Source organism: Ideonella sp. sgz306126 (genome assembly GCF_056032705.1).
Window position 1 is genome coordinate 280,171 of sequence record NZ_JBVYWP010000001.1, and the last position, 112,391, is coordinate 392,561.

98 protein-coding genes (2 of these 98 only partly in view) are annotated in these 112,391 nt (G+C 69.8%); 46 read left to right on the forward strand and 52 right to left on the reverse strand.

Features of this window, described 5'->3' with window-relative positions; all coding sequences use genetic code 11:
- Positions 1-1,853 carry the 3' portion of a penicillin-binding protein 1A gene (locus tag AC0N04_RS01320; protein ID WP_474277832.1) on the forward strand. The gene continues 526 nt to the left of window position 1, outside the view, so only the last 1,853 of its 2,379 coding nucleotides appear in the window; its start codon lies beyond the left edge, outside the window; it ends in the stop codon at positions 1,851-1,853.
- Positions 1,854-1,907: 54 nt separating this feature from the next.
- On the opposite strand, the gene cyaY is transcribed toward AC0N04_RS01320, so the two are convergent.
- Positions 1,908-2,270: an iron donor protein CyaY gene (gene cyaY, locus AC0N04_RS01325; RefSeq protein WP_474279027.1), complete on the reverse strand. Its 363-nt coding sequence runs from the start codon at positions 2,268-2,270 to the stop codon at positions 1,908-1,910.
- A gap of 88 nt (positions 2,271-2,358) precedes the next feature.
- Between cyaY and lptM the strand changes: the two genes are divergently transcribed.
- Positions 2,359-2,517: an LPS translocon maturation chaperone LptM gene (gene lptM, locus AC0N04_RS01330; RefSeq protein WP_474277834.1), complete on the forward strand. Its 159-nt coding sequence runs from the start codon at positions 2,359-2,361 to the stop codon at positions 2,515-2,517.
- Between the two features lie 6 nt (positions 2,518-2,523).
- Here lptM and AC0N04_RS01335 read toward each other — a convergent pair whose 3' ends face one another.
- From AC0N04_RS01335 to AC0N04_RS01355, 5 genes are all read right to left on the reverse strand, one after another.
- Positions 2,524-3,516, reverse strand: coding sequence for an ABC transporter ATP-binding protein (locus AC0N04_RS01335; RefSeq protein ID WP_474277836.1), 993 nt, complete (start codon positions 3,514-3,516; stop codon positions 2,524-2,526).
- Positions 3,513-4,511, reverse strand: coding sequence for an ABC transporter ATP-binding protein (locus tag AC0N04_RS01340; protein WP_474279030.1), 999 nt, complete (start codon positions 4,509-4,511; stop codon positions 3,513-3,515). Before AC0N04_RS01340 ends, AC0N04_RS01335 begins: the two co-directional genes overlap by 4 nt.
- Positions 4,512-4,513: 2 nt before the next feature.
- Positions 4,514-5,464: an ABC transporter permease gene (locus AC0N04_RS01345; protein WP_474277838.1), complete on the reverse strand. Its 951-nt coding sequence runs from the start codon at positions 5,462-5,464 to the stop codon at positions 4,514-4,516.
- Positions 5,465-5,467: 3 nt separating this feature from the next.
- Positions 5,468-6,454: an ABC transporter permease gene (locus AC0N04_RS01350; RefSeq protein WP_474277840.1), complete on the reverse strand. Its 987-nt coding sequence runs from the start codon at positions 6,452-6,454 to the stop codon at positions 5,468-5,470.
- Positions 6,455-6,722: 268 nt separating this feature from the next.
- Positions 6,723-7,649: a porin gene (locus AC0N04_RS01355; protein ID WP_474277842.1), complete on the reverse strand. Its 927-nt coding sequence runs from the start codon at positions 7,647-7,649 to the stop codon at positions 6,723-6,725.
- Between the two features lie 259 nt (positions 7,650-7,908).
- Here AC0N04_RS01355 and coq7 point away from each other — a divergent pair, with 259 nt between their 5' ends.
- A complete protein-coding gene (coq7, locus tag AC0N04_RS01360; RefSeq protein WP_474277844.1) occupies positions 7,909-8,541 on the forward strand; it encodes a 2-polyprenyl-3-methyl-6-methoxy-1,4-benzoquinone monooxygenase in 633 nt (210 codons plus the stop codon).
- Positions 8,542-8,590: 49 nt separating this feature from the next.
- Here the strand turns inward: coq7 and AC0N04_RS01365 are convergent, their stop codons facing one another.
- Complete coding sequence (locus AC0N04_RS01365; protein WP_474277846.1) at positions 8,591-9,019, reverse strand: OsmC family protein; 429 nt, start codon at positions 9,017-9,019, stop codon at positions 8,591-8,593.
- 336 nt (positions 9,020-9,355) lie between these two features.
- Here AC0N04_RS01365 and ilvA point away from each other — a divergent pair, with 336 nt between their 5' ends.
- Complete coding sequence (gene ilvA, locus AC0N04_RS01370) at positions 9,356-10,954, forward strand: threonine ammonia-lyase, biosynthetic (protein WP_474277848.1); 1,599 nt, start codon at positions 9,356-9,358, stop codon at positions 10,952-10,954.
- Positions 10,955-10,987: 33 nt separating this feature from the next.
- On the opposite strand, the gene AC0N04_RS01375 is transcribed toward ilvA, so the two are convergent.
- Both AC0N04_RS01375 and AC0N04_RS01380 read right to left on the reverse strand, forming a co-directional pair.
- Complete coding sequence (locus AC0N04_RS01375) at positions 10,988-11,836, reverse strand: formate dehydrogenase accessory sulfurtransferase FdhD (RefSeq protein ID WP_474277850.1); 849 nt, start codon at positions 11,834-11,836, stop codon at positions 10,988-10,990.
- 146 nt (positions 11,837-11,982) lie between these two features.
- The gene (locus tag AC0N04_RS01380; protein ID WP_474277852.1) at positions 11,983-12,228 is read right to left on the reverse strand and encodes a DUF1653 domain-containing protein; all 246 of its coding nucleotides are present in this window, start codon (positions 12,226-12,228) and stop codon (positions 11,983-11,985) included.
- A 168-nt stretch (positions 12,229-12,396) separates the two neighbouring features.
- Here AC0N04_RS01380 and AC0N04_RS01385 point away from each other — a divergent pair, with 168 nt between their 5' ends.
- The gene (locus AC0N04_RS01385) at positions 12,397-12,747 is read left to right on the forward strand and encodes a carboxymuconolactone decarboxylase family protein (protein WP_474277854.1); all 351 of its coding nucleotides are present in this window, start codon (positions 12,397-12,399) and stop codon (positions 12,745-12,747) included.
- Positions 12,748-12,755: 8 nt separating this feature from the next.
- Here AC0N04_RS01385 and AC0N04_RS01390 read toward each other — a convergent pair whose 3' ends face one another.
- Positions 12,756-14,255 (reverse strand): glycosyltransferase family 2 protein, encoded by a 1,500-nt coding sequence (locus AC0N04_RS01390; protein WP_474277856.1) that lies wholly within the window; start codon positions 14,253-14,255, stop codon positions 12,756-12,758.
- Between the two features lie 164 nt (positions 14,256-14,419).
- Between AC0N04_RS01390 and apbC the strand changes: the two genes are divergently transcribed.
- Genes apbC through AC0N04_RS01405 form a run of 3 tightly spaced genes read left to right on the forward strand, consistent with a single transcriptional unit; the run spans position 14,420 to position 17,012 of the window.
- Positions 14,420-15,511 carry an iron-sulfur cluster carrier protein ApbC gene (gene apbC, locus AC0N04_RS01395; RefSeq protein ID WP_474277858.1) on the forward strand — a complete coding sequence of 364 codons (1,092 nt, stop codon included), beginning with the start codon at positions 14,420-14,422 and terminating at the stop codon, positions 15,509-15,511.
- A 37-nt stretch (positions 15,512-15,548) separates the two neighbouring features.
- Positions 15,549-16,166, forward strand: coding sequence for a molybdenum cofactor guanylyltransferase MobA (gene mobA, locus AC0N04_RS01400; RefSeq protein ID WP_474277860.1), 618 nt, complete (start codon positions 15,549-15,551; stop codon positions 16,164-16,166).
- Positions 16,167-16,184: 18 nt separating this feature from the next.
- Positions 16,185-17,012 carry a TOBE domain-containing protein gene (locus AC0N04_RS01405; RefSeq protein WP_474277862.1) on the forward strand — a complete coding sequence of 276 codons (828 nt, stop codon included), beginning with the start codon at positions 16,185-16,187 and terminating at the stop codon, positions 17,010-17,012.
- Positions 17,013-17,043: 31 nt separating this feature from the next.
- Here AC0N04_RS01405 and AC0N04_RS01410 read toward each other — a convergent pair whose 3' ends face one another.
- The 3 genes from AC0N04_RS01410 to AC0N04_RS01420 form a co-directional block, all read right to left on the reverse strand.
- Positions 17,044-18,975 (reverse strand): potassium transporter Kup, encoded by a 1,932-nt coding sequence (locus AC0N04_RS01410; RefSeq protein WP_474277864.1) that lies wholly within the window; start codon positions 18,973-18,975, stop codon positions 17,044-17,046.
- 84 nt (positions 18,976-19,059) lie between these two features.
- On the reverse strand, positions 19,060-19,785 hold the full coding sequence (locus AC0N04_RS01415) for a winged helix-turn-helix domain-containing protein (protein WP_474277866.1): 726 nt from the start codon (positions 19,783-19,785) through the stop codon (positions 19,060-19,062).
- Entirely contained in the window at positions 19,782-21,416 is a 1,635-nt protein-coding gene (locus AC0N04_RS01420; RefSeq protein ID WP_474277868.1) for a sensor histidine kinase, read from the reverse strand. Before AC0N04_RS01420 ends, AC0N04_RS01415 begins: the two co-directional genes overlap by 4 nt.
- 110 nt (positions 21,417-21,526) lie before the next feature.
- Here AC0N04_RS01420 and AC0N04_RS01425 point away from each other — a divergent pair, with 110 nt between their 5' ends.
- Positions 21,527-21,754 carry a hypothetical protein gene (locus tag AC0N04_RS01425; protein ID WP_474277870.1) on the forward strand — a complete coding sequence of 76 codons (228 nt, stop codon included), beginning with the start codon at positions 21,527-21,529 and terminating at the stop codon, positions 21,752-21,754.
- 46 nt (positions 21,755-21,800) lie between these two features.
- On the opposite strand, the gene AC0N04_RS01430 is transcribed toward AC0N04_RS01425, so the two are convergent.
- Positions 21,801-22,286, reverse strand: coding sequence for a cyanophycin metabolism-associated DUF1854 family protein (locus AC0N04_RS01430; RefSeq protein ID WP_474277872.1), 486 nt, complete (start codon positions 22,284-22,286; stop codon positions 21,801-21,803).
- Between the two features lie 15 nt (positions 22,287-22,301).
- Positions 22,302-24,617, reverse strand: coding sequence for a cyanophycin metabolism-associated ABC transporter (locus tag AC0N04_RS01435; RefSeq protein ID WP_474277874.1), 2,316 nt, complete (start codon positions 24,615-24,617; stop codon positions 22,302-22,304).
- 200 nt (positions 24,618-24,817) lie between these two features.
- Between AC0N04_RS01435 and AC0N04_RS01440 the strand changes: the two genes are divergently transcribed.
- Positions 24,818-27,022, forward strand: coding sequence for a cyanophycin synthetase (locus AC0N04_RS01440; RefSeq protein WP_474277876.1), 2,205 nt, complete (start codon positions 24,818-24,820; stop codon positions 27,020-27,022).
- 45 nt (positions 27,023-27,067) lie between these two features.
- Entirely contained in the window at positions 27,068-29,650 is a 2,583-nt protein-coding gene (cphA, locus tag AC0N04_RS01445; RefSeq protein WP_474277878.1) for a cyanophycin synthetase, read from the forward strand.
- Positions 29,651-29,668: 18 nt separating this feature from the next.
- On the opposite strand, the gene AC0N04_RS01450 is transcribed toward cphA, so the two are convergent.
- The 3 genes from AC0N04_RS01450 to AC0N04_RS01460 form a co-directional block, all read right to left on the reverse strand.
- On the reverse strand, positions 29,669-30,829 hold the full coding sequence (locus AC0N04_RS01450) for a tetratricopeptide repeat protein (protein ID WP_474277879.1): 1,161 nt from the start codon (positions 30,827-30,829) through the stop codon (positions 29,669-29,671).
- 228 nt (positions 30,830-31,057) lie between these two features.
- On the reverse strand, positions 31,058-33,232 hold the full coding sequence (locus AC0N04_RS01455; protein ID WP_474277881.1) for a TonB-dependent receptor plug domain-containing protein: 2,175 nt from the start codon (positions 33,230-33,232) through the stop codon (positions 31,058-31,060).
- Positions 33,233-33,404: 172 nt separating this feature from the next.
- Entirely contained in the window at positions 33,405-33,899 is a 495-nt protein-coding gene (locus tag AC0N04_RS01460; protein WP_474277883.1) for a hypothetical protein, read from the reverse strand.
- A 162-nt stretch (positions 33,900-34,061) separates the two neighbouring features.
- Here AC0N04_RS01460 and AC0N04_RS01465 point away from each other — a divergent pair, with 162 nt between their 5' ends.
- The 3 genes from AC0N04_RS01465 to AC0N04_RS01475 all read left to right on the forward strand — a co-directional run bounded on the left by AC0N04_RS01465 (position 34,062) and on the right by AC0N04_RS01475 (position 37,682).
- Positions 34,062-34,619 carry an ECF-type sigma factor gene (locus AC0N04_RS01465; RefSeq protein ID WP_474277885.1) on the forward strand — a complete coding sequence of 186 codons (558 nt, stop codon included), beginning with the start codon at positions 34,062-34,064 and terminating at the stop codon, positions 34,617-34,619.
- Positions 34,616-37,213: a serine/threonine-protein kinase gene (locus tag AC0N04_RS01470; protein ID WP_474277887.1), complete on the forward strand. Its 2,598-nt coding sequence runs from the start codon at positions 34,616-34,618 to the stop codon at positions 37,211-37,213. Before AC0N04_RS01465 ends, AC0N04_RS01470 begins: the two co-directional genes overlap by 4 nt.
- A gap of 94 nt (positions 37,214-37,307) precedes the next feature.
- A complete protein-coding gene (locus AC0N04_RS01475; RefSeq protein WP_474277889.1) occupies positions 37,308-37,682 on the forward strand; it encodes a hypothetical protein in 375 nt (124 codons plus the stop codon).
- Positions 37,683-37,708: 26 nt separating this feature from the next.
- Here AC0N04_RS01475 and ahpF read toward each other — a convergent pair whose 3' ends face one another.
- Positions 37,709-39,277, reverse strand: coding sequence for an alkyl hydroperoxide reductase subunit F (ahpF, locus tag AC0N04_RS01480; RefSeq protein ID WP_474277891.1), 1,569 nt, complete (start codon positions 39,275-39,277; stop codon positions 37,709-37,711).
- Positions 39,278-39,504: 227 nt separating this feature from the next.
- Positions 39,505-40,080, reverse strand: a complete 576-nt coding sequence (gene ahpC / locus AC0N04_RS01485) for an alkyl hydroperoxide reductase subunit C (RefSeq protein WP_474277893.1) — start codon at positions 40,078-40,080, stop codon at positions 39,505-39,507.
- Between the two features lie 232 nt (positions 40,081-40,312).
- On the opposite strand from ahpC, the gene AC0N04_RS01490 reads away from it, so the two are divergent.
- The gene (locus AC0N04_RS01490) at positions 40,313-40,492 is read left to right on the forward strand and encodes a cysteine-rich CWC family protein (protein ID WP_474277895.1); all 180 of its coding nucleotides are present in this window, start codon (positions 40,313-40,315) and stop codon (positions 40,490-40,492) included.
- A 12-nt stretch (positions 40,493-40,504) separates the two neighbouring features.
- On the opposite strand, the gene AC0N04_RS01495 is transcribed toward AC0N04_RS01490, so the two are convergent.
- The 5 genes from AC0N04_RS01495 to AC0N04_RS01515 all read right to left on the reverse strand — a co-directional run bounded on the left by AC0N04_RS01495 (position 40,505) and on the right by AC0N04_RS01515 (position 49,916).
- A complete protein-coding gene (locus tag AC0N04_RS01495; protein WP_474277897.1) occupies positions 40,505-43,498 on the reverse strand; it encodes an ATP-binding protein in 2,994 nt (997 codons plus the stop codon).
- 163 nt (positions 43,499-43,661) lie between these two features.
- Positions 43,662-46,595 (reverse strand): adenosylcobalamin-dependent ribonucleoside-diphosphate reductase, encoded by a 2,934-nt coding sequence (locus AC0N04_RS01500; RefSeq protein ID WP_474277899.1) that lies wholly within the window; start codon positions 46,593-46,595, stop codon positions 43,662-43,664.
- A 154-nt stretch (positions 46,596-46,749) separates the two neighbouring features.
- On the reverse strand, positions 46,750-47,379 hold the full coding sequence (locus tag AC0N04_RS01505) for an ABC transporter ATP-binding protein (RefSeq protein ID WP_474277901.1): 630 nt from the start codon (positions 47,377-47,379) through the stop codon (positions 46,750-46,752).
- Positions 47,376-48,503 carry a hypothetical protein gene (locus tag AC0N04_RS01510; RefSeq protein ID WP_474277903.1) on the reverse strand — a complete coding sequence of 376 codons (1,128 nt, stop codon included), beginning with the start codon at positions 48,501-48,503 and terminating at the stop codon, positions 47,376-47,378. The genes AC0N04_RS01505 and AC0N04_RS01510 overlap by 4 nt, the downstream gene beginning before the upstream one ends.
- A gap of 150 nt (positions 48,504-48,653) precedes the next feature.
- Entirely contained in the window at positions 48,654-49,916 is a 1,263-nt protein-coding gene (locus tag AC0N04_RS01515) for an acyl-CoA dehydrogenase family protein (protein WP_474277905.1), read from the reverse strand.
- 335 nt (positions 49,917-50,251) lie between these two features.
- On the opposite strand from AC0N04_RS01515, the gene AC0N04_RS01520 reads away from it, so the two are divergent.
- Genes AC0N04_RS01520 through AC0N04_RS01530 form a run of 3 tightly spaced genes read left to right on the forward strand, consistent with a single transcriptional unit; the run spans position 50,252 to position 52,051 of the window.
- Positions 50,252-50,533, forward strand: a complete 282-nt coding sequence (locus AC0N04_RS01520; RefSeq protein ID WP_474277907.1) for an iron-sulfur cluster assembly protein — start codon at positions 50,252-50,254, stop codon at positions 50,531-50,533.
- Between the two features lie 58 nt (positions 50,534-50,591).
- Positions 50,592-51,065, forward strand: a complete 474-nt coding sequence (locus AC0N04_RS01525) for a hypothetical protein (RefSeq protein WP_474277909.1) — start codon at positions 50,592-50,594, stop codon at positions 51,063-51,065.
- A 44-nt stretch (positions 51,066-51,109) separates the two neighbouring features.
- Positions 51,110-52,051 (forward strand): DUF2145 domain-containing protein, encoded by a 942-nt coding sequence (locus AC0N04_RS01530; RefSeq protein ID WP_474277911.1) that lies wholly within the window; start codon positions 51,110-51,112, stop codon positions 52,049-52,051.
- 18 nt (positions 52,052-52,069) lie between these two features.
- Here the strand turns inward: AC0N04_RS01530 and AC0N04_RS01535 are convergent, their stop codons facing one another.
- On the reverse strand, positions 52,070-53,842 hold the full coding sequence (locus AC0N04_RS01535; protein WP_474277913.1) for a GGDEF domain-containing protein: 1,773 nt from the start codon (positions 53,840-53,842) through the stop codon (positions 52,070-52,072).
- Positions 53,843-53,984: 142 nt separating this feature from the next.
- On the opposite strand from AC0N04_RS01535, the gene AC0N04_RS01540 reads away from it, so the two are divergent.
- A complete protein-coding gene (locus AC0N04_RS01540) occupies positions 53,985-54,125 on the forward strand; it encodes a hypothetical protein (RefSeq protein ID WP_474277915.1) in 141 nt (46 codons plus the stop codon).
- Positions 54,126-54,159: 34 nt separating this feature from the next.
- Here the strand turns inward: AC0N04_RS01540 and AC0N04_RS01545 are convergent, their stop codons facing one another.
- On the reverse strand, positions 54,160-54,750 hold the full coding sequence (locus AC0N04_RS01545) for a nitroreductase family protein (protein WP_474277917.1): 591 nt from the start codon (positions 54,748-54,750) through the stop codon (positions 54,160-54,162).
- Between the two features lie 185 nt (positions 54,751-54,935).
- Between AC0N04_RS01545 and AC0N04_RS01550 the strand changes: the two genes are divergently transcribed.
- The 4 genes from AC0N04_RS01550 to AC0N04_RS01565 all read left to right on the forward strand — a co-directional run bounded on the left by AC0N04_RS01550 (position 54,936) and on the right by AC0N04_RS01565 (position 59,018).
- Complete coding sequence (locus AC0N04_RS01550) at positions 54,936-55,649, forward strand: response regulator (RefSeq protein WP_474277919.1); 714 nt, start codon at positions 54,936-54,938, stop codon at positions 55,647-55,649.
- Entirely contained in the window at positions 55,646-56,986 is a 1,341-nt protein-coding gene (locus AC0N04_RS01555) for an ATP-binding protein (RefSeq protein WP_474277921.1), read from the forward strand. Before AC0N04_RS01550 ends, AC0N04_RS01555 begins: the two co-directional genes overlap by 4 nt.
- 106 nt (positions 56,987-57,092) lie before the next feature.
- On the forward strand, positions 57,093-58,595 hold the full coding sequence (locus AC0N04_RS01560; RefSeq protein WP_474277923.1) for a Do family serine endopeptidase: 1,503 nt from the start codon (positions 57,093-57,095) through the stop codon (positions 58,593-58,595).
- 198 nt (positions 58,596-58,793) lie between these two features.
- On the forward strand, positions 58,794-59,018 hold the full coding sequence (locus tag AC0N04_RS01565; RefSeq protein ID WP_474277925.1) for a hypothetical protein: 225 nt from the start codon (positions 58,794-58,796) through the stop codon (positions 59,016-59,018).
- Positions 59,019-59,030: 12 nt separating this feature from the next.
- Here AC0N04_RS01565 and AC0N04_RS01570 read toward each other — a convergent pair whose 3' ends face one another.
- From AC0N04_RS01570 to AC0N04_RS01595, 6 genes are read right to left on the reverse strand one after another with little or no spacing between them, the layout of a single operon-like run.
- On the reverse strand, positions 59,031-60,539 hold the full coding sequence (locus AC0N04_RS01570; RefSeq protein ID WP_474277927.1) for a phospholipase effector Tle1 domain-containing protein: 1,509 nt from the start codon (positions 60,537-60,539) through the stop codon (positions 59,031-59,033).
- 9 nt (positions 60,540-60,548) lie between these two features.
- On the reverse strand, positions 60,549-61,100 hold the full coding sequence (locus AC0N04_RS01575; RefSeq protein ID WP_474277929.1) for a DUF3304 domain-containing protein: 552 nt from the start codon (positions 61,098-61,100) through the stop codon (positions 60,549-60,551).
- 9 nt (positions 61,101-61,109) lie between these two features.
- Entirely contained in the window at positions 61,110-61,574 is a 465-nt protein-coding gene (locus AC0N04_RS01580; protein ID WP_474277931.1) for a DUF3304 domain-containing protein, read from the reverse strand.
- A complete protein-coding gene (locus AC0N04_RS01585) occupies positions 61,571-61,933 on the reverse strand; it encodes a hypothetical protein (RefSeq protein WP_474277933.1) in 363 nt (120 codons plus the stop codon). Before AC0N04_RS01585 ends, AC0N04_RS01580 begins: the two co-directional genes overlap by 4 nt.
- Entirely contained in the window at positions 61,926-62,777 is an 852-nt protein-coding gene (locus AC0N04_RS01590) for a DUF4123 domain-containing protein (protein ID WP_474277935.1), read from the reverse strand. The genes AC0N04_RS01585 and AC0N04_RS01590 overlap by 8 nt, the downstream gene beginning before the upstream one ends.
- Before the next feature lie 7 nt (positions 62,778-62,784).
- Entirely contained in the window at positions 62,785-65,712 is a 2,928-nt protein-coding gene (locus AC0N04_RS01595) for a type VI secretion system Vgr family protein (protein ID WP_474277937.1), read from the reverse strand.
- Positions 65,713-65,866: 154 nt separating this feature from the next.
- On the opposite strand from AC0N04_RS01595, the gene AC0N04_RS01600 reads away from it, so the two are divergent.
- Both AC0N04_RS01600 and AC0N04_RS01605 read left to right on the forward strand, forming a co-directional pair.
- A complete protein-coding gene (locus tag AC0N04_RS01600; RefSeq protein WP_474277939.1) occupies positions 65,867-66,154 on the forward strand; it encodes a YciI family protein in 288 nt (95 codons plus the stop codon).
- Positions 66,155-66,267: 113 nt separating this feature from the next.
- On the forward strand, positions 66,268-67,686 hold the full coding sequence (locus AC0N04_RS01605) for a sensor histidine kinase (protein ID WP_474277941.1): 1,419 nt from the start codon (positions 66,268-66,270) through the stop codon (positions 67,684-67,686).
- Between the two features lie 9 nt (positions 67,687-67,695).
- On the opposite strand, the gene AC0N04_RS01610 is transcribed toward AC0N04_RS01605, so the two are convergent.
- The 4 genes from AC0N04_RS01610 to AC0N04_RS01625 form a co-directional block, all read right to left on the reverse strand.
- A complete protein-coding gene (locus tag AC0N04_RS01610) occupies positions 67,696-68,460 on the reverse strand; it encodes an SDR family oxidoreductase (protein WP_474277943.1) in 765 nt (254 codons plus the stop codon).
- An 83-nt stretch (positions 68,461-68,543) separates the two neighbouring features.
- On the reverse strand, positions 68,544-69,899 hold the full coding sequence (locus AC0N04_RS01615) for an NnrS family protein (RefSeq protein ID WP_474277945.1): 1,356 nt from the start codon (positions 69,897-69,899) through the stop codon (positions 68,544-68,546).
- Between the two features lie 209 nt (positions 69,900-70,108).
- Positions 70,109-72,976 (reverse strand): formate dehydrogenase subunit alpha, encoded by a 2,868-nt coding sequence (fdhF, locus tag AC0N04_RS01620; RefSeq protein ID WP_474277947.1) that lies wholly within the window; start codon positions 72,974-72,976, stop codon positions 70,109-70,111.
- Positions 72,973-74,811, reverse strand: a complete 1,839-nt coding sequence (locus tag AC0N04_RS01625; protein ID WP_474277949.1) for an NADH-ubiquinone oxidoreductase-F iron-sulfur binding region domain-containing protein — start codon at positions 74,809-74,811, stop codon at positions 72,973-72,975. Before AC0N04_RS01625 ends, fdhF begins: the two co-directional genes overlap by 4 nt.
- 167 nt (positions 74,812-74,978) lie before the next feature.
- Between AC0N04_RS01625 and AC0N04_RS01630 the strand changes: the two genes are divergently transcribed.
- The 3 genes from AC0N04_RS01630 to AC0N04_RS01640 all read left to right on the forward strand — a co-directional run bounded on the left by AC0N04_RS01630 (position 74,979) and on the right by AC0N04_RS01640 (position 78,574).
- Positions 74,979-76,268 (forward strand): DEAD/DEAH box helicase, encoded by a 1,290-nt coding sequence (locus AC0N04_RS01630; RefSeq protein WP_474277951.1) that lies wholly within the window; start codon positions 74,979-74,981, stop codon positions 76,266-76,268.
- Positions 76,269-76,425: 157 nt separating this feature from the next.
- Positions 76,426-77,259, forward strand: a complete 834-nt coding sequence (locus AC0N04_RS01635; protein WP_474277953.1) for a creatininase family protein — start codon at positions 76,426-76,428, stop codon at positions 77,257-77,259.
- A 97-nt stretch (positions 77,260-77,356) separates the two neighbouring features.
- The gene (locus AC0N04_RS01640; RefSeq protein WP_474279032.1) at positions 77,357-78,574 is read left to right on the forward strand and encodes a YncE family protein; all 1,218 of its coding nucleotides are present in this window, start codon (positions 77,357-77,359) and stop codon (positions 78,572-78,574) included.
- 94 nt (positions 78,575-78,668) lie between these two features.
- On the opposite strand, the gene AC0N04_RS01645 is transcribed toward AC0N04_RS01640, so the two are convergent.
- Entirely contained in the window at positions 78,669-80,336 is a 1,668-nt protein-coding gene (locus AC0N04_RS01645) for an OFA family MFS transporter (RefSeq protein WP_474277955.1), read from the reverse strand.
- A 165-nt stretch (positions 80,337-80,501) separates the two neighbouring features.
- Here AC0N04_RS01645 and AC0N04_RS01650 point away from each other — a divergent pair, with 165 nt between their 5' ends.
- Positions 80,502-81,569, forward strand: coding sequence for a substrate-binding domain-containing protein (locus AC0N04_RS01650; RefSeq protein ID WP_474277957.1), 1,068 nt, complete (start codon positions 80,502-80,504; stop codon positions 81,567-81,569).
- A gap of 41 nt (positions 81,570-81,610) precedes the next feature.
- On the opposite strand, the gene AC0N04_RS01655 is transcribed toward AC0N04_RS01650, so the two are convergent.
- The 4 genes from AC0N04_RS01655 to AC0N04_RS01670 all read right to left on the reverse strand — a co-directional run bounded on the left by AC0N04_RS01655 (position 81,611) and on the right by AC0N04_RS01670 (position 84,782).
- Positions 81,611-83,263 carry an MFS transporter gene (locus AC0N04_RS01655; protein ID WP_474277958.1) on the reverse strand — a complete coding sequence of 551 codons (1,653 nt, stop codon included), beginning with the start codon at positions 83,261-83,263 and terminating at the stop codon, positions 81,611-81,613.
- Between the two features lie 201 nt (positions 83,264-83,464).
- Positions 83,465-84,013: a DsbA family protein gene (locus tag AC0N04_RS01660; protein WP_474277960.1), complete on the reverse strand. Its 549-nt coding sequence runs from the start codon at positions 84,011-84,013 to the stop codon at positions 83,465-83,467.
- 20 nt (positions 84,014-84,033) lie between these two features.
- On the reverse strand, positions 84,034-84,267 hold the full coding sequence (locus tag AC0N04_RS01665) for a DUF1289 domain-containing protein (RefSeq protein WP_474277962.1): 234 nt from the start codon (positions 84,265-84,267) through the stop codon (positions 84,034-84,036).
- Positions 84,264-84,782 (reverse strand): YbaK/EbsC family protein, encoded by a 519-nt coding sequence (locus AC0N04_RS01670; protein ID WP_474277964.1) that lies wholly within the window; start codon positions 84,780-84,782, stop codon positions 84,264-84,266. Before AC0N04_RS01670 ends, AC0N04_RS01665 begins: the two co-directional genes overlap by 4 nt.
- Before the next feature lie 216 nt (positions 84,783-84,998).
- On the opposite strand from AC0N04_RS01670, the gene AC0N04_RS01675 reads away from it, so the two are divergent.
- Positions 84,999-85,676 (forward strand): class I SAM-dependent methyltransferase, encoded by a 678-nt coding sequence (locus tag AC0N04_RS01675; RefSeq protein WP_474277966.1) that lies wholly within the window; start codon positions 84,999-85,001, stop codon positions 85,674-85,676.
- A complete protein-coding gene (locus AC0N04_RS01680) occupies positions 85,676-86,581 on the forward strand; it encodes a transglutaminase-like domain-containing protein (RefSeq protein WP_474277968.1) in 906 nt (301 codons plus the stop codon). The genes AC0N04_RS01675 and AC0N04_RS01680 overlap by 1 nt, the downstream gene beginning before the upstream one ends.
- A 44-nt stretch (positions 86,582-86,625) precedes the next feature.
- Here AC0N04_RS01680 and hppD read toward each other — a convergent pair whose 3' ends face one another.
- Positions 86,626-87,702 (reverse strand): 4-hydroxyphenylpyruvate dioxygenase, encoded by a 1,077-nt coding sequence (gene hppD / locus AC0N04_RS01685; RefSeq protein WP_474277970.1) that lies wholly within the window; start codon positions 87,700-87,702, stop codon positions 86,626-86,628.
- Positions 87,703-88,034: 332 nt separating this feature from the next.
- On the opposite strand from hppD, the gene AC0N04_RS01690 reads away from it, so the two are divergent.
- The 7 genes from AC0N04_RS01690 (at position 88,035) to paaZ (ending at position 94,448) form a co-directional block, all read left to right on the forward strand.
- Positions 88,035-88,268, forward strand: a complete 234-nt coding sequence (locus AC0N04_RS01690) for a DUF2789 domain-containing protein (protein WP_474277972.1) — start codon at positions 88,035-88,037, stop codon at positions 88,266-88,268.
- Positions 88,269-88,449: 181 nt separating this feature from the next.
- The gene (gene paaA / locus AC0N04_RS01695; protein WP_474277973.1) at positions 88,450-89,460 is read left to right on the forward strand and encodes a 1,2-phenylacetyl-CoA epoxidase subunit PaaA; all 1,011 of its coding nucleotides are present in this window, start codon (positions 88,450-88,452) and stop codon (positions 89,458-89,460) included.
- Between the two features lie 11 nt (positions 89,461-89,471).
- Positions 89,472-89,765 carry a 1,2-phenylacetyl-CoA epoxidase subunit PaaB gene (gene paaB, locus AC0N04_RS01700; protein ID WP_474277975.1) on the forward strand — a complete coding sequence of 98 codons (294 nt, stop codon included), beginning with the start codon at positions 89,472-89,474 and terminating at the stop codon, positions 89,763-89,765.
- A gap of 55 nt (positions 89,766-89,820) precedes the next feature.
- Positions 89,821-90,633, forward strand: a complete 813-nt coding sequence (paaC, locus tag AC0N04_RS01705; RefSeq protein ID WP_474277977.1) for a 1,2-phenylacetyl-CoA epoxidase subunit PaaC — start codon at positions 89,821-89,823, stop codon at positions 90,631-90,633.
- On the forward strand, positions 90,627-91,175 hold the full coding sequence (gene paaD / locus AC0N04_RS01710; RefSeq protein WP_474279034.1) for a 1,2-phenylacetyl-CoA epoxidase subunit PaaD: 549 nt from the start codon (positions 90,627-90,629) through the stop codon (positions 91,173-91,175). The genes paaC and paaD overlap by 7 nt, the downstream gene beginning before the upstream one ends.
- A 15-nt stretch (positions 91,176-91,190) precedes the next feature.
- On the forward strand, positions 91,191-92,285 hold the full coding sequence (gene paaE / locus AC0N04_RS01715) for a 1,2-phenylacetyl-CoA epoxidase subunit PaaE (RefSeq protein ID WP_474277979.1): 1,095 nt from the start codon (positions 91,191-91,193) through the stop codon (positions 92,283-92,285).
- Positions 92,286-92,399: 114 nt separating this feature from the next.
- Positions 92,400-94,448, forward strand: a complete 2,049-nt coding sequence (gene paaZ, locus AC0N04_RS01720) for a phenylacetic acid degradation bifunctional protein PaaZ (RefSeq protein ID WP_474277981.1) — start codon at positions 92,400-92,402, stop codon at positions 94,446-94,448.
- A gap of 15 nt (positions 94,449-94,463) precedes the next feature.
- Here paaZ and AC0N04_RS01725 read toward each other — a convergent pair whose 3' ends face one another.
- Together AC0N04_RS01725 and gshA are read right to left on the reverse strand one after the other, a co-directional pair.
- Complete coding sequence (locus tag AC0N04_RS01725; RefSeq protein WP_474277983.1) at positions 94,464-94,670, reverse strand: DUF3563 family protein; 207 nt, start codon at positions 94,668-94,670, stop codon at positions 94,464-94,466.
- Positions 94,671-94,946: 276 nt separating this feature from the next.
- Positions 94,947-96,503 carry a glutamate--cysteine ligase gene (gene gshA / locus AC0N04_RS01730; protein WP_474277985.1) on the reverse strand — a complete coding sequence of 519 codons (1,557 nt, stop codon included), beginning with the start codon at positions 96,501-96,503 and terminating at the stop codon, positions 94,947-94,949.
- A gap of 149 nt (positions 96,504-96,652) precedes the next feature.
- Here gshA and AC0N04_RS01735 point away from each other — a divergent pair, with 149 nt between their 5' ends.
- Positions 96,653-97,267: a class II glutamine amidotransferase gene (locus AC0N04_RS01735; protein ID WP_474277987.1), complete on the forward strand. Its 615-nt coding sequence runs from the start codon at positions 96,653-96,655 to the stop codon at positions 97,265-97,267.
- Between the two features lie 98 nt (positions 97,268-97,365).
- On the opposite strand, the gene AC0N04_RS01740 is transcribed toward AC0N04_RS01735, so the two are convergent.
- Entirely contained in the window at positions 97,366-99,297 is a 1,932-nt protein-coding gene (locus tag AC0N04_RS01740; RefSeq protein WP_474277989.1) for a B12-binding domain-containing radical SAM protein, read from the reverse strand.
- Positions 99,298-99,400: 103 nt separating this feature from the next.
- Between AC0N04_RS01740 and AC0N04_RS01745 the strand changes: the two genes are divergently transcribed.
- Positions 99,401-100,645 (forward strand): cystathionine gamma-synthase family protein, encoded by a 1,245-nt coding sequence (locus AC0N04_RS01745; RefSeq protein WP_474277991.1) that lies wholly within the window; start codon positions 99,401-99,403, stop codon positions 100,643-100,645.
- A 22-nt stretch (positions 100,646-100,667) separates the two neighbouring features.
- Here the strand turns inward: AC0N04_RS01745 and AC0N04_RS01750 are convergent, their stop codons facing one another.
- Positions 100,668-101,963, reverse strand: a complete 1,296-nt coding sequence (locus AC0N04_RS01750; protein WP_474277993.1) for an MFS transporter — start codon at positions 101,961-101,963, stop codon at positions 100,668-100,670.
- A 22-nt stretch (positions 101,964-101,985) separates the two neighbouring features.
- A complete protein-coding gene (locus AC0N04_RS01755) occupies positions 101,986-102,537 on the reverse strand; it encodes a gluconokinase (protein WP_474279036.1) in 552 nt (183 codons plus the stop codon).
- A 151-nt stretch (positions 102,538-102,688) separates the two neighbouring features.
- On the opposite strand from AC0N04_RS01755, the gene gntR reads away from it, so the two are divergent.
- The 5 genes from gntR (at position 102,689) to AC0N04_RS01780 (ending at position 108,220) form a co-directional block, all read left to right on the forward strand.
- The gene (gntR, locus tag AC0N04_RS01760) at positions 102,689-103,720 is read left to right on the forward strand and encodes an HTH-type transcriptional regulator GntR (protein ID WP_474277995.1); all 1,032 of its coding nucleotides are present in this window, start codon (positions 102,689-102,691) and stop codon (positions 103,718-103,720) included.
- Positions 103,721-103,884: 164 nt separating this feature from the next.
- The gene (locus AC0N04_RS01765; RefSeq protein ID WP_474277997.1) at positions 103,885-106,143 is read left to right on the forward strand and encodes a helicase-related protein; all 2,259 of its coding nucleotides are present in this window, start codon (positions 103,885-103,887) and stop codon (positions 106,141-106,143) included.
- Between the two features lie 44 nt (positions 106,144-106,187).
- Positions 106,188-106,763 (forward strand): TMEM165/GDT1 family protein, encoded by a 576-nt coding sequence (locus AC0N04_RS01770; protein ID WP_474277999.1) that lies wholly within the window; start codon positions 106,188-106,190, stop codon positions 106,761-106,763.
- A gap of 11 nt (positions 106,764-106,774) precedes the next feature.
- The gene (locus tag AC0N04_RS01775) at positions 106,775-107,881 is read left to right on the forward strand and encodes a tartrate dehydrogenase (protein WP_474278001.1); all 1,107 of its coding nucleotides are present in this window, start codon (positions 106,775-106,777) and stop codon (positions 107,879-107,881) included.
- A gap of 6 nt (positions 107,882-107,887) precedes the next feature.
- Positions 107,888-108,220, forward strand: coding sequence for a hypothetical protein (locus AC0N04_RS01780; protein WP_474278003.1), 333 nt, complete (start codon positions 107,888-107,890; stop codon positions 108,218-108,220).
- Here AC0N04_RS01780 and AC0N04_RS01785 read toward each other — a convergent pair.
- A complete protein-coding gene (locus AC0N04_RS01785; protein ID WP_474278005.1) occupies positions 108,198-108,836 on the reverse strand; it encodes a DUF2242 domain-containing protein in 639 nt (212 codons plus the stop codon). The genes AC0N04_RS01780 and AC0N04_RS01785 overlap by 23 nt on opposite strands.
- Before the next feature lie 88 nt (positions 108,837-108,924).
- Between AC0N04_RS01785 and AC0N04_RS01790 the strand changes: the two genes are divergently transcribed.
- On the forward strand, positions 108,925-109,575 hold the full coding sequence (locus tag AC0N04_RS01790; protein ID WP_474278007.1) for a DTW domain-containing protein: 651 nt from the start codon (positions 108,925-108,927) through the stop codon (positions 109,573-109,575).
- 2 nt (positions 109,576-109,577) lie between these two features.
- On the opposite strand, the gene AC0N04_RS01795 is transcribed toward AC0N04_RS01790, so the two are convergent.
- From AC0N04_RS01795 to AC0N04_RS01805, 3 genes are all read right to left on the reverse strand, one after another.
- Entirely contained in the window at positions 109,578-111,083 is a 1,506-nt protein-coding gene (locus AC0N04_RS01795) for an acetyl-CoA hydrolase/transferase family protein (protein ID WP_474278009.1), read from the reverse strand.
- Positions 111,084-111,209: 126 nt separating this feature from the next.
- The gene (locus AC0N04_RS01800) at positions 111,210-111,728 is read right to left on the reverse strand and encodes an Lrp/AsnC family transcriptional regulator (RefSeq protein ID WP_474278011.1); all 519 of its coding nucleotides are present in this window, start codon (positions 111,726-111,728) and stop codon (positions 111,210-111,212) included.
- Between the two features lie 37 nt (positions 111,729-111,765).
- A protein-coding gene (locus AC0N04_RS01805; RefSeq protein ID WP_474278013.1) for a YbdK family carboxylate-amine ligase crosses the window boundary here: on the reverse strand, positions 111,766-112,391 show its 3' portion. Its footprint extends 499 nt past the window's final position; 626 of the gene's 1,125 nt are visible here — the last part of the coding sequence; the start codon falls outside the window, past its right edge — the gene reads right to left on this strand; it ends in the stop codon at positions 111,766-111,768.

Genomic DNA, 112,391 nt, shown 5'->3' on the forward strand with positions numbered 1-112,391 from the left:
AGCGCCATCTCAGCAAGGAGCAGATTCTCGAGGTCTACATGAATCAGATCTACCTCGGACAGCGGGCGCATGGCTTTGCTGCCGCGAGCGAGATCTATTTCGGCAAGCCGTTGAAGGACATCACGATCGCCGAGGCCGCGATGCTCGCCGGCTTGCCCAAGGCCCCTTCCGCGTACAACCCGATCGCCAATCCGAAGCGGGCCGCGATCCGCCAACAGTACATCATCGACCGCATGCTGGAAAACGGCTTCATCACCGCGGCCCAGCGTGACGCCGCCAAGGCCCAGGTGCTGAAGCTGAGAACGCCGTCCGATGTGCCGGTGCACGCCGAATATGTGGCCGAGGCGGCGCGGCAACTGATCTACAGCCAATACGGCGAGGACGCCTACAGCCGGGGACTGGACGTCTACCTGACCATTCGCTCCGACGACCAGGTGGTGGCGTATCGCGCGCTGCGCAAGGGTTTGCTGGACTACGAGCGGCGACAGGTCTATCGGGGCCCCGAGGCCTATGTCGACCTTCCCGCCGACCCTCAAGCCCTGGACAGCCGGGTTGCCGAGGCCTTGAGCGAGCACCCCGACAACGACGAGCTGAAAGCTGCCGTGGTGCTGGAAGCCAGCCCGAAGAAAGTGGTGGCCGAGTTTCAGTCGGGAGACAACATCACCATCGTCGGCGACGGCTTGCGACCGGTCGCCTCGGGGCTCTCCGTCAAGGCGGATCCCAAGATCCAGATTCGACCCGGCGCGGTCATTCGCGTGGTGGCCAACACCAAGGGCGGCTGGATCATCACCCAGCTGCCCGAGGTGGAGGGCGCCTTCGTGTCGATGGACCCCCAAACCGGTGCGATTCGGGCGCTGGTCGGCGGGTTTGACTTCCGCAAGAACAAGTTCAACCATGTCACCCAGGCGTGGCGCCAACCCGGGTCCAGCTTCAAGCCCTTCATTTATTCCGCCGCGCTGGAGAAAGGCTTCACGCCGTCGACGATCGTCAACGACGCACCGCTGTTCTTTGATGCGGGCACCACCGGCAGCCAGCCCTGGGAACCGAAAAACTACGACGGCACGTTCGACGGGCCGATCACGCTCCGGCGGGCCCTGGCCAAGTCGAAGAACATGGTGTCGATCCGGGTGCTGCAGGCGATCGGCGTGGACTACGCGCGCGACTGGATCACGCGGTTTGGCTTTGATCGCGAACGTCATGACCCTTACCTGACGATGGCGCTGGGCGCAGGATCGGTCACACCCATGCAAATGGCCACGGCGTACAGCGTGTTTGCCAATGGCGGCTATCGTGTCACCCCCCGCTTGATCGATCGCATGACAGACGGACGGGGCCATGTGCTGTTCGAAGCGCCGAAAAGGACGCTGGAGCAGCAACCGCGAGCCATCGATGCGCGCAATGCCTTTCTGATGGACAGCCTGCTGCAGGAAGTCACCCGCTCGGGCACCGCCGCCAGGGCCCAGGCCACGCTGAAACGCAGTGACCTGTTCGGCAAGACCGGCACCACCAACGAATCGATGGATGCCTGGTTCGCCGGCTTTCAGCCATCGCTCACCGCCATCGTCTGGATCGGCTACGACACCCCGCACAAGCTGGGCGACCGCGAAACCGGCGGCGGTCTGGCATTGCCCGTCTGGATTGATTACATGGGGCACGAACTGAGGGGCGTGCCCGTGACCGAACTGACTCCGCCCGACGGCGTGGTCAACATCGGCGGCGAATGGTATTACGACGAATTCGGACCTGGCCAGGGCGTGCAAAGCGTCGGCACAGGCGACAACGGTCAGGGCAAGCTGCCGCAGCCGCCGACTCAGGAAGAGAAGAAGAGCATCCTCGACCTGTTCAACCGCTGATGCGCGTCGTCGCCGACCCCGCGGCAACACCCTCAGGTCGGTCGCGCCCGCGACTCAGCGGGGACTGCCGTCAACCGCCGAGAAACTCAGGGGGCGACCGGCCTGACGGCTTGCGTGTTCAGAGAGCCGGGCAAAAAATTCGACCTCGTCGCGGGTGTCCTGCCAGCGTCCACCGCGACAGTGGAAGTGAAACCCCCCTCCGCGAGCAGCGAGCCAGAGTTCCTGCAAAGGCGGTTGAAGGTTCACGATGATCTTGCTGCCATCGGGAAACGACAACTCCAGCAGGCCGCCGGTGCGGTGCGTGTCGATGTCGATCACGTCGTTCTCCAGCCAACGGTCGACCTGGGCCTCGATCGAACTCAACACCTCGTGCGCAACGCGGTGGTACTCGGTGTCGGAGAGGGCATTTCCCGTCATGATCGTTAAGATGCAAAGCATGCCAAGTCGAATCAGCACGAGTGTAGTCCGGCCCGGCGGGCCCACCAGGCCGAGGGGCTTGGGCCCGATGCGACTGCTGTGCCTGGGCGCACTGGTCACCTTGGCGGCTTGTGGCCAGCGCGGTCCGCTGGAGCTTCCGTCCGACCGGCCCACTGCCGCCGCGCGTCCGGCGGCGCCGGTGCCCCAGGCCTCGTCTCCATCCTCGTCAGGGCGCCAGGCGCCCTGACGCGTTTCAGGCTCTGGCTTCCTGCACCGCGTGGCAAGCGACCCGGCCGGGTCCTGCCGAAACCATTGCCGGCTGCTCGGTCCGGCACCGCTGGTTGGCCAGCGGGCAGCGCGGATGGAAGGCACACCCCGCCGGCACCTGCCAGGGCGCAGGCGGCTCGCCCATCGAGGCACCGTGCCGCGTCGGTGACGGGTGCAGGCGAGGCACCGCCGCCAGCAGCAGGCGGGTGTAGGGGTGCCGCGGCGACGAGAACAGCGCGGCCCTGGGCGCCCACTCCACCAGCCGTCCAAGGTACATCACCGCCACTTCGTCCGCCATGTAGCGCACCACAGCCAAGTTGTGCGAGATGAACAGGTAGGTCAGGCCTCGCGCCCGTTGCAGGTCCTTCATCAGGTTCAGGACCTGAGCCTGAACCGACACGTCCAAGGCCGAGGTGGGTTCGTCACACACCAGAAAATCGGGTTCCGAGGCCAGCGCGCGGGCGATGGAGATGCGCTGACGCTGGCCTCCGGAAAACTGGTGCGGGTGCCGTTGACCATCGTCGACAGTCAACCCCACGGCTTCCAGCAAGTGGGCCACCCTGGCCTGCCGTTCGGCGGGATCCACCATCCGTTCCCCCTCGCGCAAGGGTTCGGCCACGATGTCGTGCACCCGCCAGCGAGGATTCAGACTGGCGTACGGATCCTGGAAGATCATCTGCATGCGTCGCCGCAAGGCCCGGGCGGCGCCGGATGTCGGCGCATGGGTGACGGACTGTCCGTCGAAAATCACCTCGCCACCGGTCGGTGCCTGCAGTCCGACCAGCATCCGAGCCACCGTGCTTTTGCCGCATCCCGATTCGCCGACGAGGGCCAGCGTGCGCCCTCGCTCCAGCGAGACGCTGAAATCATCCACCGCCATCAGCAGACGCCGCGGCAGCCGGCGCGTCCAGCGCTCCAGCCAGGTCGGCGAGATGTCGAAGACCTTGGACAGATGGCGTACGTCGACCAGCGGACTCATGCCGCCCCCTCGACCTGCGCCGCGGCCGCGCTCCACAACCAGCACGCGACCTGCGCGGCTCCCACGGCCTGAAGCGCCGGCCGTTCGCGAGTGCAGGCCGGCATGGCCTGTGGACAGCGCGGGTGAAAAGCGCAGCCGGCGGGCGTGCCGCCGGGTCGGGGCATCGCGCCGTCGATTTGCAGCAAGCGATCCCGATCCTGGTCGAGTGGCGGAATCGCGCCGATCAAGCCGCGGGTGTAGGGATGCGACGGCGTGTCGATGATCGAACGCACCGAGCCGATCTCGACCACCCGGCCGGCATACATCACCGCGACGCGATCGCAGGCTTGTGCAATGACTCCCATGTCGTGGGTGATCAGCATCACGGCCGTGTGCCGCTCGCGAGCCAGGCTCCTCAACAAATCGATGATCTGCGCTTGGATCGAGACGTCCAGCGCCGTCGTCGGCTCGTCGGCAATGATCAGCGCCGGCTCGGCCGCCAACGCAAGCGCGATCACCACCCGCTGGCGCAGACCGCCCGAGAGTTGATGCGGGTATTGATCGAGCCGCTGCTCCGCGGCGGCCATGCCGGTCTGGCGCAGCAGATCGATCGCCTTGGCCCTTGCCTCGGTCGCGCTCATCGGAAAATGCGTGCGCAAGGTTTCGACCAATTGGCGCCCTATCGTCTGGATCGGATCGAGCGAGGTCGACGGATCCTGGAAGATGGCTCCGATCCTGCGGCCCCGCAAGCGACGCAAGGCTCGCTCCGGCAAGCCATCGATGCGCCGCCCCTCCCACCGGATCTCGCCCTGCGACATCCGACCGGGGGACTCGATCAGGCCGATGATGGCGGCCCCCGTCAGCGACTTGCCGGCCCCGGACTCGCCAACCAGCCCCAGGATCTCTCCGGGCATGACGGTGAACGACACGCCGTCCAAGGCCCTCGGCGCTCCCGGTCCGATCGAGAACTCGACGCACAGATCGCGTACGTCCAGCAACGGGGATAGGGTAGACATATTCATGCGGCGTGCAAGCGCGGATTCAAAGCGTCGCGAAGCCAGTCGCCCAACAGGTTGACGCTCAGGCCGATGGCCGCCAACACCAGGCCCGGAAACAGCGCCATCCACCATTGCCCCGAAAACAGGAACTCTTGCCCGGTACGAATCAGCGTGCCCAGCGAGGGGCTGGTGACCGGCATGCCCACGCCCAAGTACGACAGGGAAGCCTCGATCTGGATCGCTGCTGCCACCTGGAGCGTGGCCAGCACCAGCGCCGGCCCGAGCACATTGGGCAGCACATGGCGAAACAGAATGCGCCAGCGCGGCACGCCGATCAGCCGTGCCGCCTGCACATAGTCCTTGTGACGCTCGATCATCGTCTGGCCGCGCACGGTGCGCGCGTACGGCACCCACCCGGTGACCGCGATGGCGAGGATCAGCACGGCATAGGCACGCTCGTCATGTCCTTGCGGCAGCAGAACCCGCCCGATGCCGTCGAAAAGCAGGGCCACCAGAACCGCCGGCAAGGACAGCATCACGTCGCACAGACGCATGATGAAGGCATCCGTCCGTCCACCGACATAGCCCGAAAGAAGCCCCAACGCGACCCCGACCAGCCATGCCAAGCCCACGGCAGCACCCGCCACGCCGAGCGAGATGCGTGATCCGAACATCAGCAAAGACAGCAGATCGCGACCTTGATCGTCGGTACCCAGCAGGTAGGCGCGCTGCCCACCTCGGAACCAGGCGGGCGGCACGCCTGAATTCATCAGATCGGCCTGGCCCAGATCGAAGGGCCGGGTGGGCGCCAGCCACGGCGCCAGCACCGCCGAAAGCACCAGCAGCAGAAGCACGGCCGCGGCACCCAGGGCCATGGGCGAGGAACGAAAGCGTCGCCACAGCGCGTGATCGCCCCACCCACGCACCCGGCGGCTTCGCGGATCGACAGTTTGCAACACGGGCTGGGTCATGTCTCAGCGCCGGTTCAACGTCGCAGAACCAGCGCGCAACCGAGGATCGACCGCCAGATAAAGCAGATCCGCCATCAGGTTCAGCGCCACGAAGACCAGCGCCACCAGGCACAGGTAAGCGGCCATCACCGGAATGTCGGCAAACTGCACCGCCTGCACGAACAGCAAGCCCATGCCCGGCCACTCGAAGACCGTCTCGGTGATGATCGAAAAGGCGATCAGCCCACCCAGCTGCAGCGCCACCACGGTGATCACCGGCACCAGCGTGTTCGTCAGTGCATGGCCCAGAATCACCGTTGAGCGGCTGAGGCCGCGCGCGCGGGCGAACTTGATGAAGTCCGCTCGCAATACCTCCAGCATCTCGGAGCGCACCAAGCGCAGAATCAGCGTGACTTGGTAGAGCGCCAGGGTCACCGCCGGCATCAGCAAATGACGCCAGCCATCCGAGGTCAGCAAACCGGTGGTCCAGCCACCGATCGCAACGGTATCGCCCCGGCCAAAGCTCGGCAGCCACGGCAGGGTCACCGAGAACAGCCAGATGAACACGATGCCCAGCAGGAAGGTCGGCGCCGAAACCCCGACCAGCGACAACGCCATCAGCGCTTCCGCCAGCGGCCGTCCTCTGGCCAGCGCCGCATAGATGCCCATCGGCACGCCCAGCACCAGCGACAGCAGCGCGGCCACGCCCGCCAGTTCCATCGTTGCAGGGAAGCGCTCGGCCAGCAGAGCCGACACTTTGCGGCCCTGCCTCAGGCTGAGCCCGAAATCCCCCTTCGCGGCATGCGCGACGAAATGGGCGAACTGAACCGGCACCGACCGGTCCAGCCCCAATTCCGCCCGAAGTTGCGTCCGAACCTCCGGGGAGGCGTCCTGGCCCACCATGTTGCTGACGGGATCGCCAACGAACTGGAACAGCGAAAACGCCATGAAAGACACCGTCAGCAACACCGCCACGGCCTGCAACAGGCGACGAAGAAGAAAGCTCACCATCAGTTTCGACGGATTCCCACGCCCAGGAGCGCTTCAAGCGACTCGCCGCTGCCCCGCTGGATCTTGTGGTCCAGGTGGATGCCAACGCGCCGACGCAAGGCGAGTGTAGCGATCCATGATCGGCCCCTTCGCGCCGTGCCGTTCAAGCTCGTTCGGCGCCTGCAGCGCCAAGGCCATCGTGACGAGAGACGAAAAAAGGCCACCCGAAGGTGGCCTGACTGGTGCTGCCTTGAATGCCGCCGGCAGGCGACACCCGGGCATCCAAACATCAGAACGTGTGCTTGATACCGAAGTCGTAGGCGTTTTGCGGGCCAACGTGCTCGCTGTCGTGTGCATAGTCGGTGTAGACCGAGGTGCGCTTGGACAGCAGGTACTCGTAGCCGATGCCAGCCTTCTTGGCGCCCAGGCCGTTAGCGCCCGACGACTTGGCGTAACCGACCTTCAGGTTGCCACCACCCAGGGGGACGATCGCACCGATCAGGCCAGCCTTCTGCTTGGCACCGCTGGCCAGCGTGGCATCGCTGTAGCCGGCCGTCAGGGTGGCGAAGCCGAAGTTGTAACGGCCACCGACATCCACGTCCTTGGCGCCATTGGCGTCACGCTGATAGCCCAGGCCGACGAACAGCGGGCCGGCGCCATAGTTGGCGGCCAGCGAGTACGGACGCTGTGTGCCACCGTTTTCGTTGCTGCCAGCGGCCTGAGCACCCAGGTTGAAGCCGTTGGTGCTGAAGTGGTACTCGACTTGGGAGGCGAGGCGCACGGTGCCGCCAGCGTTGGCACGCATGCCGACGTCACGCAGGATCGCCACGGTGTCGCCACCGAACGGGTCGATCTGGTTTTGCACCATCAGGAAGTTGACGGTGTAGTCACGACCCAGTTCGACGGCGCCGAAATCGCCCTGCAGACCAGCCTTGCTGTAACCTTGCCAGAACACGCTGGGGTTGGTGTTGGCGCCGGTACCCGGGTTGAAGCGGGTTTCCATGCCGAAGGTCGCGGCCAGGCCGCCACCCAGGTCTTCGATACCCTTGAAGCCCAGACGGCTGCCCAGGACCGAGTCGCCAACGGTCTTGTCGGTGGTGCCGAGGTTCTTCTGAGCCGACACGTCCAGCATGCCGTAGACGGTGACCGACGATTGAGCAGCAGCGGCGCCGGCAAACGCACCCAGCACGGCCAGAGCGAGCAGTGATTTTTTCATTTCAAGGATCTCCTAGGTTGAACAAGAGGTCCCGATCGAGGGAGAACCCGTATCACCAAGGCAGGTGGGGTTGATCAGGCCAACCTCCTTATCGGAAGTTGGCGCTATTGCACCAGAGCCCCGGGACTCTGCAAAGCCTTGCCTCGTAAAACCCGGGCATCTGTTGCAGAGCAACAACGTGTCACGCGTCTGTCACGGACGTGCCGACATGGCAGGCGCACCGTCAGCCGGGCAACGATCCGGCGGGTATCCTTGCGCCATGCCCCACGCCCTGTCCGACCGTTGGCTGACTGCCGCCGACCATGTATTGCGCACCCTGACCGGGGTCGCGCGCAGCCGCCGGACCAACCCGGCGGCGAACCTTGAGGCGCCGAGCCTGTCGCCTCAGGACAAGCGCCTGGCGGGCGCGCTGATGCGGGTCAACCATGTCGGCGAGGTCTGCGCGCAGGCGCTGTACGAGGCACAGGCGCTGACGGCACGCGATCCGGCCCTGCGCGAGCAGATGGACGAGGCCGCCCGCGAGGAAACCGACCACCTGGCCTGGACCGCCCAGCGCCTCCAGGAACTCGGCGACCGCCCCAGCCTGCTCAACCCGCTCTGGTACGCGGGCGCCTTCACGATCGGCCTGGCGGCGGGCCGAGCCGGCGACCGGTGGAGCCTGGGTTTCGTGGTCGAGACCGAGCGTCAGGTGGAACAGCACCTGGCCAGCCACCTGCAGGCCCTGCCTGCCGCAGATACCGCCTCCCGTGCCATCGTGGCCAGGATGATGGCCGACGAAGCCCGTCACGCCGATCAGGCCCAGGCGTCCGGTGCCGCCATGCTGCCCCGACCGCTGCCATGGCTGATGCGCCTGGCCGCCCGGGTGATGACCCGCACCGCCCATCACCTCTGATCCGCCGGGCCAGTCGTAAGGCGGAACCGCGGCGAGGCGGGCCCTGCCCTCAGATACCGGTTTCGCGAACCTCGAAACTGGTGCTGATGTCGGCCGTCCGGCCCAGCATGGCAGTCGCCGAGCAGTATTTTTCATGGGACAGCGCCACCGCCCTCGCCACGGCGGCCTCCGGCACACCCGTGCCGGTCACGATGAAATGCAGGTTCAACTGCGTGAACACCTTCGGGTCGGTGGCCGCGCGCTCGGCCTTCAACTGCACCGAGCAGCCGCTGACCTGATGCCGCCCTCGCTGGAGGATCAGCACCACGTCATACGCCGTGCACCCGCCAGCGCCGGCGAGCAGCGTTTCCATCGGCCGAGGCGCCAGGTTACGCCCCCCGCCGTCAGGAGCCCCATCCATGGTCAGCGTGTGCCCGCTGCCGGTTTCGGCCAGCATCACCATGCCTGCGTTGGCCACCCAATGCACCGTGCACTCCATCTCGGCTCCTGTGTTGACGCGCCGCCACGGACGTCGTAGCGGTGCAATTGCACATTATCCAGGGCTGGAGAGGGCTCTCTAGCACCGGGTTATTGCAGTGCAACACAAGTGGGGTTAGACTGCATTCATCGCATCGCTTGATCAATCGATGCACCGCTTGTCTCCTCCACCTCCTCCATTGGTGGATTGGCCCGGGTCCTCACGGTCCCGGGCTTTTTTCTGGCCGCTCCGCCGCGCCGGACCTCGAAAGGGCCTGCCGTATCATGCGGCAACGCAGCAACGGCGGATCTGCCCTTGCCGCTCCCTCCGATCCCTTGCCTTCGAGGAGAGACGCCCATGGCTGGCGCCCCCCCCAGGGCGCGCCCGGCGGCGCGCTCGCAGACCCGCACGTCCCGTCTCGCCACCACGCCATCGGATGGCCCGGACAAGAGCGACTACCTGCGTCGCATCCTGAACGCCAAGGTCTACGACGTGGCCATCGAGTCGCCGTTGGACACCGCGCGCACCCTCAGCCGCCGCCTGGGCAATCAGGTGCTGCTCAAGCGCGAAGATCTGCAACCGGTCTTCAGCTTCAAGCTGCGCGGCGCCTACAACAAGATGGCGCACCTGTCGCCGGAGGCGCTGAAACGGGGCGTCATCTGCGCGTCGGCAGGCAACCATGCCCAAGGCGTGGCCTTGAGCGCCAAGCGCCTGGGCTGCCGGGCGGTGATCGTGATGCCGGTGACCACCCCCAAGGTGAAGGTGGATGCAGTCGCCGCGCTGGGTGGCGAGGTGGTGCTGCACGGCGAAAGCTACAGCGATGCCCACGGTCACGCGGTCGAACTGGAAAAGGCGCAGGCGCTGACCTTCGTCCACCCGTTCGACGACCCGGACGTGATCGCCGGCCAGGGCACGATCGCGATGGAGATCCTGCGCCAGCACCAGGGCCCGATCGATGCCGTGTTCGTCGCCATCGGCGGCGGCGGCCTGATTTCGGGCGTGGCCGCCTACATCAAGGCCGTGCGGCCGGAGATCAAGGTGATCGGCGTGCAGACCGTCGACTCCGATGCCATGACCCGCTCCGTCAAGGCGGGCAAGCGAGTCGCGCTCAGCGACGTCGGGCTGTTTGCCGACGGCACGGCGGTCAAGCTGGTCGGCGAGGAGACCTTCCGTCTGGCGCGCGAACTGGTCGACGAGTTCGTCCTGGTCGACACCGACGCCTTGTGCGCCGCGATGAAGGACATCTTCCAGGACACGCGCAGCGTGGTCGAGCCGTCCGGCGCGCTCGGCGTCGCCGGCTTGAAGCAGTACGTCGAGACGCACAAGCTCAAGGGCCGGACCCTGGTGGCCGTGAATTGCGGCGCGAACATGAACTTCGACCGCCTGCGCTTCGTTGCCGAGCGGGCCGAATTCGGTGAGCAGCGTGAAGCCTTGTTCGCGGTCACGATCCCCGAAGAGCGCGGCAGCTTCCGGCGCTTCTGCGAACTGATCGGGCCGCGCAGCGTGACCGAGTTCAACTACCGCATTTCCGATGCCCGCGTCGCCCATGTCTTCGTCGGCGTGGCGATCAGCCGCCGCGACGAGGCCGACAAGATCGAGCGCAACTTCATCCGCCACGGCTTTGCCACCGTCAACCTGACCGACGACGAACTGGCCAAGGAGCATGTGCGCCACATGGTCGGTGGCCGCAGCGAACTGGCTCACGAGGAACGCCTGTACCGCTTCGAATTCCCGGAACGGCCCGGTGCGCTGATGCGCTTTCTGTCGGCCATGCACCCGGACTGGAACATCAGCCTGTTCCACTATCGCAACCAGGGCGCGGACTACGGCCGCATCCTGGTCGGCATCCAGGTCCCCAAGGCCGACAAGAAAGCCTTCAGGGACTTCCTGTCCGGCCTGGCCTACCCCTGCACCGACGAAACCGAGAACCCGGTCTACCGATTGTTCCTGCGCTGAAACGGTGCCGGCGACGAGCCCCGGCCGCGCGGCCTACTGGCCCGCCACCACCCGCATCGTGGCGGCCTCGGGCACCGGCTCGGAATCGAAACGCTCGAAACCGCAATAGCAGAGGAAGTGCTTGTTGGCCGCGCGGCCGAACAAGGTCATGCCCAGGCGGCTGGCCAGCTCGTGTCCCATCTGGGTCACCCCGTTGCGCGACACCACGATCGGGACGCCCATCTGCGCCGCCTTCATCACCATCTCGCTGGTCAAGCGGCCGGTGGTGTAGAAGGTCTTGTCGGCACCGCGGATGCCGTTCAACGCCATCCACCCGGCGATCGTGTCGATCGCGTTGTGACGGCCCACGTCTTCGACGAACGCCAGCAACCGGGCGCCATCGAACAGTGCGCAGCCATGGACCGATCCGGCCTTGCGGTGGATGCTGTCCTGCTGGCGCATCACTTCCAGCAACCCCTGCAAGGTCGACTGGCGGATGCGCGCTTGCGCAGGCGGCGGCAACCGGATGCCGTCGAGCTGATCCATCAGGTCGCCGAACACGGTGCCCTGCCCGCAGCCCGTGGTGACGACCCGGCGCCCGGTGCGCGCCTCCAGATCGGCGATGCCGTGGTGGGTGCGCACCGCGGCGGCACCGACCTCCCAGTCGACCGTGATCGACTCGAGCTCGGCCGGTCCGCCGATCAGCCGCTGGTTGCACAGATAACCCAGCACCAGCAACTCGGGCGCGGCGCCCAACGTCATCAGCGTCACGAGTTCGCGCTTGTCGACGAACACCGTCATCGGTCGTTCGGCCGGGATCGGAATACTGCGGCGCGCGCCGTGCTCATCGACGATCTCGATCTCCCGCAGCATCGGCTCGCGCGCCGCCGTCATCCGCGGCATCGACGCGCCGACGGGCGTGGCGGTTCGCGCATCAGCGTCTGATTCGCTGCCTGGAAGCAGAGCCGGCAAGCGCATCGTCATCGGACGTCCCTCTGGAGTTGCGGTCGGTAGATCGGGCGCGGCCTCAGCCCCGCAGGCACGCCATGCTAGTCCGCCGTCGGCTCGGCCTGGCGCTCGAAACGAGGGCAACGGCGACCACCGATGTCGACCTCGCCGAAAAACATCGCGAACGGCCTCGCCCACAGCCCGCTGTCGTTGTACAACGGCCGATAAATCACCATCGGCTCCAGGGACTCGCTGTGACGCGCGACGCCGACCAACTCGTACAGACCGCCCTTGTAGTGGCGGTAGGTGCCGGCGCGGACCACCGGCAGGGGAGACAGGTCGGGCATGATCGATCGCGCGATGGCGGGCCGTGGCGTGGGCACCCATTGTCATCTCTTGCCGCCATCGCCGTCCCTACCGCCCCCGGTATCCGATAGGATGACCGCGGGCGTCCGGCCGCCGCCCGCGCTTGCGTCTCGCGGCCCCGAACTCATCGACCCCAGACTTTCGATTCCATGTCGCAACTGCCCGATTACCCCCAGCTCACCACCGCCATCTCCACCCACCTGGCCCCGCTGCGCAAGGACCTGGCGCCAGTGATGAAGGCCTTCACCGACCTGGGTCGCGCCGCCACGGCGCCGGGGGTGCTGGACGAAAAGACCAAGGAACTGATCGCGCTTGCGATCGGCGTCGCACAGCGCTGCGACGGCTGCATCGGCTTCCATGTGCGCACCCTCGTGCGCCTCGGCGCGACGCGCGCCGAACTCGAGGAGACGCTGGGTGTGGCCATCTACATGGGCGGCGGTCCCTCGCTGATGTACGCCGCCAACGTCATGGTGGCCTGGGACCAGTTCACGACCGCCTGAGGCCGGCCTCAGCGCAGCTCGTCGGCCAGCTCGACGCTGGCTGCCGGAAGTTCGAACGCCAGCGGCTCGCCCAGGCGCCGCGCCAGCACGAGGCGCTGCGCCAGCGTGTCGAAGCGCCGCCCGGGGATGCGGGTCATCCATTCGCGCAACCGTGCCGGCTCGGCGTCGCCAGACCGCAGCGCCAGCCGAGCCAGCAACGCCGCGGCGCGGTCGTCGGTGGAGGAGCCCAGCGCCGCCTGGGCCAGCGCCCGCGCGCCGTCGGCGTCGCCGGCTGCGACGGCCAACTCGGCGCTGAGCAGCATCAGCTCCTGCATCCCGGCGGCCGTGCCGTGGGCCTGTTCGGCCAGGCGATCGAGTTGTCCCGCCACCCGGGCCAAGTCGCCCGCGCGCAGGTCCAGCCGCAGCAACTCGCATTCGATGGGCAGGGCCGTGCCGGGCGCCGCGGCCTGCAGCGCCTGTTGCAGCCCATCGCGGGCCTGCGTCAGGTCGCCGCGCGACGCGGCGGTCCATCCCAGCCACCGCAAAGCCTCGCTCCGCGTCGCATCCGGGTCGGGCCGGACCGCAGGGTGGGCAGGCCCTGGTCCGGTGGCCAGGTACTGATTCAGTTGCGCCACTGCCGCATCGAACTGCGCGGCGCGAGCCAGCACCCGGCCGGCCGTGAAATGGCTGCTGCCGCCCAGCACCGGAGCCAGCGCCCAGGCCGCCTCGGCCGCCTCGCAGAGCCGCCCCTGCGCGATCCAGGCGTCCACCGCGGCCGCCAGCAACGAGGTGAGAAAGGGCAGCGCGCGCACGGCCTGGGGCGACAGGCGACGCGCCTGCGCCACCCCGTCGGCGAGCAAGGCCAGCCGCTCGGCGGCCCGCGTCTCGGGCAGCGTGATCGCCAATTTGTAGCGGACGAACAGGTCGCCCGGCTGTTCGACATGCGCCTGTTCCAACAGCAGCACGTTGCGATCCCGCTTGCGCTGGCGCTCCGCCGCGCTGCCGTAGCCCTCATCGCGCAAGCGAACGCCGGAGTCGGGCCACTCGCTGCAGCCCAGGTCCAGCAGCGATGCCGCGACATCCTCGTGGACCCGGCCGCGGTAGCGGATGCGCGGATCGCGCCGAAACAGGCGCAGCGCCTCGTAGTGGCCCTGTGGCTGCGCTGCGGCGGGATCCTCGCCCATCAGGTCGATGTGCACGGTTTGCGCTAGAACGGGCCGCCGCATCGCCTGCGCCAGCGCCTCGGCCGACCTCGGATCGAGCCGCTGGTCGGCATCCAGCGACAGGATCCACGGGCCCTGCGCGGCGTCCAGCGCGACATTGCGGGCCGCGGAGAAGTCGTCGCACCAGGCGAAGGAGAGCACCCTCGCACCCAGCGAACGGGCAATGTCCATGCTGCGATCGCGGCTGCCGGTGTCGACCACCACCACCTCGGCAGCCAGCGACCGGAGCGATTCGATCGCCGCCGGCAACAGCCGCTCTTCGTCGCGAACGATCATGCACACCGACAACGGAAGACGAGACTTCATCCCACGGACTCCTGCACCGGGCAGCGGTTCGATGGCTCGCAAGAGGCGAACCGCGACGTCGATGCCGTGCCCGTAAATACCCGGAGTATCAACCCCAGGCCGGGAGGGTCCGGTACGAGCCGGTAGACTGCGCCCGGTCTCCCTCCTCTTGCACGGAACCTTCCATGGCCCCGATCGAACAAGCTGTCCAGAACGCCTTGCAGAGCGTGATCGACCCCAACACGGGTCGCGATTTCGTCACCACCCGGCAATTGAAGAATCTGCGGGTCGAAGGCGCGGACGTGTCCTTCGACGTCGAACTGGGCTACCCGGCGCTGAGCCAGATCCCGACGCTGCGCCGCGCGCTGATCGCGGCTGCACGCACTGTGCCGGGCGTGGCCAACGTCAGCGCCAATCTCGCCACCAAGATCGTCGCCCACCAGGCGCAGCGTGGCGTGCAGTTGCTGCCGGGCGTCAAGAACATCATCGCGGTCGCCTCGGGCAAGGGCGGGGTGGGCAAGAGCACCACCGCCGTCAACCTGGCGCTGGCGCTGGCGGCCGAGGGGGCGCGCGTGGGCATCCTCGACGCCGACATCTACGGCCCCAGCCAACCGATGATGCTGGGCATCACCGGCCGCCCCGACAGCGCAGACGGCAAGACGATGGAGCCGATGGAAAACCACGGCGTGCAGGTGATGTCGATCGGCTTTCTGATCGAGGCCGACGACGCGATGATCTGGCGCGGCCCGATGGCCACCCAGGCGCTCGAACAACTGCTGCGCCAGACCCGCTGGAAGGATCTGGACTACCTGATCGTCGACATGCCCCCGGGCACCGGCGACATCCAGCTGACGCTCTCGCAACGCGTGCCGATCACGGGCGCGGTGATCGTCACCACGCCGCAGGACATCGCGCTGCTCGACGCTCGCAAGGGCCTGAAGATGTTCGAGAAGGTGGGCGTGCCCATCCTCGGCGTGGTCGAGAACATGGCGGTCTACTGCTGCCCGAATTGCGGCCATGTCGAACACATCTTCGGCGCCGACGGCGGACGCAAGATGGCCGAGCAGTACGGCGTGGCCTACCTCGGCGCGCTGCCGCTGAATCTCAGCATCCGCGAGCAGACCGACGCCGGCCGGCCCACCGTGGTCAGCGATCCGGACGGCGAGATCGCCGGCCTGTACAAGACCGTCGCGCGTCAGGTGGCGGTGAAGGTCGGTGCGCAAGCCAAGGACTTCTCGGCCAAGTTCCCGACCATCACCGTCTCGAAGAACACCTGATGTCGGGGCCGTCGCTGCCTACCGACGCAACGTGCCGATGAGACCGTCTCGCGACGACATCACCGGCCTCGTGCTGGCCGGCGGCCGGGGCAGCCGCATGGGCGGCGTCGACAAGGGCCTGCAGCGACACCTGGGTCTGCCGCTGGTGCGCCACGCCCTGCAGCGCCTGGCACCGCAGGTGGGCGCGGTGATGATCAACGCCAACCGCAATCTGGCCGACTATGGCGCGATGGGCGTCCCCGTCTGGCCCGACGCGCTGGCCGACTATCCCGGCCCGCTGGCGGGCTTTCTGGCCGGCCTGGACCACTGCACGACGCCGTGGATGGTGACCGTGCCCTGCGACACGCCCGGTTTCCCGCGCGACCTGGTCGAGCGCCTGGCCGAGGCCGTGCAGCTCCAGGACGCCGAGATCGCCATCGCGGCCACCGTCGACAGCGAGGGCGCGCTGCAGCCGCAGCCCGTGTTCTGTCTGCTGCGCTGCGCGCTGCGGCCCGATCTCGAGGCCTTCGTCGCCAGCGGTCAGCGCAAGATCGACCGCTGGACCGGCCGGCACCGCTGCGCGCTCGTGCCGTTCGCCGATGTCGACGCCTTCTTCAACGCCAACACGCCGGACGAGTTGCAGCGCCTGCAATCCGGTGGCGCAAACGCCGGCTAGGCGGGCGCCGTCCATTCGATGGCCCGCCGCGCCGCGCCGACCCGCACCGTCCTCAAGGGCGGCCTGTTGCTGGAGACGCCACTCGGCGCGCTGCTGTCCGACAGCCGGGTGCGGCTGCTCGAAGCGATCGACCGCCAGGGCTCGCTGAACCGGGCTGCGGGCGAGGTGCCGCTGTCCTACAAGGCGGCCTGGGACACGCTGCAGGCGATGAACGCCCTCGCCGCCGAGCCGCTGGTGACGCGCAGCACCGGCGGGCGCGGCGGCGGCGGGACGCGCCTGACCGACCATGCGCGCCAGCTGATTGCGCTGTACCGGGCGATGGAAAGCTCGCAACAGGACGTGCTCGATCGCCTGCCCGCGCTGCCCAGCGGCAGCGACGAGCCCGCGATGCGCACCCTGATCCGGCGGCTGACGATGCACTCGAGCGCGCGCAACCAGTTTGCCGCCGAGGTCGTCGGCTGGATCGACCGCGGCGGTGCGGTGGACGTCGCGCTCGACCTTGTCGACGACGGCCTCGCCAACGACCGCATCACCGCGACGATCACACCCGAGTCGCTGCACGGCATGGATTTGCGGGTGGGCAGCCCCTTGTATGCGCTGATCAAGGCGCCGTGGATCGGGGTTCAGGCCCGGCCCGTGCGTGCCGGCCCTGGACGCAACGTGCTCGCCACGACGATCACCGCCAGGCGCCCCGGCACGGCGCACACCGGGATCTCGCTGGCGCTGCGCAGCGGCCGGGTGATGCAGGCCAGTGTGCCGCCCGGCGCCTGCGAGGGCCTGGCCGTCGGCGGCGCGGCCTGGGCCGTGTTCGACACCGAGAGCGTGGTGCTGGTCAGCTTCGCCTGACACGGACCGCGGGCCGCGCCGGCCCGGCGGTTCAGATCTGCACCCGGGTGCCGAGCTCCACCACCGCGTTGTCCGGCAGGCGGAAGTACGCGGCGACGTTGCCGGCATTGCGGGTCATGGTCGCGAACAGGCGTTCGCGCCACATCGCCATGCCGCTGCCGGTGGTGGGCACGACGGTCTCGCGGCTGAGGAAGTAGCTGGTCTCGAACAAGGGGATGGTCAGGCCCTTGGCCTCGCACAGCTTCAGTGCCTGTGGGACATCGGGCGCATCCATGAAGCCGTAGAAGACCGTGACGCGCCAGAACTCGTGGCCCAGCGCCTGCACCTCGACGCGCTCGGCATCGGGCATGAAGGGCACGTCCTTGAAACGAACGGTCAGCACGACGTTGCAGCTGTGCAGCACCTGGTTGTGCTTGATGTTGTGCAGCAAGGCCTGCGGCACCGTGGTCGGGTCGGCCACCATGTAGACGGCCACGCGCGAGGCCCGCGACATGTCGGCCGGGTCCAGCGCCTCGACGAAGGGCAGCAACTCCAGGCCATCGCGGCGAATGCTTTCCAGCACCAGGGCGCGGCCCCGGTTCCAGGTGCTCATGACCGCGAACAGCAGCAGGCCCATGGTCAACGGGAACCAGCCTCCGTCGAAGAACTTGATCGCGCAACCGGCCACCAGCACGGCATCCAGACAAAGAAAAAACGCCGTCGCCGCGATCGACAGCGGCGCCGACAGCTTCCATCCCTCGCGCACCACGAAGTAGGTCAGCACTGTCGTGATCATCATGGTCAGCGTCACCGCGATGCCATAGGCCCCCGCCAGTGCCGACGAGCTGCCGAAGCCCAGCACCGCCGCCACCACACCCGCCAGCAGCAGCCAGTTCACCGCAGGCACGTAGATCTGGCCCTTTTCACGCGCCGAGGTGTGGCGCACCGACATGCGCGGCAGAAAGCCCAGCTGAATCGCCTGCTGGGTCATCGAATAGGCGCCCGAGATCACCGCCTGCGAGGCGATCACGGTGGCCATCGCGGCCAGGACGATCGTGGGGACCAGCAGCGACGCCGGGAACAGCTTGTAGAAGGGGTTGCTGATCGCACTGGGGTCGCCGATCAGCAGCGCGCCCTGGCCCATGTAGTTGAGCGCCAGCGAGGGCAGCACGAGCAGATTCCAGGCCAGCTGGATCGGGCGCCTGCCGAAATGGCCCATGTCGGCGTACAAGGCCTCGGCGCCGGTCAATGCCAGCACGATCGCGCCGAGCGCGGCGAACACATGCCAGCCGCGGCCCGCCAGGAAGTGGGCCGCCTGCAGCGGATTCAGGGCCGCGAGGATCGCCGGCTGGCGGGCGATGTGCGCCACCCCGGTGACCGCCAGCGCCAGAAACCACAGCAGCAGGACCGGGCCGAAGATCCTGCCGACCGCGGCCGTGCCCAGGCGCTGCACCATGAACAGGCCCAGCAGCACCACCAGCGTGATCGGCACCACCCACGGCTTGAGCGCCGGCGTGACGACCTCCAGCCCCTCCATCGCGCCCAGCACCGAGATGGCCGGCGTGATGATGCTGTCGCCATAGAACAGCGTGGCGCCGAACACCCCGAGCAGGATCAGCGCGCTGCGCAGCGCCGGCCGGCCGGACACCGCGTGCGCGGCCAGCGCCGTCAAGGCCAGGCCGCCCCCCTCGCCGCGGTTGTCGGCCCGCAGGATCAGGATCACGTACTTCAGCGTCACGACCAGCATCAGGGCCCAGAACACGCACGACACGGCGCCGATCAGGTGCTCCGTCGTCAGCGGGACGCCGGCCGGGCCGAAGATCTCCGGCACCGTGTAGAGCGGGCTGGTGCCGATGTCGCCGTAGACCACGCCGATCGCCGCCAGCGCCAGCGCCATCAGGCCTTGCTTGCCATGCGGCGAAGTCGACGCCGCCGACGACGACGACGGATCGGCCGGCGAACCGGTGGAAGAATGCGATGTCATGTGGGGGTCCGATTTTGTAATGCGCCATCGTGCCAAGCGCCGCATCAGGAAGGCATAAGGGCCACCCCCCCGGCGCACCGGCCGCTAGGCTTCGGCTTCCACCAGGCGATAGCCCACCCCGGGCTCGGTCAACAGCAGCCGAGGTTCCGAAGGTTCCGCCTCCAGCTTGGCCCGCAACTGTGCCATGTACAGGCGCAGATAATGGGTGTGCGCGGCAAATTCAGCGCCCCAGACGTCGACCAGCAGGTGACGGTGGGTCACGACCCGCCCGGCGCTGCGCACCAGCCGGGCCAGCAACGCAAACTCGGTCGGCGTCAGATGGACCGGGCGGCCATCCCGCTGCACGCGCTGCGCCACCAGGTCCACCGCCACTCCGCCGTGCTCGTAGAACGTCTGCGCCGCCTGCACCGTGGTGCCTCGGTGGCGCAGCGCGACCCGCATGCGGGCCAGCAACTCGCCCACGCTGAAGGGTTTGACGAGGTAGTCGTCGGCGCCGGCATCCAGCAGTCGGATCTTCTGTCCGTCGGCCTGGCGTGCCGAGATCACCATCACCGGCACGGCATGGCGGCGCCGCAACGCGCTCAGCAAGGCCTCGCCATCGCCGTCCGGCAGGCCCAGATCCAGCACCACCAGATCGGCCGGTGCGCCGTCGGCGCGGTGCGGATCCAGCACCGGCGCATGCGTCAGCAGGGCCAACCCTTCGGACAAGCTGGCCGCCGTCAGCACGTCGTAGCCTTCGACGACCAGCGCGTCGCGCAAGGTCTTGCACAACTCGCGATCGTCCTCGACCAGCAAGACCCGCAGCGTCATGGCGCAGCCTCGCCAGGCAGCAAGCCCAGCTCAGCCGACTCGTCGTCCTCGGGCGGCGGTGGCGCCGGGCGCACCGGCAGCAGGCACTCGAAGCTGCTGCCCCCATGGCCCCGGGCGCGCAGCCGCAGCTCGCCCCCGTGGGCATGGGCGATCGCCCGGCAGACCGCCAGTCCGACGCCGGCCCCCCGGCGGGCCAGCGCCTCGCGCGGCGCGGCCACGGCGCCCCCCACCGCTCCGGCGCCGCGGTGAAAGACCTCGAAGATGCGCTCGCGCCACGCCGGGGCGATGCCGGGGCCGCGGTCGCGCACGGCCAACACCACCTGATCGGCCAGGCGACGCACCAGCACCTCCACCGGCGCCCCGGCCGGGCTGTACTTCAGGGCGTTGTCGATCAGGTTGTCCAGCATCTGTCCGAGCAACAGGCCGTCGCACCACAGCAGCGGCAAGTCGGGCTCCAGCCGGGCGTGCACGCGGCGCTCCGGATCGTGACGGCGCACGCGACCCAGCACGGCGCCGACGATGTCCTCGGCCGATTCCCAATCGCAGCGCAGACTGACGCCAGGCGCGTCCAGCCGCGCCAGCTGCAAGGTGTTGTCGGTCAGGCGGCTGAGTTGCTCGGTCTCGTCGACGATCGAGCGCGCGAGGCGATGACGCTGCGCGACGCTCAGCCGTTCGGCCTGGGACTCCAGCGACGAGGCTGCGCCCATGATGGTGGCCAGCGGCGTGCGGTAGTCGTGCGAGATCGCGGCCAGCAAGGCATTGCGCACCGCCTGGGTCTGCGCCTGTTCGCGTGCCGCCGCCTCGTCGCGTTCATGGGCCATGCGCTGCAAGGCCAGGCCCAGCTGGTCGCACAGCGCCTGGGCGTGGTTGCGAAGCGCCTCGTCGGCGTGCCGCACCGATCGCCCCCGCACCAGCGCCGCGCCCAGACACAGGCCGCGGCCGCGCAAGGGCAGATACCACTCGGGCAGTTCGGAATGGCGTCCGGTGCCCGGGCCCATCGCCGCGCCTTGGCGCTGGCAGTGCCGCAAGCCGGCGCGCTGGTCCGCGTCGACGACGCCTACCAGCACCTCGTCGTCGCCCGTCTCGGAGCCTGGCTCGGCACCGGAGCGCCGTCGCGCCCGACCGCCCAGCACCATCACCACCGCTGGCTCGCCGCCCAGGCCGCTCAACAACTCCTGCAGCGTGCCGGCATGCACCGTCGGATCGTCCGCATCGCGCAGCCGGTCGCCCCAGGTCCGCAGCTGTTCGGCCTGCACCGCCAGACGCCGGGCGCGCTCCGCCTGGCGCTGGCGGGCCGCCATCAGGGCCGCCACGATCCCGTTGAGAATCAGCATCGCGCACAGCAGGACCGCATGCTGGGTCAGGTCGACCGAGAACCCGTGGCGCGGCGGCACGAAGGCCCAGTTGAACCCCATCACCGACAGCGCACCGAGCAGCAGGGACGCGGAAACCGTCAGCCAGAGCGTCGCCAGCGCCGACGTGGCGACCAGCACCATGGCCAGATTGGACAGGTCGAAGCGCCCGTCCAGCCACAGCATCAGACCCCAACCGGCGGCCCAGATCGCCAGGCCGGGCACGCTTCGGCCGAGGCGGGCCGCGAAGGCGGGAGACGAGACAGGTTCAATCGGCATGGCCCGGAGCTTAGCCGCGGCGGCGTCAGGATTGCATCAGGATCCGAAAGCGCCGCAGCGCCGGCGCGGACGCGGTGGTAAGGTCGGGACACACTTCAGGACGTCGCGCCATGACCACCCCCACGCCCACGCTGCCCGCCGCGTTGCGCCGCGAAGCCCTGCGTCAGGCCTTGCCCGACACCGTCAGCCTGCTCAAGCGCTGCCGCGCCGCCGAAGTGTCCGAGGGTGACATCGACGACTACGTGGCGCTGAACTGGCTGGAATGGAACGGCGGCAGCCTGCGCCTGACGACCACCGGCGAGAACCTCTGCCGCCAGCAGATTCAACGCGACACCTGAGCGGGCCGCGCCGTCGAACGGGACGCACCCGCACCGGCGCCAGCCGTCAAAGAAAGCGTTCCAGCAAGCGCCGCGACGGCCGGTCCAGCGCCAGCAGGTCGCGCACCCGGAAGACGATGCCGTGGCCGCTGGTGATCAGCAGGCTGGCACGGTGGCCCGGCAGGCGACGGATGTCCTCCTCGGCCTTGAGCACCAATTGGGTCGATCCCCGATCGGTGTCGACCTCCCAGGTGCTGGGCGTCGAAAAGGTCGAGACCGAGCGCAACCGGCGGATCTCGGGCACGAATTCGCGCTGCGCCAGGTCCTCCTCGATCAGGCCGCGTTCGGCTGCCGGCACGTCGTCCAGCCGGTCGATCCAGGCCAGCTCGCGCCCGTCGCCGCTGACCAGCGACACGCCCTCCTGCGGCGCCGCGATCGGGAACGCGCGCACCGGCGTCACACCGACGTGCTCGACGCCCTCCGGACCGAGAAAGATCAGCTGCCCCAGCGGGTCGCGGCGGAGGCGGAAAACGGGTGCGCTGGCAGAGGTCATGGGGGTGTCGGCGCGTCAGGCGCCCGCAGCAGTATGGGCCGAAGGTTGCGGCAACTGGTGGGCCAGCAGCACCGCGTCGTGGTCGTCGCGGCCGCTGTCGTCGGTTTCAGCCTTGCGAACCTGCGCCATGTAGAGCCGCCAGTACGCACCCTGCCTGGACATCAGCTCGTCGTGCGGGCCCACTTCCACGACCTCGCCGCGGTCCATCACGACCAGTCGATCGGCCTTGCGCAAAGTCGACAGGCGGTGCGCGATGGCGATCGTCGTGCGGCCCTGCACCAGGTTGTCCAGCGCCTTCTGGATTTCCTTCTCGGTCTCGGTATCGACCGCCGAGGTCGCCTCGTCCATGATCAGGATCTTGGGGTCGATCAGCAGCGCACGCGCGATGCTGATGCGCTGGCGCTCGCCGCCCGACAGCCCCTGGCCGCGCTCGCCCACCAGCGAGTCGTAGCCCTGCGGCAGGCGCAGGATGAATTCGTGCGCATGGGCGGCACGGGCCGCCGCCACGATCTGCGCGCGGGTCGCGTCCGGTCTTCCGTAGGCGATGTTCTCGGCGATGGTGCCGAAGAACAGGAACGGCTCCTGAAGCACCAGCCCGATGTGGCGGCGGAAATCGGCCACGCCGATGCGGCGCAAGTCGATGCCATCGGCCTTGATCGAGCCGTCGCTCACGTCGTAGAAGCGACAGATCAGGTTGACCAGGGTGCTCTTGCCCGAGCCGCTGTGGCCGACCAGTCCGATCATCTCGCCGGGCCGGATCTGCAGGCTCAGGCCCTGGATCACCGAGCGGTTGCCGTAGCGAAAGCCGATGTTCTCCAGCACCAGCCCGCCCGACAGGCCTTGCGGCGGCAGCGCCACCGGATCGGCCGGTTCGGGCACGTTCGACACCTGATCGAGGATGTCGAAGATGCGCTTGGCGCCGGCCGCCGCCTTCTGCGTGACCGAGACGATCCGGCTCATCGAATCGAGGCGGCCATAGAAGCGCCCCATGTAGGCCAGGAAGGCCGACAGCACACCCACCGTGATGTGGTGGTGGCTGACCTGCCAGATCCCGAAGGCCCAGACCACCAGCAGGCCGACGTCGGTCAGCAGCGAGACCGTGGGGGTGAACAGGCTCCAGGTCTTGTTGAGCCGGTCGTTCACCAGCAGGTTGGCCTGGTTGGCTTCGCGAAAACGCGTCGCCTCGCGCCGCTCCTGGGCGAAGGCCTTGACCACGCGGATGCCGGGAATGGTGTCCGACAGCACGTTGGTGACCTCGCCCCAGACGCGGTCGATCTTCTCGAAGCCGGTGCGCAAGCGGTCGCGCACCAGGTGGATCATCCAGGCGATGAAGGGCAGCGGCAGCAGCGTCACCAGCGCCAGCCAGGGATTGGCCGTGAACAAGATGGCGGTGATCATGCCCAGCATCAGCACGTCGGTGGCGAAATCCAGCGCGTGCAGCGACAGGAAGACCGAGATGCGATCGGTCTCGCTGCCGATGCGGGCCATCAGGTCGCCGGTTCGCTTGGCGCCGAAGTAGTCGAGCGACAGGCCCAGCAGGTGTTCGAAGGCCGTGGTGCGCAGGTCAGCGGCGATGCGCTCGGACACCAGCGCCAGCAGCCAGGTGCGGATCCAGCCCAGCCCCCAGGCCAGCAGGGCCGAGCCCAGCAGTCCCGCGAGCAGCCACAGCACCAGGCCGGTGTCGATGCGCTGCCCGCTCTCGAACGGGATCAGCACGTCGTCCATCAGCGGGATCGTCAGGTACGGCGGCACCAGGGTGGCGGCGGTGGACGCCAGCATCATCAGAAAACCCAGCAGCAGACGCCCCTGGTAAGGCCTGGCGAAACGCCACAGCCTCAACAGCACCCAGGTCGACGGCGGGCTGTTCAGCTCGCGGTAGCAGACGGGGCACTCGTCGCTGTCGTCGGGCAGCGGGGCGTGACACGAGGGGCAGCGGGTCGGGTCCTCGCCCTGGGCCGGCAGGCCGCTGGCGCGCGCCTGTTGCAACTGCTCGAAGCGCCGGGCCAGGCGCAGGGCCTGCACGTTGACCGCCAGCGTGAAGCGCCAGACGGCCAGCCGCTGCCGGCCGTCGCTCAGCTCCAGGGTGCCGACGCCGGCATGGTCGCCGTGGCGCAGCACCCGCGCCGGGCTCAGCTCGAAACCCTGCCACGCGCCACCGCCCACGCGGGCCCACAGCCGGCGATCGGTCAGCAGCAACTGGCCGGGCGAGAAATGAAGGCGATCGTCGAGGTCAACCGACAGGCTGGCCAAAACGTTTTCCCCGTCTTCCAGCGGTGCCGAGGCCCCTGCGTCCACGCGGCTCGGAGGAGACTCGGAAAGGTGTTGAGGCATCGTGGAAGGTCGGAACGCAAGCGTGGCAAAGAGCATGATTTTCCGTCAAACGCGGTTCGGCGCAGAACCCGGTCGCCACTGAACCGCCGGTACGGCTCGAATCCAAGCGCAAAATCCGCCCCGCACGGCCGCGTGCACCCTCCCCTTCACCAGGCCCCCGCCCGCGACGGCCTGCCCCCAGCCCGCCACACTGCCCGTCCATGACCGACCGGAAAAAAGACATCGAGCTCCAGCGCGTCACCTACCTGCGCGGCCCCAACATCTGGACCTACCGGCCGGTGATCGAAGTCTGGATGGACCTGGGCGAGCTCGAAGACTTTCCGTCGAACCAGTTGCCGGGCTTCACCCAGCGCCTGCTGGCCTGGCTGCCGGCGCTGGAAGAACACCACTGCGGCGTCGGCGAACGCGGCGGCTTCCTGCAGCGCCTGCAGGAGGGCACGTGGTCGGGCCACATCCTCGAACACTGCGTGATCGAGCTGCTGAACCTCTCGGGCATGCCCACCGGCTTCGGCCAGACCCGCAGCACCTCGCAGCGCGGCGTCTATCGCATGGTCTTCCGGGCACGCAACGAACAGGTCGGCCGCACCGCGCTGGCCCAGGGCCATGCGCTGCTGATGGCCGCAATCAACGGCGATGCCTTCGACGTGGACGCCGCGGTGGCCGCCGTGCGCGAGGCGATCGACGACTGCTACCTGGGGCCGTCCACCGCCTGCATCGTCTCGGCGGCCACCGACCGGCGCATCCCGCACATCCGCCTGAACGACGGCAACCTGGTGCAACTGGGCTATGGCGCGCGCCAGCGCCGCATCTGGACCGCCGAAACCGATTTGACCTGCGCGATCGCCGAGGGCATCGCCGGCGACAAGGACCTGACCAAGACCCTGCTCAAGGCCTGCGGCGTGCCGGTCCCCGAGGGCGTCGTGGTGAACAGTCCCGACGAGGCCTGGGAGGCGGCGCAGGACATGGACGCCCCGGTCGTCGTCAAACCCAGTGACGGCAACCACGGCCGCGGCGTGACGCTGGAGCTGACCGAGCGCGCCGACATCGAGGCCGCCTACGCCTTTGCGCTGCGCCATGGCAGCGAGGTGCTGGTCGAGCGCCACATCCGCGGCAACGAGCACCGCCTGCTGGTGGTGGGCGGCAAGGTCGTCGCCGCCGCCCGCGGCGAGAGCGCCTGGATCACCGGCGACGGCCGCAGCACCGTCAGCCAGCTGGTGGACAGCCAGATCAACGCCGACCCGCGCCGCGGCAGCACCGAAGCCCATCCGCTGAACCGGCTCGACGCCGCCCAGGACGGGGCGATCGGCCTGGACCTGCAGCGCCAGGGCCTGACCGCCGACGCCGTGCCGGCCGCCGGCCGGCGGGTGCTGGTCCAGCGCAACGGCAACGTCTCGATCGACTGCACCGACGAGGTCCATCCCGAGGTGGCCTACCAGGCCTCGCTGGCGGTGCGCACGGTGGGCCTGGACATCGCCGGCCTGGACCTGGTCTGCGAGGACATCTCGCGGCCGCTGGCCGAGCAGGGCGGCGCGATCGTCGAGGTCAATGCCGGCCCGGGCCTGCTGATGCACCTGAAGCCCGCGGTGGGCCAGCCGCGCCCGGTCGGGCAGGCGATCGTCGAACACTTGTTCCCCGAGAACGAGCACGACGCCCATCCGGGACGCATTCCGATCATCGGCGTGGCCGGCAGCCGCAACACGGCGCTGATCGCCCGCGCCATCGCCTGGCTGATCCACCTCTCGGGCCAGCCGACCGCGCTGGCCTGCGAACAGGGCCTGTTCCTGGGCAGCCGCCGCATCGAGCCGGCCGGCCAGCCCCACTGGGACGCAAGCCATCGCCTGCTGATGAACCGGGAGGCGCGCGCCGCGGTGTTCGAGAACGGCGCCGCGATGATCCTCGACGACGGCCTGCCCTATGACCGCTGCCATGTCGGCGTGGTCACCGATCTCGACGGCTGGCAGGGGCTGGAGCGCCACGACCTGCACGCGGCCGACGGTCTCTACAAGGTCCTGCGCACCCAGATCGACGTGGTCTTTGGCGATGGCGTGGGCGTGCTCAATGCCGCCGACGAGCGCATCGCGGCGATGGCCGAGCTGTGCGACGGCGAGGTCCTGATGTACGCCGTCGAGCAGCCCGGCCAGGCGCTGCCGCCCGCGCTCACGGCCCACCTTGCGCAGGGCGGCAGGGCCGCGGTCCTGCGCCACGGCCAGGTGCGGCTGCTGGGCCCGTCGGCGGACCAGGCCGGCCTGGACCTGCACGCCCTGTTGGCCCGCCGCGGCTTGGCCGGCGACGCCGGTCTCGCCGAGGCGCTGCTCGCTGCCACCGCGGTAACCTGGGCCTTCGGCATCACCCCCGAACTGATTGCCGCCGGCATCGAGACCTTCGACCTGCGCGCGCCGCGCTGAACGCCCGCCTCCTCCACGCCCCCCGACGTCGGACCCGACACGCTCATGGACATCTCCCGCATTCGCGCCCTGCGCGGCCCCAATCTCTGGAGCCGGCACACCGCCATCGAGGCCATCGTGGCCTGCGACACCGCCGAGCGCTCGCTGAGCTCGCTGCCGGACTTCGAAACCCGCCTGCGGGCCTTGTTCCCGGCGCTGGGCCCGCTGCGACGCCCGCCCGACCAGATCTCGCTGGCCCACGTGCTGGAAGCGACGACGCTGGCGCTGCAAGCCCAGGCCGGCTGCCCGGTGACGTTCAGCCGCTGCACCGAGACGGTCGAGGCCGGCGTCTTCCAGGTGGTGGTCGAATACTCGGAGGAAGAGGTCGGCCGCAAGGCACTGAAATCCGCCGAAGCGCTGATCCATGCGGCACTGAAGGCCGACGACGGCTTCGACACCGCGGCCGCGATCGCCGCGTTGCGCGAACTCGACGAGGACATCCGCCTCGGCCCGTCCACCGGCGCGATCGTCAACGCCGCGGTCGCACGCGGCATTCCGTACCGGCGCCTGACCAGCGGGTCGCTGGTGCAGTTCGGCTGGGGCAGCAAGCAACGTCGGATCTGGGCCGCCGAGGTCGATTCCACCAGCGCGGTGTCCGAGTCGATCGCGCAGGACAAGGACCTTTGCAAGACCTTGCTCAGCGCCGCCGGCGTACCGGTGCCGGTGGGCCGGCCGGTCGACAGCCCCGACGAGGCCTGGCAGGTCGCCCAGGCGATCGGCCTGCCGGTCGTGCTCAAGCCGCAGGACGGCAACCAGGGCAAGGGCGTGACGGTCAACGTGATGACGCGCGAACACCTGGAGATCGCCTACAAGGCGGCCGAGGAGATCGGCCACGTGATGGTCGAGAAATACCTGGCCGGCAGCGACTACCGCCTGCTGGTCGTCGGCCACCGCCTGGTGGCGGCAGCACGGCGGGAGCCGCCGCATGTGATCGGCGACGGCGTGCAGACGGTGCGCGAACTGGTCGATCAGGTCAACGCCGATCCGCGCCGCAGCGACGGCCACGCGACCTCGCTGACCAAGATCCGATTCGACGACATCGCGGTCGCGCGCCTGCAGATCCAGGGCCTGACGCCGACGTCCGTGCCGGCCAAGGGCCAACGGGTGCTGTTGCGCAACAACGCCAACCTGTCCACCGGGGGCACCGCCACCGACGTCACCGACGAAGTCCACCCCGAGGTCGCCGCGCGCGCCGTGGCCGCGGCGCAGATGATCGGGCTGGACATCTGCGGCGTCGACGTGGTGTGCGAGGGCGTGCTGCGCCCGCTCGAGGAGCAGCGCGGCGGCGTGGTCGAGGTCAACGCCGCCCCGGGCCTGCGCATGCACTTGTCGCCCTCGTTCGGCAAGGGCCGCGCGGTGGGTGAAGCCATCATCAACCACCTCTACCCGCCCGGCGACGACGGCCGCATTCCCATCATCGCGGTCACCGGCACCAACGGCAAGACCACCACGACCCGGCTGATCGCCCACCTGTTTGCCGCCGACGGCCTGCGCGTGGGCATGACCAACACCGACGGCGTGCACGTGGGCGGCCGGCAGATCGACTCGGGCGACTGCTCCGGGCCGAAGAGCGCGCGCAACGTGTTGATGCACCCGGACGTCGATGCCGCGGTGTTCGAGACCGCCCGCGGCGGCGTGTTGCGCGAGGGCCTGGGCTTCGACCGCTGCCAGGTCGCCGTGGTGACCAACATCGGCGCCGGCGACCATCTCGGACTGAACTACATCACCACCGTCGAGGATCTGGCGGTGCTCAAGCGCGTGATCGTCCAGAACGTGGCCGACAACGGCTATGCGGTGCTCAACGCGACCGATCCGAACGTCGTCAAGATGGCCGCCACCTGCCCCGGCGGCATCATCTACTTCGCCGCCGACCGCCACCACCCGGTGCTGGCCACGCACCGGGCCCAGGGCCAGCGCTGCGTGTTCGTCGACGACGGCCACATCGTGGCCTCCGAAGGCAACTGGCGCGAAGGCGTGCTGCTCGGCGACATTCCGCTGACCCGCGGCGGCACGATCGGCTTCCAGGTCGAGAACGCGATGGCGGCGGTCGGCGCCGCCTGGGGCGCCGGCCTGCACTGGGACGCGATCCGTGCCGGTCTGGCCAGTTTCGTCAACGACGCCGACAACGCCCCCGGCCGCTTCAACGTGATGGACTACCGGGGCGCCACGCTGATCGCCGACTATGGCCACAACCCGGATGCGATGCGCGCCCTGGTACAGGCGGTCGAGGCCATGCCGGCACGCCGGCGCTCGGTGGTGATCAGCGGCGCCGGCGACCGCCGTGACGACGACATCCGCGAACAGACCCAGATCCTCGGCCAGGCTTTCGACGACGTCATCCTGTTCCAGGACGCCTGCCAGCGTGGCCGCCAGGACGGCGAGGTGCTGGCGCTGCTGCGCCAGGGTCTGGAGGGCGCGCCGCGCACGCGCTTCGTCGACGAGATCCGCGGCGAGTTCGTGGCCATCGACGCGGCGCTGGCCCGGCTGGAGCCGGGCGACCTGTGCCTGATCCTGGTCGACCAGGTCGACGAGGCGCTGGCCCACCTGGCCCAGCGGGTGGCGCAGGACGCGCCGGCGACCCCGGCCTGAGCGGCGCGTGGACACGCGTCAACGCAGCGCACGCAGGCGTTCGAGCTTGGCCGCGTAAAGCGCCCGGTCATCCTGGCGCGTGCTCAGGCGCAAGGCCTGGGCCAGCTGGTCGCGGGCGCTGGCCAGGTGGCCCAGGCGGGCGTCGACCACCGCGAGCCAGAAATGAAACTCGTCGTTGTCCGGATCGCGTTCGATCTCGCGTGCGAACAGGCTGCGCGCCTGCGCCCACTCGCCGGCCCGATAAGCAGCCAGACCGCGCTCGAAAAAGGCGAATGGCGGATCCGGCTGGCGCCGCGCCAGTTCGGCCGCCAGCGCGTCGGCCCGCGCGAGATCGCCGGTGGCCCGTAGCGCACCGGCCAGATTGGCCATCAGGTTGAGGTCATCGGGCGAGCGCTGCAAGGCCTGCTGGAACGCGATCACCGCGGTGTCCGGATGGCCGCTGCGGGCATAGATGACGCCCAGCGTGTTGTAGGCGGTTGCCAGGCCCGGGTCGCGGGCGATCGCTTCGCGGGCAAAGGCATAGGCGTCGGCCAGCGTGCCGGTCACCAGCGATTCGGCCGCCCGGTTGTTCAGGTACATCGCGACCACGGTGGACGGGTCGATCGGGCGGACCCGGCGCCCCGCCAGATCCGACGGCGGCAGGAAATCGACGACCAGCGTGTCCTCACCCGGCCGCATCGTGCGCTCGATCGGGCCGGCACGCGGTCCGAGCACGAGATCCACGTGCGCGGCGGCCACGAACAGGCCCCCGTGGCGGCTCCAGTTCTCGTCGACCTCGACCTGCTGGAAATGCACGTCGATGTCCATCGCCTGGGCGAAGGCCGCCGTCATCACGACCAGGGAGAGGCAATTGCCGGCGCGGGCGTCGAAAGCCTGCGCGGCATTGCGGGTCAGCACCGCGTCGTAATCGAGCCGCAGCGCGCCCCCTTTTTGCAGGGCCCGCAGCAGCGCCCGTTCGCGCCGGGGGGCGCCGCGGTTCAACTCGGGGTGCGCCGCCAGAAAGTCCCGCATCGCCGGGCTCAGGGCGAACAGGCGGTCGGCGTCGGCCGTCTTGGCCGGCGCCGAGAACGCGCCATCCAGGAACAGGCCGGGCGGAGGCGGCGGGGCTTGCGGCGTCGCGCACCCGGCCAGCCCCAGCCCGAAAGCGGCCAGGCACAGGGCCAGACCCGCGGTGCGCACTGGGCATCGCCGCGCTCGCGATCCGATCCGGACCTGGGCCATCGCCTTGCTCCTTGCGCCGCAGGCCAGCGGTGGCATCGCGAACGCCTGCCACCGATGCCCGGCGCACCCTGCAGACTAGGCGCATCGCGCGCTGCGATCAAGAGCAGGGTTTCTCGGCGGCGCGATCGCCCGGCTGCGGCGGCCCGCACGGGGAGGCGATCGAGGCGGCCCCGGCGGGCCGCTCCGTCAGAGCGTGTGCTCCAGCGTCAGGCGCACGGTGGTGCCGGCATGCAGCCACTGGCCCAGGTGATAGGCCATGCCGGACGCCTCGACCGTCTGGCCGGTGCTCTCGTCCGGATGCAGCAGGTTCTCGACCCCCAGGCGCCAGTGGATGCCGGGCGACGGGGCCCAGCGCGCATACAGGTCCAGGGTGCGCGCGTAGGTGGCGTAGGCCAGGCGTGCCGCCGATTCGCGCTGCGGCCCGCCGGCCGACCAGGCGTAGCTGCCCCCCCACGCCAGTGCCTCGCCGGCGAGGCGCTGATCCAGACCCAGCGTCAGCGTCAGCGGGGTCTGATCGGCCAGGCGGTTGTCGGGGCCCGGCACCGCGTCGACCCGCGACCGGTTCCAGCCCAGGCTGGCGCGCACGTCCAGGTCGGGCGCCGTGGGCCAGCGCTCGCGCAACGCCCACTGCGCATCCACGGTGAGGCCCCAGGCGCGGGCACCGCCCTGGTTCGCGCGCACCAGCAGCCACTCGCCGTTCTGCTCCAGCAACTGGTCGACGATCACGTTCTGGATGCGCTTGAGGTAGGTGTTCACGCCGATCTGGCTGCGCTTGCCCAGCGGGTGGTCCCAGCCCGCATCCAGCCCCCATGACAGCTCGGGCCGCAAGTCCGGGTTGCCCTGCCAGTCCGGCGTGGTGGGCGTGTTGTCGGCGGTGACGTAGCGGCGCGGCATCAGGTCGCGCGGCGTCGGCGGCTTGTAGCTGCGCGACAGGCCGAGGCGGATCTGGTCGACCCGGCCCGGTACATGCCACAGGGCCTGAAGCACCGGGCTGAAGACGCTGGAGACGCTGCTGACGGCCGGCAGCGTGCGCCCTTCACTGAGCGTCTGCAGGCCTTCCCAGCGCAAGCCGGGCGTCGCGGTCCAGCCCTGGCCCAGGTCCCACTCGTCCTGGACGAACCCGGCCAGGCGGCGGATGTGCGCCTGATAGGCCTCGTCCAGATTGTCGACCGGCAGGCCGCCGGGCAGCGGCCGATCGGTCTGCACGCGGTCCTCGCTGCGCTGCTGCTGTTCGGCATCGAAGCCGCCGCTCAGCGCATGCGACGCGCCCAGCGGTTGGCGCCAGCGCCCGGCCAGGGTCAACCCGGCATCGGTGGCCAGGGAGTCGACCCGCTCGCTCTTGAGCCACAGGCCGAGCGCATCGTGGCCGTTGAAGTCGGCGCCGGAATGGCGGCGCTGCCAGGTCAGGCCCAGCTTCAGGCTCGCGGTCGCGCCGTCGTCGCGGCTCAGCGCCCAGTTCAGGTGGCTGCGCCACTGGGCATTGGTGGCACCGAGCTGAAGCAGGTCGGTGGCATAGAGCGGCGGCGTGCCGGCCAGGCTGTCGCGCTGATCGGCCGACGACATCCGCGAATGCACCACGCGCACCAGGTGATCGGTGCTCAGCGTCTGCCGGGGCGAGAGCGTCCAGGTGGCCTGCGGCGTCAGCGTCAGGCTGTCCTGGGTCTCGGCCTCGCGCTTGTCGGTGCGGTAGTCCTGCTGCGTCACACCGGCGGCATCGGTGGTCCACTGTCGCCACACGGCGGGCCAGAGGGAGCTGTCGCGCGCCACGCCGAGGCCCAGACCCCAGGCGAGAGCGCCGTCGCGGTCGCCGACATGGCCGTCGACGCGGGTCTTCGCCTGCCCCAACTGGCAGCCTTCGCTCAGCTTGAGGCTGCGCTCGGCACGGCGCGGCAGGCGCCTCAGCACGAGGTTGATGCTGCCGGCGATCCCTTGCTGGCTCTGGTCGGCGGTGGCGGCGCGCAGGACCTCCACCCGCTCGACCGCCTCGGGCGACAAGGTCTCGAGCGAAAAGCCCGGCGGCACCGGCTCGCCGTCGAGCAACAGCTGGGTGTGGCCGCCCCCCAGGCCGGCCAGCCGGATCTCGGGTGCACCGGAGCCGTTGTCGACCACGGTCACACCCGGCACCCGGCGCAGCGCCTCGGCGATGCGGGTGTCGCCCTGGCGCAGCAGCTCGGCGCGCTCGACCACCACCACCGCGCCCACCGCCGCCCGCCGCGCCTGCAGCGCGCCAGATCCCTGCACCTCGATGCGCTGGACAGGGGCGGCCGACGCCGCCGTCGCCGGAGCCTCGACCTGGGCCAGCGCCGCTTGGCCACCCAGCCACGCGGCCACACCGACCCCCACCGCCCGCGAGCACGCCATCACGCCTCCCAGCGTTACCTTTTGATACCGGCAGCTTACCCGAGCGAGGTCCGGGTGCGGCTCCGGATCGGCCCCAGGCCAGCGGGGGTCGGCGTCGCGACGTCGGTCACCGACCCTCGCAAGTCGCCGCGGGCACGGCACTCGACGCGGGGCCCGCCGGCATCCCGCCGCGTCAGGCCGGTGAAAAGGCCTCGCCGGTCTGCACCGCCCGCAGCAAGGCAGTCATGTTGGCCGAATGGCCCCGCAAGGCATGGGTGCGGATGATCGGCCGCAAGCCGCCGTCGCGGCTGGAGGGCACGCCCGCGTCGTCCCAGGCCTTGTGCAGGCGGCGGCACACCTTGTCCAGCGCCGCCGGGTCCGCCGTGTGCAGGATGGCGGCCAGTTCGGTCTGTCCCACCCGCGTCACCAGATCGCAGGTCCGCAGGTAGGGCCGCGCCAGCCGGGCCAGGCGATCGCGATGGGCCGACACGGCGTGCACGTCCTGCGCGCCCTCGCCCTGGCAGAAATCCATCCACAGCACGCCCACCCAGTCGCTGGCGGACCAGCAGCGCTTGGCCTCGCGCTGCGCCAGGGCCGCCAGCGCGGCCAGGCTGGACACGGTGCCTATGGGCGCGACCACGCTGCTGCGGGCGGGTTCGGTGAAGGCCGGAATCACGCGATCGAACATGAGGTGGGGCGGAAGAAGTGAAGAAGGTGGCATGGCTGACCCGTTCAGAACCTGGCCCGAGCGCCTGGGGGGATCCCGCGGCGCCATCGGTCTACCTGTCAATACGCAGCGCGGCGCGCCCTCCCGACATGGCCGGCGATTTGTTACATTCCGACCCGCTGTATGACCGACATCACCCTTCTGCTGAAAGCCGCCGGCGACGGCGATGCGCTGGCCGCCGACCGGGTGATCGCCCTGCTCTATGCGGACCTGCGGCGCCTGGCGCGCAGCCGCCTGCGGCAGTCCGGCGACCTGACGCAGCTGGACACCACGGCGCTGGTGCACGAGTCGTATCTGCGCCTGCGCCGCGCTGACCACAGCCAGTTCGAGGACCGCCGCCATTTCCTGGCCTACGCGGCGCGGGTCATGCGCTCGGTGGTGGTCGACCTGATCCGAGCCCGGCAGGCCGACCGGCGTGGCGGCCCGGCGCTGCACGTGACGCTGGACACGGCCCTGGGCGATCAACTGTGGCAGCACGAAGACGAGGTGCTGCGCCTGCACGAGGCCCTGCAAGCGCTCGCGGTGCACGAGCCGCGCCTGACGCAGGTGGTGGAGATGCGCTACTTCGCCGGACTGTCCGAGGCCGACATCGCCGACAGCCTGGGCGTCACCGAGCGCACCGTGCAGCGCGATTGGCAAAAGGCCAAGCTGTTCCTGGCCGCGACGCTCAAAAGCGGATGACCCCGTTCGATCCCGCGCTCTGGCCGCGCCTGAGTCCGCTGCTCGACGAGTGGCTGGACCTGCCGCCGCCGGAGCGCGCCGCGCGCCTGCAGGCGCTGCGCGACAGCGATCCGGCGCTGGCCGAGCAGATGGCCCTGCTGCTGGCGCAGACCGCCGACCAGGCCCTGGACCGCCTGCTGGAGCAGCCCGCCCTGCCCCACGGCGGGCACCACGAGGGCCAGCGCATCGGCGCCTACACGCTGGAGCGCGAGCTGGGGCATGGCGGCATGGGCAGCGTCTGGCTGGCCCATCGCACCGACGGCCATTACGACGGCAGCGTGGCGATCAAGTTCCTGCATGCCGGACTCCTGGGCGACGAGGCGCGCCAGCGTTTCGCCCGCGAAGGCCGCCTGCTCGCGCGCCTGGCCCACCCCAACATCGCCCGCCTGCTGGACGCCGGCCTGGGCGACAGCGGCCAGCCCTACCTGGTGCTCGAATACATCGACGGCCAGCCGATCGACCGTTATTGCCGGCGACGGCAGCTCGATCTGCCGGCGCGCCTGCGGCTGTTCCTGGATGTGCTGGCGGCCGTCTCGCATGCCCACAGCCGCCTGATCCTGCACCGCGACCTCAAGCCCGGCAACATCCTGGTCAGCGCGGACGGCGAAATCAAGCTGCTGGACTTCGGCATCGCCAAGCTGCTGCGCGACCCGCTCGACACCGCCGAAACACTGGACCTGACACGCCACCAGGGCAGCGCCTTCACGCCGCACTATGCGGCGCCCGAGCAGATCGAGGGCGGCGACGTCAGCACCGCCACCGACGTCTACGCCCTAGGCGTGCTGCTGTTCCAGTTGCTGACCGACCGGCACCCGCTGCTGCCCCCCGACGGCAGTGCGCTGGACGCGCTGCGCGCCGTGCACACCGAGGCGCCGCGCATGTCGCAGCTGCTGCGCACGCAACGCCAGACGGGCGACACCGGCGTGGCGGCGCCGCAGATCCGGGCGCTGCGGGGCGACCTGGACACCATCGTCGCCAAGGCCTTGAAGAAGACCCCCGCCGAACGCTACCCCTCGGCCGCCGAACTGGCCGACGACCTGCGCCGCTGGCTGGCCCATGAACCGATCTCGGCACGGCCCGACAGCCTCGCTTACCGCAGCACGCGCTTCGTGCGCCGCCACTGGCTGGCGCTGGGACTGAGCGCCGCCGTGCTGCTGTCGTTGAGCGGCACGCTGGGCCTGGTGGCCTGGAAGTCGGTGGAACTGCGCCACCAGCACGAGCAGGCCGAAGGCCTGGTCGAATTCATGCTGGGCGATCTGCACCAGCGCCTGCAGGCCGTCGGCCGGCTGGACGTGCTGGACGTGGTGGGGCAGCGCGCGCTGCAGTACTACGCCGCCCAGCGCCCCGAGGAGATGGACGCCAACGCGCTGGGCCGGCGCGCCCGCGCGCTGCACCTGATCGGCGAGATCGCCGACCAGCGGGGCCAGCTCGACCAGGCCGAGCGCCTGTTCCGCCAGGCCGCCGCCAGCACCGCCGCGCTGCTGGCACGCTCGCCGCACGACGCGCAGCGCCTGTTCGACCACGCGCAAAGCCAGTACTGGATCGGCTACGCGGCCTGGCGCCGCGGCCAGGCCGCCGAGGCCGAAACCGCCTTCACCGCGTACCGCCAGCTGGCCGATCAATTGCTGGCCCAGGCGCCGGACAAGCCCGAGTGGCAGGCCGAGAAAGCCTGGGCCCTGAACAACCTGGGCGTGGTCTGGCTGGAGCAGGGGCGCCTGGGCGAGGCGCGCCAGGCGTTCGAGGCGGAGACGGCCCTGTGGCGCACCCAGCTCCCGTCGCGGCCGCAGGTCGCCTACGACCTCGCCATGGCGCTGGGCTGGCTGGCCGACGTCCAGGTGGCGTCCGACGAACCCCAACGGGCCGAGCGGACCTTGCGCGAGAAGCTGGCGGTCCTGGAAGGCGGCCCGAACGCCGCCAGCGATCGCCATGCCGCCGCCCAGCGCGCCGTCACCTGGAACGACATCGCCCGAACCCAGATGCAGCAGGGCGACCCGCAGGCGGCCCTCGACAGCGCCGGTCGGTCCGTCGCCGCGTGGAACCCGATCGAGGCCCAGGATCCGTCCAACCTGGAGTGGCAGGGTGAGGCCGGCATGGCGCACCTGACCCTGGTCGAGGCGCTGGCCTCGCCACCCCACGCGGACCTGGCCGCGGCGCGAGCCGAGTTGCGAGCGCTGACCGGCCGGATGCACCGCCTGGCCAGCAGCGGCGCCCAGCGCTGGCGCTTGCTGCTGCCCGCACGCTGGCTCGATGCCCGCCTGCGCTGGGCCGACCAGCCTGGCCTGCTGCCGGAGGTGCTGCGTTTTCTGCACGGGCTCCCCCCTGCGCTCAAGCAGCCCGACGAGATCCGCGACGTGGTCGAACTGGAGCTGCACACCGGAGAACGCCTGGACCGGGAGGGGCGAGACGGCGACGCGCGCGCGCTGTGGCAGCGCGCGGCACAGCGCCTGCAGGCCCTGCCGCAGACCGCCCGGGCGGAGGGGCACACGCGCGCACTGGCGGACGAACTGCAGTCGCTGCTGGATGCCGCTCAAGTCCGCCCTGCGCCCCGCCGATAAGCCGGGCACCCCGCCGACCTCGGCTTCCGGTGGGGTCCGCGTCCTGCGGGGCGTGCGCAGGCGAAGTCGCAGGTCCCCTGTTCCGATCACACCCATGAGCAACTCGAACTCCGACGACGTCGTCAGCGTCCTGGTCACGCTGGATCCCGGCAGCGGCCTGCCGGTCTGCACGCCCAACCCGGTGGTGGTCACCGCGCCCGACACGCTGATCGTCTTCAGGCTGGACGCCGCGAACCACCAATTCCCCAGCGCCGATGCCGTGGTGGTGAGCGAGCCGGGCGACGATTTCCCCTACCCCTGCTGGCGGACCGACAGGCACACGGTGGCCTTGTACGACGCCGCCGACGACAACCTCAGCTTCCGCTACACGGTGACGGTGATCAACACGTCCACCGGCGAGCCCGTCCGCGTCGATCCAGGCATCTCGAACCAGAGCCTCGGCCATGACCGCGCCGCCAAGCCGACCTGACTCCGCGGCCCCGCTGGCCTCGGCGCTCAGGCCGCCGGCGTGCGGATCAGATGGTCGAAGGCGCTCAGCGCCGCCTTTGCGCCTTCGCCGGCAGCGATGACGATCTGCTTGTAGGGCACGGTCGTCACGTCGCCGGCGCCGAAGATGCCGGGCGCGCTGGTGGCGCACCTGGCGTCGATCACGATCTCGCCGAAGCGCGACAGCTCCACCGCGGATCCCTTGAGAAAGTCGGTGTTCGGCACGAGCCCGATCTGCACGAACACGCCGGCCAGTGCCACATGGTGTTCGACGCCCGTGGCGCGTTCCTTGAACGACAGGCCGTCGACTTTCTGGCCGTCGCCGGTGATCTCGGTGGTCTGCGCGTTGACGTGGATCTCGACGTTGGGCAGCGACTTCAGTTTGTTGACCAGCACCGCGTCGGCCTTGAGCTGATCGGCGAATTCGATCAGCGTGACGTGCTGCACCACGCCGGCCAGATCGATCGCCGCCTCGACGCCGGAATTGCCGCCGCCGATCACCGCCACCTTCTTGCCCTTGAACAGCGGGCCATCGCAGTGCGGGCAGTAGGCCACGCCCTTGGTCCGGTATTCGGCTTCGCCGGGAACGCCCACGTTGCGCCAGCGCGCGCCGGTGGCCAGGATGACGGTGCGGCTGTGCAACACGGCACCGTTGTCCAGCCGCACGCCGGCCAGGGCGCCGGGCGCCGCGGCCGGCTCCAGCGCCGCCACCCGCTGGCCGGTCATCACGTCGACCTCGTACTGGCGCACGTGGGCTTCCAGCGCCGCAGCGAACTTCGGCCCCTCGGTCTCGGGCACCGAGACGAAGTTCTCGATCGCCAAGGTGTCCAGCGTCTGGCCGCCGAAGCGCTCGGCCACGATGCCGGTGCGGATGCCCTTGCGCGCGGCATAGATCGCCGCGGCGGCACCGGCCGGACCACCGCCGATGATCAACACGTCGAAGGCCTGCTTGGCGTCCAGCTTGGCGGCGTCGCGTGCCGCCGCGCCGGTGTCCACCTTGGCCAGGATCTCGGCCAGCTCCATGCGGCCCGAGCCGAAGGCCTGGCCGTTCAGGAACACCGCCGGCACGGCCATGATCTGGCGCGCCTCCACCTCCGGCTGGAACAGGCCGCCGTCGATCGCCACGTGGCGGATGCGCGGGTTCAGCACCGCCATCAGGTTCAGCGCCTGCACCACGTCCGGGCAGTTGTGGCAGGTCAGGCTCATCCAGGTCTCGAAGGCGAACTCGCCGTCCAGAGCGCGGATCTGCTCGATCACCTCGGGCTCGACCTTGGGCGGATGGCCGCCGGCCCACAGCAACGCCAGCAGCAGCGAGGTGAATTCGTGGCCCATGGGCAGCGCGGCGAAGTGCTGGCCCATGTCCTGCCCAGTGCGGGTGACCTGGAACGAGGGCCGGCGTTCGAACCTGCCGTCGAAACGGGCCGTGATCTTGGCCGGCGCGATGGCGGCGATCTCGGTCAGCAGCTCGCGAATGTCAGACGCGCTGGCGGAGTTGTCGAGGCTCGCGACCAGCTCGATGGGCTGCGTGATGCGCTCGAAGTAGGTGGCCAGTTGGGCCCGGGTGGTGTCGTCCAGCATGCTGCGGTCCTTGTGCGGTGGCGTGTTCAGGCGAGGTCGTTCCGACCTGATCGAAAGCACCCGGAGCGCGTGGCCGCCGATGCTTTCAACCGGGTCTGATCCGGGGACGGACAGGCCGCCGGCCTGCCGTCGAAACCGGGGTCACGGGGCGACCGTGACCGAAGCGAGGGGGAACCGACGCGACCGACCCGGGCTTGCGCCGGGTCGCTCGGGTGGCTCCAGCCGCTTCAGATCTTGCCGACCAGATCGATCGACGGGGCCAGCGTCTTGGCGCCTTCCTTCCACTTGGCCGGGCAGACCTGGCCGGGGTGGGCGGCGGTGTACTGCGCCGCCTTGAGCTTGCGCAGGGTTTCCGAGACGTCGCGGGCGATCTCGTTCGAGTGGATCTCCAGCGTCTTGATGATGCCGTCCGGATTGATCACGAAGGTGCCTCGCAAGGCCAGGCCTTCTTCGGGGATGTGCACGCCGAAGGCATGGGTCAGCGTGTGGGTGGGGTCGCCCACCAGCGGGAACTTGGCCTTGCCGACGGCGGCGGAGGTCTCGTGCCAGACCTTGTGCGAGAAGTGCGTGTCGGTGGTGACGATGTAGACCTCGGCACCGGCCTTCTGGAACTCGGCGTAGTTGTCGGCCGCGTCCTCGATCTCGGTCGGGCAGTTGAAGGTGAACGCCGCCGGCATGAAGATCAGCACCGACCACTTGCCCTTCAGGCTCTGCTCGGTGACTTCGATGAACTCGCCCTTGCCGCCGCGGTTGACGAAGGCGGTGGTCTTGAACGGCTGGACGGGGGTGTTGATCAGGGACATGGGTCTCTTTCTGGAGGGGTTGAAGGAAGCGGGTGACATACCTGCGACGGAGTGAATGTTATGTGCAGCGCGGCATGTTGTGGATTGATTGATGGAATGACGACGATAGCTCCTCTCTATTCATTCCCGTCCCCTCGGCCACCCGCTGCCGTGCCACACTGCGCAGGTGAATCCGCTTCCAAGCCCTGCTGTCCCAGCAGCCGCGTCGCCCGCCGCACCGCGGCCGTCGGGCGTGGAGGCCTGTCCGCGCTGCGGCGGGCGATTTGACTGCGGCGCCGACGGCCCGCAGCCCTGCCACTGCGTCGCGATCACGCTCAGCGCCGAGTTGCAGGGCCACCTGCGCGAGCGCTATGCCGGCTGCCTGTGCCCGGCCTGTCTGCGGGCACTGGCCGCTGGCGCGTCGATCGACTGAGCCCGCGGTCCGTCAGGGCGAGGGCAGCGGGCCCAGCGCCAGCATGCGCCGCAGCAGCACGTCGAAACGCGCCAGGTCGATCGGCTTGGCGACGTAGTCGTCGAAACCGGCCTTCAGCGCCCGTTCGCGATCGCTGGGCATCGCGTTGGCGGTCACGGCGACGGCGGGAATGCCGCGGGTCCGGTCGTCGGCCCGCAACGCCGCCAGCACGCTGTGGCCGTCCAGGTCCTGCAGGTTGATGTCCAGCAGGATCAGGTCCGGCCGGTGCGCGCGCGCCAGCGCCAGGCCCTGCCGCCCCGAGGTGGCGGCCATCATGCGCAACCCGGGATGGCGGCCGATCAGGCTGTCCATCAGGCTCATGTTGGCCGGGTTGTCCTCCACGTACAGCACCATGCGCAGCGGTCCGGCCGGTACGCCGGCCTCGCCCGCCAGGTCGGGCTCGGCGGCCACCGCGGGTGCCGCCGGCGCGCTGCCGCGCGGCAGATCGACCCAGAACTCGCTGCCGTGGGCGACCTCGGTGTTGACGCCGATGCGCCCTTCCATCAGCTCGACCAGGCGCCGGCTGATGCTCAAGCCGATGCCCGTGCCTTCGACCGGCCCCTGTTCGGCCCCCAGCCGGTTGAACGGCTCGAACAGCAGCGGCAGCTTGTCGGGCGCAATTCCCGGGCCGTCGTCGCGCACGACGATGCGCAGGCGTTGCCCCTCCAGGCCGACGGCGCCGACCCAGACGCGCCCCCCGCGCCGGTTGTACTTGACCGCGTTCGAGACCAGGTTGACCAGCACCTGCTTGAGCCGGGTGCGGTCGGCCCGGACGACCAGCCCATCGAGGTCGCCCAGTTCCAGCCCCACCCCGAGCGGATCGGCCAATGGGTGCATCAGCGTCAGCACCTCGCGCACCACATCGGCCAGCGACAACGCCTCCAGCGACAGGCTCATGCGGCCCGATTCCACCTGCGCCAGATCCAGCACCTCGTTGATCAGGTCCAGCAGATGCTTGCCGGCATGGCGGATTTCGCCCACGAAGCGCAGCGGGCGCGGCGGCAGCGCCGCTTCCATCTCCAGCAGCTGCGAAAAGCCCAGGATCGCATTCATCGGCGTGCGCAGCTCGTGGCTCATGCGCGAGAGGAATTCGCTCTTGGCACGACTGGCCTCCTGCGCCGCGTCGCGCGCCTGCACCAGTTCGTGCGAGCGCTCCTGCACCAACTGCTCGAGTTCGTCGCGGTGCCGCGCGAGTTCGCGTTCCGCCTCTTTGCGCCGGGTGATGTCCTCGACGATGATGAAGACCCGGCTGACCTGGCCCTGCTCGTCGCGCAGGCCTCGCACCGCCACCGCGGCGTACAGGATCTGGCCGTCCTTTCGCAGGTAGCGCTTGTCGATCGTGTAGCCGTCGAGCTGCCCGGCCGTCAGCTGCGCCCGCAGCGCCTCGTCCGCAGCCCGGTCGTCGGGATGGGTCATCGCCACCGGCTGAATGGCCCGCAGTTCGCCGAGGGGGTAGCCCAGCATTTCGCACAGCCGGGCGTTCACGCGCCCCCAGCCCTTGCCCGGGGCGCTGATCGCCATGCCCACCAGGCCCGCCTCGAAAAAGTGGCGGAAGCTCGATTCGCTTTGCTGAAGCGCCAGTTCGGTCGTCTTGCGATCGGTGATGTCGCGCGACAACAGGATGAAATGGGGCTTGTCCGCGACGCCGTGGCGCTTGCGGGTGACCGACAGTTCGAACCAATGCCGGCCATGGGCCAGATCGAGCTGCATCTGCGCCCCGCGCGAGCTGCCTTCGGCTTCGGCCTGGGCCAGTGCGGCCATCACCACCTCGGCCGCGTCGGCCGGCATCGTTTCGCGCACGGTGCGGCCCATGAACTGCTCTGGCGGCACGACCAGCAGGTTGGCCTGGACCGCCCGGTAGTCGAGGTAGCGCCCGTCGCTGTCGAACTCGAACAACAGGTCGGGAATGGCCTCCAGCGTCGCCGCGTGCTGCGCCAGCGCCCGCTCGGCCGTGCGGCGTGCTTCGTCCAGATCGGTCAGGGAGCGCGAAAGCTCCACCGTCCGGATCGCCACGCGCCGCCGCAGCGCGACGTTCCACAACACCAGCAAGCCCGTCAGCAACAACCCGCCGGCCAGGCCGTAGGCGCCGTAGCGCAGGTAGGGCGAGTCGCGAGCATCGTCCAGCGGGGTGCCGAACCACTTGCGGTCCAGCGCCTGCCGCTCGGCCGGGCTGATCTGGTCGAACCCGCGTTCGACCAGGGCCAGCATCGCGGCATGGCCCTTGCGCACCGCGCGATGAAATTCGCCCGAATACAGCGGCCTCGAGCGGCGAAAGCGCTTTTCCGCGCCGGCTTGATTGAGCAGGAACACCGCCGGCGGCTGGTCGACGCAGAACACCCGCACGTCGCCCGCGATCGCGGCCGAGATGACCGCGGAATAGCTGGCATAGCGCTTCAGGCTGTCGACCCCGTGCAACTGCAGCACGTCGATGCAGGCGTCGCCGTCCTTGACGCCCACCGTGAAGCCCTTGAGGCTGTCGGCGTCGACGATGCCGCTGATGCTCCGATGGAAAAAGAGCGGCACGTCGATCTTGGCGTAGGCCGGCGTGAAGTCGTAGATCTTCTCGCGCGCCGGGGTCTCGAAGATCGTGTCGATGACATCCGCCTGCCCGGCCTGCAAGGTCTGCTGCGCCTTGTCCCAGTCCATGGCCTGGAGGTGGACCGCCACGCCGGTGTGCTGCGACCACAGCGCCCAGTCGTCCTTCAGCAGGCCCTGCAACTGGCCGTGCGCATCGCGGAAGCTGAACGGCGGGTAGTTGTCATCCAGCACCACCGTGATGGCCGCGGGTTCCGGCGCAGCCGATGCGCCGGTCTGCGCCGGGGCAGGCCCGGCGACGGCGCAAGCCCAGGCGCCCAGCACCAGCCAGAACGCCGCACGCCGCCACGCCGGCAGGCGCCGCGACGGAACGCCCACCCGATCCGGCACACACGTCGCCGCAAGGTCCGCGCTGATCGCGGTCGAGATCATTGAACACCTTCCACCGGGCCACCCGACAACACAGGGGCTGCGCGCAGATGCCCCGCGCGCAGCCCCCCAGATGGCTGGATGCAGTCGTCTTGCGAACCGCGATCCAAGCCCCTCCCTTGCAGATGGCTTTATACCGCGCCAGCGTCGTGCCGGCGGTCAGCACTCACCCACATTGACCCACATAACCGCAGGCGGTGCAGAAATCGCAACCGTCCTTGTGGATCATCGTGGCGTTGCCGCACTCCGGACAGGGCTTGCCCGCCATCGGCGCCACGGTGGCGGCGCCATCGGCCTTGGGCTTGGGGGCTTCGAGGATGCCCATTTCGCGCAGCGGGAAGCCTTGCTCGTCGAGCACGCCCAGCATCGCGTAGCGGTGGATGATCAGGCGCGCCACGTAGGCCACGGTGCTGGGCCAGATCTGCTGGCGCTTCTCGCCCGGCACGGGGGCCATGAAATGGCCCAGCGGCTCGCCGACGTTGAGCAGCTTGCGCAGCTTCATGCCGATCCAGGCCGGATCGATGACGCGCATGTCGAGCGACAGCAGGCGCGCCAAGCCGTCCAGTGCACGCGGGTAGTTGCCCGACAAGCCCAGTGCGCAGGGGCGGGTGACGTAGCCGGTCGGCGACTCGGTGCTGGCCAGCGCCACCTCCTTCAGCGTCAGCGTGAAGCTCTCCTGCGTCGCCGGGTTGTCGATGTCCACCGCCCAGGCCAGCGTGCCCGAGGTGGTGGTGCGCGGCTCGTCGCGGCTGAACATCGCGTCCATCACCGGCGACGGCCCGCCGTTCTGGAACGCCCCCAGTTGCTCGCAACGCCACAGGATCACGCTCGCGGTGGCCGCCACCACGCCGGGGAACAGGCGCTTCTCGCCGTGCGGCGGGAAGGGCATCTCGAACGAGCGCTCCTCGGCCACGGTGGCCAGCGCGTCGAGCTTGAGCTTGAGCCACTGCGGATCGTTGACGCGCATGTCCAGCGACAAGGTCTTGGCCAGCGCCCCCAGGCCACGCGGCTGCTCGGCGCCGTTGACCCAGACCTCGAAGGGCAGCGTGGTGCCGAACAGCCCGGTGCCGGGACCGGCCTCGGCCGGCAACTCGCCGACGAACAGCGCGAAGTCGCCGTGCGGGTGCTGGATCATGTAGCTCCAGGCCGGGTTGCCTCCCCGCATCTCGGGGCGGCCGGGCCAGCGCATGCTGGTCAGCACCGTGACCGGCAGCTTCTCGAGCTTGAGGCGCTGGTTCGCGCCGTCGGTGGTCAACGGCGCCGGCGCGGCCGCGCCGGCCGCCGCCGAAGGCTCGACGCTCAGCACCGAGCCCAGCACCGCGTTCGGGCGATAGGTGGCCAGGCCCTTCAGGCCGCTCTGCCAGGCGGTGAGGTACAGGTCCTGGAAATCGGCATAGGGATAGTCGGCCGGCACGTTGACGGTCTTGCTGATCGCCGTGTCGATGCACGGCGCCACGGCCGCGACCATCAACGCGTGGGCCTCGGCGCTCATCTCCAGCGCGGTGACGAAGGCCTCGGTCAGCGGCGCGTTCTCGCCCTTCAGGTGACGGTACAGGCGCCAGGCGTGGTCCTCGACCGCGTATTCCTTGAAGCTGCCGTCCGGCATGCGCTTCTTGCGCGTGTAGGTCCAGCTGAAGGCCGGCTCGATGCCGTTGCTGGCGTTGTCGGCGAAGGCCAGGCTGATGGTGCCGGTGGGGGCGATCGACAGCAGATGCGAGTTGCGCAGGCCGTGGGCGCGGATGCGGTCCTTGACACCCTGGGGCAGGCGCGAGGCGAAGTTGCCGCGCGACAAATACATGTCCGCATTGAACAGCGGGAAGGCCCCGCGCTCGGCGGCCAGATCGACGCTGGCGTTGTAGGCGGCGTCGCGCATGACCTCGCTGATGCGCTGCGCCATGTCGCGCGCCTGCAGCGTGTCATAGCGCAGGTTCAGCATCACCAGCGCATCGCCCAGCCCGGTGAAGCCCAGGCCGACGCGGCGCTTGTTGGCCGCTTCCTCACGCTGGCGCTCCAGCGGCCACACCGTCACGTCGAGCACGTTGTCCAGCATGCGCGTGGACACCTTCACCACTTCGGCGAACGCCAGCTCGTCGAAGCTCGCGCCCGCCTCGAACGGCTCGCAGACAAAGTGGGTCAGGTCGATCGAGCCCAGGCAGCAGCAGCCGTAAGGCGGCAAGGGCTGCTCGGCGCAAGGGTTGGTCGCGGCGATCGTCTCGCAGTAGCTCAGGTTGTTGTCCTGGTTGATGCGGTCCAGGAACAGCACACCCGGCTCGGCGTGGTCGTAGGTGGACCGCATGATCTGATCCCACAACGCGCTGGCGGCCAGCTTGCGGTAGACCCACAGGCCGTCCGCACGCTGATGCGCGCCCGCCGCCTTCTGCTTTTCGCCCGGCTCGGCGCGGTGCACCAGGTCCACGTCCGTGCCGGCCTGCACCGCCTTCATGAATTCATCGGTCACGCCGACCGAGATGTTGAAGTTGCGCAGGTCGCCCTGGTCCTTGGCGTGGATGAATTCCTCGATGTCGGGATGGTCGCAGCGCAGCACGCCCATCTGCGCGCCGCGCCGCGCGCCAGCCGATTCCACCGTCTCGCAAGAGCGGTCGAAGACCCGCATGTAGCTGATCGGCCCGGAGGCACTGGACTGCGTCGAGCCGACCCAGGCGCCCTGGGGCCGGATGCGGGAGAAGTCGTAGCCCACGCCGCCGCCGCGGCGCATGGTTTCAGCGGCTTCGGTCAGTGCCGTGTAGATGCCGGGGAAGCCCTCCTCGACGCTGGCGATCGAATCGCCCACCGGTTGCACGAAACAGTTGATCAGCGTGGCGGTCAAGTCGGTGCCGGCGGCGGAATTGATGCGCCCGGCCGGCACGAAGCCGCGCCGCTGGGCCTCGAGGAAGCGGGCCTCCCAGTGGGCCCGGTTCTCGGGGGTCTCCACTGCCGCCAGCGCACGGGCGACGCGAGCGCGCACTTCGTCGACCGATCTCTCCGTGCCTTTGGCGTACTTCTCGATCAGCACTTCCTCGCTGATGGCCTGGGCGGCAAGGGTCTCGCTTTGGGCGTTGATCAGGGAGGCTTGGCGGGGGGCGTTGCGGGTGCGGCTCATGACAGTGGCGGGCGATGGGGACTGTTGAAATTCACAGCGGGCGATCATCGCCCGAATCGACCCGCCGGGATAGCGGTTTTTTTTTCGCCAAGGCCTTTGCGGCAGGGTTCTTGACACGCCGCAAACGCGCGCTCAGGTGGCACGGGCCGTCACCTCAGAGGCACCATTCCCGCCCGCCCTCCGCGACCGGCGCCTCATGGCTGGCGACCACCCAGGCCGCATCGGCATCGCCGCAGACCTGCACCAGCCGGCGATGCAGATAGGCCTGCGACGCGGCATCGAGCGCGTTCAGCGGCTCGTCGAGCAGCCGCACGCGGGTGCCCGCGCACAAGGCGGCGGCCAGCCAGACCTTGCGCTGGGTACCGGTGGACAGCGCGGCGATCGGGCTGCCCAGGTGCGGCGCCAGCCCGAAGGCGTCGAGATGGGCGGCCAGCCCCGCGCCGTCGAACCGGGGGTACAGGCCCGCCAGGAATGCGAAGAACTCCGCCGGCCGCAGGTGGTCGAAGACGATCGCGCCCGGCCCGCACCAGAACACCTCGCGCTTCCAGGCCAGCGGGTCCGCCGCGGCGTCCAGGCGGACGCCATCGGCGCACTGCAGGACCAAGCGGCCGGTCAGCGGCGGCAACGCGCCGGCCAGCAGTTTCAGCAAGGTGGACTTGCCGCTGCCATTGGCGCCCCGCAGCCAGGTCAGCCCGGTGCCCAGTTCGGCCGACCAGCCGGTGAACACATGGCGCCGCGGCCAGGAAAAGCTCAGTTCCCGGATCTCCAACACAGCCCCCGTCATCGCATCACCTCCGACGCCAGCGCCAACAGCAGCACCAGGCTGATCCACCAGCGGCTCGCCGCTTCGCTGTCCCTGCCCGGCGCGGCCAGCACCCCGAGGGACGACAGCGCCACTGCGATGCCCCAGGCCAGCAGCACCGGTCCGCGGACCAGGCCCGCCGGAGCGGCGACGCACAAAGCGGCCGACAGCCCCAGCGCGCCGATGCCGAGAGGCGCCAGCAGCACGGCGCGCCGCCCCCGCTCGACGACGAGCGCACTCAGCGGCAACGTGGCCACGGCCGCCTCCAGCATCGGCACCAGGCCTTGCCGGCTCAGCGTGTTCAGGCGCGGCACCCAGGCCAGCGCCAGCAGGCTCCAGGCGGCCAACCACCACGGCAGCGCCGACGGTCGCCAGGCCACGCCGATGGCGCAGCCGACCAGCAGCGCAGAACAGGCCACCAGCCCGGCCCCCAGGCGCCGCGCCGGACCACGCCACAAAGGCCGCAGCAGCAACGGGGTGGACCAATGCGTGGGCTCCGCGCGCCCTCCTTCGCCGGTCCGCCACGCCGGCGCCCGGAAACGCGCCCTGCGGACGCGGCGCGCCTGTTGCAGGCCGAGCACGCCCAGGCTCAGCGTGGCGAGCTGGCTCAACCCCCACAGCAGCAGCACGCTCCAGCGCGCCGGCAGCAGCCAGGCCGGACGGTGCATCCACAGGCTCAGCGCCCCGGCGGACTGCAGGGCCAGCCACGGCAGCAGGCCGACCGCGGTGACCGCCACGTCGGCACGCCACCGATCCGACCGCGTCAGCGGCAGCGCCGCTTCGGCCTCGCGCCAGCGCTGCGGCCACAGCAGAGGCCGCAGCGCGCGCAGCAACGTGACGCCGACAAGGACTTGCAGGAGCCACACCGGCCCGGCCCAGGGCGACGCGGCCCCGTCACTGAGCGCACGCCACAGCGGCAACACCGTCCAGGCCGCCAGGCTGGCCGCCGCCATCGTCGCGCCGCTGCTGGCCCCGGCCCCGACCGCCAGCGCCGACAACGCGAAATAAGCGGCCCAGCGGCGCAGGAAGGCGCGCAGCGCCCGAGCGCACCAGCGCAGGCGCATCGCGGTGTAGGACAGGGTGGCCTGTGGGACGGGCGGCGTCACGGTACGTCTGGGGGAGTCATCCGGTGGCTGCTGCCGCACCGCGGCCAGGACCGGGCCCGGCAGGCGGCAGCGGGCGCAGTATCGCCGAGCCATTCGACCCGAAACCGGTGTCGCCCGGTGCGGACACGGCACCGGCGCCGGCCGCCACGCTCAGCCCGGCGGCGGCATCCAGCGGCGCAGCCAGGGCGCCAGCGCGCCGCGGCGGGTTTTGGCCAGCGCCAGCTCATGGCGGGCGATGCTGCGCAGGTGGACCTCGTCGGGACCATCGAGAAAGCGCAGCGCCCGGCCCCAGCTCCACAGACGCGCGAGCGGCGTGTCGGGCGTCAGGCCCATCGCGCCGAAGACCTGCATGGCGCGATCCAGCACCCGGGTCTGCATCTGCGCCGTGACCAGCTTCACCGCCGCCACGTCGTGGCGGGCCGCGGCGTTGCCGTCGCGGTCCATGCGCCAGGCGGCGTGCAGCACCAGCCAGCGGGCCTGGTCGATCTCGACCCGGCTGTGGGCGATCCAGTCCTGCACGTTCGAGAAATCGCCGATGCGGCCTCCGAAGGCATTGCGCTCCAGCGCCCGCTCGCACATCAACTCGAGTGCCAGCTCGCACTGGCCCAGGCTGCGCATCGCGTGATGCACCCGGCCCGGCCCCAGCCGGGCCTGCGCCATCGAAAAACCCGCGCCTTCGGCGCCCAGGCGCTGATGTGCCGGCACGCGTACGTTGCGGAACACCAGCTCGCAATGGCCTTCCAGCGCCTGGTGGTTCATCACCGGCGGATTGCGTTCGACGCTCACGCCGGGCGCGTCCATCGGCACCAGCAACAGCGAATGCCGCGCGTGCGACTCGGCCACCGGCGACGCATCGGACACGCCCATCACCACCGCCAGCCGGCACAGCGGGTGGGCCGCGCCGGTGATGAACCATTTGCGGCCGTTGAGCAGGTAGTCGTCGCCGTCGCGGACGATGCGCGTCATCAGCTGGGTCGGGTCCGACGACGCGGTATCGGGCTCGCTCATGGCGAAGCACGAGCGGATGCTCCCGTCCAGCAACGGATCCAGCCACTGCCGCACCTGCTCGGGCGAGGCGAACATCTGCAGCAACTCGATGTTGCCGCTGTCCGGCGCGTTGCAGTTGAAGACCTCGGCGCTCCACGGCACCCGGCCCATGATCTCGGCCAGCGGCGCGTAATCCAGATGGCTCATCCGGGTGCCAGGCTGATGCGGTGTCAGCGACGGCAGGAACAGGTTCCACAGGCCGGCCTCGCGGGCCTGCCGCTTGAGCCCTTCCATCAAGTCCAGCGGGAAGACGCCCGCGTCTTCCCAGCGGTGCCACTCGGGCAGGCTCGGCAGCACCAGGTCGTCCATGAAACGCCGCAGGCGCGCTTGCCCATCCTGGCTCCGTGCAGAGGCCTCGAAATCCATCGCCGCAGTCTGCTCCCAAACCGGGGCAGCAGCGAGGGGGCCCGCTCCGCCCCGCCGCACGAGGCTGATCTGGGTCAAGCCGGATCCGGGCTGTGGCGCTCGCGCACAGGGATGACGGCCCCGGCACAGTGCCCTCCGACCGACCGCGCCCGCGGCGTCGGTCACGAGGATTTTCAACTCGGCCAGCGTGATCGGGTCGCCACGGCGCGCCAGACCATGCACACTTAGGCCCTGTGACCCACCCCACCATCCCCATCCAAGCCCCGTCCTCGGCGCCGAACTGCGGCAGCTGCCACAGCCACGACGCCGGCGGGCCAGCCTGCCGTCCCGCGGGCATGTCGCCCTGCCTCGCTCCGTCGCTCAGCGGTCCGCCCGAGCAACTGCAGCAGGTGCTGGTCTCGCTGGCGCAGGCGCTGGCCCCGGCGACCGGCGACGGCGTGCCCGCGTCGACGCCGGTGAACTCGCTGGTGCGCGCGCTGCGGCTGGGCGATGGCGAAGCCGAGCTGCAGTTGGACATCACCCGCCATGGTTGCGGCATGCAGCTGGCCGACACGGCCTTCCAGACGCTGCGCCAGGTGCTGCCCGACACCGACATCTACGTCCGCTTCGCCGATTGAAACGCTGCGAACGGCAGCGCTAAGATCCGCGCCATCCCCCCCTGCCGCAGGTACCGTCATGCCCTCACCACTCGCCACCCTTCCCGCCGGCCTGATGCTGCTCTGCGCCGTGGCCCTGCCGGCGGCGGCCGAAAGTCTGGCGTCCTCGGCGTCCAGCCAGATCTCGGAATCGGTCGGCAGCCTGTCGAATTCGGTGCAGGGCTCCAGCAATGCCTCGTCGGGCGAGCGGCCGGTGGCCGAAGGGAACTATCGCGTCGTCGAACTGGCGACCGCGCCGGACCAGCCAGGCCAGTTGCGCCTGAGCCTGCAAGCCCAGGCCGCGACCGGGACCCGGCCGGGCGATGGGATGATCTACCTCGAACTGCCCCAGACGGTCGCCGTGCAGCAGCATCTGGCGGCGGGCCAGCTGATCACGGCCCACCTGCGGCCGTATGGCGTCGAGTTCGCGCAAGCCGACACCCAGCGCGCCTTCTACCTGCTGCTGGACGACGCCTCCCTGCGCGAACTGCCGAGCCACGCCGTCACCCTTTGACGCGGCCCGACGTCCCCCGGTGGAGCCGCCGCCCGGCTGGCCTGATGCTGGCCTGCATCACCGGGCTGAGCCTGGTCGGCAGCGCCCGAGCGGCCTCATTGGCCTTCTGCGACGGCCAGCCGACCCACGACGCGGTTCAGCAGGACCGTCTGCTGCGCTTCGCGGCTGTGATCCGCAGCGAGCTCGACGCCTCCGGCCAGCGCGTCGCGCTGCTCGCCCGATCCGGGCTGGACCTGCGACGTTTCGGTCTGCGCTACTCGCACACCGGGGTCAGCCTGCGCGACGGCGACCGCACGCCGTGGTCGGTGCGTCAGCTGTACTACGCCTGCGATGCGCACCAGTCTCGCCTCTACGACCAGGGCCTGGCCGGCTTCGTGCTCGGCGCCGACGACGCCGATCTGGGCTATGTGTGGGCGCTGCTGCTGCCTCCGGAGCCGGCTGCCGCGCTGGCGCAGACCGCGCTGGACACGCGCCAAGCACTGGCCTTGCTCGACCCGCGCTACAGCGCCAACGCCTACCCGTTCAGCCTGCGCTACCAGAACTGCAACCAGTGGACGGTCGAGCTGCTGGCTTGGGCCTGGGGCGCGGCGCCGGCCGCGGCGCGTGAGGACCTCGGCGCGCCAGCGAGTTCGTCCCGAGCCCTCGCCCAACACTGGTTGCAGGCGCATCGTTACCGACCCACCGACATCCACGCCGGCGCATGGCTGGGCCTGGGCGCCTTCATTCCCTGGGTGCACGCCGACGACCACCCGCCCGAGGATCTCGCCCAGGCCACCTACCGGGTCAGCATGCCGGCCAGTGTCCAGGCCTTCGTGCACGAGCGCTGGCCCGCCACGCAGCGCATCGAGTTCTGCCATGACCAGCGCCAGGTCGTGATCCACACCGGATGGACCCCGCTCGGTCCGGGTTGCCAGGCGAGTCCCGGCGACCGCGTGGTGAGCCTGCTCGACCCTCCGCTGCCCGCCGGCACGTCGGCCGCGCGCTGACCCGCGCAGGCCGTTCCGTCAGATCTTCGGCCAGGCGACGCCCACGCCGTTGCGGCCGGCCGATTTCACCTCGTACAGCGCGCGGTCGGCCCGCACCAGCACCTCGTCGATGCCGGCGTCACCGGCGCTCACCGCGCTGACGCCGATGCTGGCGGTGATCGCCAGGTCCCGCCCCTCGTGGTTCAGCACCGACAACTCCAACAGCGTCCGCAGCCGGCGCGCCAGCGCCAGCGCTTCGTCGATCTGGGTGTCCGGCAGCAGGATCACGAATTCCTCTCCGCCGCTGCGTGCCACCAGGTCGATCTGGCGGGCCTGCTGCTGCATCAAGGCCGTGACATGGCGCAGCATCGCGTCGCCGGCCGCGTGGCCCCACTGGTCGTTGATGCGCTTGAAATGGTCCAGGTCCACCGCCAGCACGCTGCAGCGGGCTTCCGGGTGGCGCCGGACGCGCTCCAGCGCCTGGGCCAGCTGGTGCATCAGGCTGCGCCGGTTGGCGAGGCCGGTCAGCTCGTCGGTGGTGGCCTGGCGCTGGAGTTCGCGGCTGAGCTGAACCCGGTCCGTCACGTCCTCGAAGCTGGTGTAGACTTGGTGCAGTTGGGCACCGCGATAGACCGGGGTGGCGCTGACGACGATCCACACCTGCCGGGTGCTGCCATCGTCGGCCGGGTCGCGCAGGTCGGTCACCACGCCCATCAGGATGTTGCGGATCTCCCGGCCGGTGCGCAGCGCGACCATCGCTGGATGCTGGTCGCCTGGCAGGTCGCTGCCGTCCTCGCGCACGGCCCGCCAGCGCGGGTCGAACGGGCTGCGCCCCTGCAACTGGTCCAGCGTCAGGTCCAGGATGCGCAGCGCCGCCGGATTGGCCGCGGTGATCCGCCCCGACATGTCGTGGTAGACCACGCCTTGCGGCACCGTCTCGAACAAGGTCCGGTAGGTTTCCTCGCGGTCCTGCAGCTCGGCCTCGATGCGCCGGCGTTCGGAGATGTCGCTGAGCACGCCGGTCCACACCACCTCGCCGTCCGTGCCGGGCTGGGGCTGCGCCTGGGCATGGACCCAGCGGATGTCGTCGGCCACGGTGCGGATGCGGAATTCATGCTCCCAGCGCTCGGTGCGCTCCACCGCCCGCCGCAGGCTGGCATCATGCGCCTCGCGGTCGGCGGGCGAGATCGCGGACCAGAGCGCCCGGTTGTCGGCGCAGCCCTGCTCGGGTTCGATGCCGTAGAGACGGCGCAGGCCGGGGCTCAGGTAGGTGAATCGCCAGGTCCGCGCCGGGTGAGTCACGAAGCGGAACAGCACGCCCGGCAGCGAAGCCGCCAGGTCGCGCATCAGCGCCTCGCTGGCCTGCATCGCCGCCTGGGCCTGCTTCAGCGGTGTGATGTCCATCACGTAGACCAAGCGCATGGGCCGCCCGGACAGACCCGGAACGCACACGGATTCCGTGATGACGCTGAGCGGCGCCCCATCGCGGCGCAGCACCTCCCATTCGCCCTTGAGTTCTCCGCCTCGTTCGAGGAAATCCCGGTGCCGGGCCAGCACCTGTTCGTGGAGGTCCGGCGCGAACACCATCGTGAAGCGCCGGCCCAGCATCTGCTCGCGATCCCAGCCGTACATCGCGCAGTAGGCCGGATTCACACTGACATAGCGTCCTTCGCCGTCGATCACCGCGATGCCGATGGGCGCGTGCTGCAGGAGTTGCTCGGGCAGACCGGTGCCGGCTTCGGCGCCAGGCGTCGCCAGTGTCGGCGACAAGTCCAGCCTGCCGACGCTGGGCGGCTTCCGCGCTCGGGCCATGCAAACAACTCCCTCCGGCCAGCCGGCGTGCTGCAAGAGCCATGATTCTGAGGGCGTGCGCGCCGAAACGCGAGCCCTCGTGCTGCGCGCCCCCTCACTGCACCGACAATGCCCTTCTCGCCACCGCAACAAGGAGACGGCCATGGCCAAGGGTGAACAACGCAGCAACAAGGAAGCCAAGAAGCCCAAGAAGGACAGCTCGCCGGGCAAGCCGGTCTCGCCCGGCGCCGTCACCCCCACTATCACCACCGTGGTGCCGGACCGCAGCAAGAAGAAAAAGTGAACCTGCGGCGGGTGGCTGGGCCGCCGCCGCGCGATCAGACCCAGCGGGCGATGTCGTCCACCGCGGGGCGCAGCCCGATCGGTTTGCCGTTGCGCACCGTGCCCAGGGTGACGAAGCACACCGCCTGTTCCCCGTCGGCGATGCCGAACGCCTCGCGAAGCACCGGACTCGACAGCGCGCGACCGCTGGACAGGCCGCTGCCCCAGCCGCGCGCGCGGGCCGCCAGCAGCAGGTTCTGAATCGCGCAGCCCAGCGAGATCAGCCGCTCGACCGCGGGCACCTCGGGATCCTCGGCCCGCAGATCGGCCACTGCCAGCAGCAGCACCGGGCCGCGCAAGGCCTTGGCCCGCGCGTCCGCCAGTTGCTCGGGGCGGGCCTGCCCGTCGCGCGCCAGCAAGGCCTGGGCAAACACCTCCGACAGCCGGTTGCGGGCCTCGGGCCCCAGCACCAGGAATCGCCAGGGCCTCAGCCGGCCGTGGTCGGGCGCCGCCGCAGCGGCCGCGAACAGCTCGCGCAGGGCCGCCTCGTCCGGGCCGGGCGCGACCAAGTGCTTGGGGCCGACGTGCTGACGCGTGTGGATCAGCGCGTCGCAGACCTCGATCAACTGGCGGGTTTCTGCATCCATCGTCGAGCATCTCCGGGATGGGAATGGACCGGCGGCGCGGGCACGCCGCGCCCCTCGCAGGTCGAACCTGCCTGCACAGTGTCGCAGCAAGCCCGGCGAGACCGGCCCGGCATGCGGAACCGGCGGCCGTCGCGGCGCTCCGATATGCTGCGGATCCCCGCAACCCCTTCGATGCCTGAGAAACGATGCGCCTGCTGCTGGTGGAAGACGACCGCATGATCGGCGAGAGCCTGCGCGCCGCGCTGCGCCCGGAGGGCTTTGCGGTGGATTGGGTGCGCGACGTGGCGGCGGCCCGCGCCGCACTGGCCACCGAACGCTTCGACCTGGTGCTGCTCGATCTCGGCCTGCCGCCAGGCGGCCCGGCGGGAGCGTCCAGCGCCGCGCCCGTCGGATCGGACGGCCTGGCCGTGCTGACCGAGTTGCGCCAGCGCGGCAATGCCACCGCCGTGATCGTGCTGACCGCCCGCGACGGACCCGGAGACCGCGTGCGCGGACTCGACACTGGCGCCGACGATTACCTGGTCAAGCCCTTCGAGTTCGACGAGCTGATGGCCCGTATCCGCGCGGTGCTGCGGCGCCATGGCGGACGCGCCCAGCCGGTGCTCCAGCACGGTCCGCTGACCCTGGATCCCGCCACCCGCCAAGTGAGCCTGGCCGGTGCGCCGGTGCTGCTGTCGGCGCGGGAATTCGCCGTGCTGGAGGCCTTGATGCAACGCCCCGGCGCGCTGCTGTCGCGCGCCCAGCTCGAAGACCGGCTCTATGGCTGGGGCGAGGAGATCGAGAGCAACGCGGTCTCGGTCTACGTGCACCAGTTGCGCCGCAAGCTGGGTGCCGAGCTGATCGGCAACGTACGCGGCGTCGGCTACTTCCTGACCGGTCCTGCGCCGGCCGGCGCATGAACTCGATCCGGCTGCGCCTGCTGCTGTCCTTGCTGGCCGTGCTCGCGCTGGCCGCCGCGGCCATGGGCACACTGACCTACCGTGCGGTGCTCGGCGAGACCGAGGCACTGTTCGACTACCAGTTGCGGCAGATGGCTTTGTCGCTGCGCGACCAGGGGGCGATCGATCCGGCCCAGGCGGGCGCGCTGTCCGACGAACAGCTCGACTTCGTGGTGCAGATCTGGTCGGTGGACGGCCGCGCGATCTACGCCACCCGGCCGCACGCCGAGCTGCCCAGCCGCGCGCTGCTGGGACTGGCCGACGAGGAGGTGGCCGGACAACCCTGGCGCAGCTTCGCCGTGATGGCCGGCGACCGGGTGATCCAGGTCGCCCAGCCCGAACAGATCCGCCGCAACCTGGCGGCCCGCGCCGCATTGCGCAGCGTGGCGCCGCTGGCCTGGCTGGCCCTGCCGCTGGCCGCCCTGGTGTGGTGGCTGGTGAACTGGATGCTGCAGCCGCTGCGACGGGTGGCGGGCGAGGTGCGGGCGCGCGATGCGACCACGTTGACGCCCCTGCCGCTCGCCGGTCTGCCGGACGAAGTGGCGCCGCTGGTGGCCGCGCTGAACGCGCTGCTGCAGCGCCTGGGCGCGACCCTGGCCGCGCAACGCGGCTTCGTGGCCGATGCCGCCCATGAGCTGCGTTCGCCGCTGACCGCGCTGAAGCTGCAATTGCAGGCGCTGCAGACCGCGCCGGCCGAGGAGGACCGCAGCCAGGCGCTCGCCACCTTGGCGGCAGGGGTCGACCGCGCGGCGCGGCTGGTCGAGCAGTTGCTGGCACTGGCCCGCAGCGAAGACGGTGCCCCGGCGGCGGACCTTCAGGTGCTGGACCTGTCCGAACTGGCGCGCGAGGTGCTGGCGGAGCTGTGGCCGCTGGCCCAGGCGCGCCGGATCGAACTGGCGCTGGACGGCGCCGACCGACTGCCGCTGCGCGGTGAGCGCGCCGGCCTGTGGGCGCTGCTGCGCAACTTGGTCGACAACGCCGTGCGCTACACACCGGTCGGCGGCCGGGTGCACCTGCACGTGGGTGATGAAGACGGCAGCCCCTGCCTGCGTGTCGACGACAGCGGGCCGGGCATTCCCGCGGCCGAGCGCGAGCGCGTGTTCGACCGCTTCTACCGCCGCCACAGCGGCAACGGCGATGGCAGCGGGCTGGGCCTGGCCATCGTGCAGGCCGTGGCCCGGCGCCACGGTGCCGAGATGACGCTGGGCGACTCGCCGCTGGGCGGGCTGCGGGCGACGGTGCGCTTCGCCTCGGCAAGCGGTGACGCCCCCGCGCCCGCCGCGCTGCCCGCACCTTAACCTTCGCTTCATCCTCGCCTCACCCGCGCCTCATCCGCCGGACCTACCGTGGCGGCCATGCGATGCGGAAGGGTCCGCATCGCTCGCCACTTCGAAAGGACGCACGATGAAGCCCTCCACCTTCTCGACCCTGGCCATTGCCGGCGGTGTCGCTGTCGCCAGCCTGGCGGGCGCCAACGCCAACGCCTTCAACCTGCCGCATCTGTTCGGCAGCAGCGCCTCGCAACCCGCCGCCACGGCGCCGGTGGTCACGCCGCCGCCGGTGCCGCCGCTGCCCGCCGGGGCGGAACCGAACTACCGCGCCATCGTCAAGCAGGCCGGCCCGGCGGTGGTCGGCGTGATGGTGGCCGGCATGCACAAGCTGACCCCCGAAGAACAGCAGCAGCAAGCCCCCGATTTCCAGAACGACCCGTTCTTCCAGTTCTTCCGCGGCATGCCCGGCTTCCAGCAGCGCCAGCGCGGCGGCCCGGCGCCGCAGGTACCGTTCCGCGGCCAGGGATCGGGCTTCATCATCAGCCCCGATGGCCTGATCCTCACCAATGCCCACGTGGTGCGCGACGCCAAGGAAGTGACCGTCAAGCTCAGCGACCGGCGCGAATTCACCGCCAAGGTGCTGGGGTCGGACCCGACCACCGACATCGCGGTGCTGAAGATCGCGGCCAAGGGCCTGCCCGTGGTCCGCCTGGGCGACCCGCGTCAACTGGAAGTCGGCGACCGTGTGCTGGCCATCGGCGCGCCCTACGGGCTGGCGCAGACCGCCACCCAGGGCATCGTCAGCGCCAAGGGCCGCTCGCTGCCGGGCGACACGGTGGTGCCGTTCATCCAGACCGATGCCGCGGTGAACCCCGGCAACTCGGGCGGCCCGCTGTTCGACGGCAGCGGCGGCGTGGTCGGCATCAACGCGCAGATCTACACCGAGAGCGGCGGCTTCCAGGGACTGAGTTTCGCCATCCCGATCGACGTGGCCCTGAAGGTGAAGAACCAGATCGTCGCCACCGGTTCGGCCCGCCACGGCCGGCTGGGCGTGATGGTGCAGGACGTCAACCAGGCGCTGGCCGAATCCTTCGGCATGCCCAGGCCGGACGGTGCGCTGGTGGCCAAGGTCGAGAAAGGCAGTGCCGCGGCCAAGGCGGGCCTGAAGCCGGGTGACGTGATCACCGCGGTCAACGGCGAAAAAGTGGTGCAGGCGGGCTCCTTGTCCAGCCTGGTCAGCATGGCAGCGCCGGGTGAATCGGTGCAGCTCAAGGTCTGGCGCGACCGCGGCGAACACACGATGGAAGCCAAGCTGGGCAGCGCCACCAGCGAAGACACCGCCACCGCCTCGAGCGCCGGCGGTGACAGCGGCGCCAAGCTGGGCCTGGCACTGCGTCCGCTGGATCGCAATGAACGCCAGCAAGCGGGCGTCGAAGAAGGCCTGCTGGTGCAGGACGTCGGCGGTGCCGCCGAGCGCGCCGGCATCCAGAACGGCGACATCCTGCTGGCGATCAACGGCATGCCGGTGCATTCGGTGGAGCAGGTGCGCGAGATGCTGAAGAAGCATCCGCAGCAGGTGGCGTTGCTGGTCAAGCGCGACGGCGACACCATCTTCATCCCGGTCCCGCTGGGGTGATCGGCACCCTCGGCACAGCCGGTTGAAAGGGCCGTGCGCTGCTGCGCACGGCCCTTCTTCTTTCGTCTGATCGGCCTGCGCTGCAGTTCGTCCGCAGACGAAGGCGCTTGGTCGCAAGGCCGTGGCGGCGGTGTCGCCGGCTGCCTAGAGTTCGCTCCATCGGCCCGCCGGGCCTGCCCCGCCAACCAGGAGCGCACCATGTCCCACACCGCACAAACCACCGCCTTCGCCGCCTCTTCCACCACCGCCCGCCGCAGCTTTTTCGCACTGGCCGTCGTCGTCAGCGTCGGTCTGCTGAGCGGCATCGGCCACCTGGCCGACCGGCAATACGACAGCGTGCTGATGGCCCAAAGCCGTCAGGCCCCCGATCAAGCAGCCACGCGGGTGGTGCAGGTGCGGGGTGCAGCGCGCCCCGACGCTTGAACGTCAACGCCGTCAACTCGGCTTGTACTTCGTCTCGCCAAAGTAGATCGTCCGCCAGTCGCTCAGGCGGCTGGCGTCGTAATCGAAGCCCGCGATGGAATCGTGCGCGAATCGATCGAAGAAATCCTGCACCGCAGCCGGAAGCGGCATGGGGTTGTCCCAGGCTGCTTTGATGGTTCTTTCGCGCAGCGTCAAGGTCATGCCGAAGCGGAACCGGGTCTGGATGTTCAACACATCTTCGCGGTACTTTTCGTTTTCCTTCTCCAGCTGGAACCATTCCTTCGGCGCAGTGGGCGCACCGTCCTTCTGCTGTTCCTGAAGTCGCAACGCTGCCGGAGACTGATCGCCTTGGATCACACGTTGCTTGAGCCAGCGATGGAACAACTCCATGTGCGCAGCCTGCACGACTTCCATCGGACCCGTCTTGGTGGGCACGTTTTCCAGGTAGGCGTTGAAGGCGCCGCGCAAAGCAGGATCATCTGCACTGAAGTCATCCTGGACCTCTGGGTCAAGGCTTTTGATCGGCTTGAACAGCACCCCGGCCGAGAAGGCCAAGTCGAACATTTCATTGAGGGCAAAGTGAGAGATGCTGTTCTCGCGCCCCTGCTCCCCGGGTCGATAGCCGCCGCCGACATCGGAGTGCATGCCTGGGTACCAGACTTCGATGGCGTTGTCGGGGTACTCCGCGCCCTGGCGCGTTGAATCGAGCGGGAAGCGAATACGCGCCTCGTGGGCGGCATTCATGTGGACCGATTGCTCGACCATCGCCGGCAACGCCATGCCTTTGGCCCAGCCGTTGTGGCCACCTTCCGTGGTCCAGACGGCAGACCAGAGACTCTCGTAGGCGGAACAAACCGTGTCGAACAGGCCGGCAAACGCCACCCGCAGCGGAGTCCCCTGGTACTCGTAGGCGCCATCCACCGCCACGCACTTCGCCGCCAGGTCCCGCATGAAGGCACGCGCCTGGGCAGCTCCTCGGGAAAAGCCAAACACCGTCACGTCGATCAGCAGGAGCTTCTGCTGCGAAGGCACCTTCTTGATCTCGGCGTCCAGCAATTCCAGAGCCTTGTCAATGCGCTGGTCCGCTCCCTTGCCGATTGCCGTACCCACCAGGCCGCCGGTGTCGCCGATTTCGGGATAGGGCGTGCCGACACCTGGGATATAGATCGGCCGAATATTTTCGTCACCTTCCTTGAAAGCACCAAACAGCTTGGCGATGTTGGACAAGGCCCGCTGAGTCGCATCTTTTGCCATCTCTTGGCTGCGATTGTTCCCCGTGCCATCAAAGAAGACGCTGACGTGCAGCACCTTGGTGCACTGACACATCGCTTCGTCCTTGCTGGGCACAGTGACACCCAGTGCCAACTGACGTTGTTCGCGCTCCTTGGCACTCAGTTGCCGGACTCCCGGCGCTCGGCGCGCCGTCTGGGCGGCCCGGCCACCCGGCACGGGGTCTTGCAGCCCTGCTGCGGGATCCGTCTGATTGGCGATGTAAGTCGGGTCCTGGTTGATGTTGGCCATGACATCCCCTCAACGGTGGTAGCCCGGCGGCGGAGGAATGCGGCGCTTGGGCCGGTCGGCTTCCAATTCCGCCTCCACATGCCCATCCGGATAGAAGTGCAGGACGAGATAGTCCGGGTTGGGCGGATAGGGCCATGCCACCGGCACCTCGGCTTCCCGCTGTTCGGCGGGCTCTCTCGTGTATTCGTCCTTGGCAATGTCGTAGCGACCGGATAAGTGCCATTTGACTTTTAAAACCACCATTCGCTTGGGATCAGCAGGGGCCAACAATCCTTGCGCACCGCCTCCCTCGCCATAGGCGTCCGCGCCTCCGGTCCAAACACCATCAACAGCAATGTCGCCCATGTAGCGATCCGAATAATTGAACGAAATTGTTGTCACTGACCGACTGCTGCGTTGCGCATTCGCGCACCCGGTCAACGCGCCGAATCCCAGAGCCTGCAACAGCGTGCGCTTCATGTTGTCGATCATCGGCGATGTCTCCGTGGCCTGACAGAGCAGGCCTACGCAAGGGTCGGTTTGGTGGGCAACGTAGGTAGGGTCCTGGTTGATGTTGGCCATGACATCCCCTCAACGGTGGTAGCCCGGCGGCGGCGGAATGCGGCGCTTGGGCCGGTCGGCTTCCAATTCCGCCTCCACATGCCCATCCGGATAGAAGTGCAGGACGAGATAGTCCGGGTTGGGCGGATAGGGCCACGCCACCGGCACCTCGGCTTCCCGTTGTTCGGCGGGCTCCCTCGTGTATTCGTCCTTGGCAATGTCGTAACGACCGGATAAATGCCATTTAACTTTCAAGACAACCCTGCGATTTGGATCTGATGGCGCCAACAGTCCCAGAGCCAGTTTGCTCCCCCCACTGTACGCATCAACACCACCTGTCCAGGTACCGTCAACCAGCACATCCCCAATGTATCGATCGGTGTAGTTGAACTTGACCGTGCTGACCGATCGGCGGGTGTCCTGCGCATTCGCGCACCCGGTCAATGCGCCGAATCCCAGAGCCTGCAACAGCGTGCGCTTCATGTTGTCGATCATCGGCGATATCTCCGTGGCCTGACAGAAGATGTTGGCTTGAAACGCTGTGCGGCATCCGCTTGTCGATCCGGGTCCGTCCCCTTCGCCCTGCGTCGCCATTGAACATACAAAAACATCATCCCGATGGTCATGCCAAGGGCAAGAGCACCCATGGTGATGAGCGTGAACCACAGCGCGCCATAGCCACAGGCACCCTCGGAGGACGTGCCAAACCAGCGGCACGGAAGCACGTTCAACAAGACATCCCCCAGCGCCGTGGCGACGGTTGCGGACAGGCCCAGCGAGCCCGCCAGTGCGAGAACGAAACCGGCCATCCGCGCAATGTCGCTGTGGCCGGACCGGCCGGTGGGTTCAGTCATGATGACGCTTCACCGCTTGCTGCAGGCTGATTTCTCCGCGCTTGACGCGCTCCAAGTCGGCTTGCCAAGCTGGTTGCAGATAGAAATCGGGGCCGCGCGTCAGCGTCAGCGTGCAAAACAAGATGGCCGTGGCGCCACCGTCGATGCCGAACTGCGCGGCGATTTTCAACGCCTGTCGGAAATGGTCGTATCGCTCGGCGGCTGGCACCGTGTCCAGCAACTCTTCGTCAGTTTTGGCAAAGTGCTCGATGACCGCATAGGGATAGCAGGCATCGATCATCGTCGCCTGCTGTGCGTCGTCGAGTTCCAGTGGCGCCACAAACCCATCTGTCGCCGTAAACCGGCATGTCAGACTCAGCCATTGAAACGTAGGAGCAATCACCCACCACTGTTCGGCCACCGAGAAAAACACCTCGCGCTGTTCGGGATGCAGGGCAGCGTGCAAATGAGGCGTGATACGGCCATCGTAGTAGCGGTTGACCGCTTCGAATCGGTCTGGAAGACGCACATCCAGTCGCGCCATCAGCCGGGTCGCCAACGTACCCGGATCCAATTCGGAAACCAGGGCAGTCACCGCTCCAGGCGATTCAAGCGCATCGCCCCACATTTGAAGCAGTTTCCCCACAGATTCCGGCTGCGACAGGCCCAGGAGATGCGGCGTCGCGTCGGACAGTTCGTCCCCGAGCGGGCGCCCAAACAGCGGGCGATGACTCAGCACGTGCCTGCCGATGGACAGCCGTGTACCAAGGCGATGGACCTGTGCTCCATCCACCAGGGCGTAAAGGCCCGCACCGTCCCTCAGCGCTCCAAATGCCGGTGACCCCAGGCTCTGCAAAGACCTCATGGCGGGCTCATGCACGTTTCGCAAACGGGGCCGCCTGCATCGCAGCGTTCAACAGGCAGGACAGACAAACCTGGCGAGGCAGCACAGGCATCGCGTAACGCACCTGCCCCGGCCCCTCGAACGCCTTCGCGCTCGCCTTGACCGTCAGCGTCCCCGGGCACTCGAACGTGATGTTGCCGCTGGCCATCGTCAGGCTGGCCCCGCCGGCGGTGCGGATGACGATCTTCCTCGCGCTGGCGCCATCGATCTTGCCGTTGGCGCTTTGCACGGTCACCTGGCCTTTGGCTGCCACCTGCATGGCCCCGGCCTGGGCCTGGTAGGTGATGGGGCCCTGGGCGGTGATGAGGCTCAGTCCCGTGCCTGAGGCTTCGGCGCCGGGCTGGATCGCGCCGCCCAGCATGCCGATGGCCTGGCCGGCGTGGATGCGCATCGCACCGCCGCTGGCCTGTTCGGTGTCCTGGCCGCTGGCCCAGGTGAGCGTGTCGCCGGCGCTGAACTGGATGTCCTGGCCTGCGGTCTGGATCAGACCGGCCTTGGCGGTGATGGCCAAGATGGCGCCGGCGCTGTGGGGCAGCTTGTCGTCTGCAGGCAGGGTGTTGCCGCTGGCGGCATCGGCCAGGGCCTGCTCGGGATCGTCCCGGCTGACCATGCCGCTGACCTGGCTCAGCAAGGCCTTGAACGGGGCGGCCTGGTCGCTGGCCTGGCTGCGGCCGGTCTGGGTGCTGCCGATCTGGCCGGCGAGTCGCACCGTCTGGTGGATGCTGGCCGCCTGGTCGAGGACCTGGCCCAAGGTGCCGAGTTGTCTGGCCAGCGCGATACCGGCCGTGTTGTCGCCCGCCGGATCGCCGGGCTGGGCGCCATAGCTGCTGATGAGCAGTCCGCTGCCGCCGCGCACGGCACCGTAGGCATCGGTGCGGAGTTCCCAGCCCAGGCCACGAAAGCTGCCACGGTGGTTGTCGGCCTGGTGGATCAGGTGCCCGAGGTTGAGCTGGGTGGCGTGCCGGGTGGTGGCGAGTTGGGTGCGCAGTTGGCCGGTGCTGTCGTCGAACACGAGCTGGTTGTAGCCCTCCCCGCCGAACTCCTTGCTCTTGAAGCCGCTGAGCGCGGCGGCGTTGTTCTGGCCGTTGCTGCCCGTCGTGGCCGAGCCAGGGGCCGCGCCGTGCCAGGCTGGGCCGTTGCCTGCGGCCAGGTTGCCTTGGGCGCTGGGGCGGTGGTCGCTGCTGTGGGCGAAGACGCTGAGGTCGGCGTCTGCGGCCTGACCGCCCGGCGTGGCCGGCACGCCGCCTTCTCCCTGACCGTTGTACAGGCTGCCGACGACGACGGGACAGTCGATGTCGCCGCCCAGGAATTGCACCAGCACTTCCTGGCCGATGCGCGGGATGAATTGAAGCCCCATGCCACCGCCGGCCATCGCCTGAGCCACGCGCACCCAGGCGCTGCTGCGGCCCGCGCCCGTGCTGGCCGCAGCGCTGTGCTGAAAGTCGAACTGGATTCGGATGCGGCCCAGCGTGTCGGTGTGGATCTCGTCGGCACCGCGGGCCCACGACCGACCATCCGGGCCCACCACCGTCGCGGTGAGCGCGCCGGGAGCCGTCGGCCTGCCATGGATCTGCGCTTCGGCGAGGCCGGCCTGCAGCGGCCGCCAGGGCACGGCCACGCGGCTGGCCTGGAAGGCGTTGGCATAGCCGGTCTGGGCGGCTTGCTGGCGCACCGCGGGCTCGACCCAGTCGGGCAGCAGGTCGGGGCCGCTGTCGCCCAGGCTTTGCGCGATCTTGGCGCTGGCGTCCTTGGGCAGGTTGTTGATGCCGGCGTGGATGACCTCGGTGAGCAGGAACTGGGCATGGCCGGCCAGCGTGGCTGCGGTGGCCACGTCCAACGGCCCGCCAAGCAGGCTTCGATCGTCGAGCACACTCTGCGTGAGAGCGAAGCGTTGGCCGGCCGTGAAGCTGCGCACCGTGCCCCGGCCCAGCCAACGTTTGTGACGCGCCTCCAGGCCTTGCATCCAGAGCTCGGCGGCGCGGCGGGCGCCGGCGGCGGCATGGAAGGTGTCGACGCCCACCGCGTCGTAGGCCTGCAGGCGCGGTGCCCCGGAGTCGCCGAAGTCGGCGACCGTGGGTACCGCGGCGGCGACCGCCCGCCTGGCTTGCGCATCCCAGCTCAGCACGGCCACCTCCGCCGCCAGCCACTGCCGCTCGCTGCCGAAAGCCTGGATCGCGTCCTGCACTTCAACGGCGGCCGCGCGGTGGTACCGGACACCGTCATCGGCCGCACTGACCGCATCTTCGGGGCAACTGCTCTGCAGCGTGCTGTCGGCAAAGATCACCAGCCGGTGGCCCAGCGGGGCGGCCTCGTCGGGCTCGAAGCGGTAGTTCAGGCCTTCGTCGGCCAGCAGGCGCGACACGAACGCCAGATCGGTTTCTCGGTATTGCACCGCGTAGTCGCGCCGTGCGTCGGCGCCGCGGGGGCTTTGCGCCAGGTGGGCACGGACGCAGGGCGACCACACCCAGGCGGCGTGCTCGCGGTAGTCGCCGAACACGGCTTCGACGATGTCGATCAGGCGTTTGTCCTGAAACACCTGGCTGCGCCGGGTGTGCGCCAGCAGGCCGAACCACGAGCCGACCACCAGGCGGTAGCGGGCCAGGCCACCGTCGGATTCTTCGGACGAGGCCTGCATCACGATGCCGCTGCGCGCCGCCTGACGGCCGTCGGCCAATCGGGTGAGCAAGGTCGCGCGCTCGCCGAGCATCAGCGCGGTGTCGAGCCCGGCGTCCAGGCTCAGCGCGCTCAGGTGCAGTTCGGTCGGCTGGTTCAGCGCCTCTCGCTGGCTCCAGGCCTCGACCCACAGGCCCGCCAGCGCACCACTGCCCTGAAGTTCGTGCAGCCGCGTGTCGCCGCGCCACAGCGGCGCCCTCTCTTGCAAGAGACCGTTCGTCATTGTTTTCCTCTCCCTGGGGGCTCTTGCCGGGCAAGTCCCCCTTTTGCGCGGATGGTAGCAAACCGGATTCACACGACCCGGCGTCGAAACCGGCGGTCCATGCCGCTGCCGAATTCGGCACAATCGCGGCCCGCCTTGTTGCCAAAGCCCCGCAATGTTCCTGATCCTGATCACCTACACCCAACCGCTGGCGGCCGTGCAGCAGGTGCTGGTTGCCCACCGCGCCTACCTGCGCGATGCGCCCGAGGCCGCACAGATTCTGATGACCGGTCGCAAGCGGCCCGCCACCGGCGGCGTGATCCTGCTGCGGGCCACGGACCGCGCCGCGGCCGATGCCTTCATCCAGCGCGATCCCTATTTCAGCGCCGGCGTGGCCGCGTTCGAGGTGATCGAGTTCGACGTTGCTCAGGCGGTGCCGGAACTGGCGCGCTGGCTGGCCTGATCGCGACGCGTCGGCGGCGACGTTGATGGCGGGTGCGACAATCCGCCCTAGCAGCACCGTTTCCGTCTTCCGCGCGCCGCGGCCCGAACCCCGCGGGCCCGCCCCTCAGGCTCATGATCGCAACGCTTCTTCCTCTGCTGCTCACCACCACCGGACTGTCCGCCTTCATCTTCGCGCTGCTGGGCCTGGTCTATCTGGTGGTGTGGTGGCGAGATCGCGAACAAGGTCTTGCCGGACTGGGCCTGTCGGTGCTGCTGCTGGGTGCCTTCTACCTGGCCGATGCGATCGGGATCAACCGCCCCAACCCGCAGGGCTTCGGGCCGCCACCCGGCTTTCAGCTGCTGCTAGAAGGGCTGGTGATGTTGATGGCCGTCAGCCTGGCGCGCTATCTGGGCGAGCGTCCCTCGTGGCGCCGGCCGCTGCTGCCCTTGCTGCTGCTGCCGAACCTCGTGCTGGTGCTGTTGAGCCTGGGCCATCAGCCGCTGGGCCGCCTGTGGAGCAATCTGGCGCTGACCTTCGTGTTCGTCGGTCTGGCGGTCATGGCCTGGCGTGCGCGCCGGCGCGAACCGGGGGCGGGACATGGCGTGATCGCGGTGAGCCTGCTGCTGTTGCCGTCGGCGAGCCTGATGATCGCCTTGAAGGGCGCCGACCCCGCCGAGTTGCGGCCCTTGGCCGTGCTGCCGGTGGTCGCCTTCTACCTGATGCTGCTGCCCGTGAGCCTGCGCCGCCGCCATCGTGCCCTGGAGGCCGAGGTGCTGCGCCGCCGCGAAGCCGAATCGCATCTGAGCGAGTTCAACGCCACGCTCGAAGCCCGCATCGCCGAGCGCACGGCCGACCTGCGCAACATGGTGACGGGCCTGGAAGGCTTCAACCGCAGCGTCTCCCATGACCTGAGCGGCCCGCTGGGCGGCATCGAAGGCATGGCGTCCTTGGCCAAGGACGTGCTGGCCGAGGGCGATGCCGCCGCCGTCCTCGGGATGCTCGACGCGATCGAGAAACAGGCCCACACCTCGCGCGAACTGGTGGCGTCGCTGCTCGAACTGGCCCGCGTGGGCGAAGCCCAGTTGCGGCTCGCGCCGGTCTCGCTCGACGCGCTGGCCCGCGATGTGATCGATGACCTGCTGCTGCGCCGGACAACGCCCCGGCCCGAGGTCTCGCTGCAGTCCCTGCCCACCGTGGTCACCGACGCCAGCCTGTTGCGGCCGGTGCTGATGAACCTGATCGGCAATGCCTTCAAGTTCAGCCAGCTGCGCCCGGCGCCGCGGGTCGACATCGCCGCCCACCGTGCCGACGGCGACTGGGTGATCGAGGTCCGCGACAACGGCACCGGTTTCGACGACGCCGCCGCTCAGCAGTTGTTCGAGCCCTTCCTGCGCCTGCACGACACCCGCTATGCCGGCCACGGCGTGGGGCTGAGCATCGTCCGGCGCGCGGTGGAGCGCCTGGGCGGACGCGTCTGGGCCGAGGGTCGGCCCGGCGAGGGCGCCTGTTTCTCGTTCACGCTGCCGAGCCGAGACGCCGATCCGTCGTGACCCGGTCCGTCAGCCCCGTCCGACGAAAGGCATGGCGGTGGCCATCACGGTCATGAACAGCACGTTGGCCTCCAGCGGCAAGCGGGCCATCTGCACCACGGCATCGGCGACATGTCGCACCTCCATCCGCGCTTCGGCCTTGATGCTGCCATCCGCCTGCGGCATGCCTTGCGCCATCGCCGAGGTCATGTCGGTGGCCGCGTTGCCGATGTCGATCTGGCCGACCGCGATGCCGACGTTCCGGCCGTCGAGCGCAGCCGATTTCGTGAGCCCGGTCATGGCGTGCTTGGTCGCGGTATAGGCCACCGAATTCGGCCGCGGCGCATGGGCCGAGATCGAGCCGTTGTTGATGATGCGCCCGCCGCGCGGCTGCTGGCTCTTCATCAGGCGGAAGGCTTCGCGCAGGCACAGGAAGGCACCGGTCAGATTGGTGTCCACCGCCGCCTGCCAGGCGTTCAGCGGCAACTCGTCCAGCGGCACGCCGGCGGTGAACACCCCGGCGTTGTTGAACAGCAGATCGAGCCGGCCGTGGCGGGCGCGGATGTCGTCGAACAGCGCCGCGACCTCGTCCTCCCGCGTCACGTCGGCGGGCCGCGCCCAGGCCCGCTCAGCGTGGGGGGATTCGGCGATCGCGGCGTCCAGCGAAGCGGCGTTGCGGCCATTGAACACCACCGTCCAGCCATCGGCCAGCAGCGCCAGCGCGCATGCCTTGCCGATGCCGCGGGCGGCGCCGGTGACGACGGCGATGCGAGGGGATGGGAGAGCAGCGGACATGGTGGCGCGGCGAGTTGGCGAATGGACGAGGCCGCCAGTCTGCCACGCCGGGACAGTCCGGTCGCGGCCCGCGCCGGTCGCGCTCAGCCCAAGGCCCGGCCGAATCCGCGGCCGTAGCGCACGGCCCAGGTCAGCACCGCCACGACCCAGAACTGGACCGCCAGCAGCGTCAGCGGCAGCGCCGCCACCGGGTACAGCGCCGCCAGCACCCGCAGCGCGGTGCCGGCCTGCAGCACCCACGCGATCACCCAGGTCCAGCGATCGGCGACCAGCGGTCGCCCCGCCTGGGCCAGCGCGACGCGGGTCGCCAGCGCCAGCACGGTGCTCCCCAGGAAACCCATCGTGAAGGCGTGCAGCGGCGCCAGGCCCAGCGAGCGCTGACCCTCGGTAAACGCCATCAGCGCATGCGAGACGCCGTCCAGCGTGAACGCCACCGCGAGCCACGCGAAGCCCAGGTGCAGCATGGCCAGCAGGCGCAGCGAACCGCGCGAGGCGGTGACGGCCTGCTCCGCCGGATCGCGCGCTGCAGCGCGGGTGCGCAGACTGTGGCGCAGGCCCCAGCGCAGCGACAGCCAGAACAGCATCAGGCCGCCCGCCAACTCCAGGCCGGCACGCAGCATGGCCGGCCAACCGGCCAGCGCGCCGCCGCGCAGCACTTCGAGTCCCTCGAACGGCGCCTGCAGTCCCATCAGCACCGCCAGCACGGCCAGCAGCACCCGCGGACGCCAGGCAGCCTGGGACGGCAACACGCTGGCGGTGAAGGTCGGCAGCATGCGGTGGGTCAGCGTGACGAAAACCAGGCCGAAGCCACCCCACAGCGCGGCGTGCGTCGCGGCCCGCACCACGCCGTCGGCACCGAGTGCCAGAGCCACGGCCGCGGCCCACTGCGCCAGCGCCACCCCGGCCATGCCAAGCAGCACCAGGCGCGCGTGGTCCTGGTCGGCCACCCGGCTGCCGATCAGCAGCAGCGCGAATCGGCCGACGATCAGCGCCAGCCCGCCGGCGGCCAGCGCCATGCCGGCCGCCGCCATCGGCGCCGACAGATGAAAGCCCCCCAGCGCCAGTGTCCAGCCCGCCAGCATGCCCGCCAGCGGGAGGCCCAGCGAACGCGCGGGCACCGCCGGCTGCCCCAGCCAGCGCGGGCCGGCGCTGAAAGCCAGTCCGGCGACGAAGCAGGGCATCACCCCGAAACCCAGCAACACGGCATGCGCGGTCGCGGGGCGCACCTCCCACGGCAAGCTCAGCCCCAGGCTGCTTGCCAGCAGCACCGCCCCCCACCAAAGGAGGGTCAGGCTGGCCATCGCCGCACCGGCACTGAACGCCAGCCGATGCGGTGCCGCCATCAGGTGGGCCAAGCGCCAGCCGTGCGCACGGGGGCGCCGGCGGCCGCCGAGGGTGCCGGACGGCAGGCCCGCGGCCTGGGGTTGGACGGGAATCATCGCAGAGCTCCTGGAGGCATCGAGAGGTCGGGTGGGATGCCTGGCCCCCGCGCAACCGTCTGCTGCGAGAACCCCGCCAGGACGCACCGGCGCAACCCGGACGAGCGCCGGGCTCGGCAAGGCCGCCACCTTAGCCGCAGCGGTGACCGCGGGAATTGATGCGAGTCAAGCCATGCGGGCTTGCATGCCGCCCGACGCGACGTGCCGGATCAGGGTGTCGTGACCGCGACGTCCGCCACCGCGCCGGTGCCGTATCCCGCCGGTGCCACCGGCTGCCCCCCCGGGGTCAAGCGCACTGCGCAGAACTTGAACTCGGGGATCTTGCCGAACGGGTCCAGCGCCGGATTGGTCAGCAGGTTGGCCGCCGCCTCGGCGTAGGCGAACGGGATGAACGCCGAACCGGGCGGCGTGCCGTCGTCGCGCCGGGCGTGCAGCGTGACGCTGCCGCGCCGCGAGGCCACGGTGAGGGCATCGCCCGGCACCAAGCCCAGGCGATCCAGATCGGCGCCGTTCAGGCTGACCGTGGCCAGCGGCTCGACCGCGTCCAGCACCTCGGAGCGCCGGGTCATGCTGCCGGTGTGCCAATGCTCCAGCTGGCGGCCCGTGATCAGCACGAAGGGGTAATCGTCATCCGGCTGTTCGTTGGCCGGGATCAGGCCGGCCGGGACCAGATGCACGCGCCCGTCCGGGGTGTCGAAGTGCTCGGTGAAGACGATCGGATGGCCGGGATCGGTTTCACTGGGGCAGGGATAGGTCACGCTGTGCTCGCGCTCCAGACGCTCCCACGACACGCCGGCGATCACGCCGTGCATCGCCTGGCGCATTTCCTCGTAGACCGCGGCGACACCGGACTCGGGGCCGCCATACCGCCAGTCCAGGCCCATGCGCAGGGCGATCTGCTGGATGATCCACAGGTCCTGCCGGGCATCGCCCGGGGCATCCAGCGCACGCCGTCCCATCTGCACCATGCGGTCGGTGTTGGTGACGGTGCCGGTCTTCTCGGGCCAGCCGCTGGCCGGCAGCACCACGTCGGCCAGCCACGCTGTCTCGGTCAGGAACAGGTCCTGCACCACCAGGTGGCTCAGGCTGGCCAGCCCCTCGCGGGCGTGGTTCAGGTCCGGGTCGCTCATCGCCGGGTTCTCGCCCATCACGTACATGCCGCGGATCTTGTGCGGATCGCTGTCGGGCGCCTTCGCCTTGTGCAGGATCTCGACCACGGTGTAGCCGGGCTGATCGTCCAGCGGCATGCCCCAGAAGGCCTCGAACCAGCGGTGCACCTCGGCGTCGTTCACCCGCTGGTAGTTGGGGAACATCATCGGAATCAGACCCGCGTCGCTGGCGCCCTGCACATTGTTCTGGCCCCGCAACGGGTGCAGGCCGGAACCGGGCTTGCCGATCTGGCCGGTGACGCTGGCCAATGCGATCAGGCAGCGCGCGTTGTCGGTGCCATGCACATGCTGGCTGACGCCCATGCCCCACAGGATCATCGAGGCCTTGGCGGTGGCATAGGCCCGCGCCACCTCGCGGATCGACTCGGCGGGCACGCCGCACACCGGCGCCATGGCCTCCGGGCTGAAGGCCTGCACATTGGCCCGCAGGGCGTCGAAGTTGCTGGCCCGCTGGTGCAGGAAGTCCTGGTCGACCAGGCCCTCGTCGATCACGGTGTGGATCATCGCGTTGAGCAGCGCCACGTCGGTGTCCGGCTTGAACTGCAGCGTGCGCCAGGCGTGTCGCGCCAGGTCGGTGCGGCGCGGGTCCAGCATCACGATCTTGGTGCCCGCGGCGGCCGCGTTCTTCATCCAGGTCGCGGCCACCGGGTGGTTGGCGGTCGGGTTGGAGCCAATGACGATGATCAGCTCGGCCTGCGCCACGTCCTTGACCGGATTGCTGACCGCGCCCGACCCGACGCCTTCGAGCAGTGCCGCCACGCTGGACGCATGGCACAGCCGGGTGCAATGGTCGACGTTATTGCTGCCAAAGCCGGTGCGCACCAGCTTCTGGAACAGGTAGGCCTCTTCGTTGCTTCCCTTGGCCGAGCCAAAGCCCGCCAGGGCCTTGTGGCCGTGCGCGTCGCGCAAGGCCTTCAGCCCGCCGGCCGCCAGCGACAGGGCCTCGTCCCAGCTGGCCTCGCGGAAGACCTCGTTCCACTCGGTCTGCGCGTAGGTTCGGCCCGGCTCCTTGGCCACGCCGGGCCGGCGAATCAGCGGCCGGGTGAGCCGCTGGCGATGGTGCACATAGTCGAATCCGAAGCGGCCCTTGACGCACAGGCGCCCGCCGTTGGCGGGGCCATCGCGGCCCTCGACCGCGACGATCTGGTTGTCCTTGACGTGGTAGGTCAGCAGGCAGCCCACGCCGCAGTAGGGACAGACCGACTCGACCTTCCTGTCCACGCGTCGGTCGCCGATCAAGGTCTTGGGGCTGAGCGCGCCGGTCGGGCAGGCCTGCACGCACTCGCCGCAGGCGACGCAGGAGCTGTCGCCCATCGCGTCGCCCAGGTCGAACGCGATCGTGGCGTGCGCGCCGCGGTGCAGCACGCCGATGACGTCGTTCATCTGGGTCTCGCGGCACGCTCGCACGCAGCGGGTGCACTGGATGCAGGCGCTGAGGTTCACCGCCATCGCCGGGTGGCTCAGGTCCGCGGCCGGTTGCGACCGCGCCAGCGCCGTGAGCGAGGCACGCGGCGCCACGCCGAGCCGGGCGGCCCAGTCGCTCAACTCGCCGTGCGAGCGGCTGGCATCGCCGTCAACCCATTGCTGGCCCTCGGCGGGCAGGTCGGCCAGCAGCATTTCCAGCACCATTGCCTGGCTCTTGCGAGCCCGCTCGCTGCGGGCACCGACCTCCATGCCGGGCTGGACGACGCGGCAGCACGACGGCGCCAGCACGCGCTCGCCCTTGACCTCGACCACGCAGGCGCGGCAGTTGCCATCGGGCCGCAGGCCGTCGCTGTAGCACAGGCGGGGAATGTCGACGCCGTGGCGCTCGGCGGCCTTCAGGATCGTCTCGCCCTCGCGGGCCTCGCAGGGCTGGCCGTCCAGCACGAACGAGATCATGCGCTGCATCGCGTCCGGGGCGTTCATGCCGAAGCTCCTGGGTTCGGGTCGGCCAGGCCGACCTCGTGTGGAAAGTAGCGCTGCACGCAGCGGATCGGGTTGGGCGCCGCCTGGCCCAAGCCGCAGATGGACGCATCGCCCATCACCTGGGCCAGATCGTCCAGCGTCGCGTGGTCCCAGTCAGGCTGGGCCATCAGCCGCGCCGCCTTGTCGGTGCCGACCCGGCAGGGCGTGCACTGGCCGCAGCTTTCGTCGGCGAAGAACTGCATCGCGTTGAGCGCCACGTCGCGCGCCCGGTCGGCCTGGCTGAACACCACGACGGCGGCCGAGCCGATGAAGCAGCCGTACGGTTGCAGGGTGTCGAAGTCCAGCGGCAGATCGGCCAGCGACGCCGGCAGCAGCCCGCCCGAGGCACCGCCCGGCAGGTAGCCGTACAGCGCATGTCCCTCGGCCATGCCGCCGCAGAACTCGTCCACCAGTTCGCGCAGCGTGATGCCGGCAGGTGCCAGCTTGACCCCGGGACGCCGCACGCGCCCGCTGACGCTGAACGAGCGCAGCCCCTTGCGGCCGTGGCGCCCGAAGCCGCCGAACCAGGCCGGGCCGCGCGACACGATGTCGCGCACCCAATACAAGGTCTCGAAGTTGTGCTCCAGCGTCGGCCGGCCGAACAGGCCCACCTCGGCGATGTACGGCGGGCGCAGCCGCGGTTCGCCGCGCTTGCCCTCCAAGCTCTCCAGCATGGCCGACTCTTCGCCGCAGATGTAGGCGCCGGCGCCGCGCCGCAGCTCAATCGCCGGCAGCGGGCACGGCGGGTCGGCCAGCAAGGCGGCCAGCTCGGCTTCGAGCAGCGCGCGAGCGCCGTGGTATTCGTCGCGCAGGTAGATGAAGACCTGGGCGATGCCCACCACCTGGGCCGCCACCAGCACCCCTTCGAGAAACCGGTGCGGGTCGCGCTCGAGAAAGCTGCGGTCCTTGAAGGTACCGGGTTCGCCCTCGTCGAGGTTGACGGCCATGATCCGCGGCGCCGCGAAGCCGCGCACGATGCGCCACTTGCGGCCGGCCGGAAAGCCGGCGCCGCCCAGGCCACGCAAGCCGGCGCCTTCGAGGGCCTGGAGCACTTCTTCGGCGTCCCGCTCGCCGTTGACCAGTTCGGCCGCCAGCTGGTAGCCGCCCGCGCGGCGGTAATCGGCGTATTTGACGCAGACCGGGGCGAGATCTTCGGCGCCGGTCGTGATCTCGCAGGGTGCCATCGCGCCGGGGTCGAACACCGCCCCGCCCTCGCTGGCCGGATGGCAGACCTCGCTCGCCGCCAGGTGCCTCAACACCGCAGCCGGCGTAGCGCCGATCACCGGCCGCTGGCCGACCACGGCCACCGGCGCCTGCTCGCAGCGGCCGACGCAGGGAGCGGCAACGACCTCCACCCCCGGGCCCACCGCCGCCGCCAGCGAGGCCATCAACCCGGCCGAGCCCGCCATCGCGCACGACGGGCTCTGGCACACCCGCACGACCTGCGCGGGCGCCGCCACGCCATCCGGCAGGATCTGAAAGTGGTGGTAGAAGCTCGCGACTTCGGCGACCTCGGCGATGCTCAGCCGCATCTGCGCGGCCAGCGCCACCAGGTGGCGCTCGAACAGCGCGCCGTGCCGGTCATTCAGGCGATGCAGCAGCTCGATCAGCCGGTCTCGCCGGTGCGGGCCGGGGCCGACCAGGCTCCGCACCTCGGCCATCGCCGCATCATCGGGCTGGCGGCCTTTCAGCCGGCTCTTGCGCCGCAGGCGATCGCGCAGCGGCTCCAGGCTCACCACCGCCTCCGGCACGGCCAGGTCGGGGCGCTTGTCGGCGCAGGCGTCGGTGTCGGTCATGGGGTCTCTTTGGAGCTGGGGGCCAGAGGCCACTGTACTGAGGGCCTGCCCCCCCTTCAATAGGCAGTGGTTCGCCAACGGCATATGTCGATCGCTGCATAAATCGTAAACCCCAGCCTGGCAGCGGCCGGGGCTACACTGCGGCGCCGCTGCTCTTCGCCCACACCATGCCGTTCGCCTCCCTGGGTCTCGCCCCCGCACTGGCCCATGCCTTCGCCCAGCGAGGCCACCGCCAGCCGACCGCCGTGCAGGCCGCGGCGATTCCGGCCCTGCTCGCCGGCCGCGACGTGTTGATGCAGGCCCGCACCGGCTCGGGCAAGACCGCCGCGTTCGCGTTGCCGCTGCTGCAGCAATGGCTGGGCGGCACGCCGGCGGCGCCGCGGCCGGTCCGCGGCCTGGTGCTGGTGCCGACGCGCGAACTCGCGCTGCAGGTGGGCGAGACGCTGCGCGAACTCGCCCATGAGTTGCCCGGCCTGGCCAAGATCGCGGTGGTGTTCGGCGGCGTCTCGATCAACCCGCAGATGATGGGCTTGCGCGGCGGCGCCGACATCGTCGTGGCCACGCCGGGACGCTTGCTGGACCTGGTGCGACACAACGCCCTGACGCTGCGCCAGGTCGCCATGCTGGTGCTCGACGAGGCCGACCGGCTGCTGGACCTGGGCTTTGCCGACGAACTGGCCGAGGTGCTGGCGCTGCTGCCCAGCCGCCGCCAGAACGTGCTGTGCTCGGCCACGTTCGCACCGCCGGTCAAGGCCTTGGCGGAGGTGCTGCTGACGGACCCGGAACGGATAACCCTCACCGGCGCCGCCGCCGCCCGGCCCGACATCCGCCAGCGCGCGATCGCGGTCGACGCCGATCGCCGTACCCAGCTGCTGCGCCAGCTGGTGCAGGGGGCGGGCGACGACCGGGTGCTGGTGTTCGTCGCCACGAAGTACGCCACCGAGCTGGTGGCCGACAAGCTGGGTCGCGCCGGCATCGCCGCCGGCGCCTTTCATGGCGAGCTGAGCCAGGGCGCCCGCAGCGCCGTGCTGGACGCCTTCAAGCAACGACAGCTGCAGGTGCTGGTGGCCACCGACATGGCCGCCCGCGGCCTGCACATCGAGGCCCTGCCGATGGTCGTCAACTACGATCTGCCGCGCTCGGCGGACGACTTCATCCACCGCATCGGCCGCACCGGCCGGGCCGGCGGCCAGGGCGACGCGATCAGCTTCATCATCCCCTCGGCCGAAGCCCATTTCCGCCTGATCGAAAAGCGCCAGGGCCTGCGCGTGCCGCGCGAGACGGTGGCGGGCTTCGAGCCGGCCACCCCAGGTCCGGCCGATCTGCCGGCGGCCGGACCCGGCACCGGACTGGATCCGAACGGCGGCGTCAAGGGCCGGCGCAAGAGCAAGAAGGACAAACTGCGCGAGGCCGCGACCGTCTCACGGCCCCGGGCCAAGCCGACGCCGGCACACTGACCGGCGCCACGGCGCACCGCCACGAGCGGCGGTGCGCTGGCCGAGTCACCCGACGCCGGGCCGCGCGTCGGCCGGCCGCCGCGCCGAGCAGCGGCGCCTCCCGCGTCGCTTTACGACGGCCCGGTAGGATGTCGGACTGATCCGATCCGAATCCGACATGTCCCAGATTGCTTTCCGCGGGGCGCGCCGCTCCGCAGCCTCGCTGGCGCTGGCGCTGGCCCTGCTCTGCGCCGCGGCCGTCCAGGCCCAGCCCGCCACGCCCTACCTGGAGGCGATGACCTCGCCCGAGTTGCGCGCGCGCATCGCCGCCGGCAGCACCACGGTGCTGGTGCCGATCGGCGGCACCGAGCAGAACGGCCCCCAGATGGTGCTGGGCAAGCACAACGTGCGCGCCCATGTGCTGGCGGGCGAGATCGCCAGCCGCCTGGGCAATGCGGTGGTGGCCCCGGTGATCGCGTACGTGCCCGAAGGCAGCATCCACCCGCCGGCCGCGCACATGCGCTTCAGCGGCACGATCTCGATTCCCGAGCCGGTGTTCGAAGGTCTGCTGGAGGCCACCGCGCGCAGCTTCAAGCAGCACGGGCTGCGGGACGTGTTCTTCCTGGGCGACCACGGCGGCTACCAGAAGAGCGAGGAGCGCGTGGCCGCCAAGCTGAACCGCGAATGGGCGGCCGATCCGTCGTGCCGGGTGCACGCGCTGACGGCCTACTACCGCATCACCCAGACGGCCTACGTGGCCGCGCTGAAGCAACGCGGCCACAGCGAGGCCGAGATCGGCACCCATGCCGGCCTGGCCGACACCTCGCTCGCGATGGCGGTGGACCCGGCACTGGTGCGCACCGGACTGCTCGGCCACGGCGCCAAGCCCGGGCCGGGCGAAGGGGTCTACGGCGACCCGCGCGCGGCCAGCGTTGAACTGGGTCAACTCGGCGTGAAGATGATCGTTGACACTAGCGTCGCGGAAATTCGCCGGCAGGTCGCTGCCCGCTGACGCGTCGTCCCGTCTTTTGATTTCGGAGCCTTCCCCCTTGAACAAGCAAAGTGTGCTGAGTGCCGGCCTGATCGTGGCCGCCGGCGCTGCCGGCGTGATGGCCGTGGGCCTGAGCCATGGCGCGAGCGCGACCCCGTCCACGCCGGCCCCCAAGGCCGCGCCAGCCATCGTCACGGTGCCGGGCATGCCGCCGGTCGTCGACCCGCAGGACTTGTACAGCGAGACCCACGGGCCGGCCCACCTGAGCGCGGCGGTGCGCGGCGATCTGGAGCGCGTCTACGTGCCCAACCTGCGCTCGGACGACGTCTCGGTGATCGACCCGGCGACGCTGAAGGTGGTGGACCGCTTCAAGGTCGGCGACAGCCCGCAGCACATCGTGCCGGCCTGGGACCTGCGCACCCTCTGGGTGGCCAACAACGCCGAGCGCCGCACCACCGGCAGCCTGACCCCGATCGACCCGCGCACCGGCAAGCCCGGCCAGGCGCTGCCCGTGGACGACCCGTACAACCTGTATTTCACGCCGGACGGCAAGTCGGCGATCGTCGTCGCGGAAGCCCACCACCGCCTCGATTTCCGCGACCCGCACACGATGGCGATGCAGTACAGCATCGAGACCCCCCGCTGCGGCGGCATCAACCACGCCGACTTTTCCATCGACGGCCGCTACGCGATCTTCACCTGCGAATTCGACGGCAGCCTGGCCAAGGTCGACCTCGTCAACCGCAAGGTGCTCGGCTATCTGAAGCTCAAGATGCCGCGCACCCGCTACAAGGATTCGCCGGCGATACCGGCCGATGCGCCGGCCAGCGAGATCTGCTCGTCGACGAAGGGCATGCCGCAAGACATCCGGATCTCGCCCGACGGCAAGCGCTTCTACGTCGCCGACATGGAAGCCGATGGCGTGCACGTCATCGACGGCGACAGCTTCACCGAGACCGGCCTGATCGCGACCGGCGTGGCGGCCCATGGCCTGTACCCGAGCCGCGATGGCAAGAGCCTGTACGTCGCGAACCGCGGCTCGCACCGCATCCACGGCCCGCACCATGGCCCGGGCAGCGTCACCGTGATCGACTTCGCCACGAACCAGATCACCGCGCGCTGGCCGGTGCCCGGCGGCGGCAGCCCCGACATGGGCAACGTCAGCGCGGACGGCAAGTGGCTGTGGCTGTCGGGCCGGTTCGACGATGTGGTCTATCGCTTCAACACCCGCACCGGCGCGGTCAACGAGATCCCGGTCGGCCAGGAGCCGCACGGCCTGACGGTCTGGCCGCAGCCCGGCCGCTATTCGCTGGGCCATACCGGCAATCTGCGCTGAAGGCGCCAGCGGCCCTGCGGCGGCCGCGACCGGCCGGATACGACAAGGGCCACCGTCACCGGTGGCCCTTGTCATGACGGAAGCCGCCGCGGCGTCAGTGGAAGAACTTGGCGACGCTGAGTGCCGTGCGGTAGACGCCCCAGGCCAGCGGAATGCCCACCGCCACCCAGGCCAGCACGACCGATGCCGTCGACGACTTGTGGAAGGTCATCGTGCCGGGACCGGCGGCCGTGGCTGCGGCGCGGTCATGCGCAATGCGCTGCTCTTCGGCCAGCTCGGCCGGCGTCATGAAGTACTTGTCGGCGACCGGACGCACCAGCCAGTTGCTGATCAGACCGACCACCAGCATGCCCACCAGGATGTACATGGTCTGGTTGTAGACCTGGCTGGCGGGCAGGCCCAGGCCCAACTGGTACTCGCGCATGTAGTTCACCACCACCGGCCCGATCACGCCGGCCGTCGACCAGGCGGTCAGCAAGCGGCCGTGGATCGCACCGACCATCTGGGTGCCGAACAGGTCGGCCAGGTAGGCCGGCACGGTCGCAAAGCCGCCGCCGTACATGCTCAGGATGATGCAAAAGGCGCCGACGAACAGCAGCTTGCTGCCGGCACCGGCACTGGCCGGCACGCTGAAGTACAGCACGCCGCCGAGCACGAAGAAGATCGTGTAGGTCAGCTTGCGACCCAGCTTGTCGGACAGGCTGGCCCAGAAGAAGCGACCGACGATGTTGAACAGGCTCAGCAGCGCCGCAAAGCCGGCCGCGACACCCGCGATCGCGGTGAGCTGGGTCTTGTCGAGTTCGCCGAACCTCTTGGCCACGCCGATCAGGCTGCCGCCGAACACCTCCTGCAACATCGGGCTGGCCATGCCGATCACGCCGATGCCGGCGCTGACGTTCATGCACAGCACCAACCAGACCAGCCAGAACTGAGGGATGCCCCAGATCCGCTTCACGTGGACATGCTGCTGGGTGATCATGTTCTGGCCCGCCTTGGGCGCCGGCGGCGTCCAACCCTCAGGCTTCCAGCCGCTGGCGGGCACGCGGTAGCCAAAGGCGCCCAGCAGCATCGCGACGATGTAGAGACCGCCCAGCACGGCGAAGGTCTGCCACACGCCGACATCGGTCGCCGAGGCGAAGTGCTTCATCAGCTCGGCCGCCAGCGGCGCGCCGATCATGGCGCCGCCGCCGAAGCCCATGATGGCCATGCCGGTGGCCATGCCGCGCTTGTCCGGAAACCACTTGATCAAGGTGCTGACCGGCGAGATGTAGCCCAGACCCAGGCCGATGCCGCCGATGAAGCCGGTGCCGAGCATCATCAGCCACAGCTGATGGTGGTAGATGCCCAGCGCCGACAGCAGCATGCCGCCGCCCCAGCACAGCGCCGCGACCACGCCGGCCTTGCGCGGCCCGGCATGTTCCAGCCAGCCGCCCCAGATGGCGGCCGACACGCCCAGCAACACGATGCCGAGGGTGAACATCCAGCCCAGCGACGCGATCGACCAGTCGCAGTTCGTGACGAACAGCTGCTGGAAGAAGCCGACGTCCGGCCCGCACTTCAGCGCCTCCTTGATGCCCAGCGCCTTGGACAGCGGCAGCCAGAACACCGACAGGCCGTAGGCCATCCCGATGCACAGGTGGATCGCCAGCGCCGCAGGCGGCACCAGCCAGCGGTTGTAGCCGGGGGCGGCCACAATGCGCTCCTTGGACAGCAGACTCGACTCACCGGCGGTACCGGTCGATCTGTTCATCACCGTGGACATGCGTTCTCCTAGGGTCAACCCCGCGGCGCCCGGGCCTCGGGATTGATGTTGCGATGCGCTAGTGTCGCCGCAGGGGATTGACACCGGCTATGCTCGCTTTCGACAGGCGGCTTATGCGTTGTGGTGCCGCTGCATATGCCGTCCAGCACTTAAGGGACAGTCCCTATGAAGCACATCTCGATCCGTCCGGTCTGGACGCTGCACGACCCGGACCGCCCGCCGCTGCCCCCCCGTCTGCTGGAGTTGCTGGTCCAGGTCCAGGCCCAGAAAAGCCTGCTGGCGGCCTGCCAGCAACTGGGGATTTCCTATCGCCATGCCTGGGATCTGGTGCGCCAGGGCGAAGCCCATTTCGACGCCAGCCTGCTGCACATGGAGCGTGGCAAGGGCTCGACCCTGAGCGCGCTGGGCGAGAAGCTGGTCTGGGCCGACCACCGCATCACCGCCCGGCTCAGCCCGGTGCTGGAGTCGCTGGCCTCTGAGCTGGCGACCGAACTCGCCCAGGTCATCCCCACCGAACCGGTGGCGCTGCGGCTGCACGCCAGCCATGGCTACGCGATCGAGAAGCTGGTGGAAGCGCTGACCCGCGACCGGATGACGATCGAGCGCCGCTACGGCAGCAGCATCGAAGCGGCGGCTGCGCTGCACGATCACGCCTGCGACGTGGCCGGCTTCCACATTCCCGAGGGGCGGCTGCAGGCCGCGGCGCTGGCGCACTACGCGCGCTGGCTGGAGGGCGACGACCTGCAGGTCATCGACATCGCCACGCGGCGCCAGGGCCTGATGGTGCCCCCCGGCAACCCGAAGAAGATCTACGAACTGGCCGATCTGACGCGTCCGGAAGTGCGCTTCATCAACCGGCACGCCGGCTCCGGCACGCGCTTTCTGCTCGAAGGCCTGCTCGCCGGCCAAGAGGTCGCGCCGCGCGCCATCGCCGGCTTCGAGCAGGGCGAGTTCACGCACGCGGCGGTGGCCGCCTACGTCGCCAGCGGCATGGCCGACGCCGGCTTCGGCCTGGAGACGCCCGCCCGCCATTTCAAGCTCGACTTCATCCCGCTGGCCAACGAGCGCTACTTCCTGCTGTGCTCCGCCAGCACGCTGGCCGGTGCGCCGATGCAGGCCGCGCTGACGCTGCTGCAGAGCGCGGCGTTCCATCAGGCGATCAACGCGCTGCCCGGCTATGACGCGCGGCATGCGGGGCGCGTCGCCCCGTTGGCCACGGCGTTCGGACGATAGGGCACGCGCAGGCCCGCACGCGCCTGCAGGCGCCCGCGCGGTCAGTCCTTGGCGTAGATGTCGATGTCCTTGGTTTCCTTCAGGAACAGCATCCCGACGACGAAGGTCACCGCGGCCACGATGATCGGATACCACAGGCCGTTGTACATGTTGCCGGTCTCGGCCACGATGGCCAGCGCGGTGGCCGGCAGGAAACCGCCGAACCAGCCGTTGCCGATGTGATACGGCAGGCTCATCGAGGTGTAGCGGATGCGGGTCGGGAACATCTCGACCAGCATCGCCGCGATCGGGCCGTAGACCATGGTCACGAAGATCACCAGCAGCGTCAGGATCGCGACGATCTTGACCTTGTCGATCTTGGCCGGATCGGCCTTGCTCGGATAGCCCGCGGCCTTCAGCGCCTCGCCCACGGCCTTCTTGAAGTCGCCGTCGCGCTTCTTGGCCTCGTCGGCCGGCAGCCCGGCGACCGAGAAGCTCTCGATCACGGTGCTGCCGATGCTGATCTTGGCCGGGCCGGTGCCAGCCACGTTGTCGTAGCTGACCGAGCCGGCGGACAGCACCTGCTTGGCGATGTCGCATGAGCTGGTGAACTTGGAGGTGCCCGTCGGGTTGAACTGGAACGAGCACTCGGCCGGGTCGGCGGTGACGGTGACCCGGTTGGCGGCCTGGGCCTGGGCGAGATCGGGGTTGGCGGCTTCGGTCAACGCGCGGAACAGCGGGAAATAGGTCAGCGCCGCGATCAGGCAGCCGGCCATGATGATGGGCTTGCGGCCGATCTTGTCGGACAGCGCGCCGAAGACGATGAAGAACGGCGTGCCGATCAGCAGCGAGATCGCGACCAGGATGTTGGCGGTGGCGCCGTCCACCTTCAGCGCCCCGGTGAGGAAGAACAGCGCGTAGAACTGGCCGGTGTACCAGACCACCGCCTGGCCGGCGGTCAGGCCGATCAGCGCCAGGATCACGATCTTCAGGTTGCGCCATTGGCCGAACGATTCGGTCAGCGGCGCCTTGGAGGTGCGGCCCTCTTCCTTCATCTTGCGGAAGGCCGGCGATTCGTTCATCGACAGCCGGATCCAGACCGACACCGCCAGCAGCACGATCGACACGATGAACGGGATCCGCCAGCCCCAGTCGGCAAAGGCCTTCTCGCCGATCATGGTGCGCACGCCCAGGATCACCAGCAGCGACAGGAACAGGCCCGCGGTGGCGGTGGTCTGGATCCACGAGGTGTAGGCGCCGCGCTTGCCGTGCGGTGCATGCTCGGCCACGTAGGTGGCCGCGCCGCCGTACTCGCCGCCCAGCGCCAAGCCTTGCAGCATGCGCAGGCCGATCAGCACCACCGGCGCGGCGACCCCGATCGACGCATAGTTGGGCAGCACGCCGACGATGAAGGTCGACAAGCCCATGATCAGGATCGTGACCAGGAAGGTGTACTTGCGCCCGATCATGTCGCCCAGGCGGCCGAACACCAGCGCACCCAGCGGCCGCACGAAGAAGCCGGCGGCAAAGGCCAGCAGCGCAAAGATGGTGCGCGAGGCCGGGTCCAACGCCGAGAAGAACTGGTTGCCGATGATCACCGCCAGCGTGCCGTAGAGGTAGAAGTCGTACCACTCGAACACGGTGCCCAAGGACGAGGCGAAGATGACCTTCTTCTCCTCGCTCGTCATCGGCGCGTTGGCCGCGATTGTTGCCATGCTGGTCTCCAGTTGTTGTCGTCGGTTGCCTCAACGTCGAGGCAGTGTGGCCGGACTGTGGGCAGCTTGTCTGACCTCGGTCTGACGTCAAACTGAATGAAAGCTGACAACCTCAGGGCAGACCCTCGGGGCTGATTCCGCATGGTGGGACCGCGGGTCGGGGTCGGGAAAGACCTGATCCGCGCGCCGGCCGGCGCGGGTTCAGTCCCGCGTCGCCAACAGGTCGGCGCGCAGGCTCGGCAACGCGTCCAGGCCTTCGTAGAGCCGGCCACCGGCCTCGAAGCTCGGGACGCCGGTCACCCCCCGGGCGACGGCGGCATCGGTCAGCTGCCGCAGCCGATCCATCGCGCCGGCGCACGGCCGGGTTGGCGCCAGGCCCAACTCGGCCGCCAGCGCGCGCAGCCGCTGCGGCTCGTTCGGGTCCGCCCCCCCGCCCTGCCAGACATGGCGCATCACCGCCTCGACCACGCGCCGGTTGGGCAGTCGTCCGGCAGCGTCCGCGCACAGCATCAAGCCCAGCAGCGGCAGCGGATCGAACGGGCACGGTGCGGGCGTTTGCAAGGGCGGGTCCGCCGCGTCAGGCGCGGCCCCGTCGCAGGCTGCGTCGGCCGCGGCCCCAGGCAGGCCGGCCGACGCCACCGGGTGGTATTCGACGTGATGGCTGATGCCCGCCAGCGCCTCCGGCAGGCGTTCGAACGCCAGGTACGCGGCGGGCGACGCGACATCGAAATGAAACCTCACGCGCTGCATGGCGACGTCCGATCGGCGCCTCAGGCCGGCGTGCCGGGTGCCGCCGCGGGCCGGCGCGCCGGCAGCAACGACCAGACGTCGCGCCGCTGGGCGTCGGACATCGAGGACCAGGCCGCGATCTCGTCGAGGCTGCGCCAGCAGCCCTCGCACCAGGGTTGGCCGGCGGGGATCCGGCACACGCCGGTGCAGGGCGACGCGACGCGGCCAGCGGGTAGCGCCGCGCCTTGCTCAGGCGCGTGCTCGGGCGAGGTCATGCCTGCACCACGTCCACCAGCGGCGCCGCGGTCCAGCGCGCCAGATCCGACGGGCTGAGCCGGAACACGCCGTTGGGATGACCCGCCGCGGCCCAGATCTGCTCGAAGCGCAGCAACTCGCGATCGATCAGCACCACCGGCGGCGTGGCGTGACCCAGCGGCGACACGCCACCGATCGAGTAGCCGGTGCGCGACTTGACGAAGTCCGCATCGGCACGGCCGATCGCGCCGACCTGCCCCGCCACCTTCTTTTCGTCGACACGCCGGTCGCCCGAGGTCACCACCAGCACCGCGCAGTCGTCGGCGCGGCGTCGAAAGATCACGCTCTTGGCGATCTGGCCGAGTTGCACCCCGAGCGCATCGGCCGCTTCCTGCGCCGTGCGCGCCGGCACGCCCAGCCATTGCGGGGCATGCGGGTGGCCCAGGTCTTGCAACAACGAGGCGACCCGCGCGAAGCCGGCGTGGGCCGCATCGGCGTTGAGCTCAGGGGAGGTGGTACTTGCAGATTCGGACATGGACGGACCCGGCGTCAAACTGCGGTGATTGTCGCCGCGCTTGCCAGGCGGGGCGCGCGGGCGCACACTCGGCCCTGCCGCCGCCGGGCTTGTTGTCGGGCGGCGGTTTTCGTTTTGCTCCCGGCGTGCGGCTCCCGCACCGGCCCGGCACGGCGTTGATCCACCGGCTGTGCCTGCATCCTCCAGGCGGCCAGCCCCACCACGAGGACGCCGCGCATGCCGGGCTACCAAGTCAAGACCGAGCAGATCAGCGTCCGCGGCGTGGCCGATCTGACCATCCGCTCGCTGCTCGACCGCCAGCAGTTCGCCGATCCCGACGGCCTGGCCGCCGCAGCCGGCATCTCGTCCGCCCACTGGCCCTTGTTCGGCTTGCTGTGGCCCTCGGGCCAGCATCTGGCCGCTGCCATGGCCTTGCGGCCGGTGGCCCCCGATGAGCGCATCCTCGAACTGGGCTGCGGCCTGGCGCTGGCCAGCCTGGTCGGCCACCGGCGCGGCGCGCAAGTCACCGCCAGCGACATCCACCCGCTGGCGCAGGCCTTCCTGATGGAAAACCTGCGACTGAACGCATTGCCGCCGATGCCCTTCCTGGGCGGCGGCTGGGCCGACGAGGGCGATGGCGACGATCCGGCCGCCGAACGCTACGCGCTGATCATGGGCAGCGACATCCTTTACGAGCGCGACGATGCCGGCGTGCTGCCCCGCTTCATCGGGCGCCACGCGCGCGCCGACGGCGAGGTGATGGTGATCGACCCGAACCGGGGCAACCGCAGTGCCTTCAACCGCCGCATGGGCGGCCTGGGCTACCGCCTGCACGAAACCGCGATTCGCGACCCCGAAGGACCTGGCGGCGCCTACAGCGGGCGCCTGCTCCACTTCACCCGCCGGAGCCCATGATGAACCAGACCGCCGTCGACCCCGTTCAGGCCCTCCGGGTGCGCCTGCAGCTGGCGATCACGCTGAGCTACGACATCGCACCGCCCGGTGCCGATTTCGTCTTCAACGTCCATTGCGCCCACACGCGCCACCAGACCGTGGTCGACGAGGGACTTCAGCTCAGCCAGCCGGTGGCCAGCAGCCTGTGGACCGACCCGGCCACCGCCAACCGCTACCTGCGCCTGAGCGCCGGCCCGGGTCCGCTGCATCTGAGCTACCACGCCACCGTGGATCTGCACCACCACAGCGCGGCGCCAGACCCGGTGCCCGAAGTGCCGGTGGCCCGGTTGCAGCCCCAGGTGCTGCACTACATCTACCCCAGTCGCTACTGCCAGTCGGACCGCCTGGCCGTGCTGGCGATGGCCGAGTTCGGGCACCTGCGCCAGGGCTATGGCCGCGTGCAGGCGATCCAGGACTGGGTCCAGCGCCAGGTGCGCTTCCAGTCCAACACCTCGACCTCGACCACCTCGGCGCTGGACACGGTGACCGACCGGGTCGGCGTGTGCCGCGACTTCGCGCACCTGATGATTGCGCTGTGCCGGGCGCTGAGCATCCCGGCGCGCTTCACCACCGGCATCGACTTCGGCGCCGATCCGGCCCTGGGACCGACCGACTTCCATGCCTACGTCGAGGTCTTCCTGGGCCAGCGCTGGTATCTGTTCGATCCTTCCGGCACCGCGATCCCGATGGGCTTCGTGCGCATGGGCACCGGCCGTGACGCGGCGGACGTGTCGTTCGCCACCATCTTCGGCAGCGTGCGCACCCAGCCGCCGCTGATCCAGATCGGCGCACAGGACGACGGATCAGGCCGCTGGACCCTGCCTTACCGCACCACGCGGGCGCTGTCGACCGACGCGGGGCCGTAGCCTCCCGGTGAGGGTGCCACGGCCGTAGGGCAGCGGCCCGGCCCTCAATCGGCCCGGATCACGCCGCGGCGCAGCTGATCGCGCTCCATCGATTCGAACAGCGCCTTGAAGTTGCCTTCGCCGAAGCCGTCGTCGCCCTTGCGCTGGATGAACTCGAAGAACACCGGACCCAGCAAGGTCTGCGAGAAGATCTGCAGCAGCAGGCGAGGCGCACCGCCCTGGGTGCTGCCGTCGAGCAGGATGCCGCGGGTCTGCAGCGCGCTGACGTTCTCGCCATGGCCGGGCAGCCGTTCTTCCAGCATCTCGTAATACGCCGGGCCGGGCGCGGTCATCAGCGGAATGCCGGCCAGCGCGAGCTGGTCGATCGTGCCCGGCAGGTCGTCCGTCAGCAGGGCCACGTGCTGGATGCCCTCGCCGCTGAACTGCATCAGGAACTCCTCGATCTGGCCGCTGCCCTTGCTCGACTCCTCGTTCAGCGGGATGCGGATCTTGCCGTCCGGTGCGGTCATGGCCTTGCTGGTCAGCCCGGTGTATTCGCCCTGGATGTCGAAGTAGCGGATCTCGCGGAAGTTGAACAGGCGCTCGTAGAAGTTCGCCCAGAAGGCCATGCGGCCGCGGTAGACGTTGTGCGTCAGGTGGTCGATCAGCTTCAGGCCGTGGCCGACCGGCCGCCGCGGCACCCCCTCGATGAACTCGAAGTCGATGTCGTAGATGGACTTGCCGTCCTCGAAGCGGTCGATCAGGTACAGCGGCGCGCCGCCGATGCCCTTGATCGCCGGCAGGCGCAACTCCATCGGCCCGGTGGGAATCTCGACCGGCTGCGCACCCAGTTCCAGCGCGCGGGCGTAGGCCCGGTGCGAATCCTGGACGCGAAACGCCATCCCGCAGGCCGACGGGCCGTGCTCGGCCGCGAAGTAGCCGGCGACGCTGCGAGGTTCGTTGTTGACGATGAAATTGATCTCGCCCTGGCGGAACAGCGAGACGTTCTTGGACCGGTGCCGCGCGACCAGCGAGAAGCCCATCTTCTCGAACAGCGGTTCCAGCATTCCGGGGACGGGGGACGCGAACTCGACGAACTCGAACCCCATGAGGCCCATGGGGTTGTCAAACAAATCAGCCATTGCAAGGCTCCTGAAAACGGAAGGCAGACGGGCCTGCGCGCCCCGGATCGGGCGTGCAGGCGGACGGTTCAGAGACCCAACCGGTTCACAGGCGGAGAGCACGGCAGGCCCCGCACGCTGCGTGCGAGGTGATCGCCGATCACACCTTGAAAGACGAAGTTCGTCATGGCGCGCATGGTAGTGACATTTCGCAGCGCTGCCCATCCGCACAAGTGCCGACGCCCGCTCGGCAGACCCACCGACAGGGCCGGCACGCGGGCCGGGATGACGTGCCCGGCGCAACGTGCCAAGCTGTCGGCATCGCGGCCATCGATGCTGAAAGGCGGACTCCCATGGACAGTCACTTCCACCCCCTCGGCGACCTGTTCCGCCAACTGGGTCTGCCGGGCGATGTCGCCGGCATCGAGCACTTCCTGCGCACCGCGGGCCCGCTGCCCAGGGGCATGGCGCTGGCCGACGCGCCGGTGTGGAGCGCCAGCCAGGCCCAGTTCCTGCGCGAGCAATGGGCGAACGACGCCGACTGGGCCGAAGTGGTCGACGCGCTGGACGCCTTGATGCGCGGCTGAGCCCCGGTCGCCCGGCAGGGACGGCCCACCGCGCGCCGCCCCCGGGTTTTCACCGTCTCCCATGACTTGCGTCAAACAAGCGTCGGACGATACATTATCCGACCGATCGGTCGGTGAATTCTGAACAGCGCAAGCCTCGGCTTGCACGCACCGGTCGCCTCGCCTCGACAAAGGACGACGCATGTACACCCAAGCCATGGACACGATGGGCAAGGACGAGGGCAGCCCGCCCCGGGCCTTGCGCTCCGCCGAGGAGTTGCAGCACCAGCAGGCCTTCGATGCCCGCATCGACGCGGGCGATTTCATCGAGGCCAAGGACTGGATGCCCGACGACTACCGCAAGACCCTGCTGCGCCAGATCAGCCAGCATGCACACAGCGAGATCGTCGGCATGCTGCCCGAGGGCAACTGGGTGACGCGTGCACCGACGCTCAAGCGCAAGGCCATCCTGCTGGCCAAGATCCAGGACGAAGGCGGCCACGGCCTGTACCTCTACGCCGCCGCCGAGACCTTGGGGCAAAGCCGGGACCAGTTGCTGGGCGCGCTGCACAGCGGCAAGGCCAAGTACAGCTCGATCTTCAACTACCCCACGCTGACCTGGGCCGACATCGGCACCATCGGCTGGCTGGTGGACGGCGCGGCCATCATGAACCAGGTGCCGATCTGTCGCTGCTCGTATGCGCCGTACGCACGGGCCATGATCCGCATCTGCCGCGAAGAGAGCTTCCACCAGCGCCAGGGCTACGACAGCCTGCTGGTGATGATGCAGAGCGGCACCGCCGCGCAGAAGGCCATGGTGCAGGACGCCGTGAACCGCTGGTGGTGGCCTTGCCTGATGATGTTCGGGCCGCACGATGCCGACAGCACCCACAGCGCGCAAAGCATGCGCTGGGGCATCAAGCGCATCAGCAACGACGACTTGCGTCAGAAGTTCGTCGACGCCACCGTGCAGCAGGCCCAGGTGCTGGGCGTCACCCTGCCCGATCCCGAACTGAAGTGGAACGAAGCCCGCGGCCACCACGACTTCGGCGCGATCGACTGGGACGAGTTCTGGCGCGTGGTCGGCGGCGACGGGCCCTGCAACCGTGAACGCCTGGCGATGCGCGTGCAAGCCTGGGACGACGGGGCCTGGGTGCGCGACGCCGCACTGGCCCATGCCCGCAAGAACACCCCCGAGCAACAAGCTGCCTGAAGGAGAAACGCATGAGTGACGTACACGGTGAATGGCCTTTGTTCGAAGTCTTCGTGCGCAGCAAGGCCGGGCTGGACCACAAGCACTGCGGCAGCCTGCACGCCCCCGATCCGCAGATGGCCGTGCAGATGGCGCGCGATGTCTACACCCGGCGCCAGGAGGGCACCAGCGTGTGGGTGGTCCGGTCGGACCAGATCACGGCCAGCGACCCCGCCGACAAGGACGCGTACTTCGATCCGATGGAAGACAAGGTCTACCGCCACCCGACGTTCTACAAGTTGCCGAGCTCCGTCGACCACATGTGATGCGTCGCCCGCCGCGCGCCCTGGCCTTGCCATCTCCCTCCGACCGCCCCACCCCATGAACGCCACCTCGTCCTCCATCAGCCCGAGCCGTGCGCCCGAGGTGCAGTACGTGCTGCGCCTGGCCGACACCTGCCTGATCCTCGCCCAGCGCCTGTCGGAATGGTGCGGCCATGCGCCGGCGCTGGAAGAAGACCTGGCCTTGACCAACATGGCGCAGGACCTGATCGGCCAGGCCCGCTCGCTGCTGACCCACGCCGGCCGGCTGGGCGCGGCCGCGGCCGGCACCGCGCCGCTCGACGAAGACCAGCTCGCCTTCCTGCGCGACGAGCGCGACTACCTGAACCCCACGCTGGTTGAATTGCCGAACGGCCGGGGCGGCCAGCGCGATTTCGCCGTCACCGTGCTGCGCAACCTGGTGGCCGCCTGGTGGCTGCGGGCCCAGTGGGAGCATCTGGCCTCGTCCAACGACGGCGAACTCGCCGCCATCGCCGGCAAGGCCGTGAAGGAAGCGCGCTACCACGTGCGCCATGCGGCCGACTGGGTGCTGCGCCTGGGCGACGGCACGGCCGAATCGGCTCGCCGCATGCAGGCCGCCGTCGACGAGCTGTGGCGCTACGTGCCCGAGCTGTTCGAGGACGACGCGGTGGACCGGCACGCCGCCGCCACCGGCCTGGGGCCGGCGGTCTCCCAGCTGCGCCCGGCCTTCGATGCCGAAATGGCGGAATTGCTGGCTGCCGCACATCTGGTGGCCCCGGCGCCCAGCGCGTTTCGCAGCACCGGCAGGCGAGGTGTGCACAGCGAACACCTGGGCCATCTGCTGACCGAGATGCAATACCTTCAGCGCGCCTACCCCGGGGGCGCCTGGTGAGCGAGCCCGCCGTGGCGGCCGACGCGCAGCGCCGCGCCCGCATCGAACGCGTGTGGGCCGTGCTGGACACGGTGCCCGACCCCGAAGTGCCGGCGATCTCGGTCTGCGAGCTGGGCATCGTGCGCGAGGTCCGGATCGATGCCTCGACCGAGAACGTGGAAGTGGTGCTGACCCCCACCTACTCGGGCTGCCCGGCCACCGAGATCATCGAGCGCAGCGTGCTGGACGCGCTGAACGAGGCCGGCCTCGGTCCCGCCCGCGCGACGCTGCAGCGCCACCCGGCCTGGACCACCGACTGGCTCAGCGAGGCCGGCCGCGCCAAGCTGCAGGCCTATGGCATCGCACCGCCCGGCCCCACCGACCCGGCCGCGGGCGTGCCGATCCGCCTGGTCGGCGCACGCCCGGCCACCGCCAGCGTGCCCTGTCCGCGCTGCGGCAGCGATCGAACCGAGCGCCTGTCGGCCTTCGGCTCCACGCCCTGCAAGGCCTTGTACCGCTGCGTGGCCTGCCGCGAACCGTTCGAGCATTTCAAACCGATCTGAGACAAAGGCGACACGATGAGCGTTCTGTTCCATCCGCTCCAGGTGCGGCACATCGAACCCGATACCGCCGAGGCGGTGATCGTCAGCTTTGCGGTACCGGCCGAGCTGCGCGAGACCTTCGGCTTCACCCAGGGCCAGTACCTGACGCTGCGCCACACGGTCGATGGGCAGGATCTGCGCCGCTCGTACTCGATCTGCGCCGGCGTCGACGACGGCGAGCTGCGCGTGGGCGTGCGCAAGGTCAAGGGCGGCGTGTTCTCGAACTGGATCAACAGCCAGCTCAAGGTGGGCGACACCCTGCAGGTCATGGCACCGCAGGGCCGCTTCTTCGTGCCGATCCAGCCCGGGGCGCAGCGCCACTTCGTCGGCATCGCCGGCGGCAGCGGCATCACCCCCATCCTGTCGATCATGAAGACGGTGCTGGCGCGCGAACCCGGCAGCCGCTTCACGCTGATCTACGGCAATCGCGCGCTGCAGTCCACGATGTTCAAGGAAGAGATCGAGGACCTGAAGAACCGCTACATGACCCGCCTGGCGCTGCACCATGTGTTCTCCGACGAGCAGACCGACGCCGCGATCAACCACGGCCTGATGGACCGCAGCAAGATCGGCGAATTCCTGCACGGCCTGGTGCCCGCCGCCAACATCGCGCACGCCTTCGTGTGCGGTCCGTTCCAGATGAACGACGAAGCCGAGGCGGCGCTGACCGCGGCCGGCGTGCCCGAGGACCGCATCCACATCGAGCGCTTCGGGGTGGCCCCGGGCGGCGCCGCCGCCGATGCCGCGCGCGACGCGGTGATCCACGAGGCGCTGCCCGGCGACGCCGACGGCGCGCGCATCACGCTGATCCGCGACGGCCTGTCGCGCGACATCGTGTTCCGCAAGGACCAGCCCAGCATCCTCGACGCGGCCAGCGCCGCCGGCCTGGAAGTGCCGTTCAGCTGCACCTCGGGCGTGTGCGGCACCTGCCGCGCCAAGCTGGTCGAAGGCCAGGTGCGCATGGAGCGCAACTTCGCGCTCGACAAGAACGAGGTCGCTGCCGGCTATGTGCTGTGCTGCCAGGCCCATCCCTTGAGCGAGCGCGTGATCCTCAGCTTCGATGACCGCTGATGGGCCCTCCGCCTGCAGCGCCGACGGCCCGGCCATGCGGGTTCCGCGGCGGCCGCTGGACGACGCCCACCGAACGACCCGCCTGAACCTGCAGCCTCTTCGGCTGCGACACCCATGACCATCACCCACTTGCAAAGCTTCATCGCCGGCCGCTGGTTCGGCCAGACACCGGCTCAGACCCTGCGCAGCGCGGTCAACGGGCGGCCGGTGTACGCCACCCACGCCGAGGCGATCGACTTCGCCGAGGCGGTGCACCATGCCCGCACGGTCGGCCTGCCGTCGCTGATGGCGCTGGACTTCCAGCAGCGCGCGGCCCGGTTGAAGGCGCTGGCCAAATACCTGAACGAGCACAAGGAGCAGCTCTACGCCGTCTCGGCCCATACCGGCGCGACGCGGGCCGACAGCTGGATCGACATCGAAGGCGGCACCGGCACGCTGTTCGCCTACGCCAGCGCCGGCTCGAACGAATTGCCTTCGGGCAACCTGTGGCACGAAGGCCCGGTGCTGGGACTGGGCAAGACCGGCTGCTTCGCCGGCACCCACATCCTCGTGCCGCGCGGCGGGCTGGCGGTGCACATCAACGCCTTCAACTTCCCCATCTGGGGCCTGCTGGAGAAGTTCGCGCCCAGCTTCCTGGCCGGCATGCCTTGCATCGGCAAGCCCGCCAGCGCGACCAGCTACCTGACCGAGGCCGCGGTGCGCCTGATCGCCGACAGCGGCCTCCTGCCGGCCGGCGCGCTGCAGCTGGTGATCGGCGGCACCGGCGATCTGCTCGGCCGCCTGGACGGCCGCGACGTGGTCACCTTCACCGGCTCGGCCGACACCGCAGCCAAGCTGCGCGTGCATCCCACCCTGGTGGCGCACAGCGTGCCGTTCAATGCCGAGGCCGACTCCCTCAACTGCGCGATCCTGGCGCCGGACGTCACCCCCGACGACGAGGAGTTCGATCTCTTCGTCAAGGAAGTGGCGCGCGAGATGACGGTCAAGGCCGGCCAGAAGTGCACGGCCATCCGGCGGGCGATCGTGCCGCGCCAGCACCTCGACGCGGTGGCCCAGGCCCTGCGCGCCCGACTCGCCAAGGTCGTCGTCGGAGACCCGCTCCGCGACGGCGTGAAGATGGGCCCGCTGGCCTCGCACGATCAGGTCCGCGACGTGGCCGAACGCGTCGCGCGGCTGCAGCAGGACACCGAGACGGTGTTCGGCGCCAGGGACGGCTTCGCGCCGCAGGGCGATGGCGTCGCCGATGGCGCCTTCTTCGCCCCCACGCTGCTGCTGGCGCGGCAGCCGCTGGCGAACGACGCGGTCCACGACATCGAGGCCTTCGGCCCGGTCAGCACGCTGATGGCCTACGACGATCTCGACCAGGCCCTGGCGCTGGCGGCCCGGGGTCGCGGCAGCCTGGTCGGCACGCTGGTGACCCGCAGCCCGCAGATTGCGGCCCGGGCGATTCCGGTGGCCGCCGCACTGCACGGCCGCCTGCTGGTGCTGGACCGGGAGGCCGCCCCCGAATCGACCGGCCATGGCAGCCCGTTGCCGATGCTCAAGCACGGCGGCCCGGGCCGCGCGGGAGGCGGCGAGGAACTGGGCGGCATGCGCGCGGTCAAGCACTACCTGCAACGCACCGCGCTGCAAGGCTCACCGACGATGCTGGCGGCCGTGACCGGCGAATACGTCCGCGGCGCCGCACGCATCACGACCGAGCTGCACCCGTTCCGCCGCCACTTCGGGGATCTGCAGATCGGCGAGAGCCTGCTGACGCACCGCCGCACCGTCACCGAGGCCGACCTCGTCAACTTCGGCGGCATCTCGGGCGATTACTTCTACATGCACTTCGACGAGATCGCTGCGAAGGACACGCAGTTCGGCCAGCGCATCGCGCATGGCTATTTCGTGCTGTCGGCCGCCGCCGGCCTGTTCGTCAGCCCCGCTCCGGGGCCGGTGCTGGCCAACTACGGCCTGGACACGCTGCGCTTCGTGAAGCCGGTCGCCATCGGCGACACCATCCAGGCACGGCTGACCGCCAAGCGCAAGATCGACCGATTCAAGGTCGACGCGAAGGGCGTGGGCCAGGGCGTGGTCGCCTGGGACGTGGAAGTCAGCAACCAACTCGGCGAGCTGGTCGCCAGCTACGACATCCTGACGTTGGTGGCCAAAAAGGCCTGACCGAGCGCGGCAGGCTCAACGCCCGCTGCCCGACGGGTAGATCGCCAGAAAGCCGTTCGCCCATTGCGGGCCGCGGTGCTCGTCCAGCTCGCGCATGCGGTGCTCCAGATCGCTGATGTCCTGGGCTTCCGCCAGGTAGCGTTCATCGGCGTTCAGGCTGGGGGTATGGGTCGAATGGAAGGCGGCGCGAAACGCGCCCAGGGTGGCAATGATGGGGTTCATGATGAGTCGGTGCGAGTGCCGCCGGGTAGGCGACTTGAGTGTGATGGCGGCGGTTTCGGCGTGTGGCCGGCTACCGTCCTGTTATCCGGGACCCTAGGGTTATCCCGTGGTTTAAGTATAAACCCTAGGTTGATCCCCCTCCTGGGATCAGGCCCACGAACCCAGGCCATTTGTCACTCTTTCTCGATCCAGCTCAAACCCGGCCCCGCGCTCGCCACGGGCCGGTCGTGGCGGCAGGCCACCGCACGCCGACAGGGGTACTGGCTCGGTCCGGCCTCAGGCCAGCTGCGTCGTTGAGAGGTAGTCGCGGCGGAAGGCCTCGAAGCTGCCGGTCTGCTGCGCCTCCAGCCGGGCCTGGGCGTCGCGTGACGCCTCGGCCATCTCGCTCCAGCGCTGCCAGGCCGATGCCGGCATCGGGCGCTCCAGCCAGGCTTGGCGGGCTGCCCTCGACCGGTGAATCAAGAACGGCAGGCGCTGGCCGCCATGATCGGCTCGCAGGGCTTGCAGCACCCGGGCCGACGGCAGCGTGTCGGGCTCGCGCAACCCCGCCATGGCGAGCCGCACCGCTGTGGCATGCAGGTTGCCGCCGGCCACCGCGTCCAGTCGCTCGGCCGCGCCAAGGCAGCCTTCCAGCACCTCGGCGGCCCAGTCGGTCAGCGCCACGGTCCGGCCGCCGCGCTCCAGGCGCAGGCCGGGTTCCCGGCCGCGGGCCGCCGTCAGGTGCTGGTTGCGGGCCAGTTCGGCATTTTCCTGGGGACTGTCGGGCGGACTGTCGCTGGTCAGGCAATGCAGCAGGAAGGCGTCGAGCACCCGCATCGTGTCGGCCGACAGGCCGGCGTCCTCGAACGGATTCAAGTCGATGCAGCGAACCTCGACATATTCGACCCCACGCTCACGCAGCGCGTGCAGCGGGCGCTCGCCGGAGCGGATCGGGCGCTTGGGGCGGATCGTGCCGTAGAACTCGTTCTCGATCTGCAGCAGCGTGGTCGAGAGTTGGCGGTATTCGCCGTCGGCGCCTTGCAGGCCGATCGCCTCGTAGGCCGGATAACGCCGGGTCAGCGCCTCCTGCAGGCTGGCGCCATAGCCTTCGAGGTCGTTGTAGCTGACCGCCAGCGAGGCCTGGGCGTCGCTCTGGTAGCCCAGCTTGCCCATCCGCAGCGAGGTCGCCCACGGCAGGTACAGCGTGTCGTCGCCCAAGGGCTCCAGGCCATGCGGAAACCCCTCGACGAAGGAGCGCTCGACCGCCGGCGACGCCCCGAACAACAGCAGCAGCACGAAGGCCTTGCGCCGCACATTGCGGATCAGCGCGAAGTACTGGTCGTTGTCCAGGCCCGGCAGCGACCAGTTGTAGTGGATGCCGCAGATGGTCTGCATGCGCCGGCCATAGCGATAGCCCAGGCCTCGGCGATAGATCGTCTTGGCCTGGCCGATGTGCGAGCTGCCGTACCGGCCCAGCGGGATCTCGTCGTCGCCCGGCAAGGTGCAGGGCATGCTGCCCACCCACATGCACTCGTCGCCGATCGCGCGCGCCACCACCTGGTGCAGTTCGGCCAGTTCCGCCAGGCAGGACTCGGCGCTGTCATGCACGCCGGTGACCAATTCGAGCTGTGATTCGCTGAAGTCGGTGGTGATGTGCGGATGGGTCAGTGCCGAGCCCAGCGCGGCCGGATGCGGCGTCGTCGCCAGCGTGCCGTCCGGTCGCACCCGCAGCCCCTCCTTCTCGACGCCGCGACGCATGCCGGCCAGTTGTGCCGAACTCAAGGCCTGCAGGCGAGGGGTGGGTGGGGTCAAACCGGTCTCCAAGGAGGTCGTGGGGCCGCCATTGGACCGCATTCCCGTGTCAGGCGTACGGCATGGGGTCTTGGCTGCCGGGCCGCTTGCGCTGGCTCAAGTCCGGCCCGGGTCCGGTCGAAGATGCTGCAAAGCGGGTTGGGAATCGAACTTGCTTCAACCGTTTTGACCTTTGCCGCGTTGAACCCGCCATGTGCCTGATCATCAAGAAGCCCGCCGGACGCCCCCTCTGCGACGCCTTCCTGGAAAACGCCTGGCGCCACAACCGCGATGGTTGGGGCAGTTTCCACCTCCACGCCGGGCGTCCGGTCTGGCACAAGGGCATGGATCTGGCCAGCTTGCTGGCCCACCAACGGGCCCTGCCCGACAGCGACGAGGTGTACCTCCACCTGCGCCGCGCCACCTTCGGGCCGGTCAACGACGCGATGGCCCACCCCTTCGTGGTGCGCCAGTGGCCCGGCAGCAGCCTGCTGCTGATGCACAACGGCAGCATCAACGCCTTGACGCCCAACGACGCCACCCAAAGCGACACCGCCGTGCTGGCCCGCCTGCTGGGCGACCTGCTGACCGGCCTGAGTGCCGCGCAAGCGGCGCGCCTGCTGCGCAGCGCCGGCTTCGCCCGACTGCTGGCCCCGTTGATCGAAGGTTCGATGGTGGTCTTGCTCGACGCGGCCGGCGCGCTTCGCCTGGGCCGCGACTGGCACGTCGTGCAGGCCGGTGAATGGCATGCCGGCATGGCAGGCATCGAAGTCTCGAACACCCGAACCTGGCTCCCATCCGAGCAGCCCGAAGCCTTGGCCGCGTGAACCGGGCGCGCAGGCCCGGCGCGGATCGCACCCACACCGCCGAACCCACACGGCCGCACCCACACCGCCGACCGGACCCGGTACCTGCCGTGGCGCGCTCAGCCGCCGGCCTGCAAGGCCCGCGCGATGCGCTGCCTCGGCACGGTCGACCGGGGCAGCTTGAAGCGCACGCCGCTGAACCAGCTGCGCACATCCTCGTCCAGCCCGATGCCGTGCATGAAGTTGTAGATCGCCTTTTTCAGCCCCGGTGCCAGCGCATCGTGGTCGCAGCCGGTGGGGTCGACGAATCCGACGTCGTTCTTCGCGAAGCGTCCGGGCGGCAGCGGCAGCAGCGTGATGCCGTAGGCCGCCGGATTCAGGCCCACCGGTGAATGCACCGTGCAGGCGAAGCGGTGGAAGAAGCCGCTGTGCAGGCAGCCGTTGTCGAACAGCTGGCGCACGTATTCCAGCGCATCGACCGTGTCCTGCACGGTCTGGGTCGGGAAGCCGTACATCAGGTAGGCATGCACCAGCACGCCGGCATCGGCGAAGCCCTTGGTGACGCGCGCCACCTGATCCACCGAGACGCCCTTTTGCATCAGCTGGAGCAGGCGGTCCGAGGCCACCTCCAGGCCGCCCGAGATCGCAATGCAGCCGCTGTCGGCCAGCAACTGGCACAGCGCGGGCGTGAAGGTCTTCTCGAAGCGGATGTTGCCCCACCAGCTGATGTTCACGCGCCGCGCGATCAGTTCCTGCGCCAGGGCCTTGAGCGCCTTGGGCGGCGCGGCTTCGTCGACGAAGTGGAAGCCGGTCTGGCCGGTCTCGGCGACGATGGCCTCGATGCGGTCCACCAGCAGCGCGGCCGAGGCGCCCTCGTAGCGCGAGATGTAGTCCAGGCTCACGTCGCAGAAGCTGCACTTCTTCCAGTAGCAGCCCTGGGCCACGGTGAGCTTGTTCCAGCGCCCGTCGCTCCACAGCCGGTTCATCGGGTTGAGCATGTCCAGCAGCGAGAGGTAGCGGTCCAGCGGCAGGCCGTCCCAGGTGGGCGTCCCCACCTGGTCGAAGGCGATGTCGGGCTCGGGAAAGTTCAGGTAGCGCACGGCGCCGTCTGCGTCGCGCACGAAGCTGCGCACCAGCCGTTCGCGCGAACGCCGCCCCTGCAAATGTTCGACCAGCGCCAGCAGCGGCCGTTCGCCCGCATCCAGGGTGACCACGTCGACCCAGTCGAACAGCCGCGGCTCGGCCAGGTCCCGCAACTCGGTGTTGACGAAACCGCCGCCCAGCGCGACGGTGATGCCGGCATCCACCGCCTTGACCGCCTGGGCGATCCGCAGCGCGGCATAGACCGCCCCCGGAAACGGTACGGACAGCAGCACCAGCTGCGGTCGATGGCGCGCGACCGCCTCTCGTGCCAACCGCTGCAGCGTGCGGTCGAGCAGGTTGGGCGGCGCGGCCAGCGCCTCGGCCAACGGGTCGAAGCTGGGCTGGCTGGTGGCCAGCTTCTCGGCGTAGCGCACGAACTCGAAGCGCGGATCCACCGCGTCGCGCAGCACGTCGGCCAGGTCGTTCAGGTACAGCGTGGCCAGGTGGCGCGCGCGGTCCTGCAGGCCCAGCGCACCGAAGGCCCAGGCCAGCGGATCGCCACCGTCGTCGTGCAGGTAGTTCTCCAGCGACGCGAAGCGCGGCCCTTCGGGCAGAAAGGCGCGGGTGTTGATGCGATGCGCCAGCGTCGCGTCGCGGCCCTGCAGGAAAGCCAGGGTCGGCGCGATCGTGGCCTGGTAGCGCTCGAAGCCGACCAGGAACTGCTGCACCGAGGGCGTGGGGCGGGTCGCGGCCCGGGCCGCGTCGCGCAGGTCGGCCAGGCCCGCGGGGGTCAGCAGCGCCAGCACCAGGGCCAGCGCGAGGTCGTCCTGCACCGCATCGATGCCGCGAGAGCGCAGGAACCCGGTCAGATAGGCGGTGGACGGGTAAGGCGTGTTGAGCTGGGTCATCGGCGGGATCAGGCTCAGGACCTTGACCGATGTGCCGCCTGCCGGGACGGAGTCATTCATGCGCCAAGGGTAGCCCAAGCCGTGCCGGCGACGTCGCCCTCTAGAATCGCAGCCCCGGTGCCAGGCATGCCTCGCCCAGTGCCCGATTGCCGACGAGCCCGCCATGACCGCCTCTGCCCCCCGCCCCGGATTCGCCACCGAACAGGTGCATGCCGACCGCCAGTTCGGCGTCGAGCATGGTGGTTTGCGCAAGCCCATCCACACCTCGGTGCAATACGGATTCGACCAGGTCGAGGACCTGATCGGCGTGTTCCAGGGCACCGTCAAGGGCGGCTTCAACTACGCCCGCCAGGGCACGCCCACCACGGCGGCGCTGGAATCGCGCCTCAGCCGCATGGAGGGCGGCGTGGGCACGGTGAGCTTCGCCACCGGCATGGCCGCCATCAGCGCGATCCTGTTCACCCTGCTCAAGAGCGGCGATCACATCGTCAGCAGCCAGTACGTCTTCGGCAACACCAACAGCCTGCTGGGCACGATCGAGAACTTCGGCGTCGCCGTCAGCCGGGTCGACGCCTGCGCGGTGGCGGCGGTGGCCGCCGCGCTGCGGCCCGAGACCCGCATGGTCTTCGTCGAGACCGTCGCCAACCCCGGAACCCAGATCCCCGACCTGGAGGCCATCGGCGCGTTGTGCCGCGAGCGCGGCATCGTCTATGTCGTGGACAACACCGTCACCTCGCCCTGGCTGTTCCAGCCCCGCACGGTCGGCGCATCGCTGGTGGTGAACTCGCTGACCAAGTCGGTCGCCGGCCACGGCTCGGCCTTGGGCGGCGCGGTGACCGACACCGGTCTGTTCGACTGGACCGTCCATCCGAACATCGCGGCGCCGTATCGCCGCGGCGATCCGCGCCAATGGGGCCTGCAGCAGATCCGCAAGAAGGGCTTGCGCGACATGGGCGGCACGCTGTCCAGCGAGCAGGCGCACCAGATCGCCAGCGGCGCCGAGACCCTCGCGCTGCGCGTGGACCGCGCCAGCCAGACCGCGCTGGCCCTGGCGACCCATCTGCAGCGTCACCCGGCCGTGGCGGCCGTGCACTATCCGATGCTGGCCAGCCATCCGCAGCACGAGCGGGCGATGCGCTGGTTCAAGGCCGGCACCTGGCTGATGGCGTTCGAGCTGCGCGACAGCACCCGCCTGAACGAGGTGCTCAACCGCCTGCAGCTGGCGGTCAAGGCGACCGGCCTGGGGGACACGCGGACCCTGGTCATCCCGGTCGCACCGACGATCTTCTGGGAGGCCGGTGCCGAGGTGCGCGCGCGCATGGGCATCGCCGACGGCCTGATCCGGGTGTCGGTCGGCCTGGAAGACCTGGCCGACCTGGTGGCGGATTTCGATCAGGCGCTGGCCTGACGGCCGCGCCCGACGCCGGGCCTCAGCGGGCCGGCGGCTCCGGCAGGGCCTCGATCGGCCCGAGCAGGAACACGAACGAGGCCATGCCCACCAGCAGGATGACGCCGGCGACGATGAAGGCGTTCGCGAACGACTGGGTGCTGCCGACGATGTAGCCGGTGACGATGGGCGCGACCGCCCCCATCATGTTGTTGGCGAAGTTCATGATGCCGCCGACCGTGCCGACGCCGCCCTTGGGCGCGATCAGCGAGGGCAGCGACCAGCCCACCGGCGCGGCGGCGGCCAACCCGCTCAGCGCCACCGAGATCCAGATGATGGCGATCGTCGGGTCGGTCGTCGTGGTGGCGCCGAACACCGCCAGGCCGAAGAACATGCCGACCAGCAGCACGGTCTTGCGCACCCGGGTCTCGTCGTGGCCGCGCGAGATCAGGTGGTCGATCAGCCAGCCGCCGACGACCAGGTCGGCCACGGTGGCGCACAGCCACGGGATGGCCGCGTAGCTTGCCGATTTGAGGATGCTCATGTGCATCGTCTGCACCAGGTAGCCCGGCAGCCAGGTCAGGAACAGGTAGAAGCAGTAGCCGTACGCGGCGAAGCCGATCGACAGGCCCCAGACCTTGCGGTTGCCCAGCAGGTAGGCCAGCATGCCGGCCGGGTTGGCGCTGAGCTGCCCCTCGGGCGTGGCGCCGTTCGAAGTGATGTACTCGCGCTCCTGCGCGGACAGGTCCGGATGCTGGCTCGGATCGCGGTAGATCAGGTAGAACGCGATGAAGAATGCGAAGCTGAACGCCGCCACCAGGCCGAAGCCCCAGCGCCAGCCCAGGTTCACCACCGCCAGCGCGATCAAGGGCACGCCGATCACGTTCGAGAACTTGGCGGCGGCATCGAACAGCGCGGTCGACATCGCTCGCTCCTTGCGCGGGAACCAGTAGCCGGTGGCCTTCGAGTTCGCCGGGAAGCTGGGCGCCTCGGCGATGCCCAGCAGCAGCCGGGCCAGGAAGATCCCGACGAAGCCGCCGGCGCAGGCGGTGATCGTCGACGCCAGCCCCCACAGAAACGCGCCCCAGCGCCCGATGCGGGTCACACCGAAGCGGTCCAGGAACAGGCCGGCCGGGATCTGCAGCAGCGCATAGCTCCAGAAGAAGCCGCTGAACAGCAGGCCGAGCTGCGTCGCGCTCAGGCCGAACTCGTGCTGCAGCTGCGGCCCGGCCACCGACAGGCTGATCCGGTCGAAATAGTTGATCAGCACGCCGGCGCCGATCAGGCCGCCGATGCGCCAGCGAAGGCGCGGAACAGTCGACACAGGGGTGGGGTTCACGGTGAGGTCCTTCAGGCGAGGGTCAGGAGGAGGAAGAAAGGCGCATCCAGCGGATGACGTCGGAACACGCCTCGGGGGTGGCCTGGGTGGCGTCGAGGCGCAGCACGCCGTCCTCGCCCACGGGCGGCTCGAGCGCGGCGAACTGGCTGTCGACCAGGCCGGGGTGGAAGAAGTGCTCGCCGGCACGGGCCTGCACGCGCTGCAGCGCCAGCTCCCGCGAGATGTCGAGGTGCACGAAGCCCAGGCCCGGCGCCGCCGCACGCAGGCGATCGCGGTACGCCCGCTTGAGGGCCGAGCAGCTCAGCACCGCGCCGTCGGGGTGGCGGGCGAGCACCCGTCCCAGCGCGTCGAGCCAATCGGCGCGGTCGGCATCGGTGAGCGCGACGCCGGCCTGCATGCGGGCGATGTTGCGTGCGCTGTGAAAGGCGTCGCCCTCGATCATCGGCCAGCCCAGCCGAGCGCCCAGGGCCTCGGCCAGGCTGGACTTGCCGCAGCCGGAGACGCCCATCACGACCAGCCGCGTCGGCGCGAAGAAGGCCGGGTCCGAGGATCGGGTGGCGATGGCATCTGGCATCATTCAGACATCCCAAGTTGGATAGCGCTATCCCGTTTGGGTTGAAAAATGCGCTCGATGTCGAGGAGCGCTTTTCAATCAACGGCACGGAAGATTGGATAGCGCTATCCTAACCAGTTTCGAGCACCACCAACCTAGGGTTTTCGCGAAGATGACGGCCCCCCCCTCCCCCCGTTCCAGCCGAGCCACCGGCCGCGCCACGCTGGCCGACGTCGCCCGCCTGGCCGAGGTCAGCGTGATGACGGCGTCGCGCGCGCTGCGCGGCACCCGACGGGTCGATGCGCAGCTGGCCCTGCGCGTCCAGGAGGCCGCCCAGAAGCTGGGCTACGTGCCCGATCCGGCGGCGCGGGCGCTGGCGTCGCAGCACAGCAACTACGTGGCGATGCTGGTCCCCTCGCTGACCAACGCGCTGTTCGTGGACCTGCTGGAAGCGGCCCAGCGCGAGCTGCGCGGCGCCGGCTTCCAGACCCTGGTTGGCGTCACCCATTACGACGACGCGGAGGAAGAGCAACTGGTGCGCGAGCACCTGCTGCACCGCCCGGCGGGCCTGCTGCTGACGGGGCTCGTCCATTCGCGCGCCACGCAGCAGCTGATCGCGGCGCAGGCCACCCCCTTCGTGTCGATGATGGAAACCTCGGCCGACCCGGCGGTCGCCAGCGTCGGGTTTTCGCAGACCGAAGCCGCGGTGGCGATGACCCGCCACCTGCTGGACCGGGGCTACCGGCGCATCGCATTCGCCGCCGCCCAGCTCGACCCGCGCACGCTGCAGCGCCTGGACGGCTGGCGCCAGGCGACGAAGGCCGCGGGCCGGCACGACGCGCGGCTCGAACTGCTGGACCCTGCGCCCTCGTCGCTGGACCTGGGCGCGCGGATGTTCCAGCAGATCCTGGCGGCCCGGCCGCAGGTCGATGCGGTCTTCTTCTGCAACGACGACCTGGCCCAGGGCGCCCTGCTGGCCGCGCTGCGCCTGGGCATCGCCGTGCCCGAGCGGATCGCGGTCGCCGGCTTCAACGACCTGCCGGCGAGCGCCCAGATGCTGCCGGCGCTGACGACCGTGCGCACCCCTCGGGCCGCGGTCGGACAGCGCTCGGCCCAGATGCTGATCTCGCTGATCCGCAAGGAAGTGCCCACGCCCCGGCAGCTCGACCTCGGCTTCGAACTGGTGCTGCGCGAGAGCAGCTGATCGCCACCCGGCCCGCGCCCGAGCCGGCCGTCGCGCGGCCTCGGGCGGTGCCCGCCGTGCCGGGTCCGCCTATGATCCGCACCTTCAACGGCAAAAAGGCACCGACCCCGGTGCCGGGCTGCATCTCGCCGCGCCTGCCCTCACCGCCGCACTCCGGCCGCTCCATGTCCTCAGTCCCCGCAGCGCCCCTCAGGCTCCCCAACGTCCGCCATGCCAGCCGCGTGCCGGCGGGCATCGCCCCCGAACAGATGGAGCGCGTGCGCCAGGCCGCCTACAACCTGCCGCAGGTGCTCAAACCAGCCGATCTGCTGCCCGAGGACGCCACCGACGTCGACGCGCGGCTCGACGCCGCCGGCCTGATCCTGCTGCAGAAGGCCGTGCCGCACCAGCGCCCCAGCCGCTGGATCTCGCCGACACTGATCGGCGCGGCGCTGCAACACCTCGACGAGATCGGCGTCGGCCGCGAGACCCGCGCGCTGATGGTCGAGCGCGGTGCCACGCTGGACGCGCTGGGCATCACCCGCAGCACCGCCGGCTGCGGCGATGGCTGGGAACGCCTGCAGCGCCAGCCCTTGACGCTCGCGCACGCGGACTGGGCCAAGCCCGGCTTGCTGAGCGTCGCGTTTCGCGCAGCGGCCTCGGCCGACGCCGTCTGGGCGTTCTTTCGCAACGGCGACAAACGGGCGCTGCTGGCCGCACTCGGCCCGGCGCCGGCCTACGAGCACGCGGCCGAATTGGTGGCCCACCTCGACCTGCTGGCCGAACGCAGCCAGTGGTGCGACGCCAAGGCGATGGATTCGCTGCTGCCCCGGCTGCAGGCCGAACTGGCGCGGCCGCAAAGCCTGGCCGAGTTCAAGACCGCCTGCACCCGCGCCCAGGATCGCTGGGAACACCAGGTCGGCGAGCAGCAGACGCTCAGCAGCCTGAACCACGAACTGGCCTTCCAGGGCTATCCGGACAGCTTCCCGATCGCCCGCCAGTTGACGCGCCGGGTGACGCTGTTCGTCGGCCCGCCCAACAGCGGCAAGACGCACGCCGCCTTCGAACGCCTGGCCGGTGCGCTCGACGGCGCCTACCTGGCGCCGCTGCGCCTGCTGGCGCTCGAAGGCCGCGACCGTCTGGTGGCGCGCGGCGTGCCCTGCTCGCTGCTGACCGGCGAGGAGAACGTGCCGGCCGATGGCGCGCGGGTGGTGTCGAGCACGATCGAAATGGTGGGCACGCGCGAGGTCATCGACGTGGCGGTGATCGACGAGGCGCAGATGATCTTCGACGCCTCGCGCGGCTGGGCCTGGACCCAGGCCATCGTCGGCGTGCCCGCGCGCGAGGTGATCATCATCTGCTCGGGCTACGCCGTGCCGGCGATCGAGAACCTGCTGGGCCTGGCCGGCGAAAGCGTGGTGGTGCGCGAGTTCGAGCGCAAGCAGCATGTGCAGCTGCTGCCGGGGCCGGTGGCGATCCCGACGCTGAAGAAGGGCGACGCGGTCGTGGCCTTCAGCCGCCGCGAGGTGCTGATGCTGCGCGACCAGATCGCCGCCAACGGCCACCCGGTGTCGGTGATCTACGGCGCGCTGCCGCCCGAGGTGCGGCGGCGCGAAGCCGAACGCTTCGCCACCGGCGAGTCGCACATCCTGGTGGCCACCGACGCGATCGGCATGGGCCTGAACCTGCCGATCCGCCGGGTCCTGTTCTCGACGATGACCAAGTTCGACGGCGTGGGCGACCGGCCGTTGAACGAATCCGAGGTGCACCAGATCGCCGGCCGCGCCGGCCGCTACGGCATCCACGAAGAGGGCTTCACCGGCGTGCTGCACGAGGCCGAGCCGGGCGCCGCGCGCACGCTCAAGGAACTGCTGCCGCGCACCCCGCGCGCGCCGCGCCATTTCAAGGCGCCGGTGGCGCCGAACTGGTGGCACGTCAGCACCATCTCGCAGCGCCTGGGCAAGCAGCGACTGCACGAGGTGCTGAGCGTGTTCATGGACCAGCTCGCGCTGGACAACGCGCACTTCGAGGTGGCCGAGCTGGAGCAGATGCTGGACCTGGCCAAGGAACTCGACGAACAGGCCGGCAGCCTCAGCCTGAAGGAGCGCTTCGTCTACGCCCAGGCGCCGGTGGACGCGCGCACCGAGCAGTTGGTGCAGCACTTCCTGTCCTGGGCCCATGAACATGCACGCAGTGGCCAGGCCGGCCGGCCCGCGGTGCTCGACGAGGTCGATGCCCACAGCCGGCTCGATCGCATGGAACAGGCGCTGCGCGCCTGCACGCTGTGGCTCTGGCTGGACCTGCGCTTTCCCGGCATCTACGGCCACCTCGACGAGGTGCTGGCGCTGCGCAACACCCTCAACGACGGCATCGAACGCCACCTCAAGGGCAAGCGCCCGCTGTGGCAGGCGCGCCGGCCTCAGGGTCGCGGCCCGGGCCGCTGAGCCCCGGCCCGCTTTCTTCTGCTTCTCATTTTCAAGGCCGTTTCATGGAAGCCTTTCTGGTGTCGACCGGGGTGGTCGCTTTGGGCGAGATGGGCGACAAGACCCAGTTGCTGGCGCTGCTGCTGGCCAGCAAGTTCCGCCGGCCGGCGCCCATCGTGGCCGGCATCCTGGTGGCGACCCTGGTCAACCACACGCTGGCCGGGGCGGTCGGCGGCTGGATCGCCCACGCGCTGGGGCCGCAGATGCTGCGCTGGGTCATCGGCGCGTCGTTCCTGGCGATGGCGGCCTGGATGTGGGTGCCCGACCGTCTCGACGACGAGGACGGCGGCGGCATCCTGCAGCGCTTCGGCGTGTTCGGCACCACCGTGCTGACCTTCTTCATGGCCGAGATGGGCGACAAGACCCAGGTCGCCACGGTGGCGCTGGCCGCGCGCTACAGCGACTTGGTCGCCGTCGTGGCCGGCACCACCACCGGCATGATGCTGGCCGACGTGCCGGCGGTCTTCCTGGGCGACGCGCTGGCCCGCAGGCTGAACCTGCCGCTGGTGCACGCCATCGCGTCGCTGATCTTCGCCGTGCTGGGCGTGCTGACGCTGCTGAACGTGGGCAAGCTGTTCTGAAAGTCCCGACCATGACCCAGACCAAGACCCGTCGCATCGCCGTGATCCCCGGCGACGGCATCGGCCGCGAGGTGATGCCCGAAGGCCTGCGCGTGGCGCAGGCCGCGGCCGCGCGCTTCGGCATCGCGCTCGAACTCGTGCCGATCGACTGGGCCAGCTGCGACTGGTACCTGGCGCACGGCGAAATGATGCCGCCCGACTGGAAGGCGCAGTTGCAGGGCATGGACGCGATCCTGTTCGGCGCGGTCGGCTGGCCGGCGACGGTGCCCGACCACATCTCGCTGTGGGGCTCGCTGCTGAAATTCCGCCGCGAGTTCGACCAGTACATCAACCTGCGGCCGGTCCGCCTGTTCGACGGCGTGCCCTGCCCGTTGGCCGGTCGCCAGGCCGGCGACATCGACTTCTTCGTGGTGCGCGAGAACACCGAAGGCGAGTACACCAAGCTCGGCGGCATCCTGTTCGAAGGCACCGAGCGCGAGATCGTGATCCAGGAATCGGTGTTCAGCCGGGTGGGTTCCGACCGGGTGTTGAAGTTCGCCTTCGAACTCGCCCAGTCGCGCCCGCGCCAGCACCTCACCGTGGCCACCAAGAGCAACGGCATCGCGATCAGCATGCCGTGGTGGGACGGCCGGGCCGACGCGATGGGCCGGCACTACCCCGCGGTGACGGTGGACAAGCAGCACATCGACATCTTGTGCGCCCGCTTCGTGCTGCAGCCCCAGCGCTTCGACGTGGTGGTGGCCAGCAACCTGTTCGGCGACATCCTGTCCGACCTGGGCCCCGCCTGCACCGGCACCATCGGCCTGGCCCCGTCGGCCAACCTGAACCCGGACGGCCTGTTCCCGTCGCTGTTCGAGCCGGTGCACGGGTCGGCGCCCGACATCTTCGGCCGCAACATCGCCAACCCGATCGCGATGATCTGGTCGGCGGCGCTGATGCTGCAGCACCTGACCCGGCGCGAGCCCGACCACGCGCAGACCGGCGCTGCCGCGCACGACGCGATCCTGGCGTCCATCGAGGCCGTGCTGCGCGACGGGCCGCGCACCCCCGATCTGGGCGGCAGCGCCAGCACCACCGAGATGGGCCAGGCGGTGGCCGCACGGCTGGCCAGCGCCTGACCGGCGATGGACGAAGACCAGTCGGCCGCGATCCCGGCCAGCTTCCTGGCGCTCTACACCGGCGCGCGTCAGCGCCTGCTGGAACCCGCCGCGGTGGTGCGCCAGCGCCACGACTTGTGCGAAGACCTGGCGCAGCAGATCGTGCCGGCCGCGCAAGGCCTGTTGCACGACAACCGGCTGGCCGAAGAGGACGTGCTGGCGCGCCTGCATGGCGCGCTGGCGGCGCCCGAAGCCGGCCTGCGCGACGGCGAGGCCGGCTGGGTCATCACGCGGGCCGCAGAGCTGCTCGGCTGGACGCTGCCGCCACCCGGCCGCTTCAGTGCGGCGCCGATGCGGTGAGCGCGGGCGCCGCGGCGTCGCCGTCGCCCGCCTTGTCGTCCGGATGCGCGCTGCCGTGCTCGTCGGCCAGGTCCGACAGGTAGTGCTGCATCAGCGCGAAGAAGCGGTCGTAGAACACCCCGGCGGGGATGGTTTCGCTGGCCACCTTGACCATCGAGTCGTCGGTCGACGACAGCGGGATCGACAGCGAGCCCAGCGCACCGACGCCGACGCTGGCCGAGTTGGAGCTTTTCTTCAGCGCGTAACGGTCCTGGATCGCGTTGACGAAGGCCGTCGCCACCTTGGAGCGTCCCTCGGGCAGGCAGACCACGTTGAACGAGATCTGCATGTGGACCTCGCCGTCGGGCTGGAAGTTCTTCATGCCGCTGACGAAATCGGGCTTGGCGCTGCTGATCTGGTAGCCCTGGCTGAGCAGGGTGCGGCGCGCGGCCTCGCAGGTGTCGGCCACGTCGGCATCGAACAGGCGCGAGTAGGTCTCGGTGTTCTCGAAGCCTTCGCGCTGGTAGACCGACACCTTGCGGGCCTCGCGGGTGGTCTCGCAACCGGCCAGCAGCAACGCGGCGGCCACGGCCCCCGCGAGCAGCAGGGCGGCGCGCAAAGCAAAGCGATGTGTCATGGGCAGGACGATACCGCAGCGGCGCGGCCGAACCGCTCGCCGCCCCTCATGCGATGATCCGCGCCGGCCGTCCCCGGCCGCCTTGCCGATGCCGACGCGCCCCGCCCTTGCCGATCCGTCCCGGCGCCGCAGCCGCTGCGCGCGCTGCCTGCGTCCCCAGGGCGCCTGCCTGTGCGCGCTGCTGCCACCGCCGCTGACCCACGCCACCGAGGTGCTGGTGCTGCAACACCCTCAGGAGCAGCGCCAGGCAAAGAACAGCGTGGCGCTGCTGCGCCTGGGCCTAGCGCGGTGCGAGGTGGTGGTGGGCGAACGCTTCGACCCCGCGGTGCTGGCCGCGCTGCTGGGGCGCCCGGGACGCCAGCCGGTGCTGCTGTACCCCGACGTGCCGGCCGCGCCGACGCCGTCGCGCATCGACGCGCCGCAGGCCGCGCTGACCCGGCTGGTGGTGATCGACGCCACCTGGCGCAAAAGCCTGCGCCTGCTGCTGGACCACCCGGCGCTGGCCGCGCTGCCCCGCCTGGCCTTGGCCGCGCCGCCGGCCACCCGCTACCGCGCCATCCGCGCCGCGCGGCGCGACGACCAGGTCTCGACGCTGGAGGCCACGGTCCACGCGCTGGCGCAGATCGAGGGGCCCACGCTGGCGACCGCGCCCTTGCTGCAGGCCTTCGACGGCTTCGTCGAACAGCTGCGGGCCCGCACGGCATCCGCGTGGCACCGCGGCGACGGCTCGACCGCCTGACCTCACATCCGGCCTTCGGCCAGGTAGCGCGTGTGCCAGGACAAGGCCTCGCCCAGCAGGTGCGGGGTGTGCTGGCCGGGCGCCTGCGCCTGGGCGCGGTGCAGGTAGTCCAGCAGGGCCGGCCGGAAATCGGGGTGGGCGCAGCGCTCGATGATCAGCCGCGCGCGCTGTTTGGGCGACAGGCCGCGCAGATCGGCCAGGCCATGCTCGGTCACGATCACCTGCACGTCGTGCTCGGTGTGGTCGACGTGGCTGACCATGGGCACGATGCACGAGATGCGCCCGCCCTTGGCGGTCGACGGCGTCATGAAGATCGACAGGTAGGCGTTGCGCGCGAAGTCGCCCGAGCCGCCGATGCCGTTCATGATCGACGAGCCCATCACATGGGTCGAGTTGACGTTGCCGTACAGGTCGGCCTCGATCATGCCGTTCATCGCGATGATGCCCAGGCGACGGATCAGTTCGGGATGGTTGCTGATCTCCTGCGGACGCAGCAGCAGGCGGCCGTGGTAGCGCTTCAGGTCGGCGTTCAACTCGGCCAGCGCCGGCGGGCTGAGCGAAAACGCCGTGGCCGAGGCGCTGCGGAGCTTGCCCGATTTCAGCATCTCCAGCATGCCGTCCTGCAGCACCTCGGTGTAGGCGGTGAGGTTCTCGAACGGGCCCTGGTTCAGGCCGGCCAGCACCGCGTTGGCGATGTTGCCCACCCCCGATTGCAGCGGCAGCAGTTCGGGCGGCAACCGGCCCGCCTGCACCTCGCGCTGCAGGAAGGCCATCAGGTGGCCGGCGATGGCCTGCGAGGTCTCGTCGGGTTCGGAGAACGCCGAGTTGCGGTCGGGCTGATCGGTCTCGACCACCGCGACCACCTTGGCCGGATCGATGCGGAAATACGGCTCGCCGATGCGCTCGTCGGGCCGCGTCAGCAGGATGGGCTTGCGGTGCGGCGGCAGCGCGGTGCCGTAGTAAATGTCGTGCAGACCTTCCAGATCGGGGTTCTGCCAGCGATTGACTTCGAGGATGAGCTTGTCGGCCTGGTCCAGCCAGGTCTTGTTGTTGCCCACGCTGGACGACGGGATCAGGCGGCCGTCCTCGAGGATGCCGGCGACCTCGATCACCGCCGTGTCGAGCTTGCCGAAGAAGCCGAACCAGGCGTACTGCGCGACGTGCGAAAGGTGCAGATCGATGTACTCCATCTCGCCCTTGTTGATGCGGTCGCGGCAGGCCGGGTCGCTCTGGTACGGCAGGCGCAGGTCGACCCCGTTGGCGCGCGCCAGCGCACCGTCGAGCTCGGGCGCGGTGGACGCCCCGGTCCACATGCCGATGCGGAACGGCCGGCCGGCGGCGTGGGCTTCGTCCATGCGCCGGGCCAGCGCCTGCGGCACCTGCTTGGGGTAGCCGGCGCCGGTGAAGCCGCTCATGCCGACATGATCGCCATCGTGGATCAGGGCCGCGGCCTCGTCGGCCGACATGAGCTTGCCGCGCAGCGCGGCGTTCAGGATGCGGGAGGACATGAGCGGGAGGCGCTTTCTCGGACGAAAGCGCGGGATGTTAGCGTGAACCAGGGTTTACCCTTGATTCACGGCCGGCAATCGCCGGAAAAGCACGGTCGCCGGCCCGGTCCGGCGCCGTCGGCGCGCTCAACGTGCCGGCTTGCGGCGGGGTGCGGGCGGCGCGGCGGGCGGCGCTACCGGCAGGCTCACCACCGCCTTGACTTCCTTGAGCACGATGCTGGAGCGCACATGGGTCACCCCCGGCAGCTTGAAGATCGTGTCGTGCAGGAACTGCTCGAACTGTTTGATGTCGCCCGTGACCACCGTCATGATGTAGTCGGACTGGCCGGTGGTGGCCAGGCAGCGCACGATCTGCGGGCTGGCCGCCACCGCCGCCTCGAAGCGGCGCACCAGGTCCTCGGTGTGCTGGCTCAGGTTGGCCTCCACCACCACCGCCAGGCCCAGGCCGACCTTCTCGCGGTCCACCAGCGCGGTGTAGCCGGTGATCACGCCGGCCGCCTCCATGTCCTTGATGCGCTTCCAGCAGGGCGTGGCCGACAGCCCCACCCGCTCGGACAACTGCTGCACCGTCAGGCGGGCATCGCGCTGCAGCTCGGCCAGGATCTGCAGGCTGTAGCGGTCGAGGTCGGGGAGATCGGTGGCCATGGCGCCAGTGTAGAAGCAGCGCCGGGCCGCCCCTGGGTCAGCTGGCCAACGCCCGGAACTGCTGCAGCGCCAGCTCGACCATGCCCTCGGCGCTGCCGCTGTCCTCGCAGGCCGCGCGCAGGCGGCTGGCGTCGCTGCCGCCGCCCAGCACCGCCTGCAGGTGGGCCAGGCCGGCGGCGGCCCCGAGCGCCTCGGCCTGGGGCGCGAGCTGCTGCAGCGTCTCGGCGATGTCGTCCCGCAGGCTGCGGCTGGTGTGGGCCCGCGGATCGACCAGCAGGCCGTCCAGGCCGAAACGGCAGGCCTGGAAGCGGTTGTAGGTGTAGACGAGGTAGTCGTCCTCGGCCGGCAGCGCCTCGCGGTGCGACAGCAGTTGCCTGCACAGGCACTGCAGGTAGGCCGCCAGCGCGGCCGCCCGCTCGACGCTGAGCGGCGTGTCGCACACCCGCAGCTCGATCGTGCCGTATTCGGGCTTGGGCCGGATGTCCCAGTAGAAGTCCTTCATGCTGCGCACCACGCCGGTGTGCTCCATGCGGCGGAAGTAGTTCTGCTCGAAGTCGCGCCAGCTCAGCGTGAACGGCGCTCGCCCGCTGAGCGGGAACGCGAACACCGAGTTCAGCCGGGCCGATTCGAACAAGGTGTCGGTGCGCTGCACATACGGCGACG

Excerpts from the sequence above, each read along its gene's own strand:
- AC0N04_RS01475 (WP_474277889.1), top strand. The coding sequence starts at position 37,308 with ATGAGCAACTCGAACTCCGACGACGTCGTCAGCGTCCTGGTCACGCTG.
- AC0N04_RS01625 (WP_474277949.1), bottom strand. The coding sequence starts at position 74,811 with ATGACCGACACCGACGCCTGCGCCGACAAGCGCCCCGACCTGGCCGTG.
- AC0N04_RS01790 (WP_474278007.1), top strand. The coding sequence starts at position 108,925 with ATGCCGACGCGCCCCGCCCTTGCCGATCCGTCCCGGCGCCGCAGCCGC.
- AC0N04_RS01530 (WP_474277911.1), top strand. The coding sequence starts at position 51,110 with ATGCTGGCCTGCATCACCGGGCTGAGCCTGGTCGGCAGCGCCCGAGCG.
- AC0N04_RS01725 (WP_474277983.1), bottom strand. The coding sequence starts at position 94,670 with ATGAACCCCATCATTGCCACCCTGGGCGCGTTTCGCGCCGCCTTCCAT.
- mobA (WP_474277860.1), top strand. The coding sequence starts at position 15,549 with ATGAGACCGTCTCGCGACGACATCACCGGCCTCGTGCTGGCCGGCGGC.
- AC0N04_RS01670 (WP_474277964.1), bottom strand. The coding sequence starts at position 84,782 with ATGTCCGAATCTGCAAGTACCACCTCCCCTGAGCTCAACGCCGATGCG.
- AC0N04_RS01645 (WP_474277955.1), bottom strand. The coding sequence starts at position 80,336 with ATGTCCACGGTGATGAACAGATCGACCGGTACCGCCGGTGAGTCGAGT.
- AC0N04_RS01335 (WP_474277836.1), bottom strand. The coding sequence starts at position 3,516 with ATGAGTCCGCTGGTCGACGTACGCCATCTGTCCAAGGTCTTCGACATC.
- AC0N04_RS01650 (WP_474277957.1), top strand. The coding sequence starts at position 80,502 with ATGAAGCACATCTCGATCCGTCCGGTCTGGACGCTGCACGACCCGGAC.
- AC0N04_RS01425 (WP_474277870.1), top strand. The coding sequence starts at position 21,527 with ATGACCACCCCCACGCCCACGCTGCCCGCCGCGTTGCGCCGCGAAGCC.
- paaA (WP_474277973.1), top strand. The coding sequence starts at position 88,450 with ATGTACACCCAAGCCATGGACACGATGGGCAAGGACGAGGGCAGCCCG.
- AC0N04_RS01660 (WP_474277960.1), bottom strand. The coding sequence starts at position 84,013 with ATGCAGCGCGTGAGGTTTCATTTCGATGTCGCGTCGCCCGCCGCGTAC.
- AC0N04_RS01615 (WP_474277945.1), bottom strand. The coding sequence starts at position 69,899 with ATGATTCCCGTCCAACCCCAGGCCGCGGGCCTGCCGTCCGGCACCCTC.
- coq7 (WP_474277844.1), top strand. The coding sequence starts at position 7,909 with ATGCCCCACGCCCTGTCCGACCGTTGGCTGACTGCCGCCGACCATGTA.
- hppD (WP_474277970.1), bottom strand. The coding sequence starts at position 87,702 with ATGGCTGATTTGTTTGACAACCCCATGGGCCTCATGGGGTTCGAGTTC.
- AC0N04_RS01785 (WP_474278005.1), bottom strand. The coding sequence starts at position 108,836 with ATGACACATCGCTTTGCTTTGCGCGCCGCCCTGCTGCTCGCGGGGGCC.
- AC0N04_RS01405 (WP_474277862.1), top strand. The coding sequence starts at position 16,185 with ATGGCCCGCCGCGCCGCGCCGACCCGCACCGTCCTCAAGGGCGGCCTG.
- AC0N04_RS01610 (WP_474277943.1), bottom strand. The coding sequence starts at position 68,460 with ATGTCCGCTGCTCTCCCATCCCCTCGCATCGCCGTCGTCACCGGCGCC.
- AC0N04_RS01440 (WP_474277876.1), top strand. The coding sequence starts at position 24,818 with ATGACCGACCGGAAAAAAGACATCGAGCTCCAGCGCGTCACCTACCTG.
- AC0N04_RS01640 (WP_474279032.1), top strand. The coding sequence starts at position 77,357 with ATGGCCGTGGGCCTGAGCCATGGCGCGAGCGCGACCCCGTCCACGCCG.
- gntR (WP_474277995.1), top strand. The coding sequence starts at position 102,689 with ATGACGGCCCCCCCCTCCCCCCGTTCCAGCCGAGCCACCGGCCGCGCC.
- AC0N04_RS01800 (WP_474278011.1), bottom strand. The coding sequence starts at position 111,728 with ATGGCCACCGATCTCCCCGACCTCGACCGCTACAGCCTGCAGATCCTG.
- paaC (WP_474277977.1), top strand. The coding sequence starts at position 89,821 with ATGAACGCCACCTCGTCCTCCATCAGCCCGAGCCGTGCGCCCGAGGTG.
- paaB (WP_474277975.1), top strand. The coding sequence starts at position 89,472 with ATGAGTGACGTACACGGTGAATGGCCTTTGTTCGAAGTCTTCGTGCGC.
- AC0N04_RS01385 (WP_474277854.1), top strand. The coding sequence starts at position 12,397 with ATGTCGCAACTGCCCGATTACCCCCAGCTCACCACCGCCATCTCCACC.
- AC0N04_RS01375 (WP_474277850.1), bottom strand. The coding sequence starts at position 11,836 with ATGCCGCGGATGACGGCGGCGCGCGAGCCGATGCTGCGGGAGATCGAG.
- AC0N04_RS01420 (WP_474277868.1), bottom strand. The coding sequence starts at position 21,416 with ATGCCGATTGAACCTGTCTCGTCTCCCGCCTTCGCGGCCCGCCTCGGC.
- AC0N04_RS01500 (WP_474277899.1), bottom strand. The coding sequence starts at position 46,595 with ATGAGCCGCACCCGCAACGCCCCCCGCCAAGCCTCCCTGATCAACGCC.
- AC0N04_RS01460 (WP_474277883.1), bottom strand. The coding sequence starts at position 33,899 with ATGTTCGATCGCGTGATTCCGGCCTTCACCGAACCCGCCCGCAGCAGC.
- AC0N04_RS01340 (WP_474279030.1), bottom strand. The coding sequence starts at position 4,511 with ATGTCTACCCTATCCCCGTTGCTGGACGTACGCGATCTGTGCGTCGAG.
- AC0N04_RS01770 (WP_474277999.1), top strand. The coding sequence starts at position 106,188 with ATGGAAGCCTTTCTGGTGTCGACCGGGGTGGTCGCTTTGGGCGAGATG.
- AC0N04_RS01795 (WP_474278009.1), bottom strand. The coding sequence starts at position 111,083 with ATGTCCTCCCGCATCCTGAACGCCGCGCTGCGCGGCAAGCTCATGTCG.
- gshA (WP_474277985.1), bottom strand. The coding sequence starts at position 96,503 with ATGCGGTCCAATGGCGGCCCCACGACCTCCTTGGAGACCGGTTTGACC.
- AC0N04_RS01740 (WP_474277989.1), bottom strand. The coding sequence starts at position 99,297 with ATGAATGACTCCGTCCCGGCAGGCGGCACATCGGTCAAGGTCCTGAGC.
- AC0N04_RS01765 (WP_474277997.1), top strand. The coding sequence starts at position 103,885 with ATGTCCTCAGTCCCCGCAGCGCCCCTCAGGCTCCCCAACGTCCGCCAT.
- AC0N04_RS01630 (WP_474277951.1), top strand. The coding sequence starts at position 74,979 with ATGCCGTTCGCCTCCCTGGGTCTCGCCCCCGCACTGGCCCATGCCTTC.
- ilvA (WP_474277848.1), top strand. The coding sequence starts at position 9,356 with ATGGCTGGCGCCCCCCCCAGGGCGCGCCCGGCGGCGCGCTCGCAGACC.
- AC0N04_RS01580 (WP_474277931.1), bottom strand. The coding sequence starts at position 61,574 with ATGATCGACAACATGAAGCGCACGCTGTTGCAGGCTCTGGGATTCGGC.
- AC0N04_RS01595 (WP_474277937.1), bottom strand. The coding sequence starts at position 65,712 with ATGACGAACGGTCTCTTGCAAGAGAGGGCGCCGCTGTGGCGCGGCGAC.
- AC0N04_RS01570 (WP_474277927.1), bottom strand. The coding sequence starts at position 60,539 with ATGGCCAACATCAACCAGGACCCGACTTACATCGCCAATCAGACGGAT.
- AC0N04_RS01525 (WP_474277909.1), top strand. The coding sequence starts at position 50,592 with ATGCCCTCACCACTCGCCACCCTTCCCGCCGGCCTGATGCTGCTCTGC.
- AC0N04_RS01380 (WP_474277852.1), bottom strand. The coding sequence starts at position 12,228 with ATGCCCGACCTGTCTCCCCTGCCGGTGGTCCGCGCCGGCACCTACCGC.
- AC0N04_RS01555 (WP_474277921.1), top strand. The coding sequence starts at position 55,646 with ATGAACTCGATCCGGCTGCGCCTGCTGCTGTCCTTGCTGGCCGTGCTC.
- AC0N04_RS01560 (WP_474277923.1), top strand. The coding sequence starts at position 57,093 with ATGAAGCCCTCCACCTTCTCGACCCTGGCCATTGCCGGCGGTGTCGCT.
- paaE (WP_474277979.1), top strand. The coding sequence starts at position 91,191 with ATGAGCGTTCTGTTCCATCCGCTCCAGGTGCGGCACATCGAACCCGAT.
- AC0N04_RS01690 (WP_474277972.1), top strand. The coding sequence starts at position 88,035 with ATGGACAGTCACTTCCACCCCCTCGGCGACCTGTTCCGCCAACTGGGT.
- AC0N04_RS01585 (WP_474277933.1), bottom strand. The coding sequence starts at position 61,933 with ATGACTGAACCCACCGGCCGGTCCGGCCACAGCGACATTGCGCGGATG.
- AC0N04_RS01565 (WP_474277925.1), top strand. The coding sequence starts at position 58,794 with ATGTCCCACACCGCACAAACCACCGCCTTCGCCGCCTCTTCCACCACC.
- ahpC (WP_474277893.1), bottom strand. The coding sequence starts at position 40,080 with ATGTCCCTGATCAACACCCCCGTCCAGCCGTTCAAGACCACCGCCTTC.
- AC0N04_RS01545 (WP_474277917.1), bottom strand. The coding sequence starts at position 54,750 with ATGGATGCAGAAACCCGCCAGTTGATCGAGGTCTGCGACGCGCTGATC.
- cyaY (WP_474279027.1), bottom strand. The coding sequence starts at position 2,270 with ATGACGGGAAATGCCCTCTCCGACACCGAGTACCACCGCGTTGCGCAC.
- AC0N04_RS01600 (WP_474277939.1), top strand. The coding sequence starts at position 65,867 with ATGTTCCTGATCCTGATCACCTACACCCAACCGCTGGCGGCCGTGCAG.
- AC0N04_RS01575 (WP_474277929.1), bottom strand. The coding sequence starts at position 61,100 with ATGGCCAACATCAACCAGGACCCTACCTACGTTGCCCACCAAACCGAC.
- AC0N04_RS01515 (WP_474277905.1), bottom strand. The coding sequence starts at position 49,916 with ATGGATTTCGAGGCCTCTGCACGGAGCCAGGATGGGCAAGCGCGCCTG.
- AC0N04_RS01410 (WP_474277864.1), bottom strand. The coding sequence starts at position 18,975 with ATGACATCGCATTCTTCCACCGGTTCGCCGGCCGATCCGTCGTCGTCG.
- AC0N04_RS01430 (WP_474277872.1), bottom strand. The coding sequence starts at position 22,286 with ATGACCTCTGCCAGCGCACCCGTTTTCCGCCTCCGCCGCGACCCGCTG.
- AC0N04_RS01495 (WP_474277897.1), bottom strand. The coding sequence starts at position 43,498 with ATGATCTCGACCGCGATCAGCGCGGACCTTGCGGCGACGTGTGTGCCG.
- AC0N04_RS01365 (WP_474277846.1), bottom strand. The coding sequence starts at position 9,019 with ATGGAGTGCACGGTGCATTGGGTGGCCAACGCAGGCATGGTGATGCTG.
- AC0N04_RS01540 (WP_474277915.1), top strand. The coding sequence starts at position 53,985 with ATGGCCAAGGGTGAACAACGCAGCAACAAGGAAGCCAAGAAGCCCAAG.
- AC0N04_RS01415 (WP_474277866.1), bottom strand. The coding sequence starts at position 19,785 with ATGACGCTGCGGGTCTTGCTGGTCGAGGACGATCGCGAGTTGTGCAAG.
- AC0N04_RS01505 (WP_474277901.1), bottom strand. The coding sequence starts at position 47,379 with ATGACGGGGGCTGTGTTGGAGATCCGGGAACTGAGCTTTTCCTGGCCG.
- AC0N04_RS01735 (WP_474277987.1), top strand. The coding sequence starts at position 96,653 with ATGTGCCTGATCATCAAGAAGCCCGCCGGACGCCCCCTCTGCGACGCC.
- cphA (WP_474277878.1), top strand. The coding sequence starts at position 27,068 with ATGGACATCTCCCGCATTCGCGCCCTGCGCGGCCCCAATCTCTGGAGC.
- AC0N04_RS01550 (WP_474277919.1), top strand. The coding sequence starts at position 54,936 with ATGCGCCTGCTGCTGGTGGAAGACGACCGCATGATCGGCGAGAGCCTG.
- lptM (WP_474277834.1), top strand. The coding sequence starts at position 2,359 with ATGCGACTGCTGTGCCTGGGCGCACTGGTCACCTTGGCGGCTTGTGGC.
- AC0N04_RS01470 (WP_474277887.1), top strand. The coding sequence starts at position 34,616 with ATGACCCCGTTCGATCCCGCGCTCTGGCCGCGCCTGAGTCCGCTGCTC.
- AC0N04_RS01455 (WP_474277881.1), bottom strand. The coding sequence starts at position 33,232 with ATGGCGTGCTCGCGGGCGGTGGGGGTCGGTGTGGCCGCGTGGCTGGGT.
- AC0N04_RS01665 (WP_474277962.1), bottom strand. The coding sequence starts at position 84,267 with ATGACCTCGCCCGAGCACGCGCCTGAGCAAGGCGCGGCGCTACCCGCT.
- AC0N04_RS01355 (WP_474277842.1), bottom strand. The coding sequence starts at position 7,649 with ATGAAAAAATCACTGCTCGCTCTGGCCGTGCTGGGTGCGTTTGCCGGC.
- AC0N04_RS01345 (WP_474277838.1), bottom strand. The coding sequence starts at position 5,464 with ATGACCCAGCCCGTGTTGCAAACTGTCGATCCGCGAAGCCGCCGGGTG.
- AC0N04_RS01605 (WP_474277941.1), top strand. The coding sequence starts at position 66,268 with ATGATCGCAACGCTTCTTCCTCTGCTGCTCACCACCACCGGACTGTCC.
- AC0N04_RS01465 (WP_474277885.1), top strand. The coding sequence starts at position 34,062 with ATGACCGACATCACCCTTCTGCTGAAAGCCGCCGGCGACGGCGATGCG.
- AC0N04_RS01435 (WP_474277874.1), bottom strand. The coding sequence starts at position 24,617 with ATGCCTCAACACCTTTCCGAGTCTCCTCCGAGCCGCGTGGACGCAGGG.
- AC0N04_RS01775 (WP_474278001.1), top strand. The coding sequence starts at position 106,775 with ATGACCCAGACCAAGACCCGTCGCATCGCCGTGATCCCCGGCGACGGC.
- fdhF (WP_474277947.1), bottom strand. The coding sequence starts at position 72,976 with ATGAACGCCCCGGACGCGATGCAGCGCATGATCTCGTTCGTGCTGGAC.
- AC0N04_RS01350 (WP_474277840.1), bottom strand. The coding sequence starts at position 6,454 with ATGGTGAGCTTTCTTCTTCGTCGCCTGTTGCAGGCCGTGGCGGTGTTG.
- AC0N04_RS01535 (WP_474277913.1), bottom strand. The coding sequence starts at position 53,842 with ATGGCCCGAGCGCGGAAGCCGCCCAGCGTCGGCAGGCTGGACTTGTCG.
- paaZ (WP_474277981.1), top strand. The coding sequence starts at position 92,400 with ATGACCATCACCCACTTGCAAAGCTTCATCGCCGGCCGCTGGTTCGGC.
- AC0N04_RS01780 (WP_474278003.1), top strand. The coding sequence starts at position 107,888 with ATGGACGAAGACCAGTCGGCCGCGATCCCGGCCAGCTTCCTGGCGCTC.
- AC0N04_RS01675 (WP_474277966.1), top strand. The coding sequence starts at position 84,999 with ATGCCGGGCTACCAAGTCAAGACCGAGCAGATCAGCGTCCGCGGCGTG.
- AC0N04_RS01655 (WP_474277958.1), bottom strand. The coding sequence starts at position 83,263 with ATGGCAACAATCGCGGCCAACGCGCCGATGACGAGCGAGGAGAAGAAG.
- AC0N04_RS01390 (WP_474277856.1), bottom strand. The coding sequence starts at position 14,255 with ATGAAGTCTCGTCTTCCGTTGTCGGTGTGCATGATCGTTCGCGACGAA.
- AC0N04_RS01520 (WP_474277907.1), top strand. The coding sequence starts at position 50,252 with ATGTCGCCCTGCCTCGCTCCGTCGCTCAGCGGTCCGCCCGAGCAACTG.
- AC0N04_RS01755 (WP_474279036.1), bottom strand. The coding sequence starts at position 102,537 with ATGCCAGATGCCATCGCCACCCGATCCTCGGACCCGGCCTTCTTCGCG.
- ahpF (WP_474277891.1), bottom strand. The coding sequence starts at position 39,277 with ATGCTGGACGACACCACCCGGGCCCAACTGGCCACCTACTTCGAGCGC.
- AC0N04_RS01680 (WP_474277968.1), top strand. The coding sequence starts at position 85,676 with ATGAACCAGACCGCCGTCGACCCCGTTCAGGCCCTCCGGGTGCGCCTG.
- AC0N04_RS01745 (WP_474277991.1), top strand. The coding sequence starts at position 99,401 with ATGACCGCCTCTGCCCCCCGCCCCGGATTCGCCACCGAACAGGTGCAT.
- AC0N04_RS01590 (WP_474277935.1), bottom strand. The coding sequence starts at position 62,777 with ATGAGGTCTTTGCAGAGCCTGGGGTCACCGGCATTTGGAGCGCTGAGG.
- AC0N04_RS01635 (WP_474277953.1), top strand. The coding sequence starts at position 76,426 with ATGTCCCAGATTGCTTTCCGCGGGGCGCGCCGCTCCGCAGCCTCGCTG.
- apbC (WP_474277858.1), top strand. The coding sequence starts at position 14,420 with ATGGCCCCGATCGAACAAGCTGTCCAGAACGCCTTGCAGAGCGTGATC.